This window comes from Streptosporangium sp. H16 (genome assembly GCF_051918855.1).
Classification (GTDB): Bacteria; Actinomycetota; Actinomycetes; order Streptosporangiales; family Streptosporangiaceae; genus Streptosporangium.
In genome coordinates this window covers 393442-508784 of the sequence record NZ_JBPXMD010000002.1, presented here as the reverse complement: position 1 = coordinate 508784, position 115343 = coordinate 393442, and the positions used below count along the sequence as shown (strand labels likewise).

The following is a 115343-nucleotide window of genomic DNA, read 5'->3' as shown; positions in this document are numbered from 1 at the left end:
TCAGCAGGTGTGGAACACTGTTCGCTCGCCTTTGTTTCCGCTTGAATCCGCAGGTCATCGCGGGTTTCGGCCGCCGCCCCCGGGGAGTGAATCCCGCCGTCCGGTGCTCTTTGGCGGCATATATCTGCTCATGTACGGACCATGGCGTCGGGTCCGGTAAGCTTGTCGACGTCAAGCGCCGCTAGCTCAGTTGGTTAGAGCAGCTGACTCTTAATCAGCGGGTCCGGGGTTCGAGTCCCTGGCGGCGCACCACGGTTTAGGCCGATGACCTGGGCATCTCCGCTTCGGCGGGGATGCCCAGGGTCGTTTCCGGGCCCTACAGGGGCTTGGTGCGGGCTGCGTCCCAGCCGCCGGTGCCCGATTCCCACACCTGGACGGGGGCCTGGAGGCCGCCGTCTGGCTTCGCGGTCCGTGTCCACACGACGGTGGTCGCGCGTTGGTCGACGGCGATGACCCGGCCTGACGGCCTGTCCGCTGGGCAGGCCTGCCCCACCGGCCTGGCCATGTGGATCCGCGGCCACTGGAGTATCGAAACCGACTCCACCGGCTCCGCGACGTCACCTACGGCGAAGACCACACGCCGAGATCATCTCAGTATTTCCGCGTAGAGACCCTCAGCTGCCTTGGCATGTTCTTTTCCTGCTGTGGCGTCGACACGAGCGAGAAGTTCGCCGAGAAGGGCATGGGCATGTGCCGCACCGAGACGATGGCCACTCTGATGGTGATCGTCCAAGGCGCGCAAGGCATAGACACGTGCGTGCTCGTCGTCTCTCCTCGCGGCACAGCAACGGGCAAGCAGATAAAACGCCTGCCCTTGAAGCACGCGAAACTGGCTGTGCTCGGCCAGTGCCAGCGCCTGTCGTGCGAGATCCGCCGCTTCGGCGAGGTGATTGCCATGGTGGTGTGCTTCGGCCAACCCCAAGTAGGTCTCACACTTCAGGTAAGGGGTCTCAAGGTCGTTGGCGATTTCCAGCGCCTTTTGGTGGAGATCGATGGCCAGCATCACATCACGGTCATGAGTGCTCAACGAGGCCAGGCCGCTCAAGGCCTGAACCTCGACGTTGCGGTGGTCGACGTCCCGCGCGAGGCGAAGGGCCGCCTCGAAATGATCACGAGCGGAATCGGTGTCGCCACGATCGCGATGAACACGACCAAGGGATACCAGGGTCTCCGCTTCGCTACTTCGGTTCCCCAAACTGCGGTGTACGGTGAGAGCGTTTCCCAGATGCGTGGCGGCGTCATCGAGCCGGCCAAGCAGATGACAAATCTCTCCCACTGTGGCTACAGACATCGTTTCCCATACTGTATCCGTGAACTCGCGGTGCAGTCTTACGGCCTGTTCGGCGATATCGATGGCTTCGTCCAGGCGGCCGCAGTCGCGGTACAGATTCGCAAGAATGAGCAGGACCCCCGCTCTTTCCGCGTCGTCTCCGAGGTCAGCATAAAGGTCTTGCGCTTGCCGTAGTGCGGTGACTGCCTCGTCGGGGCGGCCAACCACGCCAAGCAATTGGCCGAGGTTGCACAGCATGTTGCCGTGTTGAGCCAGGGATACGGAATCGTCTTTTAAGGCGATCGCCTGCCGTAGATAGACGATTGCCCGTGAGAGTTTGCTGAGATTAAAGTAAACTTGCGCCAGACCGCTCAAGGCCATTCGTTGCAGCTTCACATCTCCGCTGAATCGCGCTGCCGCAAGCGCGGACCTGGCGATGGTCAGCCACTCAACCATATCAGGGCGAAGTAGGTCATAGTAGCTGCGCAGTCGATCTGCCAGCAGTAATGTCGTGTGACTGTGGCCGTGATGAACAGCGTAATCGATTACCTTAACAACATTGTGCCGCTCACTGTTGAGCCAGGCCAATGCGGAGTTGTAATCATGTAGGTCTGAGTCCTGCGTTTGCACTGGGCCGGCCAGAGCGGACAGCGGTGGGGTGTTGCCCCCGCGGAGCAGTTGGTCGGCCGAGGCGACCTTGTGCTGATACCAGTCCAATAATCTGCTTATCGCTGCTGCTCGATCCTGATCACTGTCTTCGACATTCGCTCGGGAGGTCGCGTACTGACGAAGCAGGTCGTGCAGAGAGAACCGGCCCGGGTCTTCCTCCGCGATGAGATGTGCGGCCGCGAGTCGATTCAGCGTCCGAGATGCCTCTTGCGTGGTCATGTCGGCGAGCGCCGCAGCGGCGGGAGCCGCGAAGTCCGCACATGGCACCAGCCCAAGACGGCGAAACAGCCGCCGCTCGTCGGGAGCCAACGCGCGATACGACAGATCGAAGGCGGTTCGGACGCCGCGCTCCTCGTCATCCTCCACAGTCAACGACGCGAGCGTGTCCCCGGCGACCAGATCCTGGACGAATTCGCCGATGGTCTGCCGCGGCCGGTCCGCCAGCTGAGCCGCCGCGATACACAGGGCGAGCGGAAGGTGAGCGCACACCTCGATCAAAGCGGCACACGGTAACGGTTCCGCCTCGACCCGCTCGCGGCCGAGGAACCTGATGAGCAGGTCTTCGGCCTCTTGCGGTGTCATGGCGTTCAGGATGAGGCGGTGGGCACCGTCGTGGGCGACAAGACCGGTCAGCCGATCACGGCTGGTGATGAGCACCAACGATTTGCCGACGCCGGGCAGAAGGGGTCGTATCTGTGCGCTGGACCGGGCGTTGTCCAAGAGAATGAGCAGTCGACGATCCGCTACGAGAGAGCGATAACGGGCTTCGGATTCGGCGAGATCGACGGGCGTCTGCTCGGCCGTCATCCCCAGTGCCCGCAAGAGCAGGGCGAGAGCCTCGATGGGACGCATCGGGGTTCCCTGGGCGTGCCCTCGGAGATTGAGGTGTATCTGCCCGTCGGGGAACCGGTGCGCCACCCGATGCGCCCAATGCACGGCGAGAGCCGTCTTGCCGACGCCGGGGGTCCCCGCGATGGCCGAGATCACCACCGTCCCGGCTGCCCCTTCGGACGCCGAAGACAAGAACTGGTCCAGTTCCCGTATGTAACCTTTGCGGCCGGTGAAACGAGCCATGTCCACAGGTAACTGCCGCGGTGCGATGGGCGTCTCCCGCGAGGTGCGCTCGCCACCGTCTTGACCTGGAGCCGGGGGAGCATCAGGCAGGTAGAGCCGCTCATCGGAGCGAAGGATGGCCTCATACAGGCGCCGCAGGGAAACACCCGGCTCGATACCGAGTTCGTCGCGTAGCACAGTGCGAGTCAGGTGGAAGGCTTCCAGCGCTTCGACCTGACGGTCGCTGCGATACAGCGCCAGCATGAGGTGCGCTCGCAGGCTTTCCCGGTACGGATGCGCGCGGACCAGTTCGGTGAGTTCGTGTATCACCTCGGTATGCAGTCCGAGAGCCAGCTCGAGGACGATGCGCTCCTCCTGCGCCGCCAACCGATGATCTTCCAGGCGCCTGATCTCGTCGGTCAGTGCCGGGCCCGCCTCCACGTCCCCGAAGGGAGTGCCACGCCAGAGACCCAGCGCCTGATGGTAAAGAATCCGTGCTCGGGCCGCGTCGTCCTGCTCCCGAAGAGCGCGGGCCTGGTCGAGCAATTCCGCGAAACGCAGCACGTCGAGCTGGCAGGACTCGATGGCGAGCGAATAGCCCGCGGAGCCGTGCCGTATCAGTCCCTCGTCGCCGAGTTCCTTACGAAGCCGGTGAACGTACGTCTGAAGCGTTTTGCGGGCTGTTGCCGGCGGTGCCTGATCCCATAGCTCGTCAAGCAGCTCCGCCACGTTCACCGACTGTCCGGCTCGGCACAACAGCACAGCCAGGACGCGGCGCAACATCCCCGCTCTCACCTCGATGGGAACCCCGTCACGGTGCACAGAAAGCGGCCCCAGCACGCCGAACTCAAGCATCTGACCATCCCATGGTCGATACCGCACCTGCGAACACAGGCTGTCAGGTCGCGTCATCGTCGTCAACCAATGCGCGACCAGCGTGCTACCGGTGCGCTACCAGCCGCACGAAGAATCACTTCTGGGCGATTACGGCACGACAGCCGGGCCATCACGTCGACCAGAAAGCGAAATCACGCCTCAGCCAAACACCTCGACCGACCACACGAAGATCACGAAAGATCGGGGCCGGCGCGGTTACCGCCGCAGGTCATCCACCTCGGCCGAACCGTCAGGAAACGCGGGTGGGGGCGTCGGGACCCGGAGTCGCGGGGGCGCGTCGGGTCCCGGAGCCCCCACCCGGTCGTGTCAGGCCCGTCGGCCCACGGCCACCCTGGCGCCGCGACGGCGCCACAGCAGTCCGGAGACGGCGCCGAGGGTGACCAGGGAGCCGGTGAGCACGAGCGCCCGTCCGTCGGGGCCGCTCTCGCCACCGCCTCCGGTGTCGGCCGCTCCGGCCGGTGTCTCGTCGATCTCGCCGTTCGTGTCCTGCGGGGTCTCGGCCTCGGTGTCCTCGTCCGCCGGGGGCGGGCCGACGGGCTCGGTGGCCGTGTCCGTCGGGATGGGATCGGTCGCCTGGCCGCCCCCGGCGACGGTGAGGGGGTAGGTCATCAGGGCGTCCCTGTTCTGCGACTCGCACTCGATCAACGGCTGGTCGGGCTGGGTCCCGAAGTTGACGGCGGCGGGTTTCACCGTCGCGGTGCCCGGATTGTTCGATGTGGTGGCGAGCGCGATCTGGGTCGCCGGCAGCGGGATGGCCTGGCCCGCGCCGACCGTGTCGAGGGCGCCCACCCCGGTGGCGGAGGTCAGCCCGGGAAGGTTGCTGATGGAGGCGTACGCGTACAGCTTGGTGCCCGAGGGCAGTCCCGCGGCGGGCGCCGTCAGGCCGGTGCCGGAGTAGGTGCCGTGCCAGCCGATCGTGAACTGCTGTCCCGCGGTGGCGTTCGTCGGCATCGTCATCTCGACGTTGATCTGGATGGTCTGCTTCTCCGTCACACCGTCGGTGGTGCACTCGTACTCCACGATGTCGGCCGTGACGACCGAGCCGTGCCCCGCGGAAGAGGGAAGGGGGTGCCAGAGGAGGACCAGGCCTCCGGCCAGGGCGGCGACTGAGAGAACCGAACGGACGCGCACGTCGCCTCCTGCTTACGACAGATGGGGCATAAGGGGAGACGGGGGATAAGGGTGTTCGGTTGACACCAACGGTCCGATCCATTGGAGCTACGCGTGCGCCGGGATGGAAGCCGGGACGAGAAAAGCACCGGATGGGACGCTTTCGTCCCATCCGGTGCCCGGTCCGGCCACGAGGCCTCGTAGGCCACGCGGCCTACGAGGCGTAGACCTCGAACTCGGAGAGCTGGCCGGCGGGCCAGCCGCTGTTGGCGGTGAAGGTCAGGCGCAGGTGGCGCCTGCTGGTGGCCGGGAAGGTGATGGTGGCCGTGTTACCGGTGGCGGGGTTGAAGGTGTACGTCGCCGAGCCGACGACGCCGGTGAAGTTCGTCCCGTCGGTGCTGCCCAGGAGGGCGATCGCCTGGGTGCGGGTGGCCCAGTCGGCGGCCGGGGGCAGCTTGAGGACGACCCGGCCGACGCTCTGCGTGGAGCCCAGGTCGACCGTGACCGACTGCGGGAAGGCGTTGTTGTTCGACTCCCAGTAGGTGCTCGCGTTGCCGTCCACGGTGTTGCCCGAGCCGTACACCTGGGCGTGGCTGGTCTCCGTGGTCGGCCTGCCCTGCGCCAGGTTGGTGACGGGCGCGGAACCGCCGGTCCCGGTCAGCGCCACGGTCAGCGGCCCGTTCGGGTCGTTGCTGGCGACGGTCAGGGTGCCCGTACGGGTGCCCGAGGCGGTGGGGGTGAAGGTGACGTTGACGGTGCAGGAGGCGCCGGCGGCGAGGGTGGTGCCGCAGGTCCTGGTCTGGGCGTAGTCGCCGGTGGTGGCGACCGTGCCGAGCGTCGCCGGCCCGGTGCCGGTGTTGGTGACCGTGACGGCCTGCGCCGGGCTGGTGCTGCCGACCGTCCTGGCGGCGAACGTCAGGCTGACCGGGGAGGCCGCCAGCGACACGGTCGGCGTGGGGTTGCCGCCACCCGGGAAGATCTGGAACTCCGAGATCTGGGCCGCGGGCCAGCCGGTGTTGGCGGTGACGTTGATCCGGACATGGCGCACGCTCGAACTGGTCAGCGGGATCGCGACGCTGTTGCCCGTGGCCGGGTCGAAGGTGTGTCCGGCCGAGGCCTTCAGGGTGGTCCAGGTGGTGCCGTTGGTGCTGCCCTGGACCGACAGGGTCTGCGTCCTGGCCGCCCACGCGGCCGGCGGGGGCAGCTTCAGGGTGACGGAGCCGACGCTCTGCGCGGTGCCGAGATCGGCCTGCAGCCACTGCGGGAAGGCGTTGTTGTTCGACTCCCAGTAGCTGGAGGTGTTGTCGTCGTTGGCGTTGCCCGGCGGGAAGCCGCCGTTGGAGCTGCTCGCCGTCATCGTCGCGCCGAGCGCGAGGTTGGTGGTCGAGCTCGTGCCGCTGCCGCTCAGGCCGACCGTCAGCGGGCTGTTCGGGTCGTTGCTGGCGACGGTCAGGGTGCCCGTACGGGTGCCCGAGGCGGTGGGGGTGAAGGTGACGTTGACGGTGCAGGAGGCGCCGGCGGCGAGGGTGGTGCCGCAGGTCCTGGTCTGGGCGTAGTCGCCGGTGGTGGCGACCGTGCCGAGCGTCGCCGGCCCGGTGCCGGTGTTGGTGACCGTCACGGCCTGCGCCGGGCCGGTGCCGCCGACCTGGCGCGCCCCGAAGGACAGGCTGCCCGGGGAGGCGGTCAGGGCGACGCCGTTGGTGCCGCTGCCGGAGAGGCTCACGGTCACCGGGCCGCCCTGGGCGCTGCTGGCGACGGTGAGTGTGCCGGTGCGGGTGCCCGTCGCGGTCGGCCGGAAGGTGACGTTCACCGTGCAGGTCGCGCCCGCGGCGAGGGAGCTGCCGCAGTTGTTGGTCTGGGCGTAGTCGCCGGTGGCGGTCACCGAGCCGATCGGGGCCGCGGTGGCGGCTCCGTTCGTGATGGTGACGGCCTGCGCCGGGCTGGTGGTGCCGACCTGGCGCGCGGCGAAGGACAGGCTGCCCGGGGAGCCGGACAGGCCGCCGGTGTTGCCGCCGCCACCGGGGTAGATGTAGTTCGGCGTGGGCCAGGTGCCGGTGCAGGTCGTGCTGCTGGGGCTCCAGCCGGTGTTGCCGGTGCCGAAGACGGGCGTGAAGGCCGCGCCGACGCAGTTGTGGATGGCGACACCCGCGCCGATGTGGTCGGCACTGACGTTGTTGAACGTCATGTTCGCGCCCGACTGCGCCTGGATCATGTACGTGCCGGTGCCGTCGATGTTGACGTTGTTGAAGTTCACCGTGCTCGTGGTGCCCTCGATCATGTGGATCGCGGCGTACGAGCTGTCCAGGATGTCGGTGTCGGTGACGTTGATGGTGGCGTTGACCGGCTCGTTGAGCCCGCTGAACCAGAGGGCTCCGACGCCGAAGTGCCAGTTGAAGTCGTTGTTGCCCGCCCTGAGCAGGGTGTTGCGGGCGACGGTGTGGGTTCCGGCGACCGCGGTGCCCTGGCCGGAGTTGACGCCCGGGTAGCGGTTCGCGATGTGGATGCCGCCGCCGTTGCTGACGGTGTCGGCCACCACGTTGTCGGTGATCTGGATGTCCCTGCCGCCGTACGTGACGATGTTGTTGGCCAGCAGCGTGACGCCCACGGTGTTGAACGTGAACTTGTTGCCGACGTTCGGGATCCGCTCCGGCCACATGGCCAGGGCGTCGTCACCGGTGTTGCGCAGGAACGTGTTGGTCACCGTCGAGTTGGTGACCCCGGTGTGGAAATTCACGCCGTCGGCGGTCTGGTCGAGGATGCGGCTGTTCTTGATGGTGAAGTTGTTCATCGGGCCGTCCATCCAGGCACCGACCTTGGTGTGCTGCATCCACACGTTGTCCACGACCGAGTCGGTCATCGCGCCGCCCATGGCGTTGACCTGGTCGTTGTCCTCGCGCTCCATGATCTCGCCGATGATGGCGAAGTCCTTGAGCGTGACGTTGCGGCTCGGGCCGCCCGCCTCGTGGGGACGGATCTCGCCGCCGTAGCCGCCGCCCTGGACGTACTTGCCGTAGATGCCGACGGCCCGGTTTCGCTGGGTGGGGTGGCGCCCGCCGAGCACGCTGTACCAGGGGCCCGCTCCGCGCAGGGTGACCCCGTCGACGACCACGTGGTCGTAGAGGTTGTAGGTCCCCTCGGGGATGTACACCTCCTTGCCCTGGGCCTTGCCGGCGTTGACCGCGGCCTGGAAGGCGGCCGTGTTGTCGACGCTCGTGTTGTTCTTGACGGCGCCGAAGTCGTCGACCGACAGCGAGCCGGCCGGGCGCCCGATCGGGGCGCCGACGACCTCGAAGTCGGCCAGGTCCACGGTGACCGGGATGCCGCCGGTGAACTGGACGCGGACCTTGGCCCCCGCGGCGAGCGTGGACCCGAACATGGTCCGCGTCTCGTCGTAGAAGTGGTGGGGGTTGGTGTCGCCGGGGTTGTTGTTGAACGGGTAGCCGCCGTAGTACCAGCCGTACTTGGAGGTGAGGGTCAGGTCCTTCAGGTGCGTGCCGTTGAGCCGCAGGCTCGCGGTGGTGTTCTGACCGGTTCCCGAGGCGTTGTCCGGCACGCTGTAGCGCAGCGACATTGCGTTCGCCGGCCGGGTGAGCGTGAACTCCACGTACTCGCCCGAGGAGTCGAGCGTCACCGCCCTGCGGCCCGAGGCCTCCGAGGGGAGGCGGCCGTAGATCCGGTCGGGGCCGATCACCTGGCCCGAGTGGGCGGTGTCCTCGGCCTCTATCTCGAAGAAGGGCACGGTGGCGCCGCGCCCGGGGAAGTCGAACGGGGAGTCGGCCCTCGCGGCGGCCGTGGCGGGGGCGACCGGTAAGGAGGCCAGCCCTCCCGCCGTCAGCGCCGCGATCGTGGCGATGGTCCAGGCCTTTAGCCTGCCGGACTTCTTCATCGGCTGACCCTTCACTTTACGAAGAGCCGGACGCTTCGCGGCCGGAACGTCGCGGACGCCGGCCGGTGGTGCCCGGGGGGTATCCACACCTTAAAATGACGAACAGATTGCTGCAAGATTTCAGCTAATACATGAAACGTAACGACCATGTTGCGCTGGTTCCTGTACGGAAAGTTTCATGTAAGTGCTTACGTATTGCTGGAAGCCGCTTGCGCGCCGGTGGAAGTGGCATCCGGCGTCGGTTCGGGTTCTCCGGCGGGTCCGGGTCCTTCGGGTGCTCCGCCGGTGTGAGTGATCCGGGCGGCCGGGGTGGCCGCCGACGTCGCGGTGGGTGCCCTGTGGCCGGCCGCCGCGATCACTGGTGAAACATCCCGAATGTGAAAAATTACGAGCTTCGCCGGTTTTTCGGCAAATGTCGACGGGCTGCCATACGATGCTTCCTCGTGGTGAGCTGGTACGGAGCGGCACGGCGGGACGAAACAGCCTGGATTTCGTCGGACAGCATCCCGGCGCGAGAGAACGGCGGCGCTTCCATGGGACTGTTCGAGAACGAGCGAAAGACAGCGCTGTCAAATGAGTGATCCCGGACTGCGGTTCTCGATACTGGGGCCGGTGCGCGTCTGGCGGGACGGCGACGAGGTGGAGATCGGCTCCCCCCAGCAGCGGCTGGTCCTCGCCGTCCTCCTCCTGGCCGAGGGCAGGACCGTGGGCCACGGTCACCTGCTCGACGCCATCTGGGGCGAGGAGCGTCCCCGCACCGCCATGGGCACGTTGCGCACGTACGTCTCGCGCCTGCGCTCCGCCCTCGGTGCCGAGGTGATCACCTCGATCGGCAGCGGGTACGCCCTCGCCGGCGGGACCTGCGACCTGGTCACGATGGAGGAGCTGTCCCGCGAGGGACGGTACGGCGAGGCTCTGGCGCTCTGGCGGGGAGAGCCGCTCGCCGGGCTGGAGGGGAGCTACGCCGAGGGCCAGCGGACCCGGCTCGGGGAGCGGCGGCTCGCCGTACAGGAGCTCAGGCTCGCCCAGGAGGTCGAGGAGGGCAGGCACACCGAGGTCATCGCCGAACTGACCGCGCTCCGCGGGGAACACCCGGCCAGGGAACGGCTCTCCGGCCTGCTGATGCTGGCGCTGTACCGCTCGGGCAGGCAGGCAGAGGCGATAGGCGTCTTCACCGACACCCGGGAACTGCTCGCCGAGAATCTCGGCATCGACCCCTCGCCCGAGCTGGCGGAGCTCTATCAGAGGATCATCACGGCCGACCCCGCCCTCGGCCGGAAGAAGGCGGCGAGCCCGGCCGCCAGGCAGGTGCCCCGGCAACTCCCCGCCGACACCGCGGACTTCACCGGCAGGGAATCCGAGGTCGACGAGATGGCGGACGCCCTGAGGTCGGGGAACGCCTCGGCGCTGCTGATCTCGGCCGTGTCGGGCGCGGGCGGCATGGGCAAGACCACCCTGGCCGTCCACGTGGCGCACCGGCTCGCGCCGGACTACCCCGACGGCCAGCTCTTCGTGAACCTCAGGGGCTCGGGGGCGCAGCCGCTCGCACCGGAGACCGTGCTCGGCAGGTTCCTGCGCTCCCTCGGGGCGGAGGTCCCCGCCGACTCGGAGGAACCGGGCGAGCGTGCGGCCCTGTACCGCTCCATGCTGGCGGACCGGCGGGTGCTCGTCGTGCTGGACAACGCCGCGAACGCCGCGCAGGTACGGCCGCTGCTGCCGGGGGCCGCCGGATGCGCGGTCCTGGTGACGAGCCGCGCGAAGATGGTCGGGCTGTCCGGCGTACGCCAGGTCGATCTGGGCGTGCTGCCCCACGACGAGGCGATGGCGCTGCTGGGCAAGGTGGTGGGGGAGGCGCGCGTGGCCGCCGAGCGCGAGGCGGCGGCGGACCTGATCGGGGCGTGCGGGCACCTGCCGCTGGCGATCAGGATCGTGGCCTCGCGGCTGGCGGCGCGGCCCGCCTGGAGCGTGGCCAGGATGCGCGACCGGATGGCCGACGAGCGCCGGCGCCTGGCGGAGCTGCGCGTGGACGACCTGACCGTCGAGGCGACGTTCGCCCTCGGCTACGACCAGCTCGACGCGGCGCACGCCTCGGCGTTCCGGCTGCTGGCCGTCCCCGACGCGGCCGACTTCTCGCTGGGCTCGGCGGCGGCCGTGCTCGGCTTGGACGAGCCGGACGCGGAGGAGGTGTGCGAGGCGCTGGTGGACGTGAGCATGCTGGAGTCGCCCTCGCCGGGCCGCTACCGCTACCACGACCTCCTCAAGATCTTCGCCCGGTCGCGGCTGGACGACGAGAACGTCCGGCGAGCCGCGCTGGCCAGGCTGCTCGGCTACTACCTCGCCGGCATGACGGCGGCCTACCGGCTGGCCTATCCGGGCATGCCGGTGTCCGGCCCGGACCGGCCGGCCGACGCGGAGCCGTCCTTCTCCGGGCCGTCTTTCCCCGGACCGTCCTTCGCGGACGAGGAGGCCGGGGTGATCTGGGCGGAGGCCGAGGAGCAAGGGGTGATCAGCGGCGTGCACCAGATCGCCCGGACTCCGGGCAGCGTCCTCTTCGACGCGATACGGCTGCTCGACATGGCGTCCGACGTACTGGAGACCGACGAGACCCCCGAACGCTACGAGCGGGCGGCGGGAGCCCTCGTCGAGGCTGCGGCGGCCCGCGGGGAACGGCGCGCCGAGGCACGCGCGCGGTGCATGCGCGGGGAGTTCCTGGCGGGCCGCTGGAACCTCGACGCGGCGATCGAGGACGGCCTCGCCGCGCGGGATCTCAGCCTTGCCGAGGGTGATCTGGCGCAGTACGCGCAGAGCCTCAACCTGCTGGCCATGGTCGGCGCCAACCGCGGGTCCAAGAACGAGGCGATCGCGATGTACGCCGAGGCGATCGAGATCTGGCGCAGGCTGGGCGATCGGAGCAGCGAGACCACCGGACTGGGCAACCTGGCGCTCGCGCTCGTGTCGGTCGGCAGGGCCGACGAGGCGGTGGAGGCGATGGAACTGGCCACCCGCACCATCGGCGAGCTGGGCGGCGGGGCGGATGCCGACATCATGTACCAGTCGGCCGTCGTGCTGCGTGACGCCGGGCGCCCGGAGGAGGCGCTCTCCCGGCTGGTGAAGTCGCGGAAGGCGTACCGGAGGCTCAAGCAGCGCGTCCGGGAGGGGGCGACCCTGTTGCGGATGGCCGAGACCCACCTCGCCATGGGGCAGCCGGACAGCGCCGTCGACTGCGCCGAGGACTCGCTGGCCCTCATGGCGGAGGCGGGCAACGAATGGATCCAGGGCAAGGCACTCGTCGCGCTCGGCCAGGCGTTCTCCCGGCTCGGCCAGCCGGGCAGGGCCGGGGCCTGCCTGACCGAGGCGCTTGAGATCTTCGTACGTCGGAACATGCCCGAGGCGGACGAGGTACGGGCCCTGCTGGACCGGCACGGGGCCTCGTGGCGGAACGCCGAGCCGAAGGTGACCGTCCTGACCGGTTGAGCGCGGACCGTGCGCGTGCGCGGGGAACGCGGGAGGAGTCGGGTCAGTGCGGCACGGGCGGTCTCGGACCGTGCGCGTGCGCGGGGAACGCGGGGAACGCGGGGAACATCGTGTTCGGGCCCGGAAATGTCGGTGCCGGCTGGCATCATCAGGAGTGTGGACCTGCACTACTACGACGCGCCTTTCCGCTCCGGCCGCCATGACGGCCAGGTCGGCGAGGTCGCGGTGTCCTCCTCGAGGGGAAGCGAGGAGGACGGTGGCGGTGCGGTCGCCCATGTGCCGCCAACCCGGGGTGGCCCGCCACAGGAGGAGGCACTCTTTCCCTGAAGTCTTACGGGCAGGGATGTCGAGAACGCATCCGTGGCTCCGATCCTCTGCGATCGGCGGAACGAGACGGACGACGATTTTCGAGGAGGAACGACCATGCGGCCCATGAAGACGAACACCCTGAAGGTGCCCGGCGCGACTCTTTACCACGAGATCCGCGGCTCGGGGCCGACCCTGCTGCTGATTTGCGGCGGGGTCTACGACGCCGCCGGCTACGCGAGCCTGGCCCAGCGGCTCGCCGACCGCTACACGGTGGTGACCTACGACCGGCGCGGCAACTCGCGCAGCCCCCTGGACGGGCCGCCGGAGCCGCAGAGCATCGAGACGCACGCCGACGACGCGCACCGCGTGCTGGTGGAGGCGGGCGTCACCGCCGACGAGCCCGCGTACGTCTTCGGCAATAGCTCCGGGGCGATCATCGGCCTGGAGCTGGCCGCCCGCCACCCCGAGCAGGTGCGCGTCCTGGTCTCCCACGAGCCGCCGCTCTTCGAGCTGCTGCCCGACCGCGACCGCTGGCGGGGCGTCATCCGGGACGTGGAGGAGGCGTTCGCCAAGGAGGGAACCGAAGCCGCCATGAAGGCCTTCGCCACCGGGTTCGACAGGACCGGCCACGAGCACGAGGAGGCGGCCACCCACGGGGAGCAGGGGGAGCCCGCCCCTGAGATGGCGGAGGCGATGGCCCGGATGGAGAAGAACACGGAGTTCTTCATCGGCTACGAGGTGCCGCCGTTCGTCAGCTACCTCCCCGACGTCGACGCGCTCCGGGCCGCCTCGACGCGCGTGGTGATGGTGGCCGGCGAGGAGTCGGAGGGACAGCCGCCCTACCGGGCCTCCTTCGTGGTCGCCGAGCAGATCGAGGGGCGGCACGTGATGTTCCCCGGCGACCACGGGGCCTTCGGCACCCAGGACGAGGCCTTCGCCGCCAAGCTCGACGAGGTGCTTTCCGGCTCCTGAGGTAACGCGGCCCGACGGCCGTCTCCTGACCACCCGGCCCAGGAGGCGGCCGTGACCGCGCCGGCCTCCCGGTCTTTCCGGAGGTTCGACAGGGGCGAGATCGCCTACACCCGCGTGCGGGCCTCCTCGATCTGGCGCGCGATGTTCTTCGCACCGGCGGCCTCGGCGAGGGCACTCCCCTCCTCGGCCAGCGCGAGCGCGTCGTCACGGCGGCCCTCCGCGGCGGCGATGTAGATCAGCCCCACCAGGTTCGCGGCGACCCCGGGCAGGAAGCCGAGCTCCCGGCGGAGCCGCACCGACTCCTCCAGCCGTTCCCGCGCCGTCTCCAGCCGTCCGGCGGCGTGTTCCGCGGTACCCAGGTGCCGGAGCGCGTACGACATCAGCAGCTTGTCGCCGGCCCGCACCGCGAGCTCGTGCGACCGTTCGAGAAACGGGACCGCGGTGTCGTCGTCCCTGCGGACGACCTGGTGGAGGAGGCCGATCCAGAGCAGCGACTCGCTCTCGCCGCGCAGGTCGCCGAGCGCCCGGTAGAGCTCCGTCGCACGCTCGAACAGCGCCAGCTCGCGCGGGTCCTCCTCTCCGTCCTCGAAGAAGCGCGCGTGCATGATCCGGCCACGGGCCAGCGCCAGACCGGCCTCGATCGCGTCCAGCTCCCGGTCGGCCACCTCCAGCACCCCGGCCTCACCGTCGAAGACCGCGCGTTCGTAGAACAGTCTGGCCCTTTCGAGTTTTTCTTCGGCACTCATCCGCTCAACCCCGTTCATCCGGACCCGCCTGTCGCGTCGAACACCGTACGCGGCGAACGAGGCGTGACACCAGCCTTCCGGCTGCCGTGAGAGCTTGGCCGACGGGTTACGACCGCCTGTCGTGGGAATGGTCGTCAAGCCTTACGAGATCTGTGTGACGGTTACGACTTGGGCGTGAGAGAGTGCAGATCATGCTTACGATCGGACAGCATGCGCGGTTGACCGGGATCGGATACGAGGGGTGTGACCTCGACGGGTTCATCCGACGGCTTCACCGTGAAAACGTCACGTTGCTGGTCGACGTCCGGCTGACCCCGATCTCCCGGAAGCGTGGATTCAGCAAGACCGCCTTGGCCAAGGCGCTTGCCGACGCGGGAGTCGCTTATGAACATATGCGAGGACTCGGCAATCCCAAATGGAACAGAGCAGGGTTCGGTGGCAGCCCCGCCGAGCTGGGGGCAGCTCGCGGTGTCTATGCGGGGCAGCTCATGGATGCCGACGCACGCGAGTGTTTGAACCGGATCGCGGAAGCCGCTCGGCGGCAGACGGTAGCGATCATGTGTTTCGAAGCCGACGAGTATCGCTGTCATCGCGACCTCGTCCTGGAAGCTGTTCGTGAACGGTTCAGCCACGCGGCGTCGGTTTGAGCCGCTGGGGATAAGCCACTCCCAGAACTATGAAGCTCTGCGGATGGGCCTGCTGGTTACCGACGTAGAAGACGGTGTCTCGATCCGATGCGCACATCAGATCCCAGAACTTCTCGCGAATGACCTGTTTTACCCCGATATCGTCGCGAGCGTTCACAGTGCGTTGGAGGGCAACCAGTTCCCAGTCGTAGATTCCCTGACGGTGTGTGTTGCAGTCGGCCGAATGGCAGCGGTAGCGGTACCAGGCCTTGAAGCGGGGTGCTTGGAGCGCGGTTCGAGGCGCGGAGTCGAAAAGACCGAGCTGCTGAACGTACCGGTCGATCTTCTGTCGCTCCGCAGACGTCCAACCGGGGTGAGGTTCGACATCCAGCGCGAGGATCTCCTTGGGCCGGATGGCCGCCAGAGACCGGGCCGCGGGATGTCGGCGGACGGCGGCGATGAGGTCGCACATAGATTCCTCGATGTAGTCATCGAGGTACGGCATCCGTTTTGACCAGCCGTCAAGATGCCCCTGCACGACGAAGCTGTCGGCCCGCGGTCGCCAGCTTTCCGCTCGTGGATCGTTTGAAGTGGGTTTGGCTTCCAGAGTGACGACATCATATTTCCGGAATTGGCTATTGCCGTCTAGCTCACGGAAGTTGATTGGGTAGAGCCGTACCCATCCCGGTTGGTCAAGGTCGAGCCGTAGCGCGGCCACGCACACGGTTTCCCCGTAGCTCTCTGAGGGATTTGGGGCGGCCTTGACGGTGATCAGCACTCTCATGCGCCGGAACTGGGTATTCGACGGCTTGATCTGGACCGTTTCGAGATCGGGACCGAACAGGGAACGCTGCTCCGCCAACAAGCCCTCCGTGCTGACTGAAATGGTGATTCACAAGGCTAACCTTGCTTTCCTCCGTTGTTCTTTGCTGGAGCGAGTTGTCCGCAACTGGACAGATTGCCGGCTGATCGAGCATCTCGTTCAGCGCAACCGTCGTGAGATCAGGTTCTTGGTCCGCTCGCCCAGTTGCTTGGTGAGGAAGGTGTAGAGGCAGCTCGCCTCGGCCGCCGGGGCGGGGTCGAGGCCGGGCAGCCATCTCCGGACGTGGGCGGTCACCACGGCGCGGGAGGCTGGGTCGACGACGCCGTCCCTGGTGATGGCGGTGACGGGTTTGCCCGCGTCGTGCTGGGCGACCTTGACCGCGGGCCAGGAGCCGCCGGTGACGCGGAGCAGCGCCGTCCCGGTGTCGTTCTCCAGCTCGCGCCAGCGCTCCCCGGCCAGGCCGGTGAGGCGCACGTACTCCGGGTCGGCGTAGGCCCGGCGGTGGATCCGTGAGGTGCCGTGCGAGCTGCCGCGCCAGTGACCGACGTCGTACGCCTCGATGAGGGTGACGGCGTGCCCGCGGCGGGCGAGCTCCCACGCCGTGGCCGAGCCCGTCAGCCCCGCGCCGATCACCGCGATCTCCGTCTCGATCCGGCCGGGGGTGTTCATCGGCGGCTTCTCCCTTCGCGCGGCCTCGTCGTGCTCGACGGCGGGGTTCTCCACGGGGGTGATCCTAGGTGAGCGCGCGAAACGGCTCCGGCCGGACCCTTCCGGGCCCGGCCGGAGCCGTTGCTTTCTCGGGGGGGGACGCCGATCAGGGGACGTTGACCGGGCGGTGGGGATCACGGGGACGGTGATCACCAGGTGATGACCGGGAACGCGGACGAGCCGGTGGTGACCACGGGGACGGTGATCACCGGGGTGACGGCCGGGGGACGGTGTCGTCGGGGGTGACGATCAGCTGACGTTGGCGCAGATCGCGTAGACGCTGATGCCCACGTCGTTGTAGCCGGGCTGGCGGCCGAGCCCGATCCAGCCGCTGCCGTCGTCGGTGGGGAAGGAGCCCACCAGCACGGCCTGGTTGCCCTGCGCCTCGGCGCCGCCGCCGACGGCCTTCTTCCCGGCGGGGCAGCGGACCACGCGGCGCTGGAAGTTGGGCACGTTGGCGTTCGGCAGCTTGACGAGCTGGTAGCCGGTGAAGTCGGCGGCGGCGGGGGCGGCGGGCACGGAGGCCGTGGCCGGGGCGGCGACGGTCATCGCGGTCAGACCCGCGACGCCGACGGCGGCGACGCCCAGCGCGGCGGTCGTGAGCTTCCTGCTTCGCATGTTCTCTCCTGGGGCAGAGGGTGCCTGAGTGGTCACGCAAAGTAAATTGACTGTCACGCTGAGTGTCCAGCATTGATTTTGTCACCACCTCGCCAGTTGCACCCTCGGCGATCGGGCATGTGCGGCCCGGAGGGGGTGTGGGTGCGGGGCTCTCGCGCGGGATCCGCGCCTTCCGCGGCCGCCGGCTCGCGGCCCTTCCCGGGGCGTCAGGGGGCGTCGGGGAATGGGGGGCGGGCACCGCCAAGCGGTCGATCGGCGATTGACGTCGATCGACGGAGAGAGCGCTCTCAGGTCAGGGTAGATCTATTTCTTGATCGTCGGCCAGGGGAGTGATGCGGTGCGCGTGAGCCCGAGGGGGCATCGCTCTCCGGTGGAACGCCCTATTTTCTGCGCTTACGCCCTCTCGCCTGCACGTCTGTACTTTACCTATTCGTTACCAACGTGAAACATTGACGGCTGTGACGCATCCCGTTACTTTTCGGTGAGAGAGCGCTCTCTCGTATCGGTCAGGCTTCAGAGCCCGATTCCTCTCCCCGGAGGCACCCCCCAATGGATCCCTTGATCCGGACCACGGGTCCGGAAAGTGCGCCCCCCCGTGAAGGACGACTCGCCCGGTCGGCGGCCCGCCTCAGGACTCGCCGGCGCCGCCTCGCCGCCGGTGTGGTCGTCGCGATGGTGGCCGGACTGCTCGGCCTCGGCGCCGCCCGCTCGGCCGAGGCCGCCACGGTCGGCGCCGGCAGCTACGCCGACACCCTCCCGGCCGGACGCTCGCTGCCGGCCGGCTGCGGTTCCATCTCCACCAACCCCCGCCAGTGGGTGACGGCCAACGCCCCCGCCGGGGCCGTTCCCACCAACGACTGGTGGTCGTCGATCCTCTACAAGAAGACCGACTGCGCGTACGGTGAGCCACTCCACGCGCACCCGATCTCGTACGACACCTTCGGCAACGGTCTCGGGTTCTCCTACAACACCACCCCCGCCATCAGCGGCACCGCGACCGGCGTCGGCGAGTACCACTACCCGTACGTGGAGAACATCCGCGTCGGCGTCGCGGGCCTGAGCTCGCCGGACGTCAAGGTCGACGGCTGGAGCGACTGGACCGTCACCCCGTACTGGAGTGGCGCGGGCCGGACCATGAAGGCCACCATCGGCCACGGCCTGCCGTTCGCGTACTTCCAGGTCACCGGAGGCGACGCGCAGATCACCGCCGCGGGCACCCCCACGGTGTGGTCCAACAGCGGCGCGACCATCGGCTTCACCGCCGGCGGCCGTGACTACGTCGCCTACGCGCCGACCGGCGCGACCTGGTCGGTGAGCGGCGCGACGATCAGCTCCTCCCTGGCGGGCAGGGGCTTCTTCTCCGTGGCGGCGCTGCCCGCGGGCGGCGACCGCGCGGCCCTGGCGAGCACCTACGGCCAGTACGCGCACGCGCACGTCACCGGCACCCGGGTCTCGTACGCCTACAACCAGGCCGCGAGCTCGCTCACCACGACGTACGCCTTCACCACCACGGCCAGGCAGGGCAGTCAGACCGGCACGGTCATCGCGCTCTACCCGCACCAGTGGAACCACCTGACCGGCTCGACGCCGCTGGCGCAGACGTACGTGTCGGCGCGCGGCCAGATGAAGATCGTCACCGGGACGCAGTTCAGGACGACGATGAAGTACACCGGCGTGCTGCCCGAGATCCCCGCGGTGGCCGACAGCTCGGGCGCCGACCTCACCACGGTCACCAACCAGCTCAACGCCGAGCTCGGCAACCCGATGGACATCCGGGGCGACGACACCTACTGGACCGGCAAGGGCCTGGGCCGGGCCGCCCGCATCGCGGAGATCGCCGACCAGCTCAACCTGACGTCGGTGCGCACCGCCGCGCTGAACGCCATCCGCACTCGCCTCAACGACTGGTTCACCGCCTCGCCGGGCAAGACCAGCCGGGTCTTCTACTACAACCCGAGCTGGGGAACCCTGCTCGGCTACCCGGCCTCGTACGGCTCCGACCTGGAGCTCAACGACCACCACTTCCACTACGGCTACTACATCGCCGCGGCCGCGACCCTCGCCAAGTTCGATCCCAACTGGGCCAAGACGAGCCAGTACGGCGGCATGGTGGACCTGCTGATCCGCGACGCCAACAACTACGACCGCAACGACACCCGCTTCCCGTACCTGCGCGACTTCGACATCTACGCGGGCCACGACTGGGCGTCCGGGCACGGCGCGTTCGGCTCGGGCAACAACCAGGAGTCGTCGTCGGAGGGCCAGAACTTCGCCAACGCCCTCATCCAGTGGGGGCAGGCCACCGGCAACACCGCCGTCCGCGACGCGGGCATCTTCATCTACACGACCCAGGCCGCGGCGATCCAGGAGTACTGGTTCGACTCGCGCGACCAGAACTTCCCCGCCGCCTTCGGCCACAGCACGGTCGGCATGGTCTGGGGCAGCGGCGGCGCGTACGCCACCTGGTTCAGCGCCGAGCCGGAGATGATCCAGGGCATCAACATGCTCCCGGTCACCGGCGGGCACTTCTACATGGGCGACAACCCCGCCTACGTGAACACCAACTACGCCGAGCTGGTGCGCAACAACGGCGGGCCGCCCACGGTGTGGCGGGACATCCTCTGGCAGTTCCAGGCGCTGGGCAACGGTGACGCGGCTCTGTCGAACCTGCGCGCCGCCGGCTCCTACACCCCCGAGGAGGGGGAGAGCAGGGCGCACACCTTCCACTGGATCCGCAACCTGGCCGCCCTCGGCACGGTGGACACCTCCGTCACCGCCAACCACCCGCTGGCCAAGGTGTTCAGCAAGAACGGGGTCCGCACCTACGTCGCGTCCAACATCACCGGCAGCGCGCTCACGGTGACCTTCTCCAACGGGACCGTGCTCAACGTCCCGGCGGGCAAGACGGTCACTTCCGGCGCCTTCACCTGGAGCGGCGGCAACGCGGGCGGCGGCACCACGAACCCCGACCCGACGCCCACACCGACGCCCACACCGACGCCCACCCCGGACCCGGGCGGCTTCACCGCGACGCGCTACCTGCAGAGCGGCGGCGGTCTGCCGGGCACGGCGGGCACGGCGGGCAGCGTCACGGTGGCCGCCGCGAACGGCAACCACGACGGCGTGCCGACCAACGCCCAGGTCTTCACGGCGACCGGTCTCACCGCCAATCACAACGGCGGCACCACCGCGTTCGACCTCTTCGTGGACGCGGGCACCTCGGTCGCCAACGGCACCCAGGTCCGGGTCTCCTACGACCTGACCGGCAACGGGAGCTGGGACAGGGTGGAGACCTACGCCTACTTCGCCACCGACCCGGTGACGGGCTGGGAGCACTACACGCAGGGAGCCGGCCCGCAGTCCTCCTCGGGAACGCTCGGCAACCTGTCGAACGGCCGGGTGAGGGTCGAGGTCTGGAACGCCATCGGCAACAGCGTCGTCAGCCTCGGCGTCGGCAACCGGTCGATCGTGCGGCTGCCGTTCGGCTGATCCCCCTCAGCTGATCGGTGAAGGGACGGCCGGGAGCGTGAGCCCCCCGGCCGTTCCCACCTTCCCCGGGGGGCGGCGGCAGGCCGATGGGGTTCGAGGGCGGCATGATGCCCGATTCCAGGACGGCCATGGTCAGCGGGTGCAGCAGCAGGGCGAGCTCGGAGGTGCGCTCGTCTCCCAGGGCCCGCCAGGGAACGGCCGCGGCCTCGTCGGTCAGCCGCTCGATCTGCTCGCGTTCCCGCGCGCCCTCGGCCGTCAGGAGGCCGGAACCGTCGACCCACCCGCGCTCGCGCAGCGCGGCGGCACCGGCCTCCCACTCCTCGTCGTCCCAGCGCCGTGCCAGGCGCAGCTGGTCCAGGTCCGTCTCGCCCGCCGCGACCTTGAGCAGGTGGGACTGGACGGGGGAGACGCCGTGGGCGACGAGGGCGGCCACGTGCCCGTCGCCCCGGTGCTCGCGCAGCGTGGTCGCGGCCTGCCAGAGCATCAGGTGCGGCTCGTCGGGCGCGGGCAGCGCCTGGTTGGCCGCGCCGAGCACCCGGCCGGCGGTGTCGGCGAGCCCGGCGGCCTCCCAGGCGAGGTCCGCCGCCGCGCGCAGGTCGTCAGAGCCGGTCACCTTGTCGGTGAGCAGGTTCCGCAGTGCCGCTCCCGCCCCGTCGAGCCGGGCGCGCAGCACGTCGCCGGGGGTCGCGAACGTCCACGCGTCGGGGAGCGCCCTGGCGACCCTGGCCGGGGGGAAGCCGTGGAACGCCGCCGTGACGACGCCGGGGCCAACCGGCCCGAGCGGTGCCGCCCTGGCCGCGAAGTAGCCCATCCAGAAGCCGCGCATGCCGACCGCGTCGGCCGCCGCCCGCGCCTCGGGGGCGAAGTAGGTGACGGCGTGCAGGGGCTCCAGCAACTGCCACATGACACGCGGAACGTTCGGTTCGGGCTCCGGCACGGTCTCACACCCCGTCTCGTGGATCCTGGCGGATCGGCTGTGCATGTTCATACGGTACTCGGCGAAACGGCCGGACGATCTCTCGACGAGAGAGCTGCCATCTGGTCCGAACCCTGACCTGATCTGGGAAGACGGAGTCATCTCACCCGTCAGGTTGGGTCTTCTCAAAGGGGGACGGGCGGGTTATCAAGAGCTCAGGACGAACTGTGATTTCCGACATTTTCCCGCGTCGGCATCGTGGTCGCGTCCGATCGCCCAACGCCCCGAGCCGATGGAGTACGGCATGCGTCAGTTACGAAGAGTGATGGCTGGAATCCTGTGTGTCATCGCGATGCTCGCCGTGAGCATCACCGCGACGGCCACGGGCGCGCAGGCCTCCGTTCCCAACCGGTGGGGTTTCGCCGTGGTCAACGTGACCTCCGGCATCCCTGACCCCAACCACCAGGCGGGCAGCTGGGGGGCGGGTTTCAACGTCAGCGTCACTCCCGGCGGGGTCGGGCAGACGTTCGTGAGGTTCCCGCAGATCGCGATCACCGGCGGCGTGGTCCACGTCACGGCGATCTCCCAGACCGCCTACTGGTGCCAGGCGCAGAACTGGGGCCCTTCGGGCACCGACCTGGTGGTGGCGGTGCAGTGCTACCGGTACGGAGGGGCTCCGGTCTTCACGCCGTACAGCATCGTCTTCGAGCAGAGTACCGGCGTCCTGCCCGCGCCGCAGGCGTTCGGCTACGTGCACTACAACGGCGCCGCCATCGCCACCCAGTTCAACTCGGCCGGGGGCGTGAACACCGTCGCCGGGGGCGGGGGCGTCTGGACGGTCACCCTGCCCGGCCTGGGCTCGTCCGGTTTCGCCGGAAACCTCCAGGTCACCGCGGTCAATCCCAGCCAGCCCGCCCGCTGCAAGGTCGGCGCCTGGGCCCCGGGCGTGGGCGCGCAGGCGGTCCAGGTGCGCTGCCACAACGCGACGAACGTGCCGCTCAACACCGGATGGACGCTGACCTACCAGCGTGAGCGCGCCATCACCGGTGCGGCGATCCCGCCGAAGAACTTCGCCTACACCTTCGACACCACCCCGGCCAACCCCGGCCCGTACGCGCCGGTACCCCCGGCTCTGAACTTCAACTCCCAGACAAGCACGAACACCATCCAGACCGCCGGACTCGGCCTGCGCCTGGTGACCTTCCCGAGGGTCGGGGTCCTGCAGGACCAGGTCCAGGTCACCGCGTACGGTCCCGGCCCCGAGTTCTGCAACCTGCAGACCCTCTGGAACACCACCGGCAGCGTCGCCATCGTCCGCAACGTCGCCTGCTACAACGCCACCACCCGCGTCGACCGGCAGTCGCTGGTCACCTACACCTCGGCCTTCTAAAAGGCCACCCCGAAAGGCCACCCCGGCCTTGCGAAGGCCAGGGCGCGGTACCGCCCGGTGTCCCGGGCGGTACCGCGCCGCTCACCCGAATGGACGTCCCTCTCCCGGGTAGCCGGAGACGATGGCGACTTATGGCTTTCATTCCTCACACGAGCAGATCCATCCGGCCGAGCTGCTGAAGGCGGTCACGCGGGCCGAGCAGGCGGGGTTCGGGGCGGCGATGTCGTCGGACCACTTCTCCCCGTGGAGCAGGCGTCAGGGGCAGTCGGGGTTCGCCTGGTCCTGGCTGGGCGCGGCGCTCCAGGCCACGAACCTGCCGTTCGGCGTGGTCAACGCCCCCGGCCAGCGCTACCACCCCGCGATCATCGCCCAGGCGATCGGCACCCTCGGCGCGATGTACCCCGGGCGCTTCTGGGCCGCCCTCGGCACGGGTGAGGCGAGCAACGAGCACATCACCGGCGACCGCTGGCCGCGCAAGGAGCTCCGCAAGCAGCGGCTGCGGGAGTGCGTCGACGTCATCCGGGCGATGCTGGCGGGGGAGGAGGTCAGCCACGACGGGCTGGTGACCGTCGACCGTGCCCGGCTGTGGACTCGCCCGGAGGTCCCCCCGAAGCTGGTCGGCGCGGCGGTGAGTGCCGAGACGGCCCGCTGGTGCGCGGAGTGGGCCGACGGCCTGATCACCGTGGGAGGGCCCGTCGACCGGCTGCGCGAGGTCATCGGCGCCTACCGGGACGCCGGAGGCAAGGGCAAGGTGGCGCTCCAGGTCCACCTCAGCTGGGCCGAGAGCGACGACGAGGCGATGTCCATCGCCCATGACCAGTGGCGGAGCAACGTCTTCTCGCCGCCGGTCAGCTGGGACCTCGAGACCGCCGAGCTCTTCGACGTGGTCTCCGCGGACGTGTCGCCGGAGAAGGTGGCCGAGGCCGTCAACGTCTCCTCCGACCTCGGCTGGCACGCCGCCAGGATCAACGAGTACGCGGACCTGGGCTTCGAGGAGATCTACCTGCACCACGTGGGCCAGGAGCAGGCCGCCTACATCGACGCCTTCGGCGCGAAGGTGCTTCCCCAGCTGCGCTGACGGATCCCTCCCCTGCCTCCCCGGCCGCGCTGACGCCGCGCCGACGTCGGCGCGCGGCCGGGAGGGCGGCGGTACGGGCGGGTTCCCGGCCGGAGGGGGCGGCGGTACGGACCGGCCGGGGGTACGGACGACTTCCCGGCCGGAGGGGGCTACGGCGCGGGCGGATTTCCGGTCGGGGAGGGCGGCGGTACGGGCGGGTTCCCGGCCGGTGACCGGCCTCTTCGGCCGCCGGAGGCCATGGCGCAAATCGGATCTTCCTCACTTCTCATGACATGTGATGGAAACAATTCGGGAGGAATCAATTCACAGACGTAGGTGAATGTTCTACATTTGTCATGGGAGCGCTCCCATCAGAAGGAGGCGCAGTGTCTCTCCAGCACGACTCATCTGCGGCGTCCCTCGACGACGCCCACGAGTACGAAGGCGAGTGCCTGCTGCCCGCCGTTCCCACGAGCGTGCGCGACGCCCGCTCGCTGGTCCGCCGGGAGCTCTCCCTGTGGGGTGCGGACGATCTGATAGACGACTGCATGTTGATCGTCAGCGAGCTGGTCACCAACGCCGTCAGGTATGGCGGAGCCGCGTGCGCGCTGCGGATCCGGGGCGGCGGGAGCTTCGTCCGCGGCGAGCTCTTCGACCCGGGGGAGGGGGCTCCCCGCATGTGCGCCCGCGACATGGACGCCACCGGCGGCCGGGGCCTCCAGATCGTCGACTCCCTCGCCGACGACTGGGGTGTCGCCCATCCCCCCTCCGGAGGAAAGATCGTCTGGTTCGTCCTCGGTCTTCCCGCCCCCGCCCCTATCCGTCCCGCCGTCGCCCCGGTCCTGCAGTTCAAGTAGGCGCGTGCCGGGAGGCGCCCGATCGTCCGGCGCGCCCGGTGTCACCCGGCCCGGGGTCGCGTGGCCGTCCGGGCCCCTGAGAGGCTCGCGGGCAGGAAGCGGGAAGGCGCCTGAAGAGGCGGAACGGGGAAGGCGCCGGAAAAGGGGAAGCGTCGGAAACGCCGGAAGGGGCGGCAGCGCCTGAAAGGGAGGGCGCCGGGGGGGCGGAAGAGGCCTGAGCGGTCGCGCCCGCCGGAAGCGGGCTCCCCGGCGTCACGGTGTCGCGGTGACCTGGTGCCGCGGTGACCTGGTGGTCATCGCCGCAGGGGGGCCGGGGGTGGGTGTGCCTCCGTGTCGTCCGGCCCCGTAGTGTGCGGGACGGCCACCCCCCAGGGAGAGAAACGCATCGCCCATGACGTACGACCACACCCGCCGCGCCTGCTACACCGGATATGTCACCCAGGCCATCGTCAACAACCTGGCCCCCCTGCTGTTCATCGTTTTCCAGACCCGCTACCAGCTGCCCCTGGAGATGCTCGGGCGCCTGGTGCTGCTCAACTTCGCCACCCAGCTGGTCACCGACATCGTGGCCGTGAGGTTCGTGGACCGGACCGGTTACCGCGTCCCGCTGGTGCTGGCTCACATCCTGTCGGCGCTGGGACTGGTGCTGCTGGCGGTGGCCCCGGCGGTGTCGCCCTCCCCGTACCTGGGACTGTGCGTCGCGATCGTCGTCTACGCCGTCGGCGGTGGCCTGCTGGAGGTGCTCGTCAGCCCCGTCGTGGACGCGCTGCCCAGCCCGCAGGAGGGCAAGGCCGCGGCGATGAGCCTGCTGCACTCCTTCTACTGCTGGGGGCAGGTCGCGGTGGTGGCGGGCAGCACGCTGCTGCTGGCCTGGATCGGCCAGGACGCCTGGCAGGTCCTGCCGGTCGCCTGGGCGCTCGTCCCGCTGGTCAACATGGTGGCGTTCCTGAGGGTGCCGCTGCCCGCGACCGTGCCGGACGAGCACCGTACCTCCCTGCGGGCGCTCTTCGGGGCTCCCGCCTTCGCCGCCGCCGTCGTGCTGATGCTCTGCGCGGGCGCGGCCGAGCTGACCATGTCGCAGTGGTCCTCCCTCTTCGCGGAGGAGGGACTGGGCGTCTCCAAGGTGTGGGGCGACCTGGCGGGCCCATGCCTGTTCGCGGTCCTGATGGGGATCGGCCGCATCGTCTACGGCCTGTGGGGCGAGCGGATCCCGCTGGTACCCGCGATGGCCTCGTGCGGCGCGCTGGCGACCGTCTGCTACCTCGTCGTCTGCCTGTCCTCCGACCCGGTGGTCAGCCTCGTCGGCTGCGCGGTGTGCGGCCTGGCCGTCAGCCTCCTGTGGCCGGGGACCTTCAGCCTCGCCGCGGCCCGCTTCCCCCTTGGCGGCGCGGCCATGTTCGGCGTGCTGGCCGTCTTCGGTGACGCCGGGGGCGCGGCCGGTCCCTGGATCGCCGGGGCCGCCGCGGACGCCTCCGCCGCCGCGAGCGGGTTCCTGCCCGCCCTGTCGGCCGCGCTCCCCGGCGACGGCGGCTCCGGCCTGCGCACCGGCATCCTCGTCGCCACCGTCTTCCCGCTCGCCGTCGTCGCCCTCACCCTCGCGTACGGCATCCGGACGAGGGGCGCGGCGGGCACAGCAGGCACGGTGGACACGGCGGGTACGGCGGCAGACGGGACGCCCGGTGAGGCGGCGGGTGAGGTGGAGCGTCCGATCGGCGGGTGAGCCGGAGGGGACATCGGGGCATGACATCCCCTTTTCATGGGCACCTCGTATCCCAGCGACACCGCACACTCGAGGAGCGTTCCACCATGACCCCGGCACCCATGGACTCTCCGGTGAGGGCCGGGTCCGCTGAAGGTGCGGCCGGGACGGCGGTTGGCGGGCCCCTGGAACACGAGGTCCGGGCGGGGGAGGCCGGAATTCCGGAGCGCGCGGCCGTGACGGCGGGGGCCGGGACCCTGGAGCGGGCGATCGAGGCGATACCGCTGGTGGATCATCACGTGCACGGCGCCCTGGACGGCGACCTGCCGCGGAGGCGGTTCGAGGAGCTGATCACCGAGTCCGACCGGCCGGTGCCCGGCTGGATGACCCAGTTCGACTCGCAGCTCGGTTTCGCCGTCCTGCGGCACTGCGCGCCCGTCCTCGGTCTCGACCCGCACCCGGACCCGGAGACCTACCTCGCCCGCCGCGCCGAGCTCGGGGCCGGGGAGGCGAACCGGCGCCTGCTGGCCGCGGCCGGGGTGGGTCACTTCCTCCTGGAGACCGGCTACGGGGGAGAGGAGATCCTCGGCCCGGCGTCGATGGCGGCCCTCACGGGGCGGCCCGTCGAGGAGATCGTCCGCCTGGAGTCGATCGCCGAGGGAGTCGTCGCCGAGGGAACCGACGCCGCCGGGTTCGCCGCCCGCTTCGAGGCGGCCCTGTGGGAGCGCAGCCGTACGGCGCGCGGCCTGAAGAGCGTCGCCGCCTACCGGTACGGGCTCGACCTCGACCCCGCCCCGCCCGCCCCGGCCGAGGTGACGGCGGCGGCCGGACGCTGGTTGCGCGAGTCCGAGCGGACCGGGACGGTCCGCGTCGACGACCCGGTGCTGCTGCGCCACCTCATCTGGGCGGGCATCGAGCGCGGGCTGCCGCTCCAGTTCCACGTCGGATACGGCGACCCCGACCTCGACCTGCGCCGTTCCGACCCCCTCCTGCTGCGCGGCCTCGTCGAGCTCGCCGAGCCCAGGGGCGTCCCCCTGCTCCTGCTGCACTGTTACCCGTACCACCGCAACGCTGGTTACCTCGCCCAGGCCTACCCGCACGTCTACCTCGACGTCGGGCTCGGGGTGAACCACACCGGGGCGCGCAGTGTGGCCGTGGTGGCCGAGAGCCTGGAGCTGGCGCCGTTCGCCAAGATCCTCTTCTCCTCGGACGCCTGGGGCCCCGCGGAGCTTCACCACCTGGGCGCCCTGCTCTGGCGCCGCGCGATGGCCCGGGTCCTCGGGGGGTTCGTCGCGGACGGCGAGTGGAGCGAGCCGCAGGCGATCCGGGTCGCCACCATGATCGGCGCGCGGAACGCCCGCCGCGTCTACGGCCTCGGAGAGATCGGGTGACCGGGTGACCGGCCCCGAGGCCGGAGACGAGAACGACCATCACGTACGAAGAGAACGGCGCCCCATGTCACCCACGTACCACCGGAACGGCACCACGCACAGTCAGAGGGAGATCCATGATCGGCACTCACGTCCGCACACTCGCCGCACTTGCCGAGGAGGACGCGTGAGGGGCAACCGCGACGCCCGCCGGCTCGGGGGGCGGCGATGAACGAGATCCACGAGCGGCTCCGCGCCGCTCTGCACGCCGAGCTGCCCGCGGCCTTCCAGCTGCGGCGGGAACTGCACGCCGAGCCGTGCGTGTCGGGAAAGGAGGAGCCGACGCTCAAGCGCGTGCTGGACGCGCTGCCCGAGGGCGACGCGACGGAGCGGGTGGCCGGGACCGGCGCGCTCCGTCGCGTCGGCGGCGAGGGCCTGGCCGTCGGGGTGCGCGGGGAGCTGGACGCCCTGCCGATCCAGGAGGAGACGGACGTGCCCTGGGCCTCGCGCAACGGCGCCATGCACGCCTGCGGCCACGACGTGCACCTCGCGGCGCTGGTGGCGCTGACCAGGGCGGTCGACCGGGTACGGGCGCCCGCGCCGATGGTCGCGGTGCTGCAGCCGCGCGAGGAGACCCACCCCTCCGGTGCTCGCGACATCGTCGACTCCGGCGCGCTCCGCAGGAACCGGGTCGGCGCGATGATCGCGGCACACGTCCAGCCGGTGCTCGCCACCGGCGAGACGGCCTGCACACCCGGCGCGGTCAACGCCTCCTCCGACGAGTTCACCGTCACCGTCCGGGGGCAGGGCGGGCACGCGGCCTACCCCCACCTGTCCCGCGACTCGGTCCTGGCGCTCGCCCAGATCATCGTGGCCGCGCAGCAGCTCGTCAGCCGCGACGCCGACCCGATGACGCCGACCGTGGTCACCTTCGGGACCGTGTCGGCGGGCAGCGCCCCCAACGCGATCCCGGGGCATGCCTCCGCCCGCGGCACCCTCCGCACGATGTCGGAGCCGTGGCGCCACCAGCTGCACCACCGCTTCCGCGAGATCGCCGAGGGCGTCGCCCGCGTCCACGGCTGCGAGGCGGAGGTGCGGATCACGAACGGGGAGCCGGTGCTCGTCAACGACGCCCGCCTCGCCGAGGAGACCGGCTGCATCCTCGTCGACGTCGCCCACCACATGCCCGCCACGCTGCGCTCCTGCGGTGCCGACGACTTCGCCCACTTCGCGTCGGTCGTGCCGTCGCTGATGCTGTTCGTGGGCACCGACACGGCGTCGGGGCTGCACAGCCCGTACTTCCTGCCCGGAGACGAGACCGTGACGGCGGTCGCCGAGAGCCTGCTCGCGGCCTACCTCGCCGCCACGCGGGTGATCGGCGCGGGCGGCTGAACGGGCGTCTCGCGCTGGTGACGGCAATCCGCGGGAGACGCGGAAAAGGCTGGAACGCTGGGAGTGCGATGGTCGTCGACGTGGGTGAGGGCCGGTCACCGGGCGCGGGCGGCCGCCGCTCGCGCCCGGCGGTCAGTATCCCGTTGCGGGGTCGATCACTCCCTCCAGCGGGCGGCCCGCGCGCAGGTTGCCCACGTTGCGCTCGACCCGCTCGCAGAGCATCCGCGCGACGTACTCGGCGGAGTCGGCGGAGTGCGAGGTGATGAGCACCCGGGGGTCGGCCCACAGGGGGTGCCCGTCGGGGAGCGGCTCGGGATCCGTCACGTCCAGGCCGGCGGCGGAGATCGTTCCCGCGCCGAGGGCCTCGACGAGCGCGCCGGTGTCGATGTGCGCGCCGCGGGCGACGTTGACGACGACGGCGTGCGGCGGCAGCAGCGCCAGCTGGGCGGCGCCGACGACGTGCCTCGTCTCCGGCGTCAGGGCGAGAGCCAGCACCAGGACGTCGGTCTCGGGAAGCACGGCGGGCAGGGCCGAGGGCGGCAGCGTCTCCGGTGTCTCCGGCGTCTCTGGCGTCTCCAGCGTCTCCAGCGTCTCGTCGGTGCCCTCGGCCTTCTCGGGGTGGCGACGGATCACCCGGATCCGGCACCCGAACGGCCGCAGGAGGCGGACGAGCTCGGTGGCTATGCCGCCGCCGCCGAGGATCGTCACCCGCCGGCCGTGCAGCGACCGGGGTTCCACCGGACACCAGCCGGGCGTCCGCGCCTGGCGGGAGAGGCCGCGCAGGCAGGTCAGCGTCAGCATCAGCGCGTGCTCGGCGACCTGCCCGGCGAACGACCCCTTGGCGCAGCTGAAGACCACGGGGCGCTCGAACACCCCTGATGACACGAACCTCTCCACGCCCGCCCAGGGGAACTGCACCCACCCGATCCGGGGGTGGGCGTCCAGCGTCGCCACGAGCAGCTCCGGCTCGCCGGGAACGAGCCACACCAGGCCGTCGGCGTCGGCGAGCGGGACGTTGGCACCGCCGCCGCGGGACACGGCCTCCTCGATCCCGAGCCGTAGCCGGTCGAGATCGACATCGGCGGGGCCGGGCCGTCCGTGGGACGTCCTCGCCTCCGCGGAGGGTGCTATCGCGATGCGGGCTTCCATGAACGACATTCTGTCGTAGATCACCCGCGGCGTATCGCCGGTCCGAGGGCGATCCCGCCTCGCCGGTCACTTCCCGAAGGCGCGGAAGTAACACGGGAATTGACCGGTACCACGTGAGCGTGCGAAAAGCCGGGTCGCGGACGCGTGACGCATTCGACGATCTCGCCCGGCGCGAACCGATCCGATCGCGGGGCGGTGACCTGGGGAAACCTTCGCCCACGACGACGGGACTCCGGGAGCGCTACATTTTCCTGGGGAAGACGGGGCGTTTCTGGAGGGCGGATCGTTTTGGGCAGAGGAACGATCATCGGTGGCCGTTACGAGTTGGATCCCACGTCGCGTCGCTCCGGCGGAATGGGAGAGGTCTGGTTCGGCTACGACAAACGCCTGGATCGGCAGATCGCCATCAAATTCATCAAAGCCGACAGGTTTCCCGATGGTCGCCGGGACGAGGAACTGGCCAGGCGTTTCGTACGCGAGTCGCGGATCACCGCCCGGCTGGAACACCCTGGAGTGCCGACCATCTACGACTGCGGGCCGCACGGTGACGACCTCTACATGGTCATGCAACTCGTCAGGGGGTGTTCCGTCGCGACGCTGCTCGACGAGACGGAGGTGCCCGTGGCCTGGGCCGCGGCGATCGCCGCCCAGGTGTGCTCGGTCCTGGCCGTGGCCCACGCCAACTCGCTGGTCCACCGCGACCTCAAACCGGGCAACCTGATGCTCTGCCCCGACGGCACGGTCAAGGTCCTCGACTTCGGCATCGCCGCCGCGCTCGCCCCCACGGACACGACGAACCTCACGAGGACGGGCGAGGTGCTCGGCACCCCGGCCTACATGGCGCCGGAGCAGGCCATGGCCGGGACCGCGGGACCGCGGAGCGACCTCTACTCCCTCGGCGTGATCCTGGACGAGATGCTCGCCGGGAACAACCAGTTCGCCGCGCCCACCCCGCTGGCCTCGATGCGCAACCACACCGACGCCGCCCCCCGGCCGCTGCGCGCGAGACGGCAGGACGTCCCCGAGGGGCTGGAACGGCTCGTCCTGCGGCTGCTCGCGAAGACACCCGAGGAGCGGCCGGCGAGCGCGGACGTCGTCTACGAGCGGCTGCTCGACTTCTGCCGCGAGCTGCCGCCCTTCACCGGCTACGTCGACCTGGACGCGTCCCACCCGGTGCGCATGTACGCCACCGTCCTCGGACGGATCTCCTCCACGCGGGCCGACGACCGGCGGCCCGCCCATCCGGTACGGCCGGCGCGGATCAGGCGCGCCACAGGACTGGTGCAGATCGAGCGGGCCGACATCGAGCGCGCTCGCAAGGAGGCCGACCTTCTCAAGGCGGAGGCCCGTTTCGGCCAGGCGGCGGACCTCCTGGCCGAGGTGGTCGGGCCCGCCGCGGGCTCCTTCGGCTCGACGAGCTCCGCCGTGGTCGACCTGCGGATCGAGCTCGCCGAGGCCCTCTTCCTCGGCGGCGACTACCGCCGGGCGGCGCCCGAGTTCCAGCGGCTCGCCGCCGACGTCGCCAGGGTGGAGGGGCCGGGCAACAACCTCGCCCTGCGGTGCCGGTTGATGGAGGCGGGTTGCCACGCGGCGATCGGGGAGACGAACCTCGCCCTGACCCAGCTCCGGCGGCTGCTGGCCGACGAGAGGCGGTTCGGCGCGGGAGAGGAACGGATCCTGGAGATCCGGCGCCAGATCGGGATGGTGGAACTCGACGCGGGCAACAAGGGGCGGGCCAAACGGCTGCTCGGCGAGCTGCTGCCGGACCTCGAACGCAGGTACGGCCCGTACCACCACAACGCCGGAAAGGTCCGCGCGATCCTCCAGGGGCTCACCGACCGCTGACCCGGGCGTCTCCGGGAACGGCGGCGGTCACCGCCGGTGCCGTCCCGCCATGCCGCGCTTGACGGCCAGGGGCATCTCCGGGAACGGCGGCGGTCACCGGCCGCCGGGCCACCGCACCCTGCCCGCCGGGGCCGGGGGCGCCGCGGCTCAGGGGAGGGCCGGAGACCTTCCCGTTCACGTACAGCTCGGTGGCGGCTCCCGGCAGGCCGGGCGCGGATCACCCGGAGCGCTGCTCCGCCGGGGGACACGGTCGGTCATGGGTGATTCCCTGGCGAGTGACGAAGGGGCGGGTGCCCGCGTTCTACGGTGTGGCGAGTGCCTCCGTCGGGGAGAGGCGGGAGGCGCGGACGGCCGGGTAGAGACCGGCGAGGGCGCCGATGGCCAGGGTCGTCGCGAGGCCGCCGATCGTCGCCCAGGTGGGGATCACGGCCGGCCAGCCCTGGTAGAGCGCGTAACCGATGGTGACGCAGATGCCGAGGAAGACCCCGCCCGCCCCGCCCAGGGCCGAGAGCAGCAGCGACTCCATGAGGAACTGCGTGCGGATCTGCCCGCGCGTCGCGCCGAGCGAGCGGCGCAGGCCGATCTCCGGGCGCCGTTCCAGCACCGAGATGACCATGGTGTTGGCCACCCCGACGCCGCCGACGAGCAGCGCGACCGCGCCGACCCCGAGGAGGAGCCCGGTGAACGCCTGGCTGGTGGCCTGCTTGGCGGCGAGGGCGTCGGACGGGCGCGAGACCTCGACCTCGTTCGGCGCCCGCGGGTTCGCCGTACCGGCCAGGACCGAGCGGACGGACTCCAGCCTCGACTCGTCGGAGCGGGTGTAGAGGATCGTGGGGTGCCCGTCGAAGTCCAGCGTCGCCTCCGCGGCCGGCCAGCCGATCAGCGCCGCGCTGTCCAGCTCGGCGGCGAGCGGCACCGGGTCGAGGATGCCGACGACGGTGAACCGCACGCCGCCCACGACCACCTGGGTGTCCGGCGCCGCCGCGCCCACCCCGAGGCGCTCCGCCGCCCCCGATCCGAGCACCACGGCCGGGTAACGCTCGGTGGCCTCGTTGAGCCAGGTGCCGCTGCGCACCGTCGCGCCCACCGTGGACAGGAGGTCGATACGGGCGGCATAGGTGGTGAGCCCCCCGGTCTGGGCCTTGGGAATCTCCTCGGACCGGTAGACCTTGGCGTCGCCGACGCGCCCGGCCGCGGAGGCCGACTCCACGGGGCCGATCCGCTCGATCATCGCCTCGGCGTCCACCGGCATCTTGGCCGCCTCGCCCAGGAGCGTCTGGCCGGACGAGACGGTGAGCAGGTTCGTGCCCAGTGCCGAGAGCGTACGGTCGAGCTCGGCCCCCGACGAGGACGAGATGCCGACCACGCCGATCATCGCGGCGATGCCGATGGCTATCCCGAGCGCGGACAGGAACGCCCGCATCGGGCGGGTGCGCAGGCCGGACGCGCCGACCCGCATCACGTCGCGTGGCCGCATCCTGGCGGGAACCGGCTTCGGCGAACCCGCCTGATCGATCACGGTCATCCCGCCACCCCGGATTCGGCGTGCCGCGGCGATTCGGCCGCGGAGCCGGAGCCGATCGCGGAGTCGGAGACGATCCGGCCATCGCGCATCCGCACCTGCCGGGGCAGGCTCGCGGCGATCTCCCGATCGTGCGTGATGATCACGACGGTCGTGCTCGAGGTGTTCAGCTCGCGCAGCAGTTCCATCACCCCGGCCCCGGAGACGGAGTCCAGGGCGCCGGTCGGTTCGTCGGCGAGGAGGAGCGGGGGGTTCCCGGCCACGGCTCGGGCGATGGCGACGCGCTGCCGCTCACCACCGGACAGCTCGTGCGGCTCGTGGTCGAGGCGGTGGCCGAGCCCGACCCGTTCCAGCGCGGTCGAGGCCCGGCGCCGCCGTTCGGACAGGCCGAGACCGGTGTAGAGGAGGCCGTCGGCCACGTTGTCCAGCGCCGGGACTTTGGCGGCGAGGTGGAAGTGCTGGAAGACGAAGCCGATCCGGGTCGCCCGCAACGCCGAGAGCCGGCTGTCCGACAGCTTCGAGACGTCGTACCCGTCGATGCGCACGGTTCCGGAGGAGGGGCGGTCGAGCGTGCCGACGACGTTGAGCATCGTCGACTTGCCCGAGCCGGAGGGGCCGACGACGGCGACGAGCTCGCCGCGTCCGATCTCCATGGAGACCGCGGCCAGCGCGGTGATCCCGCCGGGGTAGACCCTGGTCACGTCCGACAGGGAGACCATCGGGGGCGTCATCTCGGCATCCCCACGGTCGCGCCCTCGACGAGGCCGTCTCCGGAGATCTCGACCCGGCCGCCGGCGAACAGTCCTGTCTTCACGCTGAAGTAGCGGGACTTGGCGCCCTCGACGACCTCGACGCCGAATCCGCCCTCCCTCAGCGCCACGAGCGCGGAGACCGGTACGGTCAGCACGTCCTCGCGCCTGGACGCCGTGAAGGTCACGTCCACCGCGGCCTGGTCGAGGCCGGTCGCCGCCTTCTGGCGGCTGAGGGAGACGAGCGCCTCGAGCCTCGTCTCCGGGTCCGCGTCCGGGCCCTCCCCGGGTTCGATGATCGTGGCGACCTCGGTGACCTTGCCCGCCACGCTCTTGCCGTCGGGCATGGTGACCGACACCTTGGCGCCCTTCTTCGCCATCCGCTGGTCTTCCGTCCGTAGCCGGACGGTGACCACCTTGGTGGTGCCGGTGTAGGTCAGCACCTTCTGGCCGGGGGCGATGGGCTGGCCGGTCTCGGCCTCCAGGCTGTCCACGCGGACCTTGCCGCCGGCGAAGACGACCCGGCCGAGCTCGACGACGCCAGTCTCCTCCAGGCCCCGGTCGTCCTGCCACCGCGCGACCGCCGAGGCCGTGGCGCCGGTGTACTCGCCGTCCACGGTGAAGCCGGTGTAGCCCAGCCGGCGGAGGTTGCGCTCCAGACGCCTGACGTCCGGCCCCTCGGTGCCGATCCGCATGTCGCGATAGGCCGGCGTCGTGCCGTACATCAGCACCACCGGCTTGTCGTCCACCTTGTAGAGCGGCTTGCCGCGGGTGACCTGGGCGCCGCTGCCGGGGAGCCAGGTGACCGTGCCGGGCTGCCGGCTCACCGCGGTGGCGGCCGGGCCGTAGCCGAGCTCGCCGTCGGCGTCCCGCGTGTCGGCGAGCGTCTGCCGCTTCACCAGGGTGGTGGCCGGAGGCAGGAGGACCGAGGTCCTGTCCGTTCCGGTGCCGCGCGGGCCGACCATGCCGCTCGTGGCCGCGGCGGCCGTTCCGAGGACGGCGACCGCGACGACCAGTCCGGCGACCTTCTTGCCACGGCCGAAACCACGGCGTCGCCGCGAACGGGGAGAGGACGCGTCCATGTCCGTTCCGTCGTCGAGGGTGGCCGTGCCCATCAGGAGCCTCCCTGACCCGCTTCGGGCAGGAACTCCTTCGCGCACTTCTCCTGCGCGACCTGGAAGTCCGGATCCTCGCCGACGGCACCGGTCACGCGCAGGCCGCCACCGCCCTCGGGGTCCGGGAAGTCCTCCACACCGTTGTCCCGCATGCACTGCGCGAACTTGCGCATCGACTCGGCCCTCCGCGGGTCCGCCCCGTTCGGTCCGGAACCGCCCATCGGGGAGAACTCCTTGCAGGCCGCCGTGGCCTTGTCCACCGCCTCCTTGCCGACGCTCTTGTCGATCCGGATGGTGACGCCCTTGCCGGGTTCGGGGTCCGCCATGTCGACACCGTTCTCACGCATGCACTGCGCGAACTTGATCCCCCTCTCGTGCTGGTCCAGGCTCGGCGTGGCGCTGCTCACGGCGGGCTTGTCACCACCGCCGCCCGCGGACGCCACGTCCGCGCCTTCGCCGGCCGTACCGCACCCTGCCAGGACCAGGGCGAGCGCCAGGGCGCCGAGAACTCTCATAAAAGCTCCTCTTCCGCCGGCCGGTTCTCCACCGGCCGTTCGAGAGGTGATGCAACAGGGGAGCGCGTTTCGGTCGCGTTTCCACCGGCGCTAACGGCGAGCAAACACCGCGTACGGCACCATCGCCTCGTCCGTACATGACGAGGGGGCGCGAGAACGCGATGCGAGTGCTGGTGGTGGAGGACGAGCGGATGCTGGCCGGCGCGATAGCCGAGTGGCTGCGCGGCGAGACGCACGCGGTCGACACCGCGCACGACGGCGAGGCGGCGCTGGAACGCATCGCGGTCAACGACTACGACGTGGTCGTTCTCGACCGCGACCTGCCCCTCGTGCACGGCGACGACGTCTGCAGGGAACTGGTCGCGTCGGAGTCGACCGCGCGGGTGCTGATGCTCACCGCCGCCGCGGAGATCGGTGACCGGGTGGCCGGGCTGTCCCTCGGGGCCGACGACTACCTGGCCAAGCCGTTCGCCTTCGCCGAACTCGCCGCCCGTGTCCAGGCGCTGGGACGGCGCTCACGGCCGGCCGTGCCGCCGGTGCTGCGGAGGGCCGGGATCACCCTCGACCCCGCGCGTCGGGAGGTGTTCAGGAACGGACGATATGTGCCGCTGTCGAAGAAGGAGTTCGCCGTCCTGACCGAACTGCTACGCGCCGACGGGGCGCTCGTCTCCGCCGAGCGACTGCTGGAGAAGGCGTGGGACGAGCACGCCGACCCCTTCACCGGCGCGGTGCGCCTCACCATACTCAAACTCCGGCGCAAGCTCGGGGAGCCGCCGGTCATCGAGACGATGCCGGGTGAGGGGTACCGGATCGCATGATCATCGACAGGTTGCCCCGCCTCACGCTGAGGACCCGGCTCACCCTCGTGTACGGCGCCCTGTTCCTCGCCGCGGGCCTGACCCTGCTCGGCGTCACCTACCTGCTGTTCAACCAGCAACTGACCCAGTCCTTCGCCGACAGGTACGGGGGATCCAGGGGCGGGCAGAAGGAGATGGTCCTCATCAACGCGAACGGCCACGTGTTCACGGGCCCCGCGGCGATCCGGTGGCTGCAGCGGCAGGAGGAGGAACTGCGCACCGCCGCGGTCACCTCGCTGCTCACCCAGGGAGCGGTCGCGCTGACCGTGGTCGGTGCCGCCGCGGCGGGCCTCGGGTGGGTGGTCGCGGGCCGGGTGCTCGCCCCGCTGCGCCGGGTGACCGACACGGCGCGGCGGATCGCGGTCACCACGGTCGCCGACCACGGTCTGCGCGCGCGAATCGCTCTGCGCGGGCCGGAGGACGAGGTGAAGGAGCTCGCCGATGCCTTCGACACCATGGTCGAGCGGCTCGACCACTCCTTCGACGGTCAGCGCAGGTTCGTCGCCAACGCCTCGCACGAACTCCGCACACCGCTGACGCTCAACCGGGCGCTGGTCGAGCTGGCCATGCATCGCAGGGCGGCGTCGTCCGACGTCAGGCAGCTCGGCGAGAGCCTCCTGGAGATCAACGCCCGGCACGAGCAGCTCATCTCGGGACTGCTGCTGCTGGCCCGCGCCGAGCACGAGATCGCCGACCGGTCACCGGTGGACATGGCCGACGTGGTGTCCCACGTGATCGCGCAGACCGCCCGGCAGGCGGAGCACGCGAAGATCACTGTGCACGAGGCGGCGGGCCCCGCGCCCACCGGCGGGGACGCGCTCCTGCTCGAACGCCTGGTGCACAACCTGGTCGAGAACGGGATCCGGCACAACACCGGCGACGGTAACGGCTGGGTGCGGGTCGTCAGCCGTACCGCGCCTGACGGACGCGTCGAGGTGGAGGTCAGCAATACCGGGCCCGCCGTACCGCCCTACGACATCCCGGAACTCTTCAAACCCTTCCGCCGCCTGGGTGCCGACCGCCTGGTCACGGCGAAGAGCGCGGGACTGGGCCTGTCCATCGTCCGCTCCGTGGCCCGGGCCCACGGCGGCGACGTCACGGCCCGCCCGCGCGAAGGCGGCGGCCTGGTCGTGACGGCCGTCCTCCCCCGCACCCACGGCCCCGGCGTTGTTCCGGCTTGACGCGACAGGTGCCCGTCACCGATCAGTTCGTACGGGTGTTGGGGAGGTGCTCGCCCAGATAGCCGACCCAGATCTTGCCGGTGGCGCCGCCGGAGTCGTCGTGGAAGTACATCCGGGGCGCGGGATAGCCGACGGGCCGGAGCTTGACGTGGGACTCCATCAGGACCTGCCCGCCCGGGTTCACCTCGGGCGGGACGGCGAAGGTCCGGCGGTCGCTGAACTTGGCGCGGGTGACCACGCTCTTCGACTCGCGCATGGACAGCATCCCGGTGGGGATGGTGAGGCGGCCGGAGGAGCCGTGGGAGCACCACTCGTAGAAGCCGCCGGAGAACTCCCCGCCGGACCGGGCCCTCGCGAAGTCCTCCAGGGCGCGCAGGGAGTCCCACGCCTTCGCCGCCCACGTGCGCGACTGGGCCGGGTGGTCCAGGTCGAGCCGGGCGGCGGCGCCGTCGGTGTCGCCGACGACGATGTGGCGCAGGCTCTCGCGGGCCTCGATCAGGACCGCGACCAGGCTGGCGGGTTCGAAGACGGGGGTCTCCTCGGGCACGCCGTACACCGGCTGGCCCGCCGCGGCGAGCCTGCCCTCCAGCCAGCGGACCCGCTCGGTGAGCTTCCTGGCGCTCGTGACGGCCTCGGCGTACTCCTCGGTGAGCAGCCGGTACTCCTCGCGAAGGCTCCCGGTGTCGGCGGCCGGACGGTCGCCTTCCCCGTTCGCGAGGGGGGTCTCGCCGTGCCGTTCCGCGACGATGTCACGCAGGCCGGAAAGGTGCGCGCGGAGCGTGTGGAGCTCGCGGAGAACCCCGGCGAGGTCACCGGCGGAGGCCTGTGACGACGTGGCGAGCCCGAGCGCCGTGTCCAGGTCACCGCGCAGTTCCTTGACCACCATGTCCGCCACCACCTGGGCGATCTCCTCCACCCCGGAGAGCGGGGCGCCGCCCCCGGAGAGGGCCTGCCCGTTCCTCCCGTTCTCTCCGGTCTCCTCGTTCTTCCCGGTCTCCGTGTTCTCCGTCTTCTCCTGGTTCTTTGTGTTCTCTGTGTTCTCCGTGATGACGGCGGCCTTCTCCGAGGGAGACGGCCCCTGCGTCCCGGCGGAGACCGCGCCGGTTCCGCCAGCCCCGCCGGTTCCGGCGGCCGGGGCGGGCGCCGGGCGCCGGGTCATGGCCATCATCCGCCGTCGTAGCTCCTCGCGGGCGGAGTCGGTCTTCGCGGGCCGGCGCGCGGCCTCGGCGATCTCGCCCAGGTCGGCGCGCCCGGCGAGCACCCGGTAGACGACGTGGAGCGTCCGCTGCACGTCCGCGGGAAACTCGCGATGGACGGTGTCGCCGACCGCTCCGACGACGATCCGGTCCAGGGCGGCGTCACCCTGGTCCCGGATCATGGCGGCGCCCATGGGCGGGTGCCTGCGGGGGTGGCGTTCCTCGGCGGGGTCGAAGGGGGCGAGGTAGGTGCGGATCCCGCCGCCGAACACGCCCAGTTCCTTGCCCATCGCCTTGTTGAACCGGTTCTGGGCGCGCAGGTCGGCCAGCCGTACCACCAGGCCCGCGCCGGTGACCGCACCGGCCAGATAGTCGGCACGGGCCCGCACCGCCTCCGGGTTCTGGGGGTCCACGGAGAGAACGAGGATCGGCATCCTCCGGCGGGGTTCGGTCATCACGGGGACGAACCGCTCCATGCCCTCCTCGTCGAGGACCACCGGGCCGTCCTCCACCTGGATGCCGCCGTCGCTGATGCGCGCGGTGCGCAGGTACGCAGGGAGAAAACCGGGCACGCTCACCACGGCCGGTTCGCGCCGCTCCCGCCGCTCGCGCCGCTCCGGTTCGCGCCTTCCGCGCCGGTACGGTTCCCGCCGCTGACGTTCCGGTTCGCGTCCCTCGTGCCGGTCCACGGTGACGATGACCCACCCGGTCATGCCCGGCACCGACTCCGTGTAGGTCACCCGGGTCCGCAGGTGCCCCTCCCCGTGCGGCTCGTCCAGCGTGTAACGGCCGCAGTCACCGCGCCGTTCCATCGTGAGCCGTGCCCGGCCGGCCTCGGCCTCGACCATCGCCCGCGCCGCGCCCGGCGGCGGGAACCCCTTCCGCTCGACCCACTCCGAGAAGGTGCGGCGCAGCCGGATCGAGATGGGGGCGGCCGGGTCGCGCAGCACCGCCTGATATAACCGCGTCACGTTCGACGCCATAGTCACGACACCTCATATGTCATCAACCTGGGGGATGTACGGCTCACGTCCGATAAATGGACGTCAGTCATACGGGGTTGGATGTCAGCCGGGCTCCGCCGGTTCCAGCGGCCGGGCTTTGTGTACCATAAATGGCGTTTAGTGCTGAATTAAGCTTGTATAAGACATAAATCGGGTTCAGTGGCCGGGGTGCTGTCGCGATCGGCCGACTTTGTCGCACCCCAGTGTGACGACGTGCCGGCCTGGTGTCGCGGTCTTTCCTCGAGATCGCCGCGCGGCCGCCGTCCAGGGCGGCCGGCCTCCCCAGGCGGCGCGAACCCGTCCGGCTGTTTCCGCGGGGCGGGCGATTGACGGCGTACCGGGGCGCGTGGTCCGGCCGGATGAAGGTCGCCCGCCCGAGGTGCCCCGAATCGGGGTAGCCGACTATTGGTGGAAATTCCTTAATATGATGTTTTGTGCTTCATGTTCGTTATTTAACTGGCTAGAGGATCGCTTGTTCGACGGGCCGCCGTCCGACCCGTGACATGCCGCAGGAGCCTCCGTTTCCGCGAGTTGCAGGCGTCGGACCAGGTCCACAACCGCCTCCCCGGAGGCGGGCAAGGCAGGGAGATAAGCGAGATTCCTGCGTTGCAGGACATGACCTTTTCAAGTAGGCGGTCACCTGAAGAAGGTGTATCAGGTACGCGTTCCCCCGGTCCGGTCGCGCGATATCGCGAACGGTCGGGCGGTCGCTCACCACTCGCTCTTCGAAAAGCCTTCTGTGAAGATCATGCCCGGTTTCCCGGAAGCCTCCCGGCGGCGATGCCGTCGGTCAGCCCGTCGACCAGCTCCCCGCCGATCGTCCCCGCCTCCCGCAGCGATCGCTCGAAGGCGGTGAGCCGCCGGAAGGCCTCGCCGTGGCGGCGCTGCTCGTCGAGGGGCAGCCGCAGCACCTGCAGCCTGCGGACGTCGATGCGGGAAGAGGCCGAGGCGTGGGTTCCCGCCTGCCTCGCGTTGGCCGGTGCGCGCAGGCAACCGGCCAGGAACCACGGGTCGAGCAGCGTGGGGTCCACCCGCAGGGCGAACAGCTGCGAGCCCAGCACCGTGGGGGCGCCGGTGTCGACCCAGGCGCCGAACGCCCGGTAGGCGCCGACGACCACCACCTCCTCAGGGACGGTCACGGTGAGGGTGCCCGCCGTCTCTCCCGCGGAGGCCTCACGCGCGGGCAGCCAGCCGGACGGCCTGCCTCCGGCCAGCACGTCGGCGATGGTCAGCATGGGTACGGCGTCATCGGGGGCGTCGCCGGTGCGCACCGTGCCGTCCGCCGGTTGCTGCCCGGCCCGCATCGTCACCGCGCCCGCCCGGAGCAGGTCGCCCACGGTCACCGTGCCCTGGCCCACCGGCTCCTCGTCGCCCAGTTCGAGCGCGGACAGGGTCGCGGTCAGATTCCGCAACTCCTGGAGCAGGGTGCCGAACCGGTTCCACGAGCGCCGCAGGCCCAGGTTCGCGGAGGTCCCCCTCTTCGGGACGTGCCGTGCCGGGGTGAGGTCCACCTCGTCGTCCAGGAGGTCGATCACCGGGACCACGGCGTGATCGGCCGACCGGTTCCCGTCCTCGTCTCCCACCTGGACCACCTGGATCACCTGGACGGCCGACACCACGCGCCTGCGCAGGAGGGGCCAGTCGATCGCGGCCCTGCCCGTCCGCTGCGTCTTTCCCGACGGCTCCGGCTGGACGTCGGCCGCGTCGACCAGAAGCACCCCGGCCCCCGCGTCCGTTCCGCCTCCGGACGGTGCCCGCAGGACCCACAGATGCAGCGCGACGCTGTGCGGGGGCGCGGACCCCGGCGGCAGGGCGACCACCGCGCGCAGCACGCCGCTGCGGAGCAGCCCGGCCCGGACCCGGCGCCCCGCCCTGCGGGAGGCGACACCGGGCGGCAGCAGCAGCACGGCCGTCCCGCCGGGCGCCAGACGGCTCAGCGCGTGCTGCGTCCAGGCGAGCTCCGGCTCGGTGCGGGGAGGCAGGCCGTACGTCCAGCGGGCGTCGGTGGCGAGTTCCTCGTATCCCCAGTCGCGCTCGTTGAACGGCGGGTTGCACAGCACCACGTCGGCGCGGACGTCGGGATGGGGATCGGCGCGCAGCGTGTTGCCGGCCCGGACGTCCACCTTCCAGGCGGTCTCCCGCTCCGGCGAGTGGCCGGCGAGCACGATCCGTACGGCTGCCAGCGCCGCCTGGGTCGGGTCGACGTCCTGGCCGAGCAGTTCCAGCGGGACACCCGAGGGGGGCGCGTCCACCGTGCCGGCCCACTGCCGGGCGGCGGCGAGCAGGAGACCGCCGGTGCCGCACGCGGGGTCGAGCACGGTGCCGACGTCACCGGCCTCGCCGTCGCGCACCAGCTCGGCGACCTCGGCCATCAGCGCCGCCAGCGGGCGCGGCGTGACGCCGATCTGCCGGACGTGCGTGTCCAGCCAGCGGCCGAGCAGGAAGTCGAAGGTCTCCCGGGTCCCGTGTTTCCTCGCCAGCCCGACCGCGCGCTCCACCAGGGACCGCTGGGCGTCGGAGAGGCCGGTGTCGTACGGAAGTCCCTCGGCGGCATCGGTGTCCGGCGGACCACCCGCGTGTGTCGTGTCCGTCGCGTGCCTCGCCCCCTCCCTGGCGAGCCGGGCACCGGCCGCGGCGATCGCCCTCCCCATCGTGTCGCGATCCCCGAGCGCCTCGAACTCCGGCCACAGCCGTTCCCGGCTGCCGACCTCGTCGAGCTTCCCCTGCCGTCTCAGCCACTCCTCCACCTGCGACAGCGCGAACTGCGGGCTGGTGTCCGTACCGCCGACCGGTGCGGGGAAGCTGTCGTGACGGCGGCGCCAGTTGCTGACGGCCGCGCGCCCGACACCGGCGATCCTGGCTATCTCCGCCAGGGTGACGGAGACGGACGGGTCGGCGGAAGGAGGCATTGTGTCCTCCGGGTAGGGGACGGGACGGTGGTGACCTCGCCGGAAGGTGCGATGACGGCATGTGCCCAGGGGGGGCAGGCGCCGTGACTTCCCGTGGAGATCTCCTGGCAGCCTATCCGTTGACTCAGTTCACTCGGGAGCCGACCCGGCCGAGGAAACCTGGCCAAGGGCGACGGCGAGGTTCTCTCCGGCCCACCCGGCGCCGTCTCTCCAGATCGTCGTGGACTTCAGGCCTCAGGCGAGCATCGAAGAGATTCGTTCACGGGGAGACATGCGCCGAAGAGTAGTTGAATGACTACTCTTCGGAGTCGAAGTTGCTGCATTCTGTTACGCGGCAGAATTGTGCCCGTTTGGTGTTGAAAGTGATGGTTCTTCGATGTCGATCCCCAGGGAATCGGCGACCTCTTCCAGGGTCAGGTCGGGGCTCGTGGTCGAGGTGGCCAGTCGTTCACGGATCAACGGGGCCGGCTGGATCTCGTCGATGAGGTCGGCGAGTTGCTCGTAGAGTTCGAAGCTGATGAGGACGGCCTCGGGCTTGTAGTGGCGGCCGATGACGACGGGCTCGGCCTGGAGGCCCTGCTCGCCGATGCGGGCGACGGTCTCGCTGAGCTGGGTGCGGGCGGAGGAGATGGGCTCGACGCGCACGAATTTCGTCATGGCGTGAGGGTGGCATCACGGAGCGCGACTTGTACAACTACTTGTACAAGTCGTGCCTATCGCACGAGTCCGTGGAGCAGGGCGACCCACGTGGCGTCGGCTTCCCCGGCGGGCCGGCGGTCGCTCTCGTCGATCGACGGGTTGTTCCGTGCGCGGGTGGTGCGGCGGATGAATCTCAGTCCGCCCGCCTGGCACAGCTCGTAGAAGACCGTGTCGCAGTCGCAGGTCCATCGCACGACCCGGGCCTGTCCATCCCCTCGCGGGGGATGCCAGGTCAGCTCCTCGCAGTGGGATCGCGCGGGAAGCACGTGGGGGCTGGTGCAGCGGGGTGGGTGGTCCCAGCGGATCACGGTCTCACCCTCCGTTCAGCTGGAACCACACGACACGGCCGGCGAGGATCTCGTACCAGCCCCAGGCCGACGACAGTTCCCTGACCAGCCAGAGTCCGCGTCCCCCGCCACTGTCGGGGGTCGCGCCCGTGCAGACCATGGGCCGGTGCCCGGCCGCCGAGCCGGCGTCGATCACATCGATGTGGAGCGTTCCATCGTGGTGGGCGACGGCGATGGTGATCCGTCCACTGGGGCAGCGGCCGGAGTCGGAGTGGCGTACGGAGTTGGTGACGAGCTCGGTGAGGAGGAGGAGCGCGTCGTCGGTGTGCGGGTGGTCGATCCCTTTCAGCAGGTCGCGGACGTAGCGGCGGGCCCGGGGGACGGCGGCGATCTGCGCGGGCAGATCGACCTGGCCCAGCAGCCCCAGCACCCTCACCGGGTCCCCTCCACCAGCCGCTCGGCCGCCTCCCGCATCCTGCCGCGCCCTCGCCGGTCGTGGTCTCGCGGGTCTTGCCGTCGCTCCCAGGTGAACACCGACGTGCGGCCCCGTTGAGCCGTGGTGACCCTTGACCGCGCCGGCGGCACGAAGATCTCCACGCTCGGCCGCCGACCGGGCGAGAGCCTGACCACGGAGTCGAACCCGAGATCGTTCAACTCCCAGGCCAACTCCAGCAACTCACCGCCCCACCCTCGAAGATCACGAATTCTCATCCCCTTGCCCGCCCTTCATGACTCCCACTTTTCTCTGGTGCTGTCACATATGTCCGATGTGTACCTAGAGTCATCAGGCGTACACGTAGAGCATGCAGCGGTGTGGCTGTATGAGCCAGCAGAAATGCAAACTTGCCATCAGAAAAGTTCCGGCACTCTGTGTGGGTGAGCCGCTACTGTGGGCTCCGATCCAAGGGAGGCTGGATATGCGGCAAACAGGGAGCCCTACCGTGCGCAGGCGTCGCCTGGCCTCAGAGCTTCGCCACCTGCGTGAACGCGCTCAGCTGACGCTGGAGGAAGTCAGTCAACAGCTCGGGTGGTCCACTTCGAAGATCTCGCGGATCGAGACCTCTCGTGTTGGTGTCGTTCCCAAGGACGTAGGTCTTCTCCTCGACCTCTACAAGGTTGGTAACTCCAGACAGGAGGAGCTGCTCAAACTCGCACGTGATGCCCGAAAGAGAGGCTGGTGGCACGCCTACGACGATCTTTCCAGCGAGTACACCGCCTACATCGGCCTTGAGGCCGAAGCCGCCTCGATGTGTAGCTTTGCCTCTGCTGTCCTTCCGGGTCTTCTCCAGACAGAGGACTACGTTCGTGCCGTTGTCCGCGCTGGGCTGGTCCTTGCGCCTCCCAGCGAAGTTGAGCACCGCATCGAAATACGTATGGCTCGACAGGAGCTGCTCTCGCAGGCAGAGCCCCTACGCCTCTGGACGGTGCTGGACGAAGCTGTCATCCGCCGCGTTATTGGTGGGCCGGTTGTGATGCGCTCCCAGCTCAACCGGCTCCTTGATCTGGCCGAACAGTCCAACGTCACCATCCAGGTCCTGCCTTTCACGGCTGGAGCTCATCCAGGCACAGGGGGCGCGTTTGAAATCCTCCAGTTTCCCGAGCCTGCCGACCCAGACGTAGTGTTCCTGGAGAATCTGACAGACAGCCTCTATGTAGAACGCGATGCGGATGTATACCGTTATACGGTGGCGTTTGACCACCTTCGGGCCAAGGCGCTGGACCCAGACGATTCCCGGGGTTTCATCGCAGAGACGGCGGCTCAGTTCGGCTAACCCTTGCGAAAGGGATGTGGAATGTCGGAGATAGATCTATCTCGTGTTGTGTGGCAGAAGAGCTCCCGCAGCGGAGCCGGACAAAACTGCGTCGAGGTTGGTGTCTGGCGCAAGAGCTCGCTGAGCGGTAACGGCTCCAACTGCGTTGAAGTCGCCCTCGCCGATACCTCGCAGGCCGGGCCCGGCCCGGATGTCGACCTGCTCGTCCTGGTGCGCGACTCCAAGAACCCTGAGGGTCCCATGCTGGCTTTCGCCTCGGCTGAATGGGACGCCTTCCTCGACAGGATCAAGGACGATGCGGCGACCTGGATGCGCGTCACGAGACGTGACGTGAGTCCGTAGCGTCGGCTCCCGCTCGATTCTGGCCTGAGGTGTCACTGTCGTGCAGCGGAAGGTGGAACCTTCGCCGGGGCTGACCGGATCTCCTCTTCGAGCGCGTCGACGAGCGCCCTGGCCGCTTGGCGCAGTCGGGTGCGGCGGGCGGTGAGATCTTCGGTGAACATCCGGGCCTTCGGCCCCACCCACACCGGCTGGTCGGTGAACTGGCCGTGGGCCGGGTCGAGCGCGGCCTCAAGGAGGGCGACTCTCGCCCTGAGCTCCACCAACGTCTGTTCCAGCACCTGACGCCGCGGGTTGGGCACCAGATCTTCCGGACCAGGATTCATATATCCCTCTTCGGATGCGGATACAGGGGACAATCCATTGGACATTATTGGATCTACGGCACCTCGGCCAGTCCCGGAGGAACGCATGACACGTTTTGTATGGCGCGGCTTTCTGATCGGCGCGGCTGTGGTGCTGACGGTGTCCGGATGTGGTGATAGTGGCCCCACGGCGGCCGAAGCAGGGGAGACTCTTAAATCGCATATCACCGAACTCATGAAGGAAAGTCACATTCTGGATGTCCGCATTACTGATTCCGGTGGGCGCGATATTCCGTGTGGCGAAGGGAGGGCCAAGAGGACCTTCGCGGCTACGGCCAGAGACTCCGCATCGCAACGCGAACCGGACGGGCTCAATACCTACATGCTTGGCGAACTCTCCTCAGTTGCTCCCTACCGGATTGTCGACGACCCCGGCAATGCTCCCATCCGGCTTGCCAATGACATGTACAAGACAGTGATCATCTTGGAGTCGCCAGCTAACGGGCAATACGGAGTGCGGGGCGAAACTGAGTGTCTTCCAATCTCGTGAGCTAGCTGTCGTAGGCCAGCCCGCGCTCTCTGCCTCGTTTGTTGCCGCCTTCGAAGCGGCTCGCCATCTTTTCGGAGAGATCTCCCACTGATAGATCGTTGCTGCCCATCCCGTTGGCCACGGCCCACCGTTCGAACGCCTCAAGCCCTTCATTCCCCTTCTTGAGCAACTCGGAGGGTGGCCTGAGGTTGCCCTTGGCGTCGGTGAGGGGCACGTCGGGTGGCTTGATCAGCTCGGAGAACGGTTTGAGGTTGCCCTTGGCGTCGGTGATGGACTCGCGGTCGGCCTGAAACTCGGCAGGTGTCACCTTCGGATCGAAGCCGTTGGCCATGAGTATTTGCGCGTACATGTGCTGGCGGCCAAGGGTCGCCACCCTGTCCGCCTCGTCGACCCGGTCCATCCGGGTCACGTCCTCCTCGATGAAGGCGCCGTAGCCGGAGAGGCCGGTGCTCAGCGCGTACCAGGCGTAGGCCGCGACCGGGCCGGTTCCGATGTACATGCTCGCGATTCCGATGGTGGCGTCGCGGAAGAAGTTGAACGTGTCCTTCTGCTGCTCGTCGATCGCGTCCAGGTCGCCCTGGACCTTCTCGACGGCGGCCAGCTCGAAGCCGCGTACGTTGCCCAGGGCGGTGAAGACCCGGTCCAGGTGGTCGACGTCCCCGGTGCGCCGGGCCTTCTCCGAGGCGTCGGCGATGAGCTTCTGGGAGAAGCCGCCCATCGCTCGGTCGAAAGGGGCGAGGTTCGCCGTGGAGTCGGCGAAGGTCTTCAGGAAGCGGTAGGTGTCCTCCGGGCTCAGGGTGAACGCCGCCGTCGTGCCGAACGCCGAGGTGAAGGGCTTCAGCGCGCTCTCCTCGATCATGTTGGCGTCGCCGATGTTCGCGCCCTCGGTGATCTCGGCGGCGTAGGCCCCGGCCAGCGCCGACATGAAGGGCCGGACTTTCGGTGCGACCTCCATCGGGGTGGCCGGAGAGTCCGTGGTGCCGTCGGTGTCCTTGAGGTCTCCCATGATGGTCATCACGTTGAAGGCGAACTTCGCGGCCTCGGGGCTGTGCGGACCCTTCTCGTAGGCCCCGCCTCCGGCGGCGAGCATCCGGCCGAACTCCGTGCTGACGTCGAAGTCCATGCCCCCCACCCGCTTCCAGGGCTCTTCGGGGCTCCTCATGCGGTTGAGCTCGGTGAACAGGTCCCTGAGGTCTTCGCGGGACATGGCGTTGAACAGTCCCCTGGCCACGTCGGGGTTGTTCGCCAGGGTCGGCAGCAGCGGGGCGAGGTCGGTCTCCCAGCGCCGGGGGCGGGAGCCGTCGCCGGCGCCGACCGGCTTGCCCACCCTGCTCCGCGCAATCTCGGTGAGCCACGCGGTGGGGAACATGCCGTGCCGGAGCAGGGTCGTCAGCTCGTGGTCCGACGCCTTCTTGAGGTTGCCGGACTGCCAGGCCGAGCCGAGGAGGGCCGGTTGCGCGCCGACCGCCGTGGCCAGCGCGTCGCCCATGACCTTCCGGTGCTTGTCGGCCGCCTTCTTGTCGTGGCTTTTCAGGCCGACGATCATGCTGATCATGCCCTCGGGGCCGAGTGACCGGAAGAACCCGGCGGTGAGGTATGCGTCCTTCTGCCCATCGGCGAGCTTGTCGAGGATCCGATCGTAGGCGGCGGGGTCGGGCAGGCCGGAGGAGGACTCGGAAAGACGGCGGAACTCGGCGGCGAGGTCGGTGCCCTTCTTGGCGTTGCCCGCCGGGGACTTTCCCGTCTTCTCGTCGTAGGGCAGCAGCCCCCACCGGAACGGGTCCTGGAGCGGGTCGCCGGTCCACAGCGAGCCCTGCTTCGGGATGTGGGGTCCCTTTCCCAGCATGGGGAGGTCCTGGTTGATCGTCTCCAGGCGTTCGCGCAGTTTCGGCAGCTCGTCGCCGACCCAGCCGTCGATTTCCCTGATCGGCCCCAGCCCCGCCGCCGACACCTCGGCCGCCGTGAGCAGCTGCCGGATCCGTTCGGACTGCTCGCCGATCACGTCGCGCCCGCGTTCCAGCGCGGTGACGAAGGTCCGCATCAGATCGGGGTCGATTCCGGTGAAGTCCGGCGACGTGGGCCCCGCTCCCGGCGACATCGACTCCACCACCCCTCTAGCCCTATTTTCAGTTATTTCACTCTAGTTCCAGAATGCGTGATTTTCATTCAGTATAGAGGGTGTCTCGGACCTTGACCTGTCCCGGGATGTCATGCTGAATAAGAAATACGGTCGTCCAGTATGGGGTGGATAGCCGGTAGATATCGTTTTGCCCGATGGCAGCCTGGAAGTATGAGCTATTCGCACAGCGGCGCGGGATTGTCCGGGCGGTGCCACGTCTCCCTGAAGTGCGGAAGCGATGCCAGGGGCATCCGGGGGGATCGGGCGCCTGGCCTTGGGGCTCTCCGTATCGGGGTGGGGGAGCCGAGTTGGCGCTCCTGTTACTCCGGGTGAGTTGACAGACACGGAGAAGTGCCGGTTTACTGAGGGCCATAGCCCCACGGGACACGCGCCGGTGGGAGCAGGCCCCGTCCGACGGACGGGGCCTTGCATTTTTCACCAGGTCGACGGCCGCCGGATTTCTCCCCGCGAGTCCTCCAGCTTCTCCGGAAACTGGCAGGCGCCGAGGACCGATTCGCGGATCTGCCTGAAGAAGGTCGGGGCGGCCGCTTCCAGGTCGACGCTCTGGTGGTGCGCGCGGTGGGGATTGACCACACCCACGCTGAGGCCGACTTCATGACAGACCAGTCTGATCGGCTCGGCCAGATCGGCGTCATTGCTGATCACCACCGCGACTTCGCAGTCGGCCCGGAAGGCGTCCGCGACAAGATGAGTCGCCAGGTTGACGTCCGATCCCTTCTCCTCGGTCTTGATGACCTCCACCGTCGCGGGGCCCTCGGGTGGGGGGTAGGCGAGCCGCATTCTGGTCTTCTTTCGCTGGAACCGGCCCAGGTGGATGGTGAGATGGGGAGTCGTCGCCAGGGCCCGGAGGTAGAAGTGTTGCTTGTTCGGACCGTCGAGGTTGTCAGGACGCGACGATACCTTGGCGGTGAAATAGCGGATGCGGTGGATCTCGTGTTCCGGCAGTAGGCGTCGCGAGAGAGCGTCGAGATCCAGCCATTTGTACGGAGTGCCTTTCAGGCAGCCGTAGAAGAGGTTGAACCCGTCAACGTAAACATTTGTTATCACAGGGTAAACGTATCGCCACGGAGCGTGAAACCCGTGCGGATTGTGCGCGGTGCTCGGCGGCCTCCTCGACGACGGCGGGCCCGGCATGTGCGCCGGGCCCCGCCGGGAAGTGACCCGTGCTCAGGAGACCCTGTTGCGAAGCGGGACGTCGCGGATGAGCGGCCAGGTCATCGCCAGGCCGAGCAGAAGGCAGGCAAGACCGGTTCCCAGGGCCGTCGTGACGCTTGGCGTGAGCTCGAAGTCCAGTATCGAGCCGAAGAACGGCAGCCTCAGGTTCCCGCCGATGGCCGACTCGCCCAGCGCGACCAGCGCGACGCCGAACGGCAGGGAGAGCAGCCCACCGGCCTGCCAGCGGTAGAACGCCGCCCCCGTGAGGGCTCCCGCGACGACCCAGGCCAGGTTACGAGGCGCCGGGGTTCCAGGCGACCTACAAGCAGAGCAAGCTCTATCTCTGTCTGGCGCTGCGGTGGAGAGGGGCTGAGCGAAAAGCCGCTCAGCCCCTCTCACTGCAGTCGTCGACGTGGAGCCTCCCGGTTGCAGAGTTCTCACCACAAGAATGGGCGAACCGGGTACTGGACGGCTCCTTCCGTGGCCGGCTCGCCGGTGTGTTTCTTATTCGGCCGGTACGGCCGGGATTCCCTCGGTCGTGACGGCCTGGTTGAGGATCACGTTCTCCACGTTGGGCTGGATGTTGTCCTGGTCGAGCCCGATGCGGCCGTCGTTGTTCTGGTAGTCCAAGGTCACGCTCACGGGCTGCGTGGTGAGCTGGTAGCTGACCCAGTCGGTGCCCTCTCCGCCGACGTAGAAGACCCGGCTCGTGGTCGGGGCCGTGCCCCCGTAGTAGGCGTCGGAGCCGGTGCCGCCGTCGACGTAGCTCGGCATGGGGATGTCGATCACGATGGAGTCGCTTCCGTCGCCGAGCAGCGCGACGATTGCTCCCACCCCGTTGGAGGTGCAGCTCACCCTGGTGGCGGCCACCTGCGTGCAGCCGTCTCCCGCGCTGATGGGCACCGCGTCATGCACCATGATCTTGGTGCCGCTCTTGTAGAAGCGGACGCGGTTGGCCTCTCCCGGTCCGGCGATGTGACTGATGGTGTTCTGGTTGACGCGGACCTCGGCTCCGGCGGCGGCGTGGCCGGTGGAGGGGGTGGCGACGACCGCGGCGGCCGCGAGGCCGGCCAGCAGGGAGAGGTGGAGTGCTCTGCGCGTCGTCCCGTTCCCTCGCATCGTGTGAGATCCCTTACCGGGATCGATGTCGGCGGGCATGTCAAATCCTTCTCATCTCGTAGGAATGCCGATTTTGGCACCGCGGTCGAAGATAGGCGGAGGAGGAAAATGAGTCCCGGCACAAACCGACAAAAGAAATGTGCGCTTTTACCTGGACGTGCTCCAACGCCATGACCTGGGCCTCACGCCTGAACCGCCGTTTTGTCAAGAAGACGAGCCTGCGGGTAACGGACAGCGCATCCGTCCGTAAAGCATCGACGATGCCTACCGAATCATTCGCGGGCCAGGAGTGTAGATCGAGCCACCGGCATTTCCTTTACGGCTGAGCCTTCATTTCCGGTCGGCATGCCACACGCCAGGTCGATGCGACTCTCTGACCTGCGCTAACAGGATGCTTTGTCTTTCTGTTCCGCCTGGCTTTGTTTTTCTCACTGCTCATGACCTCTGACCGCTTGCCGTCGGCGAAAGTTCAACTGGCAGAACCCCGGCTGCACGCGGAGGAACTTCCGGAACTCGATCACGGCACCTGTACGATCGACGGAACAGGAGCCAACATCATCGGCCCCATTCCCCCCACCCGATAGATGACCGAGGTGAGGGCGGACCGTTCACCGCCCTTACCCCGCTGTTTCCTGGAGCGTTCACATGATCGAGATCGAGACCGCCTGCTTCACCTGGATCAGGACCGGCGATCTCGACCAGGCGATCCAGGAGTTCGGCGGGCACCCCCTCGTGTCGGAGCCGGAGACCCTCGACGGTCTGTTCGGCATCGCCCCGGAGGACCTGCCCGACGACGCCACCGGCGTGGCACTGGTGGCCCGCCACGGGGAGTGGGCCGTGATCGTCGAGCCGTTCGCGTTCCGCGGGCTGAGCGAGGCGTTGCTGGGCGAGGTCGCGGCCAAGGGGGAGGCGTTCCGGGTGGCGTGGACCGTCAACATGGCCACCTTCGTCAGCTACGTCCGTGACGGGGAGGTCGTCGCGTCGTTCGACGCCCTGGATCTCGACGGTGCCTCCGGCCGGGAGTGGCTCGACGGCCTGCCGGTCGGCGAGGCCGACTGGCGCGCCGGCTGGAGGGCCACCGCGTTCGCCGTGGCCGAGCACCTGTCGGGAGTCGTCATCGACGACGACTGGACGGCCCGGTCCCACGCCCTGCACTGGTTGCGCCCGGCGACCGTGGGCGCCCGCCCGGCCCTGCGGGCCGACGGGCGCATGCGGGCCATCGCGGCCGTCGACCCCCGCATCGCCCGCATCATCGCCGATCCCACGCCCGACCGGCTGCCGGAGATCGTCGCCATCGCGGCCGATATGGCCGTGACCACGGCGGGCATCGACGGCTCCCTGGTCGAGGAGGCGCTGGCCCTGATCGCGACCGGCGCGCACTCCGCCGAGCTGGCCGAGCGGCTGGGCGACTTCCGGATGGAACTCGCGCGACGGGCGTCGGAGGCGTTTCGGGCCTCGCCCGACAGCGCCCTGGAGCGGTACCCCTCGCCGGGTCATGACACCGGCTACGGCCGATGGATGGTGAAGGGGGCCGCCGCCGAGGTGCTGACGGCGGCGGTGAAACCGGATATGGATCCGTTCTGGCGGGCCCGGCAGGTCATCACCTACTCCGGCGGCACCTACCTCGGCGAGGAGAACGGGGACCTCGACCGCCACTACGCGCTCGGAAAGGTCGTCACCTTCCTCGATCCCTGAGTGTCAGAGCTCAGCGAGCGAATGCGCGGTCGAAGGGCCGGCGCGTTCCGCGCACCACGTCATGCTGCCGCCCTCTTCGCGCGGGCCGGCTCGCCAAAGCGATCCTGATGCCTCGGCTCCGCGAAGCGACTCCCGCATGCGCCGGCGGGGTCCGGCGGGGTCGCCGCTCTCTGGGAGCGCGGGCGCCTCGATCCGACGGTCGAGGCGCGGCCGTCCAGCCACGCTTCGCGAATCTCTTCACACCCGCCGAGGTCGAGATCGCCCATCACCGTCCCGGCCGGTTCGGCCACCACCGGGTCGGGTCAGGCGCGGCGGTGGGCGTCCTCGAGGTAGTGCAGGACGGCGGTGACGCGCCGGTCCGCCCGGTCGGTGGGCGGCAGGTCGAGCTTGGCGAAGATGCTGCGGATGTGCTTGTGGACGGCGCCGTCGGTGACGAACAGCCGTTCGGCGATGGCGGTGTTGCCCAGCCCCTCGGCCATCAGGGCCAGCACGTCGCGCTCGCGAGGGCTGAGGCGGTCCAGTCGGGTGTCGGGCCGGGTGCGGGTGAGGAGTTGCGCGACGACATCGGGGTCGATGGCCGTACCTCCGGCCGCCACCCGGTGCAACGCGTTCAGGAACTCCTGGACGCGCCCGACCCGCTCCTTGAGGAGGTATCCGAGGCGGGCGCTGCCCTGGGCGAGCAGTTCGGTGGCGAAGGCCTGCTCGACGTAGGCGGACAGCACGAGTACGGCCAGGTCCGGACGGCGCCGCCTCGCCTCGACGGCCGCGACGATCCCCTCGTCGGTGTGGGTCGGCGGCATCCGGACGTCGACGATGGCGACATCGGGCCTGTGGGCGTCGACGGCGGCCAGGAAGCCGTCGGGGTCGCCGGCGGTGGCCACGACATCGAGTGCCTCGGCACGCAGCAGCAGCGCGAGGCCCTCGCGCAGGAGCGGGTCGTCCTCGGCGATCACGATCCGCATGGCAGGCTCACCGTGAGGGTGGTGGGTCCACCGGGAGGGCTGTTCAGCATGAATGTCCCGTCGTGTGCTTCGGTACGGCGGCGGATGCCGACGAGTCCCGACCCGCTGCGCTGGTCCGCCCCGCCGTGGCCGTCGTCGGTGATCTGGAGGTGGAGCCGGTCGGCGTCGCGGCGGACCTTGACGGTGGCGTGCCGGGCATTGCTGTGCTTGGCGATGTTGGTGAGCGCCTCGGCCGCCACGAAGTAGGCCGTGGCCTCGACGGAGGCGGCGCACCGGACGGGAATGTCGGCGTCGATCCGGCAGGGGACCGGGCAGGTCGTGGCCAGACCGGTGAGGGCGTCGGCGAGGCTCCGGTCGGTCAGCACCGGAGGCAGGATGCTGCGGGCGACCGCGCGAAGCTCGGCGAGCGCCTGCTCGGCGGCGCTCTGCGCGCGTTCGAGAATGGCGTCGGCGTCGGACGGGTCGCGTGCCAGCGTACGACGGGCCGCGCCGAGCAGGATGGTGACGGCGACGATGCGGTTCTGGGTCCCGTCGTGCAGCGACCGTTCGATCCGCCGCAGCTCGGCGGCGTGCGCGTCCAGCGCGGCGGCGCGGGTCGCGGTGAGTTGCGCGACCCGCAGCGCGAGGTCGGTGCCGGGGTCGGCCGGCAGGAGGCGCCGGCCGGGCCACGCCTGCAGCCGCGCCATACCCGGGGTGAGGAGAAGGGCGAGGACGGCCCACCCCAGGCCGAGCAGGCCGACTCCGAGGGCGCTGGGCAGGTCCCGCACGGTCCAGAGCCCCATGGCGGAGCTGGACGCCTCCTCCGGAGGCAGCAGCCGCCACCACAGCGGGAAGGTGGTGTTGGTCACCGCGCCGAAGGACACCGTGAGACCGGCCAGGCTGAGGAAAAGCCCGAGGGTGGCGTGGACGACCACCCAGCCCAGCTCCCGGCGGGTGGCCGGATCGGTGAGGGCGGCACGCAGGCCGGGCGGCACCGGCTCCGGGCCGATGATCTCCGGGCCCCAGCGGGAGAGCCGTGCGCGTTCCCGGTCGGCGACGGCACGCAGCGCGCGCAGCGTGGCCGGCACCAGGAGCAGGCCCACGCCGACGAGGCAGGCGAGCGCGGTGGCGGCCACCAGGAGGAGCGCGACCAGCGCCAGGACGGTGGTGCCGAGCCCGCCGACGAGGTGTTCGAACGCGTCCAGGGTGGTGCGGGCGCGGGCGAACACGTCCCATCGACGTTCCGGCTTCCGGCCGGTCGCGGGGTCAGGGGCCGGCATCCGTACCTCCTGGACCAGACGAAACCTCCTGGACCAGACGATAGGGCACCATCCGGGTCATCGTCAGATCGTCGGCCAAGGAGTACAGCCTGCTGTACCTCGGCTGTCCCGTGGGCGGGATCGCCGCCGGCGGTGATCGTTCGTAGCGTCGGGGTGTGACAGACGATCTGCCGAGTTCATCGAGTGAGGAGCGTACCGTGACCGATTCCCACCACGTTCTGCAAGCTTTTGAGGCACCACGTCCGGTACGGCCCACCGGCGCCCGGGCCGGGATGGTGCGTCCCGTGCTCTGGTTCCTGCTGATGGTCAGCGCGGTTCTCAACATGGTGTTCTCGTCCGTCGGTGACAACGTCCTCGCCGGCGTCGGGTTCGGGCTGGCCACTCTCGCGTGCGTCGCCGCCCTGATCGTCCACCACTACCGGCACCGGCGGTGAGGAGCGGCATGGTCGGGTCCGGCCGGACGGTGGTGATGGTCACCTACGGCCTGGTCGTCGCCGCCGTCATCGCCGTCGTCGCCCCCGTCGCCGTCGCCGCGCTCCGTCTGGCCGCGTACCGCCGCCCGGCTTGCATTGCCGACTGGTGGACCAGTCGGTCGAGCGCGTTGCTCGGGATGGTTGACGGCGCGCCGGCGGCTAGGGCGCGCCGGCCTGCTGTGCGTGCTGTCGCCGTTCGGAGACGCTGTGCTCCATGTATCGGCGGTACTCATCGGGGTTGAGGCCGTAGGCGGTGCGGAAGGCGCGTGTGAAGTTGCCTGGATGGGTGTAGCCCCAGCGTGCGGCGATGGCACGGATCGGGAGATGCCGGTGCTCGGCGCTTGCCAGCTCGCGGCGGCACTGCTCCAGACGCCGGGTACGGATCCACTCCGAGACGGTGGAACCCTGCTCGGCGAACAGCCGGTGCAGAGACCGGAGGGACATGTGGTGGGCGGCGGCGATCGTGCCCGGAGACAGCTCCGGATCGCCCAGGGATCTCTCGATGTGGGTGTGGATCCGGAGCAGCTGCGTGCGCTGGTGGCTCTCGTGAGGCACCATACGGTCGGTCTCGAGGTGGTGGGCGAGCAGGGCGGTGAGCAGGTCGATACATACGCCGCCCAGCCGACTGGCATCCGCCGGCCTGTAGGTGTCCGCGTTGCGCGCGACTTGGACAAGGAACTGCCGTAGCAGAGCACCAATGCCCTCTCGCCCCCGCAGCCGAACGGCGCAGACCTGGCCGACCAGGTCTGGGTGCAGCGGGACCAGCTCCCGGGGGACCGCGACCTGGACGCCACCAACCCTGGCGTGGTCGACGTGGGTGCCGTGAAGAGGCCGCCAGGTGTCGTGCAGCAACAGATCGCCCGGCCCGACCATGGTGTCCCGGCCGGCCTGGGCGGAGATGATCGTTCCTCGTCGGACCAAGGTGACCTGGTAGTGCTCGGGTCCGGACTGCCGGATCAGCTTCGCTGTCCGACGTACGTGAATCGGCGAGTGGGTATGCGCAGAGATCTGTACCGCGCCCAGGTCCAGCACCTGCATCGTTGCCCGGAATTCGTCCGCGTGATCGCTGCTGACGTCGAGGGGCACGATCGTCGACGCCACGGTCTCCCGCCAGAAGGCGAAGCGTTCGCGGGCCGGCAAGTGGCTCAGGCTCAGTGTCCGGTACATCGACAACTCTCGGTTGGTGCTCCGCTGATCTTCGACTCTTGGTGTTCGTCTGTCCCCGGTCGGGGGCCGCTGCTCCGAGCTGCCGAAACGTCGGCAGTCCCGCCCTGGCATTGATTCCTGCACCCAGATTCCTCGAAGGCCTCTTCCGTCTCCGGGACTGGTCAGCGCCAGCGGTAATGCGGATCGGCCTTACCGTTGCCGGGGTTATTGGCGAGGATGCTTGCGGAACCTGCAGCCGCTGCGGATGCCGGTGTCGCTGCGACGGTCGGCACCAGGAGTGCCGATGCGCACAGGGCCATCACCGCGAATTTCCTCGCCACTGTCATGAGTTCTCCTTCGTACGAAATTCTCGCTGCTTAGCTGAGATCTCGGGAACCTGTAAGGTTCGAGGGTGCCGCTGGTGGCGCGTTCAGCACCGCGATCGCTCGCTGCGGCTTCACCGGATCCTTGGCCGACCGGGTGATCCTTTGCAGGCGCCGGCGATCGGCTGTCAGCCACGCTCGTACTGCCCCGGGGCTACTCGATCAGGGCCATCCTGCGCTGGTCGGACCGGCGTCGGCGACGCCAGGCCACAGCCCGACGCTGCCACCCGGCGCAGAACTCAACCATGATCACAAAGTGTCACTGGAGTATTGGCCGATCGAGGGTTCACGCGACTGGCCGGACACCTCGCGCCACTGAAGAGCGTGCCGGCCTGTAGGCGCTGGTCAATCGGGTTGGCCCGTCAGGATAAGGGTTTGGCGCTCCATGAGAACGACGTGCCCAACGCCATTCGTGCAGCCTTGGGGCAAACCAGGCGAACGGATCGCATCGGATGACCTGGTTCAGCCATGAGAGAGAGCGTTACATGAAAAAGTTGAAAAGCATGCTCGGCAGCGCCGTGCTCGTCCTGGCAACCACCGGTATGGCGACTACTCTCGTGGCCCAACCGGCCTACGCTCACGAAGGTCACTGGTCCAAGTCGCGAAGCGGTTGTGTCTACTCGGGTGGACTCTCGAGCGACCACCGCTATGCGTGGACGGTGAAAAACTCGGGAAGCTGCAGCGGTCACGCCTATCTGAAGATCTACTACAACGAGACCAACATCAACCTCTATTTGGAAAGCCACGCGGCCAACGTGGTTTCCCGCAGCGGCAACTTCTGCCCGACCTCCTGGTGCAGGGTTTACCACAAGAGCCAGTCGAGCGATGCCTGGGGCCAGAGTCACTAGAGAGCCTTCGCGTGAGATCCAGAACCTGGGCGGCCCTCGCTGCCGCGCTGCTGTGGGGCTCAACCGCCTGCGCCACGGCAATGGGCGCCGGCCGCCCAGTACTCACCGACGACAGCCCCCAGCCCAGCGAGGCCGCGTCCGTCCACAGTGAGCCGACGTCGTCGGCTGCGGTGACGCGAGAACACTACGAGGACGCGGTCCATCGAACGAAGGACTGCATGGCCAAGTCGAGCGTCGAACTGGTCAGCTATGGCTGGGACCCGATCGATCAGCAGGGACCGATACTGGGCTACAAAGCGGCCAAGAAGGTTCCGGAGAACGAGGTGTTCGAAGTCGCCCGCAAGTGCCGAGCCAAGCATCTGAACGCCGTGGAAGCCCGGTTCAGCGCGAACAACAAAGCGCTGATGGTGCCGAAACTCATGGCAGCCGTACAGCGATGCCTGGATGGCAAGGGCGTTCCGGTCACCGGCCGCGAGAAGAACTCCTCCGACCTGCTGGCCGTAGTGCCCAAGGACCAGCTTATGGACCTGCTCGACTGCGTCCACCAGAACGCGAACAGCCTCTACCCGGGCCTGCCGATCGAGTTCCCCTGACACACCGTCACATCCGCTTCACGTGCAGCCCGCACGAGACGGACACCACATTCGTAGATCTTGATTCGTTCGGCTCGGCGACGGACCGTGGTGGTCCATCGTCAGTGCCTGACCTGCGTTCGCGTCGTGTCCTGGGATACGGAACCGGCTGTGCTGAGGCTCCTGCGACCCTCCCCGGCCGAGATCCGCCGTGTTCCGGCCCGGCTGTTCGTCCCCGCGGCCGACGCCGTCTGTCATGTCCTGGCCCGGTCCGAATTACGGGGGCCCACCAAACGCGTGCCCTGATCAACCATTGCCGGAGGCGCGACGCCCCACTCCCGGCGGACCTGCGAATGTAGTACCGGTAGGCGGGTCCGAATACCTTTCATATTGAATGGCGTCGCTTTCGATGCCGCGTTTGAAGACAGGGAGAACGGGAAAAGGAATGCCGCTGCAAGCCGCCGGAGGGGCGCGCTTTTACCTGAACGCGCCCCCCTGGGTGGTATTCGGGGTCCCTCGGCGTCGTGCCCGGGTTCAAGGCTGAAGCCGGTACGCGGATCCGCGAACGCCGTCCGTGCCCGACGAGCAGGGGCTGCGCCGGACCCGATCGCGCTGATCGTCGAGTTTTCCCCATGAATGAAATTAGTTATGGGCTGGCCGAAAAATAAAGAGTTCTTCCTCGCCGTGACGCCCGTAAGGCTTTCGAGCCGGACGCGTCCTTCGAGGTGCGTGACGCGCCTGGCTGCCCATTCTTCGATTCATGAACGCGATACTTCGTGACCGTGATACTTCGTGAACGCGACACGAGGGCGTCGCGGCAGGGGTTTCGGTACCGCCTCGTCACATTCGCGATCGATTGACGCAGGATAATTGCCTATTGTTGGAATATGGCCGAATCGATGGGGGCGAAGCTGGCTCTTCGCTATCTTCTCCTGCGCCCACTCGGCCGCGACGGAATGGGCACCGTGTGGCTGGCCAGGGACGAGATGCTCGACCGTGAGGTCGCCGTCAAGGAGGTGAGGATCCCGGAGGGCGGCGACGAGCGGAGCCGCGCCGAGCTGGTGGCCAAGGTCATGCGGGAGGCTGAGGTCATCGCGCGGCTGCGTCACCCGGCGATCGTCGCCGTACACGACGTGCTGGTGGAGGACGGCAGGCCGTGGATCGTCATGGAGCGGCTGCACGGCCGTAACCTCGCCGAGGAGCTGGCGGCCCGCGGCCCGCGGCTCCCCCTCCAGGTGGCCTCGATCGGAGCCTTCCTGCTGGAGGCGCTGGTCACCGCGCACGCGCACGACGTGCAGCATCGTGACGTCAAGCCCGGCAACGTGTTCCTGACCAACGACGACCGCGTCGTCCTCACCGACTTCGGCATCGCCCGTTCCCCGGACCGGCCCACACTGACCGGCGCGAGCCAGGTCATCGGGACGCCCGGGTTCATCGCCCCGGAGCGGCTGGCCGGCGAGAACGGCGGTCCCGCCTCGGACCTGTGGTCGCTGGGGGTGACCCTCTTCATCGCGCTGGAGGGTGTCCCGCCCTACGACGGCTCTCCCGCGGACGTGATCCGGGCGACGCTCACCCAGGACCCCCGCCCGCCGCGGGTCGCCGGTCCGCTGACCTCGCTCCTGCGGTGGCTGATGGCCCGCGAGCCCGAGGCGCGCCCGGACGCCGAGATCGCGCTGGGGCTGCTGCGGCAGATCGCGGACGGTGAGTCACCACGCATCACCGCGCCCCAGACGATCGGCCGCCGGCCGCGCCGGTGGACCCCGACGGTCCTGCTGGCCGTGGCGGCGGCCGTGGTCTCCGCCGCGGCCGCCATCCTGGTCACGAGAGAGCCCTTACCGGCGACCAGACCGGTGTCACCGGTGTTCGAGAAAGCCGTGGATCTCTGCAAGGCGCTGTCGCCGGAACAGGTCACCAAGCTCCTCGGTGCCCCGGCCGGCGGGCGCGCGTCCGAGAACGGCTGCGAGTGGACGATCCGCGGCGCGGGGGTGGAGCTGACCGCCGTCACCGACTCCGGCACCCCGGACCCGTGGTCGCTGAACCCCGGGTCCGCGCACGAGCTCTTCGCCGCCCTGGAGCGGCGGCAGATCCACGGCACCCGCGACATGGAGTGGACCTGGTACGAGATCGGGATCGAGGACGGGCAACGTATGACCCGCTCCGTTCCCCGCACGCTCACGGACGTGGGGGACGAGGCGTTCTCCTGGAACGCGGCCAACGCCGGGGGACGGGTCCGCATGATCGTGGTCACCTTCAGGCTCGGCAACCTGGTGGCGGACCTGCACTACGCCAATCTGCGGACCGCCTCCGACGACGCCCTGCGACAGGCGGGCCTCGAGGCGGCCAGGTCGGCCGTGACCGCGCTGCGGGGCCTGGGCTAGGTCCACTAACTCGGGAGGTCAGGTACGCGGCTGGGTGAAGGCGGTTTCGGCACGGTCCTGCGGGCCACCGACGACCGCCCGCAGGAGTTCCCCGCGTCAACGAGAGCGTCCTGTCGCGCCGCCACCGGTACGGCTACGCCGCCGTCACCGGGGAGACGAACGCGGTCGCCATGCCCGCGGTGGACGGGCCGCTCCCCGACCTGTGACGGCCGCAAGGGGGATCGGGAGCGCAAGTTCGGACGTGCAGCGCGGAACCGCCGTACCCGGTGTCGGAGCCGTTGACGAATCCTGAGAGGAACTCCTGGGCCCCGGGATCCGTCGAGTGCGGGGCCACCTCTGTCGGCCCCTGGCCGGCGGCACCCTGTGGGCGTTGCGAACCAGCCGATCGAACTGCTCGTGGGTGACCGACGACTTTCTCAAACTCGGTCGGCCCAGGGAGGGCGACCGGTCCAGGGAGAACTGCACGTTCGCTCCGTGGCTCATCGCGCAGAACGTTCTTCTGTTCCCGCGTAGGTTCTGCCGAGTGCCCGTCACCGGGGCGTCCACGGGGGTGGATCCGGGACGGCGGCACGAGACCACAGGCAGGACGACGCCGACGCGCGACGTCCGCACCACAGGCAGGGCGGCGCCGGTGTGCGCCGTCCGCGATCGAGGAAGAGACATCGCGATGCGTACGAGATCTGTCATGGCCGCGTCCGGCGGCCACGGGGGGACGACCCGGGACACCGTCCCCCGCCATGGCGGGCGCGGGCCGCTGCGCGCGGCCACCGCGGCGGGAGTCGCCGCACTGGTTCTGGCGGGAGCGGCGGGAGTGCCGGCCACCGCGTCGGCGTCGGCGGCACGCGCGTCGGGGACGGCGGCCATGGAGGTGAGCACCTACCAGGCGGCGGCCGAGATCGCCGACAACCTCAACAGCATGAGCTGGCCGGGGCAGGCCTCTTACAACACCTACCTCGCCGGCAGCCAGAGCACGTCCGTGGTCTGGGGCACGCCCGGTTCGCCGACCACCTACTTCAACCGCAGCAAGTGCGGCAGCTTCGTGACGAAGGTGATCAAGCGGGTGCTGCCCGGGGCCACCGACCAGTACCTGGCCGACAACTTCGGGTCGATCAGCCCGACGGCGGCGCAGTACCACGACACCTTCACCACCGGTGCCGAGTACTTCACCACCAGTGCCAACTCCAACATGGACCAGCTCACCGAGATCGGGGCCGGGGTGATCATCGCGATCAAGTACAACGAAGCGTCCTCCGGCACCGGCGACTCCACCGGCCACGTGATGATCGTGGCGGGCACCCCCGTCCGGTACGACAGGGACGGCAACACCTCCACCGTGGAGTGGGCGGTCCCGGTGGTCGACACCACCAGCAACCCGCACGGGGTGGCGGTCACCTCGGCGAGCTCGCCGTACCAGAACTTCCGCGACTCCCGCGCGGTCGGCACGACCGAGTACCCGGGGGTGGGACGCGGCTGGATCTTCATCCGCACCGACGCGGCGAACCGGCCGCAGGGGCACTGGTGGGGCGCCAACGAGAACACCTCGACCGGCTACCACAGCGTGGCCGACCGCCCGATCTCCTTCGGCTGGATCGGCTACTGACCTCCGGACCCCGGCTACCCGCGCGAGACCGGCGGGTTCCTCCTCGCCGGTCGCCGGACGCGTGACCTGACCGTGCGCCGGAAGTTAGATGAATCAGGCAGTGGTGTCAATGGCCGCATGTGTCGCCGGCCCGGCGAGAAAATCGCTTTCCCGCCCGTACCGGTCTCGCTACACTCGCCACTGATCACGCGCTGCCGCGCCACCGCGGCGCGCGCCTTACCAGTGAGGGGAGCAGCCCGTGCGCCACCGCACCGCTGTGGTCATTCCCCCGTCACGCTACGACGTGATCCTGGTGTCTTCGTCGGTGCCCGACGCCGGCCGCGCGGCCGGCGTCGAGTGCCCGTGACGAACCCCTGACCCCTGCCCGCCCGGCGCCGAACCGGCCGCCGGGGCATGCCCCCGTGCGGTCGCGCCGCGCCAGGGGTCCCTCCACGACCTGACCTCGGGTCGTCTCGTCCGGGAATCGCGCCGTCCTGTCCGGAACATTCCGAAGGGCCATGGGCCGTGCGCACCGACCTGCACCGTCACATCACCGACTCGCTGACCGGCGTCCGCAACCTGGGCATTCTCGCCCACGTCGACGCGGGCAAGACCACCATCACCGAACGGATCCTGTACGTCACCGGCGCCACCTACAAGCGTGGCGAGGTGCACGACGGGACGACCGTCACCGACTTCGACTCCCAGGAGCGCGACCGTGGAATAACCATCTTCGCCGCGGCGGTGAGCTGTGCCTGGGACGGTCACCGCATCCATCTGATCGACACCCCGGGCCACGTCGACTTCTCCGACGAGGTGGAGCGCTCGCTGCGGGTGCTCGACGGCGCGATCGCGGTGTTCGACGCCGTCGCGGGCGTCGAACCGCAGAGCGAGTCGGTGTGGCGGCAGGCCGACCGGCACGGGGTGCCGCGGATCGCCTTCGTCAACAAGCTCGACCGCGCCGGCGCCGACCTCGACACGGCGGTCGCGTCGATCCGCGAGCGGTTGCGGGTGGTCCCGCTCGTCGTCCAGCTGCCGATCGGGCGGGAGGACGGGTTCACCGGCGTGGTGGACCTGCTGCGCATGCGGTCGCTGGTCTGGGCCGGAGGCCGCGACACGTTCGAGGAGGGGCCGGTGCCGGACGCCCTGCTGGAGGAGGCACAACGGCGCCGGCGACTGTTGGAGGAGGCGGTGGCCGAACTGCACCCGAGCGCGCTGGAGGAGTTCTGCGCGGAGTCGGCGATCTCCGCGCCGACCCTCGCCACCGCGCTGCGCGACCTGACCCGTACCGGTGAGGGCGTGGTGGTGCTGTGTGGATCGGCCTACCGCGACCGGGGGATCGAGCCGCTGCTGGACGCCGTCGTCGCCTACCTGCCCTCGCCGCTGGACGTGCCGCCGGTACGCGGCACCCGGGACGGCACTCGGGGTGGTATCCAGGGCGGCTCCCAGCACGACACCCGGGACGGCGCGGTGCTGGAGCGGGCCGCCGACCCGGCGGCGCCGTTCGCCGCTCTGGTGTTCAAGGTGAGCTCGACCGCCACCGGGCGGCTGTCCTACCTGCGCGTTTATTCGGGAACGATCCTGAAGGGAGACACGGTGCTGGACGCGGGCGCGCGGCGTACCGAGCGGATCGGCCGGATCCTGCGGGTACAGGCCGACCGGAACACCGAGGTGGACCGGGCGGTGGCCGGGGACATCGTCGCGGTCGTCGGGCTGAAGGCGGCCCGCACCGGGGCCACCCTGTGCGAGCCCTCGGCGCCGCTGGTCCTCGAACCGCCGGTCGTGGCCGATCCGGTGGTCTCCGTCGCGGTCGAGGCTCGCAGGAGCGTCGACTCCGGCCGGTTGGCGTCGGCGCTGGCGCGGCTGGTCGAGGAGGATCCCTCGCTGGTGGTCCGGACCGATCCCGAGACCGGCCAGACGGTGCTGTCGGGGATGGGCGAGCTGCATCTGGAGGTCGCGGTGGAGAAGATCCGTCGTGCCCACGGGCTGGACGTCGGTGTCGGCCGGCCTCAGGTCGCCTACCGGGAGACCGTCGTGCGCGGGGTGTCCGGGCTGCTGTACCGGCACGTCAAGCAGGACGGCGGCGCCGGCCAGTTCGCCCACGTCGTCCTCGACGTGGAGCCACTGGAGTCATTGGAGCCGCTGGATACCGCTCAGGACGCGGCGGGCTTCGTGTTCCGCTCGACCGTCGTCGGCGGACGGGTGCCGAAGGAGTACGTGCGGGCGGTGGAGGCGGGTTGCCGGGACGCGCTGGCCGAGGGTCCCCTCGGGGGTCATCCGGTGACCGGCCTGCGGGTCACGCTGACCGACGGGGCCACCCACCCCAAGGACTCCTCGGAGATGGCGTTCCGCGCGGCCGGAAGGTTCGCGCTGCGTGAGGCGCTGCGGGCCGGCGTGATGGCGCTGCTGGAACCGGTGGTCGAGGTCACGGCCACCGTGCCCGACGACGCCGCCGGCGGGGTGCTGGGTGATCTGGCGGCCCGGCGCGGCCGGGTCTCCGGCTCGACCGCGCGGGCCGGGACGGTGGTGATCACCGCGACCGTGCCGCTGGCCGAGCTGTTCGGCTACGCGACCCGGCTGCGCAGCCGGACCCAGGGCCGGGGCACCTTCACCACCCGGGCCACCGGGTACGCCCCGGTGCCGGGCGCGGTGCCCGACGGGACGCCGCCCCGGTAGAACCCGGTGGGAACCGGTGGAACTCGGGGGGAACCGGTACCGGTGAATCCGTTAGGAGCCGGCGATGGTCCCGCCTCCGGGCGGGACCATCGCTCGGCGACGTGTCGTGTGCCGTCGTCATGCCGCGACGGTCCCGGCACCGGACGACCCGACGACTCACCTGAAGCGGTCCGAAGCTGCCAGAAGCTGCTCGAAGCGGTCCGAAGCGGCCAGAAGCGGTTCGAAGCCACGTGAGGTCCGGCGAGGCCGGGCGCACCGAAACGGAGAGGCTAAGTGCGTCGATGTATCGGATATGTCAGGCCTTCGTCCTCCGGCCGGGCTACGCTGCCTCATCCTGCCGATGATCGACCGGCCAGGAATCGGGGACACGCGCGATTCAGGTCAGCAAGCGATGTCAGAAAGGTTTGTTCATGAGCAGCGAAGCTGTGGATGAGTTCGTCGAAACCAAGGTCCAGCCGCACCACCGGGAAATCGTGAACACGCTGCGCACGCTCATGAAGGAGTGCGCCCCCGAGGCGACCGAGGTGATCAGCCGCGGGTCACCCGCCTGGCAGCAGGGCCGTAAGATCCTGGCGATCATCAGCGTCAGCAAGACGCACATAACCTTCGCCTTCGCCCGAGGCGCGGAGTTCGAGGACTCCTTCGGCCTGCTGGACGGCGTCGGGAAGACGACGAGGCACGTCAAGCTCAAGAAGCCGGAGACCATGAACCTGGAGGCCCTGCGCGACTACGCGCGGCAGGCCGTGCGGCTGGACCAGGAGTAGCCGCCGTACCGGCGCACGTACCGCCCACCGCGGCGACGCTCGCGGTGGGCACGGTCGGATTCGTCGAAACGAAGGCGCGGAGAACTCGATTCGCGGTACCGGGTGAAAGAGGGTGACCGGACCACGGAAACGGAGTTCACGCTTGAGTGTGGAAACAGACCTGGACGACGCGGAGGTGATCAAGCGTGCCCGGCGTGATTCCGCCGCCTTCTCGGTGCTGTTCGACCGGCACGCCCCCGCCCTGCACCGCTATGTGACGCGACGCCTGGGAGACTCGACAGCCGACGACATCGTGGCCGAGACGTTCCTCACCGCCTTCCGGCGGCTCGGGCGCTACGACACCGATTACCGCAATGCCCGACCCTGGTTGTACGGCATCGCCGCCAACCTCATCGGCAAGCACCGCCGTGCCGAGGTCAGGGCGTACCTCTCGCTGGCCAGGACCGGGGTGGACGAGGTGGCCGAGAGCTACGCCGACCGGGTGGAGTCCCGGGTGACGGCCTCGGCGGCGCAGCGCGATCTGGTGAGGGCACTCGCCGTGTTGTCGGCGAAGGACCGCGAGGTGCTGTTGATGATCGCCTGGGCGGATCTCAGCTACGAGGAGACGGCGCGGGCCCTTGGCGTCCCCATCGGCACGGTGCGCTCGCGCCTGCACCGTGCCAGGAGAAAGACCCGCGAGGCCCTGGGCGGGGTCGATCCGTCCGCTATCTCGGAGGAGGAGACCGGTCGTGGATGACCTGAAGCTGCTGAGTGAGCTGCGGGCGGACGCGCCCGAGCCCGACGCCGACCGCCTGCGCGCGCTGCGGGTGCGTTCCCTGCGGCACCGCCGCCGGTTCCGGCCCGTGCTCTCGCTGCCGATGGCCATGACGGCGGCCGTCGCGGTGGTCGCGGCGGTGGTCGTGGTGGTGAACGACGACGAACGGCCGGTCGTGCCGCCGTCCGTCATCGTGGAGGCGACGCCGGTGAGCGCGGAGGTCATGCTGAGGCAGGCGGCGCTGACGGCCGAGAAGCGCCGGCCGGAAGGCACCCCGCCCCGTCCCGACCAGTGGCTGTACCGCAAGAGCGTCGTCATACAGCCCGCCGACGGCTCGGCCGAGATCCAGGAGTACTGGACGCGCTACGACGGCACCAGGCAGGCGACCCGGCTGGGCTCGCGCCCGATGGAGACGCGGACCATCGAGCCGGACCCGGGTGACGACGACCTGTCTCCCCAGCAGTACGCGGCCAGGCTGGCCAAGCTGCCCACCGACCCGGACAGGCTGCTGGAGCACGTCAAGGGCGACCTGCACTGGAGGGACAAGCCGGACGAGGAGCGCGGTCTCCACGAGCACCCGGACGCGCGGGCCTTCCGAGTGCTGTCGCTCTATCTCGGCCGGGAGGAGTACATGCCTCCCAAGCTGGAGGCCGCGATCTTCCGCGCTCTCGCCAGGATTCCGGGAGTCCGGGTGGACCTCGGCATACGCGACGCGGCGGGCAGGTCGGGCATGGGCATCGCCTACGAGGCCGGTTCTCCGGGCTTCGGCACGCAGCGCGACGAGAACGGGCAGGTCACCGAGCGCTCCTACGTCATCCTCGACAGCACGACCTATCGCCATCTCGGCACGCGGACGGACTACCTGCAGGACTATCTCATCAACGGCGAGGTGGCCTTTCCGAAGGGGAGTGTCTTCGCGACCGCCGAGGTCGCGTCGGGAGTCGTCGACGAACCCGGGCAGATCCCTTAGGGAGACGACGCTGGACGGATTCCCCGGGGAGCCGGCGCCCGGGGAATCGAGAACCGCCGGAGCGGCGCCGTCCGGTAGCGGGTGTGTCGTCAGTCGTGCAGGGCGACGGTGACGCCGTCGGAGAAGACGGAGTCATGGAGTTCGATCGCCTTGATCTTGAAGTTCTCGGGGACGTCGAGGGGCGGGATCCCGTTGAAGGCGCGAACGCTCGACCGAGCGTTCTCGAGAACTCGCTCAGGACGAAGGGCCCGCGGCCAGCGCGGTGACCAGACCGTCGAGCCGGCCGAAGGCCCGGGCCATGCCCAGGTGGTCGATATGGTCGCGGGACTCGACGATGACGCCGTCGCGTACCCGTGACACGAAGACGCACGGAACCGCGAAGGGACGGCCGCCGGCCGAGCCGACGTAGCTGAACTCGAAGACGACCACCTCGGGATCGGCCGTCTCGTGGACGTGGCCCACGGGCTCGAACCGCTCGGCCCGCGCCTGGCCCGGCGCCTCGGCGAAGTGCCGGCGCAGGTCGGCACGGGTGCGCAGCGGCGTGTCGCCCAGCGGCGCGAACGGGTGCCGGACGTCGGTCCGCTCGGCGTACAGGCCGGCCAGGTGGTCGAGCTCGGCCTCCCGCTCGCGCTCGGTGAGCCCGCCGGCGATCAGGCGGCTGACTCCCGCGGCGACGGCCTGGACGACCTCCGCTGGTGTGTACGGCTGTGGCATGGCATTCTCCAAGGTAACCGTAGTCTGGACTACGGAAAGCGTACCGTAGTCCAGACTACGGTTAAAGCCCTGAAGTGAGATCAGAGATCAGGAGGAGGCCGGATGCGGCAGGACGCACGGGAGAACCGGGAACGGATCCTGGCCGCGGCGGAGGCGGTGTTCGGGGAGTACGGCGCCGCCGGGTCGACCGAGGAGGTGGCCCGGCGGGCCGCCGTCAGCATCGCCACGGTCTTCCGCCACTTCCCGACCAAGGAGGAGCTGGTCGAGGCGGCGCTGCTGCGGCATTTCGAGCAGCTCACCGACCGGGCCCACGCGCTCGTCGCCGACGCCGACCCGGCCGTGGCATGGCGCGCCCTCATACGGACGATGATCGAGACCGGCGCCACCAAACTCACCCTCATCTCCCTGGTGGCCGACCGCGACGAGTTCCCCGCCGGCGCCGTCGCCGCGTCGAACCGGTTGAAGTCCGTGGTCAGCGAGGTCCTGCGCCGGGGGCAGGACACCGGGGCCGTCCGGCCCTCGGTCACGGTCGAGGAGGTCTATCTGCTCATCCGCGGCCTGGCCCAGGCATCGGCGACGACGCGGACCCCGCCCGACACCCTGGCCCGCGCCATCGACGTCGTCCTCACCGGCCTGTCGCGGCCCGGCCGGTCGGCACCCACTCCCGCCTGACCGGCCATACGCGAGACCGGGAAGAACCCGGCCGCAGTACCGGCCGGACATGGTCAGGATGGGGACAAAAGGGATATGTCTTGCTTGATCAGTCTTGGTGCGACGTGTCACCGCGAGAGCAAAAAATAGGGGAGCGAAAATAGATCTTCGGCGCTTGGCCGGGCTCGTGATGAAATCTGGCGAGGCTCGCGGGAAACCGGCGGGGTTCGTGGAAAACAGTAACCGCCCCTCAAGTTCGGGATTCCATACGAAGCTCGGAGTATCGGCGCAGGTCCTGGCCGGAGAATTCGTCCGTGATGGGCGCCGCCTCCTCGTCCGGCGGTTCGGGGGCGTCCAGGTGAGGGTTCCGCGGGCGCTGTGCTCCTCGGTGACGGCGGCAGGTCCGTATTATTTGTTCCGTGTTCTCAGCCGGTGGTTCCGCCCCTCACCATCACCACAACGTCGATGGGCGTGTTCCCGGGCGGCCTCCCTGGTGGAACTTCCCGCTCAGCCTGATCTGGGCGTTGGCCCCGCTGTACACCGCCGGATTCGCGACCCCCTTCATCATCGGACACGCCGCGGTGCAGCTGAAAAGCCGGATCACCGGATTCGCGACCGGTGTCTACGGCGTTATTCTGCTCGCGTTCGTCGTGATTTCCGGAATTTATAGCGACAATGACCCCGCGACCAAGGAGCCACCGGTCGATGTGATCATAGGAATCATGATCATTGTGGACTGGCTGGGCGGCACGGTGCACGCGTTCATCCTTCGGCCATCCGTCTTCCGGACTCGGCCGGCGGTTCACCCCCCTCCGGGGGCCTGGCGGTACAACCCCATGCCGCCGCCTCACTACCGGGCTCCGATGCCCCCGACCTCGCCCTATCAGGCTCCTGCCTCCCGGCCCTACCAGGCTCACCCGACCCCGACCCCGACCCCGACCCCACCCCCCGCCCCGACCCCGTCCTTCTCCCCGCCCCCCCGGTATCCGGCGGACACCGCATCCGGCTCCCGTCCCTTCGGCGAGATCGGGCCGTACCGGCTGGACCGGAAGATCGGCGAAGGGGGGCAGGGAGCGGTCTACCTCGCGCACGGGCCTGGCGGGCAGCCGGTGGCGGTCAAGGTGCTGCACAGCCGGATCATCGGTGGCGCGGCCGAACGCGAGAGTTTCGTCAGGGAGGCCGCCCTGGCCCAGCGGGTGCGTCCTTTCGCCACGGCCAAGGTGATCGACGTCGGCGTCATGGGAGACGTGGCCTACATCGTCAGCGAGTACGTGCCCGGTCCGTCACTGGAACGGCTGGTCAGACAGGAGGGGCCGAGGGGCGGCGACAGCCTGACCCGGCTGGCCATCGGGACGGCGGGGGCGCTGGCGGGTATTCACGCCGCGGGCATCGTGCACCGGGATTTCAAGCCGGCCAACGTCCTGCTCGGCCCGGACGGTCCCCGAGTGATCGACTTCGGGATCGCCAGGGCGCTGGACCAGGTCACGATGACCTCGGGCGTCCTCAAGGGCACCATGGCCTACATGTCTCCCGAGCAGATCTCCGGCGAGCACGTCGGCCCGGCCTCCGACGTTTTCAGCTGGGCCGCGACCATGCTCTTCGGCGCCACGGGCAGACACGCCTTCGACGCCGGCTCCACGCCTCTCGTCTACCGGAAGATCGTCGCTCATCATCCGGATCTGTCCGTGCTGCCGCCGGCGCTCCAGGCTCCGCTGGCCGCCTGCCTCGCCAAGGATCCGGGTGGCCGGCCTACGGCCGCCGAGGTGATGATGCTGATCACCAGCTGACCCGGGACAGCGCCTCGGCATACAGGTGGACCGGCCTCGTCACCCGATCGACGACGCCGGGCAGCGCAGGCAGGTCCCGTATGAACGGCAGGAGACGGTGAAAGACCTCGTCGGCGCGTTGCGGACGCCGGTCGGGTTCTCGCTCCAGCAGTGCCATCACCAACTCGGCGAGCTCCTTCGGCACCGCGGCCCCCAGAGGTGCCGAAGGAAGGCCGAAATGTCCGCTCGTCTCGGTGACGAAACCTGCCGGCTGGACGACCCGCCGGCCGGTGAGCATCTCGTAGAGGACGCATCCCGCCGAGTACAGGTCGGTCAGCGCGCTGGTCCTGCCCTCGCGGAACTGCTCGGGAGCCATGTACGGCTCGGTTCCCGGTGCCTCCATCGTCCCGGTGATCACTGAGAATTCGGGTGACCCCTGGACCGTCGCGACACCGAAATCCAGGACGACGAGGGTCGCGTCGCGGCAGAGCATGAGATTGCCTGGCTTCAGATCCCGGTGAACGAGAGAGCGAGCGTGCGCAGCCGACAGCACTGCACAGAGCTGTGCTCCGAGCAGAGCGGCCCAGGAGACGGGGAGCTTCTCGTGCGCGTCGAGCACGTGCGTGACGGGCCAGCCGTCGACGAACTCCATCACCAGAAAGAACCCGTAGTCGTCCTGTCCGAAGTCGTGGACGGCGGGCACGCCGGGATGGCGGAGCGAGGCCATGATGCGGGCCTCGCGCCTGAACCGCCGGACGGTCTCCTCGGTGAGCCTGTCGCGCCGGACACGCTTGACGGCCACCTTGCGGTTCAGGTGAAGGTCGACGCCCTGCCAGATCTCCCCCATACCGCCCCGGCCTACCGGCTGCTGTAGCTCGTAGCGCTGCGCGACCAACATGGGACTCCGATTGTCAGGGGTCAGGCATCGGTCGACCGCTGGGGAGATAGCCGGATCCGGATCTTACCGGTGAGAGTGTGGAAGCACATCCGGCACCGCCCCCTGATCAGGCCGGTGTCGGCGTTGGTGCACAAGGAACCCCGGTACTCCAGCCGCACATCCGGATCTTGGCTTGAACTGGCCGTTTCGGACGTCTGGGACATAGCCATCAGGAGGTGAGACGGGAGAGAAACTCCTGGGTTTCCGGGTCTGTGGAGTAGACGAACGTGCCGATCATTCCTCGGGTCAGGAGCACCTTGTAAGTGTTGCGGATCGGTCGATCCGCCTGCTCGCCGGTGGTTCCCCGGGTGAGCGCGGGATCCTTGCTGAACGCTCTCCTCGCATGGAGCCTGCCGTCCCGGACGACGAGATCGGGTCCGATGATCACACCGTTCCAGTCGTACTCGAATCCCTGGGCGGCGTAGACACAGCCGACCTGCTCGAACCCTCCGTCCAGGGTCGCCCACAGCGCACTCGCGGGTGCGCTGCCCACGGCCCTCTCCTCTTTGACGTTCCACGGACGGGACCAGTCACCGATCCGTACGTCATGAACGAGCGTGTCGTCGCTGTTCGGCTTGCTCCACGGCCAGCAAGCCTTCCTGGCGGACCCCCGGTAAGCCTCCACGCTGTAGCGCTGCTCGCTCTGGTCGAGCTTGGCGTGGGCGGCTGCGACGAGATCGACGTTGAGCACATCGGCGAGACGGGTCAGATAGACCATGACGTCGGCGAGTTCGGAGCGCAGGCGCCCGGCGGCCTCCGGGTCCTCCATGGTGCGCGCGGACTCCTCGGGAGTGAGCCACTGCAGCTCCGCGAGGAGCTCCCCGACCTCTCCGCCAGGGCCATGGCCAGGTTCTTCGGGGTGTGGAACTGCTCCCACTCCCTGTCGTGCGCGAACCGCCGCAACCTGTCGGCCAGCTCCTCAAGCTCCGTGATGGAAGCACGCTACAAGCCGCGGAAACCAGGGGCCGAACAACCCGGTACAGTCTCCGGGATTCCGACAGACCAAGGAGGGCCGGATGGGGCGCGAGGTGGGTCACGACTCCCGGACGCTCTGTGCGATCCTGCTGAATCCCGCGCTCCGTCCCGCTCCCGAGACCATCTCGTACCGCAATCTCGGCTGCGCTCTCCCCCTGGTGGGCTGCGGGCGGATCCGGCTGGCGAACCTGCTGGACGTTCCCACCAAGGACCAGGTTCAGCTGGGCGCCCGTGTGATCGAGCCATCAGAGGTGATCAGGTCTCGGGAGCTGCTCGCCGAGGCGGTTCTTGCCGCCGACGAGGTCCTTTTCGCCTGGGGGGCGAACCGGGTCACCGGCCGCACCGGCGTCGTGTTGCGGGAGCAGGTGTCCTGGTTGCGTCGGCACCTGAAGGACGCCGGGGTCCGCCGGACCTGGATGGTGGCGGGCACCCCGCGCCATCCCTCCCGCTGGCGGCAGTACGTCGGACCGGAGAAGGCGCGGGTGGAGGGCAGCACCTTCGAGGACCGCCTGGCGAAGGTGCTGGCCGCGCACCCGCTCGAATAGCGACCTGATCACGGCCTTGGCCGCCGTACTCACCTACGGACTCGGTCATCACCGCAACTCCCGGAACGCGAAAACTCCGGGAGCGCGACAGACGAGAATGTCCAACCCGAACAGCGCACCTTTTAAGGTTATTTGTCCTGAATTCTGCTGTTTCGAGAACTCTTTTGGCCACAAAGGGACCTGGTGGCTGAATCCTGATGATCAGGGCGGCAAAGCGAGGTAGTTTTTCCGCATAACAGAGTTTCGGGTGGGCCGGTGGAGGCGGATCGAGTGGTCATCGACGGTCGCTACGAGCTGGATGCTCTCCCTCTGGGACAGGGTGGGATGGGAGAGGTCTACGGGGCCTACGACCAGAAGCTCGACCGCAGGGTCGCCGTCAAGCTGCTCCGCTTCCCCTACGGCAAGCCCGACGAGGAGTTGGTCAAGCGTTTCCTCCACGAGGCGCGGATCATGGCCAAGCTGGAACATCCGGGCACCCCGCCCATCCACGACGTCGGCGTCTTCGAGGATCCGAAGGTCGGGCCCCGGCCGTTCATGGTGATGCAGTTCGTCGAGGGCGCCACGGTGGACCACATCCTGGGGGAACACGGCGTGCTCCCCGTCGGCTGGGCCGTGGGGATCGTCGCGCAGGTCGCCGCCGTGCTGTGCGCCGCGCACGAGCGGGGTGTCTTCCACCGTGACCTCAAGCCGTCGAACCTGATGGTCTGCCCCGACGGCACCGTCAAGGTGCTGGACTTCGGCCTGGCCATGTTTCACGACCCCGAGCTGTCCAGACTTACCCGGACCGGCACCATTCTCGGCACGCCTGTCTACATGTCGCCGGAGCAGGTCCGGGGCGCGGTGGTCACCCCGCAGAGTGACCTCTACTCCCTCGGCCTCATCCTGCACGAGATGCTCACCGGGGAGCGGGTGTTCGACGGGAACTCGGAGTATCACATCTTCGAGCGGCAGGTGCACGAGGCCGCTCCCTCGGTGCGGGAGCAACGCTCCGACGTGCCGGCCGAGTTGGACCGGCTCGTGCTGCGCCTGCTGGCCAAGCGCGCGGAGGATCGACCGGCTCGGGCGGAGCTCCTGCACACCGCCCTGCTCTCCTTCGTGGGCGAAGTGGGACCGCTGCCCGGGGTGACGAGTCCCGGTGCCAGCCCGGTGCGGAGGTACGCGGAGGTTGTCAGCCGCATCACCGACCCCGAGGAACCGCGATCGGCGGCCGTTGCGCCGGAGCCGTCCCGGCAGGCCGACCTCGAAGACTTCAGCAGGGAGGACCTGGCCCAGGCCCGGAGCGAGGCCGAGGAACTGGCGAAGGCGTCCCGCTACGGCCAGGCGGTCGAGGTGCTCGACGCCGTGGTGGCCCCCGCCAGCCGGATGGCTGGCCCTCTCGACGAGGAGGTGCTCGCCATGCGCCTGCGCCTGGGGGAGGTGCTTTTCGAGGGCGGTGACTACCGCCGGGCGGCCCCGGTCTTCGGGGAACTACGCGTTGACCTGACACGCAAGCACGGTCCGCACGACGAGGGAGTGCTGCAGTGCCACCGGCAGGAGGCGACCTGCAAGGCGCTCATGGGTGAGACGGGACAGGCCCTGAGGATGTTGAGGAGCCTGCTGGTCCAGGAGCAGGCGGTCTTCGGGAGGCACGATCACCGGCCGCTGGAGCTGAGACGGCAGATCGGCCTCCTCGAGCTCGGCGCGGGTGACACCGAACGGGCCCGGCACACCCTGTCCAACCTGCTGGAGGATCTCGTCAGGCTCCACGGACCCGATCACCCAGACGCGGTCAAGGTCCGGGACGGGCTCGCGCGCCTCTCCGTGTGAGGTGCCGCCAAGGGGGCTCGTAGAGCGCACAGCAAAACTCGGTGAGCTAAGTACACAGCTCTTCTTGTGGAAAACCAAGTTTTGTGTGTACGTTTTACTTGAGCTTGGAAAATTCTATTGCCGTCCATGGCAATGGGAAAACCGTACACCCTGTTTGTGGGCCATGGTCGCCTTTGTTGACTTTGTCCGATTTGTGAACTCGTGTCAACAGTAATCGGGATTGGCGGTTGCGGTCCGTCGAGGGTCGTCCCGAAGTCCGCCTGGTCGGACTAAAGCCTCGAAAGCATATTTCGGCCACTTATTCATTTATGGACAGACCGAAAGGGTTGTAAGCGCTGTGAGATGTCTACCCCGTCCTGTTCGCGGGACCTCGCGATGACGGGGGCCAGGCTGGAGGAGCTCACCCCCGGCGCCGTCGTCGGCGGGGTGACACCGAACGGGGACGTCACCGTCGTCGCGGTCAAGTGGTACGGCTCGGGCGCGGTCAACCTCACCTACAAGACCGGCACCGGCCAGGTGACCGAGCAACTCCTCTACCGGGACGACGAAGCCCGGCTCGCCCTGCGCAGGGCGTCCGCCGCCTACGGGTTCGACGGTGACGGCGCGCTGTTCAAGCTCGCTGCCGAGGCGCTCCGCATCCGGATGGCGGCCCGGTTCGACCCGATGCTCGCGGTGACCACCAGCGACCTGGAGCCGCTGCCGCACCAGATCCAGGCGGTCTACGGCGAGCTGCTCGACCGCACCCCGCTCCGCTTCGTCCTCGCCGACGACCCCGGCGCGGGGAAGACCATCATGGCCGGTCTCTACATCAAGGAGCTGATGCTCCGAGGTGATGTGGAACGATGCATGATCGTCGCGCCGGGCGGTCTGGTCGAGCAGTGGCAGGAAGAGCTGCTGGAGAAGTTCGGCCTCCGGTTCGAGCAGCTCACCCGCCAGCTCATCGACGCCCAGCTCGACGCGAGCGTCTTCGACAGCCAGCCGCTGCTCATCGCCCGGATGGACCAGCTCTCCCGCAGCGAGGAGCTGCAGGCCCAGCTCGCCCGCAGCGACTGGGACCTCGTCGTGGTCGACGAGGCCCACCGGATGTCCGCCCGCTACTTCGGCGATGAGCTGAAGAAGACCAGGCGCTACCAGCTCGGCGAGCTGCTCGGCGGGCACGCCCGCCACCTGCTGCTGATGACCGCGACCCCGCACGCCGGCAGCGAGGCCGATTTCCAGCTCTTCATGGGCCTGCTCGACTCCGACCGCTTCGAGGGCAAATACCGCGAGGGCCTCAGCTCCGCCGACACCGACGGCCTGATGCGCCGCATGGTCAAGGAGGACCTGCTCACCTTCGAGGGCAAGCCGCTCTTCCCTGAGCGCCGCGCCTACACCGTCCCGTACGAGCTGTCGGAGGCCGAGGACGAGCTGTACGGGGTCGTCACCGACTACGTCCGTGAGCAGATGGGCCGGGCCCAGCAGCTCGCCGCCCGGGGCGAGGGCCGGCGCGGCAACACCGTTGGCTTCGCGCTCACCGTGCTGCAGCGCCGCCTCGCCTCCAGCCCGGAGGCGATTCTCCGTTCCCTGGAACGCCGCCACAAGCGACTCGGCCGACTTCGCCAGGAGCTGGCCGCCGGGACGAGCCCGATGGAGGGCCGGCTCAAGGACCGGCTCGCGGGCCTGCTGGGCAAGGCTCCCGAGGCCCTCGACGCCGACCTCGACGACCTGTCCAGCACCGAGGTCGAGGAGCTGGAGGACGACGTCGTTGACGCCGCGACCACCGCGCAGACGATCGCCGAACTCGACAAGGAGCTCGGCCTCCTCGTCGACCTGGTCGAGCTGGCCCGCCGGGTGCGCAACTCCGGCACCGACCGGAAGTGGAGCGAGCTGTCCGAGCTGCTGCAGGGCAACACCCTGATCCGCGACAGCGACGGCACCCCCCGCAAGCTCATCGTGTTCACCGAGCACAAGGACACCCTCGAGTACCTCGCCGAGCGGATCCGCGGCCTGATCGGCCGGGAGGAGGCCGTGGTCGTCATCCACGGCGGTGTCTCCCGCGACCAGCGCCGCCGGGTCAAGGAGCTGTTCACCCAGGACCCGGAGTGCCGGATCCTGGTCGCCACCGACGCTGCGGGTGAGGGGCTGAACCTCCAGCGGGCCCACCTCATGGTCAACTACGACCTGCCGTGGAATCCCAACCGGATCGAGCAGCGCTTCGGCCGGATCCACCGCATCGGTCAGACCGAGGTCTGCCACCTGTGGAACCTCGTCGCCATCGGCACCCGCGAGGGCGACGTCTTCTACCGCCTGCTGGAGAAGATCGAGGAGCAGCGCCGCGCCTACAAGGGCAAGGTCTTCGACGTCCTGGGCGAGGCGTTCCAGGAGGAGCCGCTGCGCAAGCTCCTGATGGAGGCCATCCAGTACGGGGACAGGCCGGAGGTCCGCGACCGGCTCAACCAGGTCATCGACGCCTCGGTCGGCGAGGGCCTCGACCGGCTGATGGCCGAGCGCGCGCTGGCTCACCAGCGGCTGGGTGAGACCGACGTCGCCGAGTGGCGACTGCGGATGGAGGAGGCCCAGGCCCGGCGACTGCAGCCGCACTACGTGAGGGCGTTCTTCCTCGCCGCCTTCAAGCTGCTCGGCGGGCGCGTCGCCGAGCGCGAGTCCGGCCGCTACGAGATCAAGCACGTTCCCGGCGACCTGCTGACGCACGACCGGCAGATCAGGGTGGGCGTCCCGGTGCTGCGCCGCTATGAGCGGGTCACCTTCGCCTGTGAGCTGGTCAGGCCTGCGGGCCGTCCCCGCGCCGACCTGCTCGCGCCCGGCCACCCGCTGCTCGACGCGGTGGTCTCACTGGTCGTCGAGCGGTACGGCACGCAGCTCAAGCAGGGTGCGCTGCTGGTCGACCGCCGCGACGCGGGGGAAGAGCCGCATCTGCTGGCCGCCGTCTCCCAGGAGGTCGCCGACGGCCACGACCGGATCGTCAGCAAGCGCTTCGACTTCGTGGAGATCGGCTCCTCCACCGCCCGTACGGCCGGTGCCGCCCCCTACCTCGACTACGCGCCCGCCTCGGCGGAGGAGCGGCACCTGGTGGCCGGAGTGCTGGAGGAGGGCTGGCTGGCGAGCGGGGTGGAGGACCTCGCCGTCGGCTGGGCCGTCGAGAACGGCCTGGCCTCGTTCGTCGACGAACTCAGGGCGAGGCTGGCGGCGGAGACCGTCCGCACCCGCGGCCTGGTACGGCAGCGACTCCTTCAAGAGATCAACTACTGGGACACCCGGCACGCCGACCTGCTGGACGCCGAGCTGACCGGCAAGAAGCTCAAGATCCGTCCGGAGACCGCCGCCCGGCGGGCCAGAGACCTGGAGGCTCGGCTCCGCCGCCGGATGGAGCAGCTCGACCGGGGTGAGCTGCTCCAGGTCCGGCCTCCGCAGGTGGCGGGCGGCGCGCTGGTCGTCCCGCAGGGCCTGCTCGACCGGCTGGCTGGGCTCCGCACCGACCCGGCGACGGCGTACACGCGGGAGACGGCCGAGGTGGAGCGGCGCGCGGTGAACCGAGTGCTGGACGAGGAACGCAAACTCGGCCGACTGCCCGAGGAGATGGCGCACAACAACCCCGGCTACGACATCCGCTCCCGGACGGTGGACGACCACTGGGTCTTCCTCGAGGTCAAGGGCCGGATCGCCGGGGCGAAGGACTTCCACGTCACCCGGACCGAGGTGCTGACCGGCAAGAACGCGGGCCGGTCCTTCCGGCTCGCCCTGGTGAGCGTGCACCCGGACGGCCCGGCGCACGACGAGGTCCGCTACCTCGTCGACCCGTTCAGGGACGTGGACTTCGGCGACTTCGTCGCCACCGACCTCGGTGGCGACTGGAACAAGGAATGGGCACGAGGAGGAGCACCGGTATGAGCACTGGTACGGGTTCTGAGGGATACCGGCGCAAGCTGATCGAGGTAGCCCTCCCGCTGGAGGAGATCAACAAGCAGTCGGCCCGGGAGAAGTCGATCCGGCACGGCCACCCGTCGACCCTGCACCTGTGGTGGGCGCGTCGTCCGCTGGCGGCCTGCCGAGCGGTGCTCTTCGCCCAGCTCGTGGACGACCCATCCGCGCACCCGGACAAGTTCCGTACTGAGGAGGAGCGGACGCTGGAGCGTAAGCGCCTCTTCAACATCATCGAGCGGCTGGTCGACTGGGACAACATCAACGACAAGGCCCTGTACGCGGAGGCCAAGGCCGAGATCTGGAAGTCCTGCGACGGCAACCCGCCGCCAATCCTTGACCCGTTCGCGGGCGGGGGGTCGATTCCGCTGGAGGCGCAGAGGCTTGGGCTGGAAGCGCACGCCTCTGACCTGAATCCGGTTCCGGTGCTCATCAACAAGGCGTTGATTGAAATCCCACCGAAGTGGGCGGGGCGACCTCCGGTGTTCCCGGGGGCTGCCGAATCCCGCATGGGTGATTGGTCTGGCGCAACCGGTCTCGCTGAAGATGTACGCCGCTACGGAAAGTGGATGAGGGACGAGGCGGAGAAGCGTATTGGCCACCTCTATCCCAAGGCCAAGCTGGCGGACGGTACAGAAGCCAACGTCATCGCCTGGATCTGGGCGCGCACGGTCACCTGCCCCAACCCCGCGTGTGGCGGCACCATGCCATTGGTGCGCTCTTTCTGGCTCGGTAAGAAGAAAGGAAAAGAGTGCTACGTCGAGCCAATTATTGAGGGCAAACAGGTTCGTTTTGAAATTCGCGGCCCCAAGGGTAAGCCTCAAGATGGTACCATTAAAAAGGGAAAGGCTATCTGTCTAATTTGTAGTTCGCCGGTGGGCTCCGGATATATCCAGAGCGAAGGCAAGGCCAGGCGCATGGGAGCGCAACTGATGGCTATCGCTGCAGAGGGGCCACGGATGCGATACTATCTTTCCCCTAATGAAGAGCACCATCAGGCCGCCATGGTTGATCGCCCTGATGAGGTCCCAAACGCTGCCTTGGCTGAGGATCCCAGAAATATCTGGTGTGTAAATTACGGCCTAGACACCTTCGATAAGCTATTTACCGATCGTCAACTTGTCACTTTCACCACATTTAGTGATCTTGTCATTGAAGTGCGGAAAAGAGTTCTTGTCGACGCATCTGCCGCTGGATTCCGTCCGGGTAATCCTCTAGCTGGAGGAGGTGTTGGCGCCGAAGCTTATGCTGACTCGGTTTCTACTTATCTTGGCTTAGCTGTCACTCGCATTATGGATCGTCACTCTAATGTTGGCAGCTGGGATGCTAGTCCAAGCAAAGAGCAAGTCCGTGGAGTCTTTGCTCGTCAAGCGATTCCAATGTCTTGGGATTTTGCGGAAAGCAACCCATGGGGGAAATCGTCTGGTAATATTGCCGAAAGCTTCTTGTGGATTAGTCGAACATTGGAAAACTTAGGCAATGGGGCGGCGGGCCAGGTGCTGCAGCTTGATGCTGCCGAGCGCGGCTATCGAAGCGTTCTGGTGTCCACTGACCCGCCGTATTATGACAATATAGCCTACGCGGATCTATCGGATTTTTTCTATGTCTGGTTGCGGCGCTCGATAGGGTTTATATTTCCTGACCTGCTTGGAACGTTGCTGACCCCTAAAGCGGATGAGCTCATCGCTAATCCTTATCGGCAGGGCGGTGCAGAGGCAGCGAATCGTTTTTTTGAAGATGGTTTCCAGCAGGTTTTCGCACATATTAGGCAAGGCATGCTGGCCGACTATCCAATGACTGTTTTTTATGCGTTCAAACAGTCTGAAACCGACGAGCGTGGTGAGGCATCTACTGGATGGGAAACCTTGCTCGAGGGGATGATTCGATCAGGGTGGGCTGTCACCGCAACGTGGCCGATCCGTACCGAATTAGCTAACAGAATGTTGGGTGTTGGTACCAATGCCCTGGCTTCTTCGGTGGTGTTGGCATGCCGGCCCAGGCTCCAGAGTGCAAGTACTACCGACCGCCGAGGATTTATCAATGCGCTCAAAGTCGAACTTCCAGATGCGCTCCGTGATCTACAGCAGGGAGGGATTGCGCCGGTCGACCTAGCGCAGGCGGCTATTGGGCCCGGGATGGCGGTTTTCTCCCGATATGCACAGGTAGCTGAGGCGGACGGATCTCCAATGCGGGTCCGCGCGGCGCTCATTCTGATTAACCAGATGCTCGACGAGGTGCTCTCCGAGCAAGAGGGCGATTTCGACGCTGACACCCGTTTCTGTATCAAATGGTTCGAGAGCTATGGCTTCGATATTGGAATTTACGGAAGCGCCGAAACTTTATCCAAAGCTATGAATACGTCCGTCGATGGCCTTGCTCGGTCCGGAGTCCTAAGTTCACACGCGAACAAAGTTCAGCTTCTTAGCCCAAAAGAGCTACCGGCTGAATACGACCCTTACGCAGATGATCGGATCTCGGTCTGGGAGGTCGTGATGCACCTGGCCAAGCGTCTGGATGAACAGGGCATTGATGCAGCAGGGCAGTTGATGGCCATCGCAAAGGTCAGGATCGACCTCGACACCGCCAAGGAACTCTCCTACCTGCTCTTCTCGATTTGCGAGCGTCGTAATTGGGCCAAGACCGCGTTGCTCTTCAACGCGCTCGGCTCCTCCTGGCGGGAGATCGAGAGCGCGTCGCGCAGCGTCGTACCAACCGTGAGTGCGCAAGGAATGCTCGACTTCACCCCCGAAGAGGACTGACGACATGGCGCTGAGTAACAGGGACAGGATCGGCCGAGGTCTCGAACTCCTCGGAGCCGGGCTGGAACCGTTCGTCGACATGATGATGAGCATGGCCATGCCTCCCGGCAAGGACTGGGTGAAGGTTCTCGAAGCGCGGGACGCGAATCAGCACGGCGCGAACAAGATCTACGACAAGACCGATGTGCGATTCCTGTTGGTCGTTTTGACCGGTGAGTGGAAGGTGTTCAAAGAGCGACTCTCCAAGGTGGAGAGTGGCTTCGCCAGCGAGCTGCGCGAGGTCGGCAACAAGTGGGCGCACACCAAGCCGTTCTCCGGTGACGACACCCACCGCGCGCTCGACACCATGGAGCGGTTGCTGACTGCGGTTGGTGCTATGGACCGGGCCGACGAGGTGCGTAGGCTCCGGTTGGACCAGCAGCGGAGCCTCTATGACAGTGCAACCCGCAAGGCTGCCCAGTCGGTGGCCTCCATGCCCAGCATCGAGGCCAACGGGCTCAAGCCCTGGCGAGACATCATCACCCCACACGCGGACGTACAGGTGGGCAAGTTGGACGCCGCCGAGTTCGCCGCCGACCTGCACATGGTCTCCATCGGGGAGAGCACTAGTCAGGAATATTCCGACCCGGTGCAGTTCTTTCGCCGTACCTACCTCACCGAAGGCCTGAAGGACCTGCTGCAGCGGGCGGTCGCTAGAGTCGGTAAGGACGCCAATGCTACTCCGGTCTGGAATCTGCAGACCAACTTCGGCGGCGGCAAGACCCACTCGATGCTGGCCCTGTGGCACATCTTCTCCGGGAAGCCGCTGCACGACTTCCCGCAGGAGGTCGTTGATCTGGTCAAGGACGCGGACACCAGCGCGATCGGCAGCCAGGTTCAGCGGGCGGCGCTGGTCGGGAACCACATCGATCCGAAGGCAGGAAAGCTCCATGAGGATGGTGTGCACACTCACACCCTCTGGGGTGAGCTGGCCTGGCAACTCGGCGGGCGCAAGGCATATGAGATTGTCCGTGAGGCCGACGAGGCGCGAACCAACCCCGGGGATGCCTTACGGCAGCTCATCTCCGCCTACTCGCCGTGCCTGATCCTGATCGATGAATGGGTCGCCTACGGCCGACAGCTCTACGGCCGTGACGACCTGCCCGCCGGGACGTTCGACACCCAGTTCACGTTCGCGCAAACCATCACCGAGGCGGTCAAGGCCGTGCCGGGCGCGTTGCTAGTCGTCTCTATTCCTGCTTCCAGTCACAAGGAGGCGGAAGAGGGGATCATGGGCAGTGCACTGGAGGTCGGTGGAGTCAACGGTCAAGCCGCGCTGGAGCGGTTGCAGAACGTGATTCGCCGGGTGGCGCAACAGTGGCAGCCCGCGCGGGCACACGAGTCCTTCGAGATCGTCCGCCGTCGCCTCTTCGAGGAGCCTGATGCCCAGGCGAAGGCCGAGATCGCGGCCATCGCTAAGCAGTTCTGGAAGTTCTACAACGACCACAAGGGCGAGTTCCCGCGCGAGTGCTCCGAGGTCTCCTACGAGAAGCGGATCATCGACGCCTATCCGATCCATCCGGAGCTCTTCGATCGGCTCTATGAGGACTGGTCGACGCTGGATCGTTTTCAGCGCACCCGAGGTGTGCTCCGGCTGATGAGTACCGTCATCCAGCAGCTTTGGCAGACCCAGGACGCCGGACCGCTGATCATGCCGGGCTCGCTGCCGCTCAACCATCCGGCCGTGGTCAGCGAGCTGACGCAGTATCTCCAGGACAACTGGAAGACCATTATCGAGACCGACGTCGACAGCGAGACGGCCACGCCGGTCCAGATTGACAAGGAGCGGACCGTCTTCGGCAAGCGGGCGCTCACCCGCCGACTGGCAAGGACACTCTTTTTCGGTTCCGCACCGACGCTGACCAAGCCGCACAAGGGCATCGAGCAGCAGAACATTCGGCTCGGGGTGGCCATCCCCGGTGACGTCGTCGGCAACTTCGGCTCCGCGCTGCACATGCTCACCGACCGGGCCACCTTTGTATACGTAGATGGCGCCCGCTACTGGTACGACACTCAGGCATCGGTGACCCGTACGGCCAAGGACTACGCCGAGCGGCTGCACAAGGAGGACGTCTGGCTGGAGATCGTCACGCGGCTGCGGCGCAAGGAGCTCAAGTCGCGAGGGGACTTCTCTGCAGTCCACGTGACCGACGACAGCAGTGAGGTGCCCGATAACGGTGATGCACGCCTGGTGATCTTGCATCCAAACGTCGTCCATGCCAAGAATGACAGCGGTTCCTCGGCCCAAGTTCTCGCCCAGCAGATCCTTGACAGGAAGAGCAGTGCGCAGCGGATCAACCGCAACATGCTCGTCTTTCTTGCTGGCGACGCCAAGCGAATGGAGGAACTGGAGGAGGCTGTTCGAGAGTATCTCGCCTGGAAACACATCGAGGGACGAGAGGAAGAGCTGAACTTCACCAAACAGCAGTTGAAGCAGGTTACGACCCGGCTCAAAAACGCCGACGAGGCCGTCGAGCTGAGGATCCGTGCGACCTACTACTGGGCGTTCGTCCCTATGCAGTCGCCCGGAGGCCATATCACTTGGGAAGCAGAAAAGGCAGACGGCGGCAAGGACCGGCTGGCCGAGCGGGTCAGCGCCAAGCTGCGCCAGATCGATGCGCTCCGGGTGGTCCAGGCCGCGTCGGTGATCCGGGGCAACCTGGACCGGGAACTGGCCAGCGTCTGGGGGCGGGGCTACATCTCGGTCAAGGAGCTGTGGGACTACTACTGCCGCTATCCCTACCTGCCGAGGCTCCGAGACCGTGAGGTGCTGGACGGCGGGATCGCCGCCGGGCCCGACGAGATGGACTGGGAACGTACCGGGTTCGCCCTCGCCACGGGCTACGACGGCCAGCGTTTCGAGGGACTGGCCCTGCCACCGAACAGCCGGTTCGGACAGATCACTGACGGCACGCTCCTGGTCCGGCCCGACCTCGCTCTGTCCCAGCACAATGCCGATGTCGAAGCTAAGGCGAAGGCCGATGCTGCGGCGGCAGCGGCCGGCGGGGGGGTGGTTGATGGAGGCTCAAGTATCTCCGGCGCGGGCACCGGTCCGGATGGAGTGACGGTCGTCGTTCCGCAGCCGGGAGGGAAGACCCCGCCGCCCGGTCCTAAAAACGTCAGGTTCTACGGGAGCGCCACACTCGACCCGGAGTTCTACCAGAAGAGCTTCACCAAGATGGTCCAAGAGGTTATCCAGCACCTGGCCGCGGTGGAGGGAGCGGAGCTGGAACTCAGCATCGAGATCACCGCCCGCAAGCCGGACGGCTTCCCCGAGGACAAGGTCCGCATCGTCTCGGAGAACGCCCGCGTTTTGAAGTTCGACCAGTTCAGTTTCGAGGACAGCTGATCCGAGTCTCCGTCCGGGCCGCCGTCGCCAGGTGGTGACGGTGGCCCGATCTCGGCTGCGACCTCACTTCGAAGTCGTTTTTCCGGGAAGCACATCTCGCGCGTGACTCGACACCGCGCCTGCTGGAAAACGACCCTGTTCCTCAGGAGCGATCAGGCAGGCCGTCGAAGTGACCGTTCTTGATGCCTGCGATGAAGGTGCTCCACTCGTCGCGGCGGAACAGGAGCGTTCCGCCATTGCGGTTCTTAGTGTCGCGGACGGCGACGTCGTTGCCGACGAAGGCCATCTCGACGCAGCTCGGGCCGTCGCCGCTGAGGCTGCTCTTGCGCCAGTGTGCACCGGATAGATCTGGCTGCATCTCGGTTCCTTCCGCTAGTGATCTCTGTGTAGAGACGTGAGTAGCGCAGCCGTATCAGCAGGGCTGAGCGCTATCGCGCGGAGATACTCACACATCTGGTTATACCTCCGAATATCTGTTTCTTTCTCAAGAAACAGGTCGCCGGCCATACTGTCGATGTGGATCACGTCGGGGTCGTCTGGGCCGAACTTCAGGACGATGAAGCTGCCGGGCATTCCCGGATGGGCACCGGCAGAGAACGGGATGACCTGGACGGTGATGTGTGGGCGCGGGGCTTGCTGGATGAGGTGTGCGAGCTGATCGCGCATGACCGCATCGCTACCGACCTTCCGGCACAGAGCGGCTTGGTCCAGGATCGCCCACAGGCGGAGCGGTTTGTCGCCCTCCAGGAGAAGTTGCCGCTGCATCCGTGCAGTAACGCGGTTCTCGTTTTCGTCGTCGGGGGCGGTTGGCCGTACACCGCGGATCACCGCTCGCGCATAGTCCTCGGTCTGGAGCAGGCCGGGGACGAACAGCGACTCGTAGTTGATGGCCTGCCGAGCCTCGGACTCCAGGCCGATGTAGGCACTGTACTGGCCGAGAAGGTTCGCTTCGAGGTCGTTCAGCCAGCCGCGCTGCTTGGCCTCCTTCTGCAAGGACAGCAGGTCGGCGTGGGTGTCGCCGGTGACGCCGTAGATGTCGAGTAGAGCTATGAGTGTCCTGAGTTGTGGCTTGGCCTGGGCGGTCTCGATTCGGTAGAGCGTGACGATGTTGACTTTGGTTTTCTCCGCGACGTCCTCCTGGGAGAGTCCGGCGGCTTGACGGAGGCGGCGTAGCTCGGATGCCAGGCGGCGCAATCGCACCGTAGGGGGTTGGCGTTTGCTGGATGGCGTGGACGCGTTTCCGCCCATTCCTTACCTCTCTCGCTTTTAGGGCGTATCTGGATCATGTATGAGATACAAATGTAGCCCTTGCGTTCACCTAGTGTGATGACTCATGCTCTGAGAGTTAGCTTTCCAGGCGAGGTCATCGCTGGAAGGCGAAACGCACGATTTCCCCAGACGGCCGGGCAGACGATCTTCCCTCCCGAGGCGGCCCACCCCCGTACCGGGTGTCCGTCCGGCCTCAGCGGTACGACCGGCGACGCATCTGCGACGCTCCCCGGCCGTGCTTCCCGTAGGACCGGCACCGTGCCCCCGTCCCCCGTGGGGTGAGCGGCGTCCCCCGTCTGCGAACGGTGCCGGTCCTACGCCCGATGTACTGACCAGGAGCGGGTGAAATGACCGGTGTAACCACCACGGAGCACTATCTGGAACTCTCCGTCTTCCCGACCTCGCCCTACTACGCCCGCGTGCACGTCCGGCGGGTGCTGGAGGGCTGGCGGCGGGACGACCTGGTCGAGACGGCCCAGCTCGTCGTCTCTGAGCTGGTCTCCAACGCCGTCAAGGCGCACACCTCGTGCCCCGCCGACGTGGAGGCGACCCACCTCGGCCCTGACCACATCTGGATGGACCTCTACCTGGTCGGCGAGACGGTGGTGCTCCGCGTCTGGGACGCCGCCCGCACCCCGCCCGTACTGCGCGACCCCGGCCCCGACGACGAGAGCGGCCGAGGTCTTCATCTCGTCGACCTCCTCGCCACCGAGTGGGGCTACTACCGCCCCACCCCCGGCGGCAAGATCGTCTGGTGCACCCTGGCGGCCCCACCGCCACCTCCCGAGGAGCAGGCAGGCACCACCCACCCGCATCGATGAGAGGGAACAGTTTGGAAGCCTTCGAACGTGCCCGGCTGGACGCGTACTTCGCCAAGGTCGCGGCTCGGTTCGTTCCCGAGGAGCGGATCACGTCCTTCCTGGTCACTCATCTTCTGCCCGAACGACCCTGTTTCGTCCGCGCGGTCGCGGCGATGAGCCGCCTGCGGGCGGTGCTGCCCAAGCCCAAGTCGATCGACCCCGCCGCGCGGCATGAGGCCGAGCAGGCCGTCCCGGTCGACGCGCTTTCCCGTGAGCTGTTCGCCGACCCCGGCACGGCCCTGGACTACTTCGAGTCCCGGGCCGCCACCGAGCCGATCGCGCTGCTGGACGTCGGCGGTTACTTCGCCCCATCCCTGGCCGAGGTGCACGGGCGCTTCTCCGGTCGGCTTCTCGGGGTGATCGAGGACACCGAGAACGGCCACCGCCGCTACCAGGATCTCGACCCGCTGCCCTGTCCGGTGATCTCGGTCGCCCGATCACCGCTGAAGGACCCCGAGGACTTCCTCGTCGGCCAGTCCGTGGTCTTCTCGACCGAGGCCGTGATGCGCGGCCGGGGTGACATCCTGCACGGCCGTCCGGCGCTGGTGATCGGTTTTGGCAAGCTCGGCAGCTCGATCGCCCGGCTGCTGCACGCCAAGGGGGTCCAGGTCACCGTCTTCGACATCGACCCCGTCCGCCGTACCCAGGCGCTGTCCCAGGGGTTCGCCGTCGCCCGCGACCGTCACAGCGCCCTGACCGGAGCCGGACTCGTGCTCTGCGCGACCGGTGCCCTCTCCCTGCACGGCGAGGACTTCCCCCACCTGCGCAACGGCGCCTACGTCGCCACCGTCACCAGCAGCGAGGACGAGTTGGAACTCGGCGGACTGCCGGACGTCTACACCCGCACAATGGTCGGTGACCACATCACCCGCTATCAGACGACCGGCCACTACTTCTACCTGGCCAACGGCGGAAACGCTGTCAACTTTTTGCACGGTGCGAGCGTTGGGCCGTTCATCTTCCTGGTCCAGGCCGAGATACTCGCCGGAATCGGGATGCTCACCCGTGGAGACCTCGCACCCGGTATGCATGAGGTCTCCGCGGCCGACCGCGCCGCTGTCGCGGCGATCTGGCTCTCCTACTTCAACAGGTGATCGACTTGGCCATCACGGCAGACCACATCCGCAGTGTCATCGGCGACTACCTTGACGTGTACCCCGAGGACAAGCAGAGCCTCGCCCCGGCCCTGGAACTGCTGGACAACGGTGTGGACATCACCACCCGCGGTGAATTCCGCGGCCACGCGACCGCCGCCGCGATCCTCGCCGACCCCGACGGGCGGATCCTGCACATCCGCCACCTCGTCCTGGACAGCTGGCTGCTGCCCGGCGGTCACCTGGAGGTATCCGACACCACCCTGCTGGACGCGGCCCTGCGTGAGCTCGCCGAGGAGACCGGCATCCCCGCCGCCGTCGTCACCCCGGCCGGTGACCGTCCCCTCCACATCGACATCCACCCCATTCCCGCCAACCCGGCCAAGGGCGAGCCGGACCACCGGCACATCGACTTCCGGTTCCTCCTCCACACCACCAGCGCGATCGGCCCGCTCCAGACCGAAGAGGTCACCGCCGCCGCCTGGCACGAGCCCGACAGCATCGGCGACCGCACTCTGAGACAACGTGTCATCCAGGCACTTCGCTGAGCCCTTCCGCTGGATCTGCCCCCTCAAAGGCGGTCGGCAGTGGCGTTGAGGTGCCCGGCCGGCCAGTTGGGTTGGAAAGGGCTCAGTCGGGCGTGGTGCCTCCTTGGATCTCTTCGTTTCTCAATGGAACATGCTCGCTGTCGGCTTGGTTTCTCGCGAGGACCTTCCAGAATTCGGTCAATGTCTCTTCGTCGAGCAACGAAGGATGCTTCTCAAGCATCAACTTGATGCTGTCCCCAACTTGCTGAGGTGTGAGCGCTTCCATCGCGCTCAACTCCAAAGGAACGTTCTCATTCTCGATCCGGGCATTGCGCAGGACTCTCATCTGCTCTTCACTGAACAGCCTGGCCAGCAGGGCAGAGATAAAACGTTCCCGCGCTTCCGAGCTGCTCATGTTTGCTCGATACTGTTCGAGTGCGGCAATCACTTCTTGCGGGGCCTTTGCGGGTGCGGGTCCGATCAAGATGGTCGACTCGGTCGGATCGGCCTGGTTGTCAGTCTTACGAGTTCGCGCAAGCCTGTTCCGCGTCGACTTCATGAACGGAAGTGCTTGATCGTTCCACCATCTCTTGAGGTGCGGCGCAGCCTGCTGTGCAGCCTCTATGGCAACAAGAAGAACCACTGCGACGAGCAGCGCGTCAAGTTCTGAGCGCTCCCGTGCTCGGGAATCCGAATTACATTCATCGACGTTGACAAAAACCGGCGGAGACGCCGTTGGTGCATTTTCCTTGTTCTCGCCGTTCAAGAAGAACTCGGGATGTACCGACTTGTTGGTGTCAGGGTCGCGCGTGGGTCCACGATGAGCACCAGCGGTCTTTTTAGATTTTGGGAGTTTAGCTCCCTTTGGAACTCTGACAACAGCGTCGTATTCGTCGTATTCAATGCTAGCCATTTGCCACCTTCAGCCTGCGGGCATGCATGACAGCGACTTGAATGGAGCTGATCTTCAGGCTCGCCCAAGCCGTGCACACGCCGCCGATCGGCGAGCACGATCGGTGCGTCGGGAGCCGTGCTCCGACTGTACTTGCGACCGATGATGTTTTTTGCCGGATCAACAGACGTTGATGCGGACCCGCTGTCGGCGCTGATGGGTACCTCAATGTCCGCCGTCCCGAGTGGACGGAAGCGAGGTACACAGGATGGCGCCTTTCAGGGGATCTGTCCGAATTGATGCTGGTTCAGATGGCGGGCGCATAGCCATATTCCGGGCATTCCTCCGAGCCAGCGGGAGTGCAGCCGTACAAAAGGTTTCACCATGAATCAGTACGAAGCGGTCACGCGACCCTCGCCGCTCTCGATGGATGGACCTTGCGTGTCCAGCGGGGCAAGGCCGAAAGCCGGTTATTTGTTAACGAAGAGTGCTATTTTCGGTTGGTCCGATATGTGGCTGCCCCTGGCGGCGATGATGAAAGTGAAATTTCAAACTGTCGGAACGGGAGGTTAAAGTGATCGACCAGTTCCTTTGCCGCACCTATCCCTGAGGTCGCCACATGCCGGTCGAGAAGTTGGAGAACGACATCCAGACGCTGGTCGGGAAGATCTCTCGAAGAGAGATCATGCTCCCGGAGATTCAGCGCGGCTACGTCTGGAAACCCACGCAGGTGGCGAAGCTGGTCGAATCGCTCTACCGGGGATATCCGTCCGGCTCGCTGCTGCTGTGGCGGACCGACGACATGCCGGAGACCCGCCCCATCGCGATCAGCGAGGGCAACGGTGCCCAGCCCGCGGTCCCGCCGCTGTTTCTGCTCGACGGCCAGCAGCGACTCACCTCCCTGCACCGGGTGATCAGCGATCACCCCGAGGCCCAGATCGTGTTCAACGTCGAGACCGAGGTGTTCCAGAACCAGAGCGCCGCGACGGCGAAGGACCCCCGCTGGATGAAGGTCGCCGACGTGCTCCGGCCGGGCGCCAAGCAGTTTCCGATCATTGTCCGGATGAGCGCCGCGCTGCCCGAGATGGACCCGGACCTGATCGGAGAGCGGGTCAGCCGCCTGGCCCTGATCCGGGACCGCAGATTCCATATGGAGGTCCTGACCGAGTTCCCGTACGAGGAGATCGCCCAGATCTTCGTGCGGGTCAACAGCGGGCGGCCGCTCAAGACCAGCGACCTCGCGCTGGCTACCCTCTCCGCCCGCTGGCCCGGAATCGTGGAGAAGCTCGAGAACGAGGCCAGACACTGGGCCAAGCAGGACTTCGGCGACCTGGACGCCACCTTCCTCACCCGTGCCCTCACCGGCACGGTCCTGGGCCGGGGCCTGTCCACCTGGTCGCACAGCCGACTGATCGCGGCGACCGACGATGAGCTTGAGCAAGGCTGGGCCACCGTGCAGAGAGGGCTGCGTCACCTCGTTCCGCTGCTCAAGGAGAACCTGAAGATCTCCAGCAGCGGCCTGCTGCCCTCGCGCGTGGTTCTGCTCCCGCTGATCGTGCTGCTGGGGGAGCGGTCCGACGAGTCACTGGACGCCGAGACGACCAAGGGGCTGCTCTACTGGTTCCTCGTCGCGACCATCCGCAACCGCTACAGCACCTCCACCGACACCCGGCTCAGCCAGGACATCCCGGTGACCCGCGAGCCCGATCCGGTCAGACGGCTGCTCACCAATCTCGGCATCGTGGGCACCCAGGTGGAGGTGGCTCCTCAGGCGCTGGCCGGGCGCACGGTCGGCAGCCCCTACTTCTTCCTGAGCTACCTGGTGGCCAAGGAGGCGGGCGCCACCGACTGGTGGCACGGCACGCAGATCAGTGCCGTCGCCGAGGGCGCTCAGAAGCTGGAGTACCACCACATCCACCCACAGGCGACGTTGAAGAACCATTCCGCGAAATACACCAAGACCGAGATCAACGACCTGGCCAACCTGGCGTTCATCTCCGCCAAGGCCAACCGGAAGATCAGCGACCGTTCCCCGCGCGAGTACTTCGCCGATGCCAAGTTCTCCCTGCTCACCGAGGCCGAGCTGGCAGCGCACTTCGTCCCCTACGACGAGGCGCTGCGTGACGCCGGTGCTTACCGGGAGTTCCTGGTGGCCCGCCGTCGACGGCTGGCCGGAGCCATGACCGAGCTGCTAGACCGGTTCCGGCCCGCCTGGATGGACGAGGCGCCGGCTGCCGCCGATCCGCTCACCGGTAGCTCCCTGGAGTTCGTCCTCTACCAGAGCACGTGGGACGAGAGCCGGATCGTGGCCGTCGCCCAGCGGGACAGCTCGGCCTGGACCGGCGCCTTCGGCCTGAACGACTTGGTGTCGGCGCTCGGCGCCGCCGACGGCGGGCTGGACAGCGACCTGGTGATCGCCGGTGAGACCTGCCCCCTTCAAGTGGAAGGAGATTCGGTGAACGTGACGATCGGACCATTCACGGTCTCGGGAACCCTGGAGGAGTGGCACCAGATGGTCGAGCGAGAAAAGGACGACGCGCTGCCGCTCTCTCAGCTTCCCCAGGTCACCGAGACTTCCTGGCAAGGGGAGCCGACCCTTTTCCCGGTTACAAGCATCGAATAACTATCTGCACCTCGCTATTCCGAACGCCGTTGTCAGTGATTACTTTTTCTGGCATGGAAGGTTCCAAAGATGTCGAGTCCGCGAAGAAGGTCGGCCCTGTAGGACTGCTCAATCTCCGGGAAAAATCCTGGTCCAGACGTCTGCGAGGGTCGTCACTGATCGCGGAGGTCGACGTCAAGGACGCCTACAGCGAGCAGGTGGCGTCGGTCCTCGGCAAGGTCTACGAGAAGTGGACCAATAACGGGCGACGGCCCGCCGACTTCTTCGTGCAGTGGCCGTCCTGTGTGGCGGTCGCCCTCACCGGGGTCGCCGCCCGGGGTTATCAGCGGGGGACATTCTGGCCCGAATTGTGGAAGGCCGTCCGTTACAGAGGACTGCCGGAGGACCAGGCCATCTGGGGGCGGGGGTTCGGGGCGGCGCTCGCCGCCCTCGGGATGCCCGCCTTCCCCGACATGTCGATGCCCTACGTGGGCCCGATCCTGATGCACACCGGCATCCCGACCTACTGCCTGGAGGACTACTTCCGGCTGATCGCCCAGCGCAGGACCGTCGACAGGGGACTGGACGCCGAGGGCTTCCTCGTCTGGGCGACCGCCCCGGGCCGGGAGAAGCGCCTCCAGGAGCTCGACGTGCCCGCGCGCCGCTTCCTACAGCACGGCACCGAGTTCGCGCTGGACTTCGTCGAGCGCAGCTTCGACCTGCTCGACCGGCTGGGAGACTCGGCCCCGGACCTCGACGGTGTCGGCCTGCCGCCCCGGGTGCTCGGCCGCGCCCAGGAGCTGGCGGCCGAGGGACGCCTCACGCTGACCGCTTCGCGCTCGTCCGGCGGAAACCGGACCCGGAGCGAACGGCCCAGGATCGCCCTCGACCCCTTCGGTCGCGGCGTGGAGGTGGTCCTGCCCGCGATCAGCGAGACCCCCGACGGGATCGCGCGCTGGAACGTCACCGCCGACGGCGTGACCACCACGGTCCGCAGCCAGGCCCAGTGGGTGGGGACCGCCGAGGGCGCTCCCTCAACCGGCTTCAGCCTGCTGCGACCGGTCCGTACGGTGGTGGTCGCCCTGGCGGGCTGGCAGCACCAAAGTGAGCTGTCCGTCGTCGACCCGGCCGCGCCCCTGCTGGTCTTCGCCGAGGACGGCCGCCTGCTGCCGCCCAGCCTGCCGCTCCCGCCCGACGTGGTCTGGGTCGTGCATCCCGACGAGCACGAACTGGTGGCGGACGGCCCGCTCACGGTGACCGTCGAGGGGCAGCTACCGCTGGGCTGGGACGGCTGGTGCCTGCGGCAGGTCTCGCTGAGGGGCGTCCGCTCGGTCGAGCTCGCCGAGATGCCCGCCTGCCGCCGTACCGTGCGCGGCTACTCCCATCCCCGGATCGTCACCGGCGATCCTGTCCGAGGGGTCGCCACGCCGTACGGCTCCCCGGTCTATCCGCGCCCGCCGGAGATCTGGTTGCCGAGCGAGTCCGGCGCGGACACGACCTGGCTGATCGAGGTGCGGTCGAGCGGGGGTGACAGCGTCGTCGCGTCGCGCTCCCAGACGATCAGCGGGCCCACCACGGTCACCGACCTGTGGGACTCGCTGCCCCGGCCGCTGCTCGGTGCCTTCGACCTCGCCGTACGCGGTCCGCTGGGACGCGGGGCCAGGCGTACGGTGTTCGTCGCCGAGGGACTCGGCGTGCGCTTCACCCCTCGGGTCCGGGTGTTCGGCCGCTCCGGTCTGGCCGATGGCCGGGCCGAGTTGTCGGCGGCCATCGGGGCCCTGGCCAACCCCCGGGTGCTCTCCTTCGACGCCGACTGCCTTGCGGGTGTGGTCGAGTATCGGACCGATGCGGAGTCCGAACCCCTGGTGGTCACGCCCCCGCACGTTCAGGTCATGCACGAACGGGCCGCCGAGCAGCCGGTGTGGCGGGCGGGCCCGCTGCGGATCACCTCCGACGTGTTCGCCGACGGCCCCGGCGCCCTGCTCGTCCGGGTCCCCGAGGCGCGCGTGCTGCCGAGGCTGCGGGTGGTGGTCGGGGAGCGGATCGTGCAGGAGATTTTCTCCAGCGGCCGGGTCCAGGAGGGAACGGCCCGCTACGACTTGGTCAAGATCGCAGACACGGTGAACGAGCACCAGCGGGCCGACCTGCTGCTGGACGTGGGCAAGGAGGTCATCAGGGCCGCGAGCATCCGCCCACGTCGGCTCGCGCAGAGCGCCGACCGGGTGAACGGGCACCTCCAGCTCGCCGGATTCGTGCCCGTTGAGGGGCTGACCGCGGGGATCTACGCCGCTCGGGCGCCCTGGCGGGAGCCGTTGATCGTGCCGGTCGAGCAGGACGGCAGGATCCCCCTCCTCCCCGAGTTGGTCGACGCCGGTCCCCTCCTGCTCTGCCTCCAGGTGGACGACCCGTGGGTGCCGGTCGAATGGCCGCGCTGGCCCGACCACTATCTGACGGTGGGTGGCGAAGGTCACCTGGTGAGCGAAGATCCAGAGGAGACGGCGCTCTCCCGTTTCGTGGCGGGGGAGGGCGGATTCCCGAACGAGGTCGGCGACCTGCGACGGGTCTGGACCGCGCTGGATCTCATGCATCAGCTCAGATCATCCTCCGACGTGCAGCGGTTCCGGCTGCACTGCTCCGGGCCGCTGCTGCGGCGGCCTGCCGACGCGCTGGTCGCGCTGGTGGAACTCGGCTTCGAACCGGACCGCACGGTGGTGGCCCTCATCACCTCGGGTCTCGCGGCGACGGCCGTACCGGACCTGGAACAGGCCGGTGCGGCGCGGAGGATGTGGCCACTCGCACCGGCGGCGGCGGTATTAGCCGGAGATCTGTCGGACGCCGACTGCTTCTCAGCGGCGGAACGGCAGTGCGGGGCGGTGCTGGCCGAGATCACGGGTAAAGGCGTCGACCCATGGGCGGGAGTGGGGCGCTTCGGTTCCGAGGTCGAACGGATGGTCCACCTGACGTCCCAGCAGATCGAGGGCATCTGGCGAGCCGCCAACGTCGTCCCCCAGGCGTTGCTCGACGCCGACACCCGGGCGTCGGCGGCACGCAGGCTCTTCGACGCCCGAGGAGAGGAGGAGTTGCGACCGGTCAGCCAAATCGCCGCGCACGCGGTCACGTCGGCGCGGTCGGTGCTGGGACGGCCGGTTCTCCTGAGCCAGGTCGATCGGCGAAGGCATCCGGCGGACAGGCGCGGCTGGTACTCCCTGCCCGCGGCCTCGACGGCATTCGCGCTCCTCGCCAGGCTGGCCGCCAGGGGAGATACGGACTGCGTCCGCGCTGAACAGCTCTTCCGCGTGGATTGGGCCCGGCTCGCCGCGGTGGCACCCGACCTCGTGACGATCGACCTCATACTCGCCGAGCTTCTGATCGGCGCAGGGAAGAAGGAGACGCAGTGAGCGACACGCTCGACCCGCTGAGCACCAGCGGCCTGATCGTCGAGAGCTACCGCCGGTACCTGCGGTCGCTGCTTCCCGTCCGCGAACCACAGATCGCGCGGGCGCTGGCGGCTGAGATCTCCGCGAGTCCGATGCTGACGAAAGGGCCGCTGCTGGAGGCCACCCCGCCGTACGCGACGGGGGCCACGCTGCTTCAGCTCATCGACGAGGGCGTGCTCGATCCGGCGTTCCGCCTGCTCGCCAGTAAGGACCTGCCGCTGGAACGGCCGCTGTACAGGCACCAGGAGACCGCGATCCGCAAGGCCGGGCAGGGCCGGAACCTGGTGGTCGCCACCGGAACCGGTTCCGGCAAGACCGAGAGCTTCCTGCTGCCGATCCTGAACTCGCTGATCGTCGAACACTCGCGCGGCGACCTCGGCCCTGGGGTGCGAGCACTGCTGCTCTATCCGATGAACGCGCTGGCCAACGACCAGTTGAAGCGGCTGCGCAAGCTCCTGGCGAACGTCCCGCAGATCACCTTCGGCCGCTACACCGGAGACACGCCGGAGAGCGCGCGGGTGGGCGCGGAGAACTTCGAGGCCCTCAACCCCGGCGAGCCGCGCCTGCCCAACGAGCTGCTCAGCCGGCAGGAGATGCGGGAGAACCCCCCGCACCTCCTGCTGACCAACTACGCCATGCTGGAATATCTCCTGCTGCGGCCCGACGACCTGTACCTGTTCGAGCAGCGCAGCTGGCGGTTCGTCGCGCTGGACGAGGCCCACGTCTACGACGGCGCCAAGGCGGCCGAGCTGGCGATGTTGCTGCGCCGCCTGCACGACCGGGTGGCTCCGGAACGGCCGCTGCAGTGCATCGCGACCAGCGCGACGGTCGGCGACGACCCGGCGCCGGTCACCGAGTTCGCCAGGAAGCTCTTCGACGTGCCGTTCGAGTGGGTGCCCGGCGACACTTCCCGGCAGGACCTGGTCACCGCGACCCGGATGAGGATGCCAGAGGGGCCGTTCTGGGGCCCGCTGCCCGCCGACGCCTACCGGGAGCTGGCCGAGGCAGCCAACCCGGCCGCCGACCTGCTGGTACTGGCGAAGGAGCGGGGATTCGCCGCAGACGACCCCGGCATGGCCCTCGCCCACGAGCAGGGCATGGCCGAGCTGCGCCAGCGCCTGGCCGCGGGGCCGGTCCCCTTCGCGGACCTCGCCGGGCTGCTCTTCGACCCGCACGAGCGACCGGCGGAAACGCTCGCCGCGCTGGTCGCGGTAGGCAGCAAGATCCGTGACCTGGCCGGCTCGCCGGTGCTCTCCGCTCGCTATCACCTCTTCGCCCGGGCGACCGAGGGCGCGTTCACCTGCCTCACTCCTGCCGGGCCGCACGTCTCCCTGGGACGTCACGAGACCTGTGAGTCGTGCCAGGGGGCCACCTTCGAGTTCGGTGCCTGCAAGCGGTGCGGCGCGGTCCATCTGATCGGCGCGGTCCGGGCGGACGGCGCCGACTACGTCTTCGCACCGAGGATCAAGCGTGACGAGCGCAGGGTGTGGCTGCTCCTGGGCGACTCTCCGGTGCTGGCCGACGAGGACGACGAGATCGATGAGATCGGCAGCTCGACCGAGGTCACCGGGGACGACGCGTTCCTCTGCGCGGGGTGCGGCGGGCTGCACCTGTCGCCGAGGCTGGTCTGCGGGCGGGCCGGCTGTACGGCGACCTCCCTGTGGCCGGTCCGCCGGCTCAACACCCACCAAGACTCCCCGTCCGGCTGCGTCGCCTGCGGGGCGAGGGGACAGGGGATGGTCAGGCAGTTCGAGAGCGGCAACGACGCGGCGGTGGCCGTCCTCGGCACCGCCCTCTACCAGGCGCTGCCCCCCGCCGCTGAGGAGGAGCTGGCCGACCAGCCGGGGGAAGGCCGCAAGCTGCTCTCCTTCAGTGACAGCCGTCAGGCCGCCGCGTTCTTCGCCCCATATCTGGAGACCAGCTATGAGAGCATCCAGCACCGTCGCCTGATCCTCGAAGGGCTGAAGGCGGCCACCCGGGACGATGACGCGGTCAGCGTCGCCGATCTCACCTACCACGTGGCGAAGGCGGCGGACCGGGCCCATGTGTTCACCCGCCGGACGTCCGGCCAGGAGCGCAGGCGCAGGGTGGCTCTGTGGATCATGCGGGAGCTGGTGGCCATGGACGATCGCCAGTCTCTGGAGGGGCTCGGGCTGCTCCACGTCGACTTGGACAGGGAACGCCGGTGGCCGGTGCCACCAGGGTTGAGGGCACTGGGGCTCTCCGACGGCGAGAGCTGGGCGCTGCTGACCGAGCTGCTCCGCAGTGTCAGGCAGCAGGGCGTCCTGACCATGCCGGACGGCGTCGACCCCAGAGACGAGGCGTTCGACCCGCGCCGAGGCCCGATCTACCTGAGAGAGGACGGTTCGGAGCCCGCCAGGAAGGTGCTGAGCTGGCTGCCCACCCGGGGAATGAACCGGCGGCTGGACTACGTGCGGCGGGTGCTGGAGGCTTTGGGGCCCGCCGGTTTTGCCGCGGATCCCAAAGAGGTGCTGCGCGGCTGCTGGAAGCTGATCACCAACCAGCGGGACGGCTGGCTGAAGACGGAGACCGTCCGGTCGCTCGGCACGCTGCGGCAGATCGACCACGACTGGCTGCGGTTCGCGCCCGCCTCGCCGGAGCGGCCGTCGCACCGGTGCAACGTGTGCCGCCGGGTCGCCTCGGTCTCGGTACGTGGGATCTGCTCGACGATGGGCTGCCGGGGCACGCTGCAGCCGTTCACCGTTCCGCCTCTGGCGGAGGACGACAACCACTACCGCGTCGTCTACCAGTCGATGCGGCCGGTGCCGCTGGTGGCGCGCGAGCACACCGCCCAGTGGACCAGCCTGGAAGCGGCGGCCATCCAGCAGGGGTTCCTCCGCGGTGAGGTCAACCTGCTGTCCTGCTCCACCACCTTCGAACTCGGGGTGGACGTCGGTGAACTGCAGTCGGTGTTGCTGCGCAACATGCCGCCGACGACCGCCAACTACGTCCAGCGCGCCGGGCGGGCGGGGCGCAGAACGGACTCGGCCGCGCTGGTGGTGACCTACGCGCAACGACGCTCCCACGACCTGTCCCGCTACCAGAACCCCACCTCGATGATCGCCGGGCAGGTGCGCGCGCCGTACGTCCCGCTCGGCAACGAGCGGATCGACCGGCGGCACGCGCATTCGATCGCCCTTTCGGCGTTCTTCCGGCACGCGAAGAAGGTCGGCGGCGAGACGTGGACGACGGCCGGTGAGTTCTTCCTGCCGGAGAACGGCGGGGTGGCCGCCTCACGGGTCCGGTCCTTCCTCTCTCCCGTCCCCCGAGACGTCATGGAGTCGCTGCTGCGGGTGCTCCCGCCAGAGGTCCAGCGGGAGATCGGCGTCAACACCGGCACCTGGGTCGACGTCCTGGCCGACCTGCTGGAGGAGATCAGGGCCCAGCTCGCCCTCGACGTGGAGATCTTCGAGGAACGTCGTGTCGAGGCCTTCAACGCGCGCAAGGATCACCTGGTCAGCCGGTACGCCAAGACCATCAATACCCTGGTCAAGCGCAACCTGCTCGGTTACCTCGCCAACCGGAACGTGCTCCCCAAGTACGGTTTCCCGGTCGACACGGTCGAACTGCGCACCTCGTACTCCGGTGAGGCAGTAGGTGCCAAGCTGGAGCTCACCCGGGATCTGTCCGCGGCGATCTACGAGTACGCGCCGGGCTCCGAAGTCGTGGCCGGGGGACTGCTCTGGCGATCCGGTGGCGTCTACCGGCTGCCGGACCGCGAACTCGTGGGCAGGCACTACCTCATCTGCGGGCACTGCCAGCACTACCGGGAGGGTGACGAGCTGCTCGACCCGATCTGCCCGTCCTGCTCGACGGTGGCGCGGAACGCGCCGCGGCAGTACTACGTGCCCGAGTTCGGCTTCGTCGCGGAGTCCAGCCCGTCGAAGACCACCACCACGCCCCCCAGGCGGAGCTGGAACGGTGCGACCCATGTCCTCTCCCTCGCGGCCGAGGTCGAGGAGTTCGAATGGCGGGCCGCCACCGGCGGGACGATCCGTGGCCGAGCGGGTAAGCGGGGACGGTTGATAGCCCTCTCGGAGGGGCCGACCGGGGCTGGTTACCTGATCTGCGACTGGTGCGGCGCCAGCATGCAGCCGACGAAGAAGGTGGTCAAGTCCCACCCTCACCTGCTGCGCGGCACGGAGTGCACCGGAACGCTCCGGCGCCGTTCGCTCGCCCACCCCTACGAGACCGACATCCTGGCGCTGGACTTCGACCATCTCGTTGTACCGCTCGCCACCAATACGGCCGGCTGGCACTCGCTGCTCTACGCGATGCTGGAGGGGGCGGCGGAGGAGCTGGAACTGAGCCGGGACGACATCGGCGGCACGCTGTACGCGCGCCCGGGTAACCGGATCGGGCTCGTGATGTTCGACGCGGTGCCCGGGGGAGCGGGCAGCGTGCTCCGCATTGCCCGGGCCCTGGACGGCGTCATCAGGGCGGCTTACGCCAGGGTGTCCAGTTGCGACTGCGGTGAGGAGACCTCCTGCTACGGCTGCCTGCGGAGTTTCCGCAACCAGGCCCACCATGAGGACCTCAGCCGCGCGGCGGCCCTCGGCATACTGGGCCCGCTGATGGCGGTCGGCATCGAGGACGATGCGCAGGTAGGCATCACCGGGTTTCATCAGGAGGTTACCCGGTAGTTTCCGACAGCACCGGTGGCCGTGTCGGGACCGCGCGCGAGGGGCTGGATTCCACCACTGCTCGGTGGGCGGGCGGCGCGCATCGGGTCGTTCGCCCACCCCGTGTGCACCGGATGAGTGAACGACCCAGATCGGCGGGTGCAAGCTATGCGGACGAGTGTAAGCCGGGCGAAGGGCTTAGACCGGCTGGAGCGGGGGTGTGAGTCAAACGGGCGGGTGTGACTCAGGCAGGGGCGGGGGAGAGAGGCGCAGGGCAGCGGCCGTACCGTCGATCAGGGTTCGGAGGCCGTGTTCGAAGGCGTCCTCGCCGAACGCGCCGCCGCTCTCGCGGAACGCCGTGAGCAGGGTGGCCTCCATGCCCCCGTCGAGCAGTTCGGCCAGTGCCGCGAACCGGTCCGCGGGCGTGCCCGAGGATGCCTGGCGTTCGGTCTGCTCCTGCAGGACGCACCCGTTGACGTAGCGGGTGAGGGCCGTGATCGTGCGCAGCGCCAGGACCGGGGTGAAGCCACGGCCGACCATGGCGGTCAGCTCCTCGTCGAACATCCTGATCGTCGCCGGGCTCAGGCTCGCGGCGTTGGCGACGAGGCGGGCGCCGTCGCGGTGGGCGCGCAGGGAGTCGCGGTACGCGCGGGCCCGGCGGGCGAGCCAGTCCTGCCAGGACTCGCCCTCGCGGGGCGGTCCCATCCCGGCGGCCAGGACGATCGCGTCGGCCATCCCGTCGAGCAGCTCCTGCTTGTTGCGCAGGTGCCAGTACAGGGCGGGCGACTGGACGCCCAGCTCCGAGGCGAGCCGGCGCACCGTCAGCCCGTCCAGGCCGACCTCGTCGAGCAGCCGCAGCGCCGTATCGATCATCATCTGCCGGGTCAGGCCGGCCCCCCGCTTGTTCTCTCCCATCGGTTGACACCTTAGCAGCGCTAAGGAAACATGACGGCGGCGCGCACTTAGCGCTGCTAAGGAAAACTCGCGTGCCGGACATCCCGAGGATGTCGGCCGTGGAGGGGAGAGCCATGTCCACCATGCGGGAACAGCGCCTGACCAGGGCGCTGCTGACCTGCGGTGCCGTAGCCGGACCGCTGTTCGTCCTCGTGGTCGTGATCCAGGACTACACGCGCGCGGACTTCGACCCCCGGCGGCAGCCGCTCAGCATGCTGAGCCTGGGCGACCTGGGGTGGATCCAGATCGTCAACTTCGTGGCCACCGGGCTGCTGAACATCGCGTTCGCGGCAGGGCTGTGGCGGGCGCTGCGTCCGGGCCGCGGCGGGACCTGGGGTCCGTTACTGATCGGCGCGTACGGAACCGGCCTGGTCGCCGCCGGTGTCTTCCGCTTCGAACCGGCGTGGGGCTACCCGCCCGGCGCGCCGCGGGGCCTTCCCGACGACCCGGGGCTGGGCTACATCCTGCACGGCGCCGCCTTCGGCCTGGTGTTCGTCTCGCTGGTCGCGGCATGCTTCGTCTTCACCCGCTACTTCGCCGTACGGGGAGAGCGCGGATGGGCGCTCTACTGCGCGGCCACCGGCGTGGCGCTTCCCGCCCTCTACGTGCTGGCGGGGCTGCTGTCGAACGGCGGCGAGGACTCCCGGCCGCTGAGCCTGCTTCTGCGCGCCATCGCGTTCCTGGGCTGGGGGTGGGCGGCGGCGCTCGCGGTGCGGGTGCGCGGATCTCAACTGCCGACCGGGACCGGCGCCGCGTGAGAGAGCGAGCTCAGCCGATCGTGGTGCGGGGCCCAGGTCGTCGCCCCTCACCTCTCGGATCTGGTAGGAGAGCGCGCTCGCCAAGCACTGGACGCGTGGCCTGACCGCGCGAGGCGGCTCGAGGTCCCGCGAGGCCGGAACGCCTTACATGTCGAGATATATCGAGCTTTAATTCTCCGGCCGGGCTCTGCTGCCTCATTCCGCCCGCCACGATTGTGGTCAGGAGAAAGCCGGCGGCGATTTCCAGGCGGTGGGACGTTTTCGTCCCTTCCCTTTTCCCTTTTTCTCTCGCATTTCCTGCGACGAGGAAATCTACTCGACCTGTAAACTGCCTGGCTCTTCTGTCCGCTTCTGCGGTCTTTTCTTAGGAGAGGCGATGATTCGGTGGCGGTCGCCGAAGAAGGGGGCCGGTGTTGACGGAGCGTTGAGGTGGTCTCGGCAAGGTCGGTCCGACAATTCCCGGTCTGCCCGGGAGGAGATGGTGCGATCAAATGATGGAACACGGGTCGGGTGTATGGGAACCTGGAAGCTTCCAGGTTGACAAGAACGGCTGCTGTGCCTTATGGGGGCCGAGGGGCCGGGCATGGGTCCGGTCGGTAGTGCGACCGGTCGTGAGATCGTTGAGCGCCACGAGGCCGAGCGGGGCGGCCGGCACCCCCATGGCGGCGAACCGCGGCAGGCCGTCGGGGGCGGACCACGGACCGTCCGAAACCGTCCGGGACCGCGTGAATGCCGGCGTCATCGGCCAGCCGAGCTGCTGGTGGCCGGGCGGCCTGGCCTGTGCCGATGTTCGCCGCGCGCGTCACGCCCACGTTCTCCGCGCCGGCGCTGCGGGGAGGGTGACGAGCCGCGCGGCACGGGGTGCGCCGGAACGCTCCGGCGCTGTCAGGGCGGCTCACGCCAGGATGTCCGGTCGAGGCCGCGGTGAGTCGCGGCTGCGGTGAGGGGGCCTCCCGCCAAGGCCGCCGGTGGAGTCTCCGCGACCGGGCCCACCGCGCGGATCCCGGCCGTGCGGCGGCTCGCCTTTGACGGGAAGGGCGTCTCGCGCCACCCCCGAGCGGACCTTCTCCCGAATTAAGGTCAGACTTATCAGCAAAAATTCATAAATCTATACATGTCATGCTGTCAATAGTTGTAAATAGGTTTGTGCGGAAAATAGTAGACATTTACTGCGATTGACTGAACTCTTGACGGTGTGTCGGGGGTACCCGAAGGCCGCTTTTCGAAGTGGCCGAAACGCTCGGCGCCATTGACGGGGATGAGAGGAACCGAAGGGAGGGAAAAATGGTCAAGGCTGCCTTCGCCTACTGCAAGTACGCAGTGAGCGCGATCACCGCTGTCGCTTTCGTGGTGTGCCCGTACTAATCGACGGGATCCAAGGGTCGCCCCGGAGCGCGTGCGCCCCGGGGCGACCCGGTTCACTGCCAGCTCCCTGCCGCCATCGGAGGATGAATTCGTGCTGAGGACCGCAGTGGCCCAGCTGCACCATGGTCTTTCCCTTGTGTTCGGTCGCCGGCTCCGGGTGGCGAACATCGAGCGTGTCGTCGCCGACATCGTGGCCACCCGCGCCGAGTTCGGTGGGATCGGCGACCTCGACGCGTTCCGCGGCACCTCGATGTCGGTCCAGGACCGTAAGCCCATCGACGACCGGAGGCTGCGCCGCCTCGCACGCATGGCGTACGCCGAGACCCCGTACTACCGGGACCTCTTCGATCGTGTCGGCATGCGGCCGGACGAGGTGAACCTCTCGACCCTGGAACGGCTGCCGGTCACGCGCAAGGAGACCCTGCGCGACACGCCCGAGGCGCTCGTGAACCGCGGTGTCCGGCCCTGGTACCGGGCGGAGACCTCCGGCACCACCGGCCCGCCGTCGTCGGTGTGGTTCTCCCGCTACGAGGCCGAGCTGCTCACCGCGATGACCGCGGTCTCGCTCCTGATCGACAACCGGCTCGGCGAGGGCGACGTCATCCAGCTCAACCTGGTCTCGCGTGCCTTCTTCGGAATTCACTGTTTCGCCGGGGCGGCGGCGCTGATCGGCGTGGCGCCCAGCTCCCTCGGTCTGGTGGAGCCCGAGATCTCGCTCTCCCGGCTGGCGGGCGGCACCCGGCTCTCCGGCGCGGAGGCCCGGCCCGTCCTGCTGGTCACCTACTCGAGCTACCTCGGCCTGCTGGTGGAGGCCGGTGAGCGGCTCGGGTACACGGCCGCCGACTTCGGGCTGCGGCAGATCACGTGCGGCGGCGAGATCCTCACCGAGGGGTTGCGCCGCCGCGCCGAACGGCTTTTCGGGGCCACGGTCGTGGAAACCTACGGGATGACCGAGATCGCTCCGTCGAGCGGCCAGATCTGCACCGGGGGGCATCTGCACTTCCACCCGGAACAGGGCATCACCGAGGTGCTCGATCTCACCGGGACCCGGGCCGCCGAGCCCGGTGAGCTGGGAGTGCTCACCTTCACCCCGGTCTTCCCCTACCGGGAGACCACCCTCCTCCTCAGGTTGTTCAGCGGAGACGTGGTGCGCCGGCTGGCCGATGACGATCTCGGCTGCGAGCTGGCGCAGCTGCCGGCCACCTCCCGGGTGCTGGGCAAGGACGGGCACCTGTACGGCTTCGCGGGCCGCACCGTGACCCCGCGCGACATCCTGGAACTCGTCGAGGCCGATCCGGCGGCGAGGTTCCCGTCCCGGTGGTCCCTGCGGACGGGGACCGACGGGCTGGAACTGCACATTCTCGGCGACGACCCGCAGGCCGCCGACCGGATCCGCAAGCGGGGCCTCGAACAGGAGATCCCGCTGTCCCGCGTCATCATGCACGGTGAACGCGCCACGATGCCGCCCACCGCGCCCGTACGCGCGGACCTGCGCGAGCTGAGCTTCGCCGACGCGACCCTGAAGACCGACGCGACCCTGAAGAAGCATCCGGAGACCGCACAGTGAATTCCGCCCTCGCCGAGATCGTGGTGATCGTCCTCATTCCGGCCGCGGCCATCCTGCTCGGAGTGCTCTACTTCCTCCGGGTGCGGATGGAACGGCCCCCGGTCGGGGTGTACACACTCGGGGACGTCATGATCATGATGACCGCCGTCCTCGTCATCCCCGTGGTCTACCTCGCTCTGCCGTCGTCCGCCGTCGCGACGGTGCTGGGCCTGATGACCGTCTTCGCGATCCAGATGACCCTGGCGCCGCTGCTGTCGGGGCGGGTGGCGCTGCTGGTGGCGTTCGGCGCGGCCGCGCTCGATCTCGTGCTCTTCCTCTCGGGGTCCTCCGCGGCGACGGCCTGGAACAACGTCCTCCTGCTGATCCTCGTCATCGGCGTGTGCAACCTCTACGTCCAAAGTGGCATCAAGGCCCGTGACGTGGCCGTCTTCGCCTTGCTCCTGGCCGGTTACGACCTCGTGGCCACCGCGTTGCTGCCGACGATGGGCGACTTCCTGCGCAAGGTCATCGACCTGCCGTTCGCGCCGGTCTTCGCCTGGTGGGGCGGGCCGCAGCCCATGGTGATCGGTCTCGGGGACGTGCTCATGTTCGTGTTGTGGACACTGGTGGCGTTCAAGGCGTTCGGACGGGAGGCCGGCTGGTCGGCCGCGGGCGTCTCACTGGCGCTGGCCGCGACGCTGGTTCTCGCGATGCGGACGGGCCTGCTGACGGAGCCGTTCCCCCTCATGGTGCCGGCGGGCCCCCTGATGGCCCTGCAGTACCTCTTCTGGCGCAGGGTGCGGGGCCCCGAGCGGACGACGGCCGCCTATCAGGCATCGCGCAAGGCCACCGCATCGCCTGTCTTTCAGGCTCCGGCCGGAGCCGCGGAGGCGCGGCCGTCCGAGCGGCTCGCCGAGCACACGGTGGCCGAATGAGCGGCCGACGGGTGTAGCGGCCGACGGGTGTAGCGGCCGGCAATGCTCCACGGCTCGGTGAAGCGGGCGCTGCCGGAACGCAACCGTTCGGCCCGCGCGCTCGAAGGACTCGAAGGACTCGAAGGAAGGGTCAGCGAGAACCGGGTGCGCCTCGCAACGCCTCGAGCTCCTCGTTCATGGCGTCAAGGAAGGCGGCCGCGGTGCGCAACTCCTCCGGGCTGAAACGCCGCAGGACGTTGTCCGTGCTGCGGCCGAGCGGGCGGAAGAAGACCGCGGCGAGTTCCTGTGCCGCGTCGAGGTAGTGCAGGTGGACCACGCGCCGGTCGTGCAGGTCGCGAACCCGGCGGATGTGCCCGGCCCGCTCCAGCCTGTCGAGGCACGCGGTGACGGCACCCGAGGTGAGGTTCAGCTCCTCCCGCAGCCGGCTCGGCGTGATCGGCGAAGGAGCGTCGAAGATCTTCATCAGGGCCTGGACGTCGGTGGGGTGCAGCCCGTGCTCGTGGGCGAACTCGTGGGCGATGCGGTTGAACTCGGCGGTCATCCGCCGCAGCCGCACCGCGAAGGACAGCAGGTCGATGCCCTCCTCGTTGTCGCCGTTCATACCGCCATGCTACTTTAACTCAATTGTTGAGATACTTAATAGTTGAGTTAAATGTGGGAAAGGTGATCTCATGGCACGGCGACCGATTCGCTGGCTTGTCCCGGCGCTGCTGGTGCTGGTCTGGCTGGCCGTCGGCGGAGGGCTGGGGCCGTTCGCCGGCAAGCTCACCGAGGTGTCCACCAACGACCAGGCCGCGTTCCTGCCGCAGAGCGCGGAGTCGACCCGCGCGCTGGAGGTCCAGGAGCGGTTCCGTCAGGACGCGACGCAGCCGCTCATCGTGGTGTGGACCGCGGACGGCAAGGACGGGAAGAACGTCACTCCCGAGCAGACCGCCGCGGCGACCCGGGCGCTCGCCTCGCTGCGCGGCACCGAGGGCGTCGTCGGGACGCCCACGCCCTCCATCCCGTCGGACGACGGCCGGGCGTTGCAGGGCGTGGTCCAGCTCGGCCCCGACGTCGAGGACTCGCTCGGGGAGACCCTGGACCGGATCGGCTCGGCGGTGGCGGTCGACGGCCTGCGGGCTCAGCTCGCGGGGCCGGCGGCCACCCGGGCCGACCTGTCCGACGCCTTCGCCGGGATCGACGGACTGCTTCTCGGGGTGGCGCTGATCACCGTTCTGATCATTCTGCTGGCGGTGTACCGAAGCGTTCTGCTGCCGCTCATCATCATCGGCGGCGCGGTCTTCGCACTCGGCCTCGCGTGCGCCGTGGTGTACTTCCTGGCCGACCGCGACATCGTCCGGGTCGACGGTCAGGTGCAGGGCATCCTGTTCATCCTGGTCATCGGCGCGGCCACCGACTACGCGTTGCTGCTGACCGCCCGCTTCCGGGAGGAACTGGCCACGACCGGCGACCGCTTCACCGCGGGCCGCGTCGCGCTGCGGCGCTCGTTCGAGCCGATCGTCGCCAGCGCCGCCACGGTGGCCCTGGCCCTGCTCGCGCTGCTGCTCAGCGGCCTGACCAACAACCGCGCGCTCGGCCCGGTGGGCGCCATCGGCATCGCGTGCGCCGCCCTCAGCGCGCTCACCTTCCTACCTGCGGCCCTCGTCCTGCTGGGCCGCGCCGCCCTGTGGCCGGCGAAACCGCGCCCGGCCGACACAGCCGACGCGGCCGACGCCGAGGGGCGCGGGATCTGGAGCCGGGTGGCCACCCTGGTCGACCGCCATCCGCGCCGGCTCTGGATCGCCACCATCCTGCCTCTCGTCGGCCTCGCCCTCCTCGCGCCGCAGCTGAACGCCAGAGGGGTGCCGCTGGACGAGACCTTCGTGAACGACGCGCCGTCGGTGGCGGCGCAGGCGACGCTGAGCGAGCACTTCCCCGGAGGCTCGGGGCAGCCCGCGGTCATCGTCGCCCCCGCCGGGCGTGCCGCGGCCGTGGAGAAGACGGCCGGCGACGTCGAGGGCGTGTCCGACGCCGCGGTGGTGACCCAGAGCGGACGACCGGGCGACACCCCCAAGGTCGTCGGCGGGCTCGTGCTGGTGGAGGCGACGCTGGACGACGCGCCGGACGGCGACGCCGCCCAGGACACGGTCAGGCGCCTGCGCGCCGCGCTCGCTTCCGAGAACGGCGTCATGGTCGGCGGTTACAGCGCCCAGCGGTACGACACGACGGAGACCGCGAGGAACGACACGCTGCTCATCGTCCCGGTCGTCCTGGCGATCATCCTGCTCATCCTGATCGCCCTGCTGCGCTCGCTGGTGGCGCCCGTGCTCCTGGTGGTCACCGTCGCGCTGAACTTCCTGGCCACCCTCGGCGTCTCCACGCTGGTCTTCACGCACGTGTTCGGCTTCACCGGCGTCGACGCGTCCGTGCCGCTGTACGGCTTCGTCTTCCTGGTCGCGCTGGGAGTGGACTACAACATCTTCCTCATGTCCAGGGTGCGCGAGGAGATCGCGCACCACGGGGCGCGGGAGGGGCTGCTGCGCGGGCTGGTCACCACCGGCGGGGTGATCACTTCGGCGGGCGTCGTGCTCGCCGCCACCTTCGCCGCGCTGGTGGTGATCCCCCTGGCCTTCCTCGTGCAGATCGCCTTCATCGTCGCCTTCGGCGTCCTGCTCGACACCCTGGTGGTGCGATCCCTGCTGGTCCCGGCACTGGTACGGGATCTGGACGCGCGGGCCTGGTGGCCCAGCCGCCTGGGCCGTGCCGAGATGGGGCAGGAGTCCCGGGAACTGGCCGAAGCGTCGAGGTGACATCCGGATCGGGTGGCGCGAGTTCCACTCCGGCGCGGACGAGCAGGGCCTCTCTCTGGACTTCCTGCACCGCTACCTGATGGGCAACTACCGCGACCTGTACGCGGCCACCCTCGCCCTGGACGTCAACGACCACAACGCCGTCGCGGAGGGGTTCGCGGCGAAACACCGCATCGCACGCGCCACCTTCCTGGAGCGCATCGCGCCCCAGCTCACCCGGCTGGAGCGGCTGCGGCTGTAGGAGTCGGCGCGCGGTCTGGGGGCCGGCGCGGTGCGGGCCGACCTCACCACGATGCCGCTGACCCGGCTCGCGTCGTACGTGCTCGCCCTCTCCCTGGACGATCGCGTGCGCCGCCGCGCCGAGCTGACGGAGGCGCTGCGCGCGGCCGCCCGCCGGACCGCGGGCGACCAGGCCGGGCGCTGGGGCGCGGTGGCCGCCGTCCTCGACGACAGCTTCTCCGCGTACGGCTCTGGGCACAAGCGCCGCCGCCCGCTCGCCGTCGCGCTCGCCTGCCACTTCCTGCTGGAGGCGCTGGCCTCCGAGTACACGCCGCTGTGGCTGTCGGGCCGTACGGACGCGCTGCTCGCCCATCCGTACGGGGCGACACCGCTCGGCGAGCGCATCCTCGACGGCCTCGAACGCGGACCCGGGCGCCTCGTCATCGTCTCCGACGGATGGGACAACTCACCGCCGGGGCTCGCCGGAGAGGTGCTGCGGATCTGGCGCACCCGGCTCGACCCGGACCACACCTGCGCCGTCGTGCACCTCAACCCGGTGTACGACGCGGCCGACTTCGACGTACGGCGGCTGGCGCCCACCGTCCCGACCGCCGGGATCCGCGACGCCGAGAACCTGGTCGCCCTGGTGGAGCTGGCCCGGTTCGCGGAGGGGCGCACCGGGCTCTTCGAGCTGCGCGCCCACCTGGCGCGCCGCGTCGAGGCGTTCCTGCGGGAGGACGCATGACGGATCTCGCCCTCACCGGGCTCTCCACCCGCCCCGCGCAGGCATGGGGTGGCGTACGGCTCGTCCCGCTGGTCCGCGAGGAGCCGATCGAGGACCTGCGGCTCGACGCCCGGCTCTACGACGCGGACTTCGGCGTCGTCGCGGTGGACGCGCGGACCGCGTACTCCTCCTACATCCCGCACGGATTCGTGGCGAGCTGGACGCCCGACGGCACCCCCGCCGCGGCGTACGGAACCCAGCTCCGGGGACCGGAAGAGCGTGAGCGCACGCCCGGTCGGATGCCGCTGCGGTTCCACCGCCGGATGGCTCGCCGAGCCGGAAAGAACCGGCTGCGCTTCCTGCCCCTGCACCTGGCGCTCGAAGGGTATCTGGCGCTGCACTTCGGCGGGCCGGAGATCGTGTGGGAGGAGTGGTCACACCGCGCGATCAGCCGCGGGCTCTCGCCCCGCGTCGAGGAGGCGTACGTGGGCGCCGCGGTCAGAGGCCTGGAGGACGCCCTTCGCGTCTTCGAGATCCACCGCGGCCAGTGCGGCGTTCTCCTCTATGTCGCGGACGCGCTCGCCGCCGCGTTCGTGGTGCCGCACCCCGACGACTACCGCGCCCTGCACACCACCCTCGTCCACGACCTGTACGGCGAGCTGATCCACCACTACGCGATGTTCGGCGGGCCGGTGCCCGATTTCCAGGCCCGCATCGCGGACGCGACGGTGCGCTCGCTCGCCGACCTTCGCGCCCAGGCCCGCCGGCAGCAGGACGAGTGGGCGGCCTTCCACGACCAGGTCATGGCGGGCGGGCTGCTGGGCGCCGGCTACACCTACCAGCGCGTCCACGACATGGGCGGGTATCGCCTGTCCCGCTTCCTGCCGCCCTTCGAACGGCAGCGGGAGAACCACATCGGCGAGCTCATCACCGACGGCGCCGGCCGACTCGCGTACCTCAAGACGTTCCGCCTGTCGGAGAACCAGGTCCGGCGCGGTCATCTGCTGACCAGGCTCGCCGCCGCCGGCTGGAACCTGGCCGACACCGCCGTCGCGCTCGGCGTGACCGAGCCCGAACTCGGCCTGCGCATCGAGGCCGCGGGCTTCGGCCACCTCCTTCGTCAAGACGTCCTCGACCACTATCGCGCGCAGGCCCGCCGCGGCCGCCGGTGACCGCTCGTGGAAGCCCACGTCCAGCGGCTGCACGCGCGGCGTCTCCGGCGAGTCGACCACCTCGTCTCCGAGGGCCGGCTGGAGCCGGCCCTCGGCGTCGGCTCAGCCGAGTGTGTGGCCGATGGTGGCGTCGACATGATCGGGAATCGGGTCGTGCCGGTCGCCGACCGACGGGGTGCCGGTCGGTTCGAACATCAGGATCGAGGCACCCCGGGCCGACGACGGCCGGTGCTCGACACCGCGCGGTACGACGAACACCGCCCCCTGTGGCAGCGTGACGACGCGTTCGCCGGTGTCGGCGTCGCGCAGGGCGATGGACAACTCGCCGTCGAGCACCATGAAGAACTCGTCGGTGTTGTCGTGGGCGTGCCAGATGTGTTCGCCGGACACCTTCGCGATCCGGACGTCGTAGTCGTTCACCCGGGTGACGATCCGCGGGCTCCACAGCTTGTCGAAGCCGGCCAGCGCGGTCCGCAGGAGGACTGGTTCACCGTTCATGAGGCCATCGTGGCGGGTGGTGCCCGGACGGTGTGAGTGCTAGGAATCGCATATGTCGCTTGAATCCTCGCAAAGGACTGCGGGGCGCCCGCACCGGGTGACCATGATCGTCGACGACGGTTCGAACCCGTTCGAGCTGGGCGTGGCGACCGAGCTGTTCGGGCTGCGCCGTCCCGAGATCGACGTGCCGTGGTACGACCTCACGCTCAGTGCCGCGCTGCCCGCCGTCCGCATGCACGCCGGGATGTTCACGCTGTCGGGCGTGGCCGGGCTCGACGCGGTCGACGAGGCCGACACCGTGATCGTGCCCAACCGGCCGGACCCGCTGACGGACCCGGCCCCGGAAGTGCTGGACGCCATCCGGCGCGCCGCAGGGCGGGGTGCCCGGCTGGTGAGCTTCTGCACCGGCACCTTCACCCTGGCCGCGGCGGGCGTCCTCGACGGTCGCAGGGCCACCACGCACTGGCGCTGGGCGGAGTCGTTCACCGCCCGCTACCCCGGGGTCCGGCTCCGGCCCGACGTGCTGTTCGTCGACGACGGTGACGTGCTGACCGCGGCGGGCAGCGCGGCGGCGCTGGACCTCGGCCTGCACCTGATCCGCCGCGACCACGGCGCGGAGGTGGCCAACACGGTGAGCCGGCGCCTGGTGTTCGCGGCGCACCGGGACGGCGGCCAGCGGCAGTTCGTCGAACGGCCGGTCCCCGCCGTGCCCGACGCCTCCCTCGGCTCGGTGCTCGCCTGGGCCCAGGACCGGCTGGACCGGCCACTGACCGTCGCGGACCTGGCGGCACACGCGGCGGTCAGCCCCGCCACCCTGCACCGGCGGTTCACCGCCCAGCTCGGCACCACCCCGCTGGCCTGGCTCACCGCCGAACGGGTGGCACTGGCCTGCCGGCTGATCGAGCGCGGCGAGCTCCGGTTCGACATGGTGGCCCGGCTCAGCGGGCTCGGAACCGCGTCGAACCTACGGGCCCGGATGCGCCGGCAGACCGGGCTCGGCCCGCTGGCCTACCGGCGGCGGTTCGGGCCGGACGCCGAGCCGCCCCCGGCGGGCTGAGCTTTTCGTCCGGTTGGGAGAACGCCCGCCCAGATGCCCGGCCCAGAACCCGCCGACAGCGACGAAGTCGGGTTCTTTCGACCGCGACCCGGTGTGGACGAGCAGGTACGAGGAGGCGGAGCTGAACGCAGAGGCGGGCAACTGGACCCGTACGGCGACAGCGTCATGGTCCGCGAGTTCCACGATCACCTCAACCACGCCCTTGCCGCCTGAGCGGGGAAGGAGGTTCCCGCCGCGGTGGTGGACAGCAAGTACAAGATCTCAACAGGGCCCGACGGCCATGGTGCGGATCTCTATCAGATGCTGGCGTACTGCACGGCGCTCGGCTGAGGGTGCACGGGCATGACGGCCTCCGCCAGGGAAGGCCAGGGACTGACATATCTTTGCCGCGGTATGGGATTAAAGATGTGTTTCCTCCGTATTCTGGATGAAAGGTACATAAAGCTCACCGTATGGATGTTTTTGGAGTGGGCGGGATGGCAATGGCAGATAGCTGGGACGACGGGGGAGGGCCCGACGAGAAGCTCGTGGAGTGGTTCCTGGACGGGAAGCTCACGGGGAACGAGGTACGCGCCGCGACCCTGCAATCGTGGCGGCGGTGCCAGGAGGCGGGACTCACGCCCGGCGCCGTGAGGCCGCGCCTGTCTGGTGATCTTGATTTTGACTGCGGAGTGGTGCGCGCGGCCCGGCCCGTGTTCGAGCGGATGCGTACCGTCATCAAGGGCACCCCCGTGACCATGTTCCTGGGCGATGCGAAGGGGGTCCTGTTCCTGCGCAGCGAGGGCGACCCGGCCCTGCGCCGGACCATGGACGCGGTCGGCGCCGCGCCCGGGTTCCACTTCGCCGAGGCGGACATGGGCACCAGCGCCTTTGGCTCGGCGCTGGTGGAACGGCGGATCCGCCAGGTCACCGGCAATGAGCACTTCGCGGAGGAACTGCGCGGGCTCACCGGCGTGGGCGCCCCGATACGCCACCCGCTCAGCGGGCGGACGAACGGGGCCATCAGCGTCGTCTGCCTGAAGGACACGGCCAACGCGGAGATGATGGTCCTGGCCCGGCGATTGGCCGCCGCCGTCGAACGGCGATTGTTCGAAATGGTGGTCGAACACGAGCGGGCCCTGATGGAGGAGTTCCTCCGGGCGCCCGAAGGAGGCGTCGCGACGGCTTCCACGCCCCTGGACCTGTGCCGCTGTGATCGGCGCGTCCTGGAGGACGCCGCCGTGAGACTGGTCGCGCAGGGCCGGGCGGCGGTGGTGAAGATGGTCCTCTCGGACGGCCGCACCGCCACGCTCGTGGCCCAGTCGATCATCGGTTCCACCGCCATCGCGGTGAAGGCGAGGCTCACCGACGGCCAGGAGGCCCGGTCGAACGGGGGAGGAAGGTGACCGACCCCGACGAGTGGCTGCTCGCCATGAGCGAGCCGGGCATCGGCCGGCTCGCCCTGCGGGCGCGTGAGCGACTCAGCTTGCTGTGCGACGCGGGCTCCTGCATCGGCACCACCCTGGAAGTCACCCGGACCGCCGAGGAGCTGGCCCAGGTCGCCGTCCCCCGGTTCGCCGACTATGTCGCCGTCGACCTGGCCGACTGCGTCCTGCGGGGCGACGAGCCCGCCGGCATGGACGCGGGGCTGCGCCGGGTCGCCTTCGCGGGCATCGGGGAGGGGACCGCTCTGTACCAGCTCGGCGCGCTCATCCACCCGCTCCCGTCCACGCCGCAGGGGCGCAGCCTCGCCACCGAGCAGCCGGTGCTCGACCCGGTGTTGTCCACCGCTTTCGGGTGGATGGCACAGGATCCCGAGCGCGGCCGGAGAATCTGTGAGCAGGGCATCCACTCGCTCATCACGGTGCCGGTGCGAGCCCGGAGCGTCACGCTCGGGGTGGTGAGCTTCTATCGCGCCACGGGCAAGGACGCGTTCGAGGAGGACGACCTCGCCCTGGCCGAGGAACTGGTCGGCCGCGCCGCGGTGTGCGTCGACAACGCCCGCCACTACACCCGCGAGCGCGCGATATCCGCAGAGCTGGAGCGTGTCACCGAGTCGTTGCAGCAGGCGCTCGACCGCCAGCGGTGCTTCACCACCGACGCCTCGCACGAACTGCGCACTCCGCTGGCCGGGCTACGGGTCAAGCTGGAGGAGGCGCAACTTCACCCCGACGAGAACGACCTCTCCGAACTGGTGAAACACTCCCTGGGCGATGTGGACCGGCTGCAGGCCATCATCAGCGACCTCCTCATGCTGGCCCGGATCGGAGCGGCACCGCCCGCCGCCCTGGAGCCCGTCGACCTGGCCGCACTGGCCGAGGCCGGAACCGCGCGCCGCACCCGCGATCCGCACCCGGCACGGC

88 protein-coding genes and 1 tRNA gene (1 of these 89 running past the window's edge) are annotated in these 115343 nt (G+C 68.9%); 51 read left to right on the top strand and 38 right to left on the bottom strand.

Going from position 1 to position 115343, the window contains the following annotated elements; all coding sequences use genetic code 11:
• The first annotated feature begins 175 nt into the window (after positions 1 to 175).
• A tRNA-Lys gene (locus tag ACTOQ2_RS05245) sits at positions 176 to 252 on the top strand.
• A 64-nt stretch (positions 253 to 316) separates the two neighbouring features.
• Here the strand turns inward: ACTOQ2_RS05245 and ACTOQ2_RS05240 are convergent.
• The 4 genes from ACTOQ2_RS05240 to ACTOQ2_RS05225 form a co-directional block, all read right to left on the bottom strand.
• A complete protein-coding gene (locus ACTOQ2_RS05240) occupies positions 317 to 577 on the bottom strand; it encodes a hypothetical protein (RefSeq protein WP_440098573.1) in 261 nt (86 codons plus the stop codon).
• Between the two features lie 9 nt (positions 578 to 586).
• Positions 587 to 3847 carry an AfsR/SARP family transcriptional regulator gene (locus ACTOQ2_RS05235; protein WP_440098571.1) on the bottom strand — a complete coding sequence of 1087 codons (3261 nt, stop codon included), beginning with the start codon at positions 3845 to 3847 and terminating at the stop codon, positions 587 to 589.
• Positions 3848 to 4195: 348 nt separating this feature from the next.
• Positions 4196 to 5020 carry a hypothetical protein gene (locus tag ACTOQ2_RS05230; RefSeq protein WP_440098569.1) on the bottom strand — a complete coding sequence of 275 codons (825 nt, stop codon included), beginning with the start codon at positions 5018 to 5020 and terminating at the stop codon, positions 4196 to 4198.
• A 193-nt stretch (positions 5021 to 5213) separates the two neighbouring features.
• Positions 5214 to 8885, bottom strand: coding sequence for a choice-of-anchor D domain-containing protein (locus ACTOQ2_RS05225; RefSeq protein ID WP_440098567.1), 3672 nt, complete (start codon positions 8883 to 8885; stop codon positions 5214 to 5216).
• A 573-nt stretch (positions 8886 to 9458) separates the two neighbouring features.
• Here ACTOQ2_RS05225 and ACTOQ2_RS05220 point away from each other — a divergent pair.
• The 3 genes from ACTOQ2_RS05220 to ACTOQ2_RS05210 all read left to right on the top strand — a co-directional run bounded on the left by ACTOQ2_RS05220 (position 9459) and on the right by ACTOQ2_RS05210 (position 13640).
• Positions 9459 to 12359: a BTAD domain-containing putative transcriptional regulator gene (locus ACTOQ2_RS05220; protein ID WP_440098565.1), complete on the top strand. Its 2901-nt coding sequence runs from the start codon at positions 9459 to 9461 to the stop codon at positions 12357 to 12359.
• Between the two features lie 156 nt (positions 12360 to 12515).
• Positions 12516 to 12686, top strand: coding sequence for a hypothetical protein (locus ACTOQ2_RS05215; RefSeq protein WP_440098563.1), 171 nt, complete (start codon positions 12516 to 12518; stop codon positions 12684 to 12686).
• A gap of 105 nt (positions 12687 to 12791) precedes the next feature.
• Positions 12792 to 13640, top strand: a complete 849-nt coding sequence (locus ACTOQ2_RS05210; protein WP_440098561.1) for an alpha/beta fold hydrolase — start codon at positions 12792 to 12794, stop codon at positions 13638 to 13640.
• 104 nt (positions 13641 to 13744) lie between these two features.
• On the opposite strand, the gene ACTOQ2_RS05205 is transcribed toward ACTOQ2_RS05210, so the two are convergent.
• Positions 13745 to 14386, bottom strand: a complete 642-nt coding sequence (locus tag ACTOQ2_RS05205) for a tetratricopeptide repeat protein (protein ID WP_440098559.1) — start codon at positions 14384 to 14386, stop codon at positions 13745 to 13747.
• Positions 14387 to 14577: 191 nt separating this feature from the next.
• Between ACTOQ2_RS05205 and ACTOQ2_RS05200 the strand changes: the two genes are divergently transcribed.
• Complete coding sequence (locus ACTOQ2_RS05200) at positions 14578 to 15033, top strand: DUF488 domain-containing protein (protein WP_440098557.1); 456 nt, start codon at positions 14578 to 14580, stop codon at positions 15031 to 15033.
• Here the strand turns inward: ACTOQ2_RS05200 and ACTOQ2_RS05195 are convergent.
• The 3 genes from ACTOQ2_RS05195 to ACTOQ2_RS05185 all read right to left on the bottom strand — a co-directional run bounded on the left by ACTOQ2_RS05195 (position 15011) and on the right by ACTOQ2_RS05185 (position 17161).
• On the bottom strand, positions 15011 to 15874 hold the full coding sequence (locus ACTOQ2_RS05195; RefSeq protein ID WP_440098555.1) for a hypothetical protein: 864 nt from the start codon (positions 15872 to 15874) through the stop codon (positions 15011 to 15013). The two genes, ACTOQ2_RS05200 and ACTOQ2_RS05195, sit on opposite strands and share 23 nt — an antisense overlap.
• Before the next feature lie 120 nt (positions 15875 to 15994).
• A complete protein-coding gene (locus tag ACTOQ2_RS05190) occupies positions 15995 to 16558 on the bottom strand; it encodes an FAD-dependent oxidoreductase (RefSeq protein WP_440098554.1) in 564 nt (187 codons plus the stop codon).
• Positions 16559 to 16792: 234 nt separating this feature from the next.
• Positions 16793 to 17161 carry a hypothetical protein gene (locus ACTOQ2_RS05185; RefSeq protein ID WP_440098552.1) on the bottom strand — a complete coding sequence of 123 codons (369 nt, stop codon included), beginning with the start codon at positions 17159 to 17161 and terminating at the stop codon, positions 16793 to 16795.
• A gap of 672 nt (positions 17162 to 17833) precedes the next feature.
• On the opposite strand from ACTOQ2_RS05185, the gene ACTOQ2_RS05180 reads away from it, so the two are divergent.
• A complete protein-coding gene (locus ACTOQ2_RS05180) occupies positions 17834 to 20650 on the top strand; it encodes a glycosyl hydrolase (protein ID WP_440098550.1) in 2817 nt (938 codons plus the stop codon).
• Here ACTOQ2_RS05180 and ACTOQ2_RS05175 read toward each other — a convergent pair.
• Positions 20601 to 21632, bottom strand: coding sequence for an SCO6745 family protein (locus ACTOQ2_RS05175; protein WP_440098549.1), 1032 nt, complete (start codon positions 21630 to 21632; stop codon positions 20601 to 20603). The two genes, ACTOQ2_RS05180 and ACTOQ2_RS05175, sit on opposite strands and share 50 nt — an antisense overlap.
• A 238-nt stretch (positions 21633 to 21870) precedes the next feature.
• Here ACTOQ2_RS05175 and ACTOQ2_RS05170 point away from each other — a divergent pair, with 238 nt between their 5' ends.
• The 6 genes from ACTOQ2_RS05170 to ACTOQ2_RS05145 all read left to right on the top strand — a co-directional run bounded on the left by ACTOQ2_RS05170 (position 21871) and on the right by ACTOQ2_RS05145 (position 29331).
• The gene (locus ACTOQ2_RS05170; protein WP_440065480.1) at positions 21871 to 22956 is read left to right on the top strand and encodes a hypothetical protein; all 1086 of its coding nucleotides are present in this window, start codon (positions 21871 to 21873) and stop codon (positions 22954 to 22956) included.
• Positions 22957 to 23077: 121 nt separating this feature from the next.
• Positions 23078 to 24034 carry a TIGR03885 family FMN-dependent LLM class oxidoreductase gene (locus ACTOQ2_RS05165; RefSeq protein WP_440098547.1) on the top strand — a complete coding sequence of 319 codons (957 nt, stop codon included), beginning with the start codon at positions 23078 to 23080 and terminating at the stop codon, positions 24032 to 24034.
• A 365-nt stretch (positions 24035 to 24399) separates the two neighbouring features.
• Positions 24400 to 24870 (top strand): ATP-binding protein, encoded by a 471-nt coding sequence (locus ACTOQ2_RS05160; protein ID WP_440098546.1) that lies wholly within the window; start codon positions 24400 to 24402, stop codon positions 24868 to 24870.
• Between the two features lie 391 nt (positions 24871 to 25261).
• Positions 25262 to 26590 (top strand): MFS transporter, encoded by a 1329-nt coding sequence (locus ACTOQ2_RS05155; protein ID WP_440098545.1) that lies wholly within the window; start codon positions 25262 to 25264, stop codon positions 26588 to 26590.
• Between the two features lie 86 nt (positions 26591 to 26676).
• On the top strand, positions 26677 to 27960 hold the full coding sequence (locus ACTOQ2_RS05150) for an amidohydrolase family protein (RefSeq protein ID WP_440098544.1): 1284 nt from the start codon (positions 26677 to 26679) through the stop codon (positions 27958 to 27960).
• Between the two features lie 207 nt (positions 27961 to 28167).
• Complete coding sequence (locus ACTOQ2_RS05145) at positions 28168 to 29331, top strand: M20 metallopeptidase family protein (RefSeq protein ID WP_440098543.1); 1164 nt, start codon at positions 28168 to 28170, stop codon at positions 29329 to 29331.
• Positions 29332 to 29463: 132 nt separating this feature from the next.
• On the opposite strand, the gene ACTOQ2_RS05140 is transcribed toward ACTOQ2_RS05145, so the two are convergent.
• Complete coding sequence (locus ACTOQ2_RS05140) at positions 29464 to 30480, bottom strand: D-isomer specific 2-hydroxyacid dehydrogenase family protein (RefSeq protein ID WP_440098542.1); 1017 nt, start codon at positions 30478 to 30480, stop codon at positions 29464 to 29466.
• 354 nt (positions 30481 to 30834) lie between these two features.
• On the opposite strand from ACTOQ2_RS05140, the gene ACTOQ2_RS05135 reads away from it, so the two are divergent.
• Positions 30835 to 32325 carry a protein kinase domain-containing protein gene (locus ACTOQ2_RS05135; protein WP_440065489.1) on the top strand — a complete coding sequence of 497 codons (1491 nt, stop codon included), beginning with the start codon at positions 30835 to 30837 and terminating at the stop codon, positions 32323 to 32325.
• 301 nt (positions 32326 to 32626) lie between these two features.
• Here the strand turns inward: ACTOQ2_RS05135 and ACTOQ2_RS05130 are convergent, their stop codons facing one another.
• From ACTOQ2_RS05130 to ACTOQ2_RS05115, 4 genes are read right to left on the bottom strand one after another with little or no spacing between them, the layout of a single operon-like run.
• Positions 32627 to 33850 (bottom strand): ABC transporter permease, encoded by a 1224-nt coding sequence (locus ACTOQ2_RS05130; protein ID WP_440098541.1) that lies wholly within the window; start codon positions 33848 to 33850, stop codon positions 32627 to 32629.
• Complete coding sequence (locus ACTOQ2_RS05125; protein ID WP_440098540.1) at positions 33847 to 34578, bottom strand: ABC transporter ATP-binding protein; 732 nt, start codon at positions 34576 to 34578, stop codon at positions 33847 to 33849. Before ACTOQ2_RS05125 ends, ACTOQ2_RS05130 begins: the two co-directional genes overlap by 4 nt.
• Complete coding sequence (locus ACTOQ2_RS05120) at positions 34575 to 35711, bottom strand: peptidoglycan-binding protein (RefSeq protein ID WP_440098538.1); 1137 nt, start codon at positions 35709 to 35711, stop codon at positions 34575 to 34577. The genes ACTOQ2_RS05125 and ACTOQ2_RS05120 overlap by 4 nt, the downstream gene beginning before the upstream one ends.
• Positions 35711 to 36226 (bottom strand): hypothetical protein, encoded by a 516-nt coding sequence (locus tag ACTOQ2_RS05115; protein WP_440098536.1) that lies wholly within the window; start codon positions 36224 to 36226, stop codon positions 35711 to 35713. Before ACTOQ2_RS05115 ends, ACTOQ2_RS05120 begins: the two co-directional genes overlap by 1 nt.
• A 161-nt stretch (positions 36227 to 36387) precedes the next feature.
• Here ACTOQ2_RS05115 and ACTOQ2_RS05110 point away from each other — a divergent pair, with 161 nt between their 5' ends.
• Together ACTOQ2_RS05110 and ACTOQ2_RS05105 are read left to right on the top strand one after the other, a co-directional pair.
• Positions 36388 to 37044: a response regulator transcription factor gene (locus ACTOQ2_RS05110; protein ID WP_440065979.1), complete on the top strand. Its 657-nt coding sequence runs from the start codon at positions 36388 to 36390 to the stop codon at positions 37042 to 37044.
• On the top strand, positions 37041 to 38264 hold the full coding sequence (locus ACTOQ2_RS05105; protein WP_440098534.1) for a sensor histidine kinase: 1224 nt from the start codon (positions 37041 to 37043) through the stop codon (positions 38262 to 38264). The genes ACTOQ2_RS05110 and ACTOQ2_RS05105 overlap by 4 nt, the downstream gene beginning before the upstream one ends.
• A 22-nt stretch (positions 38265 to 38286) precedes the next feature.
• Here the strand turns inward: ACTOQ2_RS05105 and ACTOQ2_RS05100 are convergent, their stop codons facing one another.
• The 6 genes from ACTOQ2_RS05100 to ACTOQ2_RS05075 form a co-directional block, all read right to left on the bottom strand.
• Positions 38287 to 40431 (bottom strand): hypothetical protein, encoded by a 2145-nt coding sequence (locus ACTOQ2_RS05100; RefSeq protein WP_440098532.1) that lies wholly within the window; start codon positions 40429 to 40431, stop codon positions 38287 to 38289.
• 779 nt (positions 40432 to 41210) lie between these two features.
• Complete coding sequence (locus ACTOQ2_RS05095) at positions 41211 to 43373, bottom strand: N-6 DNA methylase (protein WP_440098531.1); 2163 nt, start codon at positions 43371 to 43373, stop codon at positions 41211 to 41213.
• A gap of 327 nt (positions 43374 to 43700) precedes the next feature.
• Positions 43701 to 44030 (bottom strand): type II toxin-antitoxin system Phd/YefM family antitoxin, encoded by a 330-nt coding sequence (locus ACTOQ2_RS05090; protein ID WP_440098529.1) that lies wholly within the window; start codon positions 44028 to 44030, stop codon positions 43701 to 43703.
• 56 nt (positions 44031 to 44086) lie between these two features.
• The gene (locus ACTOQ2_RS05085) at positions 44087 to 44380 is read right to left on the bottom strand and encodes a hypothetical protein (RefSeq protein ID WP_440098528.1); all 294 of its coding nucleotides are present in this window, start codon (positions 44378 to 44380) and stop codon (positions 44087 to 44089) included.
• Between the two features lie 4 nt (positions 44381 to 44384).
• Positions 44385 to 44795: an ATP-binding protein gene (locus ACTOQ2_RS05080; protein ID WP_440098527.1), complete on the bottom strand. Its 411-nt coding sequence runs from the start codon at positions 44793 to 44795 to the stop codon at positions 44385 to 44387.
• Positions 44792 to 45070 (bottom strand): hypothetical protein, encoded by a 279-nt coding sequence (locus tag ACTOQ2_RS05075; RefSeq protein ID WP_440098526.1) that lies wholly within the window; start codon positions 45068 to 45070, stop codon positions 44792 to 44794. Before ACTOQ2_RS05075 ends, ACTOQ2_RS05080 begins: the two co-directional genes overlap by 4 nt.
• Positions 45071 to 45300: 230 nt before the next feature.
• Between ACTOQ2_RS05075 and ACTOQ2_RS05070 the strand changes: the two genes are divergently transcribed.
• Both ACTOQ2_RS05070 and ACTOQ2_RS05065 read left to right on the top strand, forming a co-directional pair.
• Positions 45301 to 46131, top strand: a complete 831-nt coding sequence (locus ACTOQ2_RS05070) for a helix-turn-helix domain-containing protein (RefSeq protein ID WP_440098525.1) — start codon at positions 45301 to 45303, stop codon at positions 46129 to 46131.
• Between the two features lie 21 nt (positions 46132 to 46152).
• Positions 46153 to 46473 carry a DUF397 domain-containing protein gene (locus ACTOQ2_RS05065; protein ID WP_440098523.1) on the top strand — a complete coding sequence of 107 codons (321 nt, stop codon included), beginning with the start codon at positions 46153 to 46155 and terminating at the stop codon, positions 46471 to 46473.
• Positions 46474 to 46505: 32 nt separating this feature from the next.
• On the opposite strand, the gene ACTOQ2_RS05060 is transcribed toward ACTOQ2_RS05065, so the two are convergent.
• On the bottom strand, positions 46506 to 46796 hold the full coding sequence (locus tag ACTOQ2_RS05060; RefSeq protein ID WP_440098522.1) for a hypothetical protein: 291 nt from the start codon (positions 46794 to 46796) through the stop codon (positions 46506 to 46508).
• A gap of 85 nt (positions 46797 to 46881) precedes the next feature.
• Between ACTOQ2_RS05060 and ACTOQ2_RS05055 the strand changes: the two genes are divergently transcribed.
• Positions 46882 to 47325, top strand: a complete 444-nt coding sequence (locus ACTOQ2_RS05055; RefSeq protein ID WP_440098520.1) for a hypothetical protein — start codon at positions 46882 to 46884, stop codon at positions 47323 to 47325.
• A 1-nt stretch (position 47326) separates the two neighbouring features.
• Here ACTOQ2_RS05055 and ACTOQ2_RS05050 read toward each other — a convergent pair whose 3' ends face one another.
• From ACTOQ2_RS05050 to ACTOQ2_RS05035, 4 genes are all read right to left on the bottom strand, one after another.
• Positions 47327 to 49423, bottom strand: a complete 2097-nt coding sequence (locus ACTOQ2_RS05050; RefSeq protein WP_440098519.1) for a hypothetical protein — start codon at positions 49421 to 49423, stop codon at positions 47327 to 47329.
• 456 nt (positions 49424 to 49879) lie between these two features.
• Positions 49880 to 50512: an NYN domain-containing protein gene (locus tag ACTOQ2_RS05045; protein WP_440098517.1), complete on the bottom strand. Its 633-nt coding sequence runs from the start codon at positions 50510 to 50512 to the stop codon at positions 49880 to 49882.
• 120 nt (positions 50513 to 50632) lie between these two features.
• Complete coding sequence (locus ACTOQ2_RS05040; RefSeq protein ID WP_440098515.1) at positions 50633 to 51019, bottom strand: hypothetical protein; 387 nt, start codon at positions 51017 to 51019, stop codon at positions 50633 to 50635.
• 105 nt (positions 51020 to 51124) lie between these two features.
• Positions 51125 to 51778: a hypothetical protein gene (locus ACTOQ2_RS05035; RefSeq protein ID WP_440098514.1), complete on the bottom strand. Its 654-nt coding sequence runs from the start codon at positions 51776 to 51778 to the stop codon at positions 51125 to 51127.
• A 606-nt stretch (positions 51779 to 52384) separates the two neighbouring features.
• Here ACTOQ2_RS05035 and ACTOQ2_RS05030 point away from each other — a divergent pair.
• Complete coding sequence (locus tag ACTOQ2_RS05030) at positions 52385 to 53434, top strand: hypothetical protein (RefSeq protein ID WP_440098513.1); 1050 nt, start codon at positions 52385 to 52387, stop codon at positions 53432 to 53434.
• A 302-nt stretch (positions 53435 to 53736) separates the two neighbouring features.
• Here the strand turns inward: ACTOQ2_RS05030 and ACTOQ2_RS05025 are convergent, their stop codons facing one another.
• Together ACTOQ2_RS05025 and ACTOQ2_RS05020 are read right to left on the bottom strand one after the other, a co-directional pair.
• Positions 53737 to 54396 (bottom strand): response regulator, encoded by a 660-nt coding sequence (locus ACTOQ2_RS05025; protein ID WP_440065524.1) that lies wholly within the window; start codon positions 54394 to 54396, stop codon positions 53737 to 53739.
• Positions 54384 to 55655, bottom strand: a complete 1272-nt coding sequence (locus tag ACTOQ2_RS05020) for a sensor histidine kinase (protein ID WP_440098512.1) — start codon at positions 55653 to 55655, stop codon at positions 54384 to 54386. Before ACTOQ2_RS05020 ends, ACTOQ2_RS05025 begins: the two co-directional genes overlap by 13 nt.
• 197 nt (positions 55656 to 55852) lie before the next feature.
• On the opposite strand from ACTOQ2_RS05020, the gene ACTOQ2_RS05015 reads away from it, so the two are divergent.
• Positions 55853 to 56089: a hypothetical protein gene (locus tag ACTOQ2_RS05015; RefSeq protein WP_440098511.1), complete on the top strand. Its 237-nt coding sequence runs from the start codon at positions 55853 to 55855 to the stop codon at positions 56087 to 56089.
• A 198-nt stretch (positions 56090 to 56287) separates the two neighbouring features.
• Here ACTOQ2_RS05015 and ACTOQ2_RS05010 read toward each other — a convergent pair whose 3' ends face one another.
• Together ACTOQ2_RS05010 and ACTOQ2_RS05005 are read right to left on the bottom strand one after the other, a co-directional pair.
• Positions 56288 to 57295: a helix-turn-helix domain-containing protein gene (locus ACTOQ2_RS05010; protein WP_440098510.1), complete on the bottom strand. Its 1008-nt coding sequence runs from the start codon at positions 57293 to 57295 to the stop codon at positions 56288 to 56290.
• 161 nt (positions 57296 to 57456) lie between these two features.
• Positions 57457 to 57621 (bottom strand): hypothetical protein, encoded by a 165-nt coding sequence (locus ACTOQ2_RS05005; protein WP_440098508.1) that lies wholly within the window; start codon positions 57619 to 57621, stop codon positions 57457 to 57459.
• 488 nt (positions 57622 to 58109) lie between these two features.
• Between ACTOQ2_RS05005 and ACTOQ2_RS05000 the strand changes: the two genes are divergently transcribed.
• The 8 genes from ACTOQ2_RS05000 to ACTOQ2_RS04965 all read left to right on the top strand — a co-directional run bounded on the left by ACTOQ2_RS05000 (position 58110) and on the right by ACTOQ2_RS04965 (position 68198).
• The gene (locus ACTOQ2_RS05000) at positions 58110 to 58505 is read left to right on the top strand and encodes a hypothetical protein (RefSeq protein WP_440098507.1); all 396 of its coding nucleotides are present in this window, start codon (positions 58110 to 58112) and stop codon (positions 58503 to 58505) included.
• Positions 58506 to 58516: 11 nt separating this feature from the next.
• Complete coding sequence (locus ACTOQ2_RS04995; protein ID WP_440098506.1) at positions 58517 to 59098, top strand: hypothetical protein; 582 nt, start codon at positions 58517 to 58519, stop codon at positions 59096 to 59098.
• An 866-nt stretch (positions 59099 to 59964) separates the two neighbouring features.
• Entirely contained in the window at positions 59965 to 61455 is a 1491-nt protein-coding gene (locus ACTOQ2_RS04990) for a protein kinase domain-containing protein (protein ID WP_440098504.1), read from the top strand.
• Positions 61456 to 62122: 667 nt separating this feature from the next.
• Positions 62123 to 63055 carry a hypothetical protein gene (locus ACTOQ2_RS04985; protein ID WP_440098503.1) on the top strand — a complete coding sequence of 311 codons (933 nt, stop codon included), beginning with the start codon at positions 62123 to 62125 and terminating at the stop codon, positions 63053 to 63055.
• Between the two features lie 504 nt (positions 63056 to 63559).
• Positions 63560 to 65710, top strand: a complete 2151-nt coding sequence (fusA, locus tag ACTOQ2_RS04980; RefSeq protein WP_440098501.1) for an elongation factor G — start codon at positions 63560 to 63562, stop codon at positions 65708 to 65710.
• Between the two features lie 410 nt (positions 65711 to 66120).
• Positions 66121 to 66474: a DUF1801 domain-containing protein gene (locus tag ACTOQ2_RS04975; RefSeq protein ID WP_440065536.1), complete on the top strand. Its 354-nt coding sequence runs from the start codon at positions 66121 to 66123 to the stop codon at positions 66472 to 66474.
• A gap of 148 nt (positions 66475 to 66622) precedes the next feature.
• Entirely contained in the window at positions 66623 to 67210 is a 588-nt protein-coding gene (locus ACTOQ2_RS04970) for an RNA polymerase sigma factor (protein ID WP_440098680.1), read from the top strand.
• Positions 67203 to 68198 carry a CU044_5270 family protein gene (locus ACTOQ2_RS04965; RefSeq protein ID WP_440098500.1) on the top strand — a complete coding sequence of 332 codons (996 nt, stop codon included), beginning with the start codon at positions 67203 to 67205 and terminating at the stop codon, positions 68196 to 68198. The genes ACTOQ2_RS04970 and ACTOQ2_RS04965 overlap by 8 nt, the downstream gene beginning before the upstream one ends.
• Before the next feature lie 234 nt (positions 68199 to 68432).
• On the opposite strand, the gene ACTOQ2_RS04960 is transcribed toward ACTOQ2_RS04965, so the two are convergent.
• Positions 68433 to 68912 carry a nuclear transport factor 2 family protein gene (locus tag ACTOQ2_RS04960; protein WP_440065538.1) on the bottom strand — a complete coding sequence of 160 codons (480 nt, stop codon included), beginning with the start codon at positions 68910 to 68912 and terminating at the stop codon, positions 68433 to 68435.
• A 102-nt stretch (positions 68913 to 69014) separates the two neighbouring features.
• On the opposite strand from ACTOQ2_RS04960, the gene ACTOQ2_RS04955 reads away from it, so the two are divergent.
• Positions 69015 to 69584, top strand: coding sequence for a TetR/AcrR family transcriptional regulator (locus ACTOQ2_RS04955; RefSeq protein WP_440098499.1), 570 nt, complete (start codon positions 69015 to 69017; stop codon positions 69582 to 69584).
• 842 nt (positions 69585 to 70426) lie between these two features.
• Entirely contained in the window at positions 70427 to 71350 is a 924-nt protein-coding gene (locus tag ACTOQ2_RS04950; protein ID WP_440098498.1) for a serine/threonine-protein kinase, read from the top strand.
• Here ACTOQ2_RS04950 and ACTOQ2_RS04945 read toward each other — a convergent pair.
• Positions 71340 to 72227: a serine/threonine-protein kinase gene (locus tag ACTOQ2_RS04945; protein WP_440098497.1), complete on the bottom strand. Its 888-nt coding sequence runs from the start codon at positions 72225 to 72227 to the stop codon at positions 71340 to 71342. The two genes, ACTOQ2_RS04950 and ACTOQ2_RS04945, sit on opposite strands and share 11 nt — an antisense overlap.
• 208 nt (positions 72228 to 72435) lie before the next feature.
• Positions 72436 to 73035: a DNA/RNA helicase domain-containing protein gene (locus tag ACTOQ2_RS04940; protein WP_440098496.1), complete on the bottom strand. Its 600-nt coding sequence runs from the start codon at positions 73033 to 73035 to the stop codon at positions 72436 to 72438.
• Positions 73036 to 73282: 247 nt separating this feature from the next.
• On the opposite strand from ACTOQ2_RS04940, the gene ACTOQ2_RS04935 reads away from it, so the two are divergent.
• From ACTOQ2_RS04935 to ACTOQ2_RS04915, 5 genes are all read left to right on the top strand, one after another.
• Complete coding sequence (locus tag ACTOQ2_RS04935) at positions 73283 to 73786, top strand: DUF1643 domain-containing protein (protein WP_440098495.1); 504 nt, start codon at positions 73283 to 73285, stop codon at positions 73784 to 73786.
• Between the two features lie 255 nt (positions 73787 to 74041).
• Positions 74042 to 75592 (top strand): protein kinase domain-containing protein, encoded by a 1551-nt coding sequence (locus ACTOQ2_RS04930; protein WP_440098493.1) that lies wholly within the window; start codon positions 74042 to 74044, stop codon positions 75590 to 75592.
• A gap of 342 nt (positions 75593 to 75934) precedes the next feature.
• Positions 75935 to 79480: a helicase-related protein gene (locus ACTOQ2_RS04925; RefSeq protein ID WP_440098492.1), complete on the top strand. Its 3546-nt coding sequence runs from the start codon at positions 75935 to 75937 to the stop codon at positions 79478 to 79480.
• Positions 79477 to 82269, top strand: a complete 2793-nt coding sequence (locus tag ACTOQ2_RS04920; RefSeq protein WP_440098491.1) for a DUF1156 domain-containing protein — start codon at positions 79477 to 79479, stop codon at positions 82267 to 82269. The genes ACTOQ2_RS04925 and ACTOQ2_RS04920 overlap by 4 nt, the downstream gene beginning before the upstream one ends.
• Positions 82270 to 82273: 4 nt before the next feature.
• Complete coding sequence (locus ACTOQ2_RS04915) at positions 82274 to 85657, top strand: Swt1 family HEPN domain-containing protein (RefSeq protein ID WP_440098489.1); 3384 nt, start codon at positions 82274 to 82276, stop codon at positions 85655 to 85657.
• A gap of 142 nt (positions 85658 to 85799) precedes the next feature.
• Here the strand turns inward: ACTOQ2_RS04915 and ACTOQ2_RS04910 are convergent, their stop codons facing one another.
• Complete coding sequence (locus ACTOQ2_RS04910) at positions 85800 to 86015, bottom strand: DUF397 domain-containing protein (protein ID WP_440098488.1); 216 nt, start codon at positions 86013 to 86015, stop codon at positions 85800 to 85802.
• 14 nt (positions 86016 to 86029) lie between these two features.
• Positions 86030 to 86857 carry a helix-turn-helix domain-containing protein gene (locus ACTOQ2_RS04905; protein WP_440098487.1) on the bottom strand — a complete coding sequence of 276 codons (828 nt, stop codon included), beginning with the start codon at positions 86855 to 86857 and terminating at the stop codon, positions 86030 to 86032.
• A gap of 416 nt (positions 86858 to 87273) precedes the next feature.
• Here ACTOQ2_RS04905 and ACTOQ2_RS04900 point away from each other — a divergent pair, with 416 nt between their 5' ends.
• From ACTOQ2_RS04900 to ACTOQ2_RS04890, 3 genes are read left to right on the top strand one after another with little or no spacing between them, the layout of a single operon-like run.
• Entirely contained in the window at positions 87274 to 87747 is a 474-nt protein-coding gene (locus tag ACTOQ2_RS04900; protein WP_440098485.1) for an ATP-binding protein, read from the top strand.
• A gap of 11 nt (positions 87748 to 87758) precedes the next feature.
• Positions 87759 to 88880 carry an NAD-binding protein gene (locus tag ACTOQ2_RS04895; RefSeq protein ID WP_440098484.1) on the top strand — a complete coding sequence of 374 codons (1122 nt, stop codon included), beginning with the start codon at positions 87759 to 87761 and terminating at the stop codon, positions 88878 to 88880.
• Positions 88881 to 88885: 5 nt separating this feature from the next.
• Positions 88886 to 89428, top strand: a complete 543-nt coding sequence (locus ACTOQ2_RS04890; RefSeq protein WP_440098483.1) for an NUDIX hydrolase — start codon at positions 88886 to 88888, stop codon at positions 89426 to 89428.
• Positions 89429 to 89510: 82 nt separating this feature from the next.
• Here ACTOQ2_RS04890 and ACTOQ2_RS04885 read toward each other — a convergent pair whose 3' ends face one another.
• Positions 89511 to 90320: a hypothetical protein gene (locus ACTOQ2_RS04885; RefSeq protein ID WP_440098481.1), complete on the bottom strand. Its 810-nt coding sequence runs from the start codon at positions 90318 to 90320 to the stop codon at positions 89511 to 89513.
• A 598-nt stretch (positions 90321 to 90918) separates the two neighbouring features.
• On the opposite strand from ACTOQ2_RS04885, the gene ACTOQ2_RS04880 reads away from it, so the two are divergent.
• From ACTOQ2_RS04880 to ACTOQ2_RS04870, 3 genes are read left to right on the top strand one after another with little or no spacing between them, the layout of a single operon-like run.
• Positions 90919 to 92922 (top strand): GmrSD restriction endonuclease domain-containing protein, encoded by a 2004-nt coding sequence (locus ACTOQ2_RS04880; protein WP_440098480.1) that lies wholly within the window; start codon positions 90919 to 90921, stop codon positions 92920 to 92922.
• Between the two features lie 53 nt (positions 92923 to 92975).
• Positions 92976 to 96299 carry a hypothetical protein gene (locus ACTOQ2_RS04875; protein ID WP_440098479.1) on the top strand — a complete coding sequence of 1108 codons (3324 nt, stop codon included), beginning with the start codon at positions 92976 to 92978 and terminating at the stop codon, positions 96297 to 96299.
• The gene (locus ACTOQ2_RS04870; RefSeq protein WP_440098478.1) at positions 96296 to 101002 is read left to right on the top strand and encodes a DEAD/DEAH box helicase; all 4707 of its coding nucleotides are present in this window, start codon (positions 96296 to 96298) and stop codon (positions 101000 to 101002) included. The genes ACTOQ2_RS04875 and ACTOQ2_RS04870 overlap by 4 nt, the downstream gene beginning before the upstream one ends.
• A 204-nt stretch (positions 101003 to 101206) precedes the next feature.
• Here the strand turns inward: ACTOQ2_RS04870 and ACTOQ2_RS04865 are convergent, their stop codons facing one another.
• Positions 101207 to 101896, bottom strand: a complete 690-nt coding sequence (locus ACTOQ2_RS04865; RefSeq protein WP_440098477.1) for a TetR/AcrR family transcriptional regulator C-terminal domain-containing protein — start codon at positions 101894 to 101896, stop codon at positions 101207 to 101209.
• A gap of 71 nt (positions 101897 to 101967) precedes the next feature.
• On the opposite strand from ACTOQ2_RS04865, the gene ACTOQ2_RS04860 reads away from it, so the two are divergent.
• The 3 genes from ACTOQ2_RS04860 to ACTOQ2_RS04850 all read left to right on the top strand — a co-directional run bounded on the left by ACTOQ2_RS04860 (position 101968) and on the right by ACTOQ2_RS04850 (position 106539).
• The gene (locus tag ACTOQ2_RS04860) at positions 101968 to 102693 is read left to right on the top strand and encodes a DUF998 domain-containing protein (protein WP_440098476.1); all 726 of its coding nucleotides are present in this window, start codon (positions 101968 to 101970) and stop codon (positions 102691 to 102693) included.
• A gap of 1456 nt (positions 102694 to 104149) precedes the next feature.
• Positions 104150 to 105625, top strand: a complete 1476-nt coding sequence (locus ACTOQ2_RS04855) for a phenylacetate--CoA ligase family protein (RefSeq protein WP_440098475.1) — start codon at positions 104150 to 104152, stop codon at positions 105623 to 105625.
• On the top strand, positions 105622 to 106539 hold the full coding sequence (locus tag ACTOQ2_RS04850) for a hypothetical protein (protein ID WP_440098474.1): 918 nt from the start codon (positions 105622 to 105624) through the stop codon (positions 106537 to 106539). The genes ACTOQ2_RS04855 and ACTOQ2_RS04850 overlap by 4 nt, the downstream gene beginning before the upstream one ends.
• 130 nt (positions 106540 to 106669) lie before the next feature.
• Here ACTOQ2_RS04850 and ACTOQ2_RS04845 read toward each other — a convergent pair whose 3' ends face one another.
• A complete protein-coding gene (locus ACTOQ2_RS04845; protein WP_440098473.1) occupies positions 106670 to 107140 on the bottom strand; it encodes a MarR family winged helix-turn-helix transcriptional regulator in 471 nt (156 codons plus the stop codon).
• A 70-nt stretch (positions 107141 to 107210) separates the two neighbouring features.
• Between ACTOQ2_RS04845 and ACTOQ2_RS04840 the strand changes: the two genes are divergently transcribed.
• The 4 genes from ACTOQ2_RS04840 to ACTOQ2_RS04825 are packed head-to-tail and all read left to right on the top strand — an operon-like array spanning position 107211 to position 111446.
• On the top strand, positions 107211 to 109331 hold the full coding sequence (locus ACTOQ2_RS04840) for an MMPL family transporter (RefSeq protein WP_440098472.1): 2121 nt from the start codon (positions 107211 to 107213) through the stop codon (positions 109329 to 109331).
• A complete protein-coding gene (locus ACTOQ2_RS04835; protein WP_440098471.1) occupies positions 109282 to 109572 on the top strand; it encodes a hypothetical protein in 291 nt (96 codons plus the stop codon). Before ACTOQ2_RS04840 ends, ACTOQ2_RS04835 begins: the two co-directional genes overlap by 50 nt.
• Positions 109573 to 109602: 30 nt before the next feature.
• Entirely contained in the window at positions 109603 to 110295 is a 693-nt protein-coding gene (locus ACTOQ2_RS04830; protein WP_440098470.1) for a hypothetical protein, read from the top strand.
• Positions 110292 to 111446, top strand: coding sequence for an ARPP-2 domain-containing protein (locus tag ACTOQ2_RS04825; RefSeq protein ID WP_440098469.1), 1155 nt, complete (start codon positions 110292 to 110294; stop codon positions 111444 to 111446). Before ACTOQ2_RS04830 ends, ACTOQ2_RS04825 begins: the two co-directional genes overlap by 4 nt.
• A gap of 102 nt (positions 111447 to 111548) precedes the next feature.
• On the opposite strand, the gene ACTOQ2_RS04820 is transcribed toward ACTOQ2_RS04825, so the two are convergent.
• Positions 111549 to 111944: a cupin domain-containing protein gene (locus ACTOQ2_RS04820; RefSeq protein WP_440098467.1), complete on the bottom strand. Its 396-nt coding sequence runs from the start codon at positions 111942 to 111944 to the stop codon at positions 111549 to 111551.
• A 103-nt stretch (positions 111945 to 112047) separates the two neighbouring features.
• Between ACTOQ2_RS04820 and ACTOQ2_RS04815 the strand changes: the two genes are divergently transcribed.
• The 3 genes from ACTOQ2_RS04815 to ACTOQ2_RS04805 form a co-directional block, all read left to right on the top strand.
• Positions 112048 to 113001, top strand: coding sequence for a helix-turn-helix domain-containing protein (locus ACTOQ2_RS04815; RefSeq protein ID WP_440098466.1), 954 nt, complete (start codon positions 112048 to 112050; stop codon positions 112999 to 113001).
• 476 nt (positions 113002 to 113477) lie between these two features.
• On the top strand, positions 113478 to 114386 hold the full coding sequence (locus ACTOQ2_RS04810) for a hypothetical protein (protein WP_440098464.1): 909 nt from the start codon (positions 113478 to 113480) through the stop codon (positions 114384 to 114386).
• Positions 114383 to 115343, top strand: the 5' portion of a protein-coding gene (locus ACTOQ2_RS04805) for an ATP-binding protein (RefSeq protein WP_440098463.1). Its footprint extends 368 nt past the window's final position; the window shows 961 of its 1329 coding nt (coding positions 1–961); it begins with the start codon at positions 114383 to 114385; its stop codon lies off the right edge, out of view. Before ACTOQ2_RS04810 ends, ACTOQ2_RS04805 begins: the two co-directional genes overlap by 4 nt.

Bases quoted from the DNA above. Each gene is read 5' to 3' on its own strand.
- ACTOQ2_RS05235 (WP_440098571.1), bottom strand. From the start codon at position 3,847: ATGCTTGAGTTCGGCGTGCTGGGGCCGCTTTCTGTGCACCGTGACGGG.
- ACTOQ2_RS05225 (WP_440098567.1), bottom strand. From the start codon at position 8,885: ATGAAGAAGTCCGGCAGGCTAAAGGCCTGGACCATCGCCACGATCGCG.
- ACTOQ2_RS05220 (WP_440098565.1), top strand. From the start codon at position 9,459: ATGAGTGATCCCGGACTGCGGTTCTCGATACTGGGGCCGGTGCGCGTC.
- ACTOQ2_RS05210 (WP_440098561.1), top strand. From the start codon at position 12,792: ATGAAGACGAACACCCTGAAGGTGCCCGGCGCGACTCTTTACCACGAG.
- ACTOQ2_RS05205 (WP_440098559.1), bottom strand. From the start codon at position 14,386: ATGAGTGCCGAAGAAAAACTCGAAAGGGCCAGACTGTTCTACGAACGC.
- ACTOQ2_RS05200 (WP_440098557.1), top strand. From the start codon at position 14,578: ATGCTTACGATCGGACAGCATGCGCGGTTGACCGGGATCGGATACGAG.
- ACTOQ2_RS05185 (WP_440098552.1), bottom strand. From the start codon at position 17,161: ATGCGAAGCAGGAAGCTCACGACCGCCGCGCTGGGCGTCGCCGCCGTC.
- ACTOQ2_RS05180 (WP_440098550.1), top strand. From the start codon at position 17,834: ATGGTGGCCGGACTGCTCGGCCTCGGCGCCGCCCGCTCGGCCGAGGCC.
- ACTOQ2_RS05175 (WP_440098549.1), bottom strand. From the start codon at position 21,632: ATGCACAGCCGATCCGCCAGGATCCACGAGACGGGGTGTGAGACCGTG.
- ACTOQ2_RS05170 (WP_440065480.1), top strand. From the start codon at position 21,871: ATGCGTCAGTTACGAAGAGTGATGGCTGGAATCCTGTGTGTCATCGCG.
- ACTOQ2_RS05165 (WP_440098547.1), top strand. From the start codon at position 23,078: ATGGCGACTTATGGCTTTCATTCCTCACACGAGCAGATCCATCCGGCC.
- ACTOQ2_RS05155 (WP_440098545.1), top strand. From the start codon at position 25,262: ATGACGTACGACCACACCCGCCGCGCCTGCTACACCGGATATGTCACC.
- ACTOQ2_RS05150 (WP_440098544.1), top strand. From the start codon at position 26,677: ATGACCCCGGCACCCATGGACTCTCCGGTGAGGGCCGGGTCCGCTGAA.
- ACTOQ2_RS05145 (WP_440098543.1), top strand. From the start codon at position 28,168: ATGAACGAGATCCACGAGCGGCTCCGCGCCGCTCTGCACGCCGAGCTG.
- ACTOQ2_RS05140 (WP_440098542.1), bottom strand. From the start codon at position 30,480: ATGGAAGCCCGCATCGCGATAGCACCCTCCGCGGAGGCGAGGACGTCC.
- ACTOQ2_RS05135 (WP_440065489.1), top strand. From the start codon at position 30,835: ATGGGAGAGGTCTGGTTCGGCTACGACAAACGCCTGGATCGGCAGATC.
- ACTOQ2_RS05130 (WP_440098541.1), bottom strand. From the start codon at position 33,850: ATGACCGTGATCGATCAGGCGGGTTCGCCGAAGCCGGTTCCCGCCAGG.
- ACTOQ2_RS05125 (WP_440098540.1), bottom strand. From the start codon at position 34,578: ATGACGCCCCCGATGGTCTCCCTGTCGGACGTGACCAGGGTCTACCCC.
- ACTOQ2_RS05120 (WP_440098538.1), bottom strand. From the start codon at position 35,711: ATGGGCACGGCCACCCTCGACGACGGAACGGACATGGACGCGTCCTCT.
- ACTOQ2_RS05115 (WP_440098536.1), bottom strand. From the start codon at position 36,226: ATGAGAGTTCTCGGCGCCCTGGCGCTCGCCCTGGTCCTGGCAGGGTGC.
- ACTOQ2_RS05110 (WP_440065979.1), top strand. From the start codon at position 36,388: ATGCGAGTGCTGGTGGTGGAGGACGAGCGGATGCTGGCCGGCGCGATA.
- ACTOQ2_RS05105 (WP_440098534.1), top strand. From the start codon at position 37,041: ATGATCATCGACAGGTTGCCCCGCCTCACGCTGAGGACCCGGCTCACC.
- ACTOQ2_RS05095 (WP_440098531.1), bottom strand. From the start codon at position 43,373: ATGCCTCCTTCCGCCGACCCGTCCGTCTCCGTCACCCTGGCGGAGATA.
- ACTOQ2_RS05090 (WP_440098529.1), bottom strand. From the start codon at position 44,030: ATGACGAAATTCGTGCGCGTCGAGCCCATCTCCTCCGCCCGCACCCAG.
- ACTOQ2_RS05075 (WP_440098526.1), bottom strand. From the start codon at position 45,070: ATGAGAATTCGTGATCTTCGAGGGTGGGGCGGTGAGTTGCTGGAGTTG.
- ACTOQ2_RS05065 (WP_440098523.1), top strand. From the start codon at position 46,153: ATGTCGGAGATAGATCTATCTCGTGTTGTGTGGCAGAAGAGCTCCCGC.
- ACTOQ2_RS05060 (WP_440098522.1), bottom strand. From the start codon at position 46,796: ATGAATCCTGGTCCGGAAGATCTGGTGCCCAACCCGCGGCGTCAGGTG.
- ACTOQ2_RS05055 (WP_440098520.1), top strand. From the start codon at position 46,882: ATGACACGTTTTGTATGGCGCGGCTTTCTGATCGGCGCGGCTGTGGTG.
- ACTOQ2_RS05050 (WP_440098519.1), bottom strand. From the start codon at position 49,423: ATGTCGCCGGGAGCGGGGCCCACGTCGCCGGACTTCACCGGAATCGAC.
- ACTOQ2_RS05035 (WP_440098514.1), bottom strand. From the start codon at position 51,778: ATGCCCGCCGACATCGATCCCGGTAAGGGATCTCACACGATGCGAGGG.
- ACTOQ2_RS05030 (WP_440098513.1), top strand. From the start codon at position 52,385: ATGATCGAGATCGAGACCGCCTGCTTCACCTGGATCAGGACCGGCGAT.
- ACTOQ2_RS05025 (WP_440065524.1), bottom strand. From the start codon at position 54,396: ATGCGGATCGTGATCGCCGAGGACGACCCGCTCCTGCGCGAGGGCCTC.
- ACTOQ2_RS05020 (WP_440098512.1), bottom strand. From the start codon at position 55,655: ATGCCGGCCCCTGACCCCGCGACCGGCCGGAAGCCGGAACGTCGATGG.
- ACTOQ2_RS05010 (WP_440098510.1), bottom strand. From the start codon at position 57,295: ATGTACCGGACACTGAGCCTGAGCCACTTGCCGGCCCGCGAACGCTTC.
- ACTOQ2_RS05005 (WP_440098508.1), bottom strand. From the start codon at position 57,621: ATGACAGTGGCGAGGAAATTCGCGGTGATGGCCCTGTGCGCATCGGCA.
- ACTOQ2_RS05000 (WP_440098507.1), top strand. From the start codon at position 58,110: ATGACCTGGTTCAGCCATGAGAGAGAGCGTTACATGAAAAAGTTGAAA.
- ACTOQ2_RS04990 (WP_440098504.1), top strand. From the start codon at position 59,965: ATGGCCGAATCGATGGGGGCGAAGCTGGCTCTTCGCTATCTTCTCCTG.
- ACTOQ2_RS04985 (WP_440098503.1), top strand. From the start codon at position 62,123: ATGCGTACGAGATCTGTCATGGCCGCGTCCGGCGGCCACGGGGGGACG.
- ACTOQ2_RS04975 (WP_440065536.1), top strand. From the start codon at position 66,121: ATGAGCAGCGAAGCTGTGGATGAGTTCGTCGAAACCAAGGTCCAGCCG.
- ACTOQ2_RS04960 (WP_440065538.1), bottom strand. From the start codon at position 68,912: ATGCCACAGCCGTACACACCAGCGGAGGTCGTCCAGGCCGTCGCCGCG.
- ACTOQ2_RS04955 (WP_440098499.1), top strand. From the start codon at position 69,015: ATGCGGCAGGACGCACGGGAGAACCGGGAACGGATCCTGGCCGCGGCG.
- ACTOQ2_RS04950 (WP_440098498.1), top strand. From the start codon at position 70,427: ATGCCCCCGACCTCGCCCTATCAGGCTCCTGCCTCCCGGCCCTACCAG.
- ACTOQ2_RS04945 (WP_440098497.1), bottom strand. From the start codon at position 72,227: ATGTTGGTCGCGCAGCGCTACGAGCTACAGCAGCCGGTAGGCCGGGGC.
- ACTOQ2_RS04940 (WP_440098496.1), bottom strand. From the start codon at position 73,035: ATGGAGGACCCGGAGGCCGCCGGGCGCCTGCGCTCCGAACTCGCCGAC.
- ACTOQ2_RS04935 (WP_440098495.1), top strand. From the start codon at position 73,283: ATGGGGCGCGAGGTGGGTCACGACTCCCGGACGCTCTGTGCGATCCTG.
- ACTOQ2_RS04925 (WP_440098492.1), top strand. From the start codon at position 75,935: ATGTCTACCCCGTCCTGTTCGCGGGACCTCGCGATGACGGGGGCCAGG.
- ACTOQ2_RS04920 (WP_440098491.1), top strand. From the start codon at position 79,477: ATGAGCACTGGTACGGGTTCTGAGGGATACCGGCGCAAGCTGATCGAG.
- ACTOQ2_RS04915 (WP_440098489.1), top strand. From the start codon at position 82,274: ATGGCGCTGAGTAACAGGGACAGGATCGGCCGAGGTCTCGAACTCCTC.
- ACTOQ2_RS04910 (WP_440098488.1), bottom strand. From the start codon at position 86,015: ATGCAGCCAGATCTATCCGGTGCACACTGGCGCAAGAGCAGCCTCAGC.
- ACTOQ2_RS04900 (WP_440098485.1), top strand. From the start codon at position 87,274: ATGACCGGTGTAACCACCACGGAGCACTATCTGGAACTCTCCGTCTTC.
- ACTOQ2_RS04885 (WP_440098481.1), bottom strand. From the start codon at position 90,320: ATGGCTAGCATTGAATACGACGAATACGACGCTGTTGTCAGAGTTCCA.
- ACTOQ2_RS04880 (WP_440098480.1), top strand. From the start codon at position 90,919: ATGCCGGTCGAGAAGTTGGAGAACGACATCCAGACGCTGGTCGGGAAG.
- ACTOQ2_RS04875 (WP_440098479.1), top strand. From the start codon at position 92,976: ATGGAAGGTTCCAAAGATGTCGAGTCCGCGAAGAAGGTCGGCCCTGTA.
- ACTOQ2_RS04865 (WP_440098477.1), bottom strand. From the start codon at position 101,896: ATGGGAGAGAACAAGCGGGGGGCCGGCCTGACCCGGCAGATGATGATC.
- ACTOQ2_RS04845 (WP_440098473.1), bottom strand. From the start codon at position 107,140: ATGAACGGCGACAACGAGGAGGGCATCGACCTGCTGTCCTTCGCGGTG.
- ACTOQ2_RS04840 (WP_440098472.1), top strand. From the start codon at position 107,211: ATGGCACGGCGACCGATTCGCTGGCTTGTCCCGGCGCTGCTGGTGCTG.
- ACTOQ2_RS04825 (WP_440098469.1), top strand. From the start codon at position 110,292: ATGACGGATCTCGCCCTCACCGGGCTCTCCACCCGCCCCGCGCAGGCA.
- ACTOQ2_RS04820 (WP_440098467.1), bottom strand. From the start codon at position 111,944: ATGAACGGTGAACCAGTCCTCCTGCGGACCGCGCTGGCCGGCTTCGAC.
- ACTOQ2_RS04815 (WP_440098466.1), top strand. From the start codon at position 112,048: ATGATCGTCGACGACGGTTCGAACCCGTTCGAGCTGGGCGTGGCGACC.
- ACTOQ2_RS04810 (WP_440098464.1), top strand. From the start codon at position 113,478: ATGGCAATGGCAGATAGCTGGGACGACGGGGGAGGGCCCGACGAGAAG.